We start from the raw sequence: 111067 nt of genomic DNA on the forward strand, positions 1-111067 counted from the left end.
CTCGATCACCGCCATTTTCTTTTCGACTTCCGCTTCCGCGCGGGCGTCGATCTTGATCGTGTGCTTCGCCATCCGCTTTTCCATATCGGCGGCGCGCGCTTCGATGGCAGCAGCTTTTGCTTCCATGCGGGCCTCGAATTCCTGCTCCCAGGCTTCGATTTCTTCTTCCGACATGGTCTCGAAGTTGACGCGCAGGGCCTCGCTGGCGCCAAGTGCGCCAAGCTCTGCGCCCATCAGTGCGAGTTCGGTCGATATCCGGGTGATCTCGGCGTAGTCCTCACCTTCGGCAAAGCTCATGAACACGCCCATCATCTCCGGGCCGGTGAGTTCGGCAACGTCTGCATCGATCTGGCGCTGCAGCTCCTCCACTTCCAACGGCATCGGCGGGTGCGGGATAACCTTTGCCATCGGATCGGACAGCATCACGATCTGGCGGTCAGAGGCTTCACCGTCGATCCAGAGCGTGTTGCTCTCGATACGGATTTCTTTCTTGTCCTTATCTTTCGGTTCGGCCGCAGCGGCGACCGAGGCGGTGACCGCGAGGGTCGAGACGCCGAACAGCAAGGCTGCACCAAAGCCGATCATGCGGCGCTGGGACGAGGGGGCGGGGTAGGTCATGCGGGTCAGTCTTTCCTTGAGGGCATGGGTCAGGGGCAGACGGCCGGCGGCATAGGCCGGTTCCGGCAGGTGCAGTTTCGCTGCCTTGACCAGGGTGGACCCGTAAGCATGCGGACTGGTCTGGCAGCGGGCGAGCACATCGGCGTCGCACGCGGCTTCCTGGTCAGTCCGGAAAGCATTGCGGGCAATATAGGCCAGAGGATTGAACCACATCGCCGCCACGAAGAGTTCAGATGCCTGCAAGGCCCAGAGGTCGCCGCGGCGCACATGCATGAATTCATGCGCAAGTGCGGCGCGGGCTTCAGCCGGCGTGTAGTCATCCTCGAACCAGGCAGGCATGACGATCACGGGGCGGAACAGTCCGGTCACAAAGGGACCGCGGGAGATAAGGCTCGCGACAATGCGCGGCGTGCGCTTCAGGCCGGCTTCGGCCGCGATACGCACGGCGAGGTCCTGCATGCGGGCAGAGATCGGCATAGCTTCGCGGTCGACGAGGTGCATGAAGCTGACATGCGCCAGGATGCTGCGCGCGGCGAAGAACAGCGCACCGGCCGCCCAGGCGGCGATGAATGCGATCAGGCCGATGGCGAGGAGGTCATCCGTCAGGGAGGCTGCTGTGCTCAGAAGACCCGGCTCGCTTGCGGCGGCGGGGGAAGCCCACTCCCCGCCATGCGCAGGCACATCGAGGGCGGCTGTGTGCGGCGCGGCTGCGGTATCGACAGCGCCCGTCACCACAGGCTCGGCAGCAGGACCCAGCGCGCCGAGTTCGAGATTGAGGATAGAGACCGGCGAGGGCAGCGGGGGAAGGAAGAAGCGCGCCACCGGGATCGCCCAGAGCAGGTAGACGACACCGGCGCCGAACTGGCGGGAGACCGCGCGGCGCAGCATCAGGACAACGAGGATCAGGATCGAGACGGCGAACAGCGTTTCCAGCGCGTGGCCAAGGTCGCCGTTGAGAATGGCGTGGATCATTTCTTGAGTTCCCCCAGGAGCTTCTCGAGTTCGGCGATGTCTTCCTTTGTCAGCCCGCGCGAGTCGGCGAGGTGGGCGACGAGCGGCGCAGCGCGGCCAGAGAAGACGCGGTCAATGAACTGGGTGGCGGCTTCCGCCTTGTACTCGGCTTCGTCGAGCACGGGGAAATAGAGATAGCGCCGGCCGTCCTCGACGGTTTTCAGCGCGCCCTTCTCCACGAGGCGGGAGAGGAAGGTCTTGACCGTGCGGATGTTCCAGTCGCGCTCGTCGCCGAGCGTTTCGTGCACATCACTGGCAGCGAGGCCGGGCTTTGCCCAGAGCACCTCCATCACTTCCAGTTCGGATGCGGAAATCTGCGTCACACGCCACCTCCTCTAATGACTACAGACGTCGTCTATATGTGACTACGCATGTGGTCAATAGGCCGATCATGAATTCGGCGTAAGCCGCAGCTTCCGCAGCGCGAGGGGCGAATGCGCCCTTCAAATCCAGGAATCCGTCCTGTAGTGTCCGGCGCGTGTATAGTTAAAGCCGGTATCGCCGGTGAGGGGAATTGCGAATGAAACCCGGCCTGCTTGCTGCGTTGTTCCTGGCTCTGGTGCCGGCAGGGTGCGAGACGGCGGGGCCATATGGCGGGGTTCTGGGCGGGATCGTCCTGCCGCAATCTTCCGGCCCGCTCACGGCCGCGGAAATCGATGCCGGCCTGCGCGAGGCGCTGACCCTTGGCACCGCCAATGTGGCCGGGCAGCTCGGACGCCCCAATGGCTATTTCGGCGATCCGAAGATCCGCATTCCGCTGCCGAAGACCTACCGGGACGTTCAGAAGAACCTCGCCCTGATCGGCGCCTCCGGTCCGCTGGATGATATCGAGCTGCGCATCAACCGCGCCGCGGAAGCCTCGGTGCCGGAAGCGCGCACGCTGATCGTCGGCGCGGTCCGCTCGATGACGATCGAGGATGCGCTCGGCATCCTCCGGGGCGGAAACACGGCGGCGACCGATTTTCTCCGTGCCCGGACGGAATCGCAGCTGACATCGGCGTTCACCCCGCATGTGCGCAGCGCGCTGGCAAGTTCGGGGGCGTTCACGGCGCTCGAATCCTATGCGAGCAGCGCGGGCCTCGGCGGGGCAACGTCCAGCTTGCAGGCGGACTTGACGTCGCATGCGGTAAAGCTCGGGCTTGACGGCATCTTCTTCTATGTGGCCGAAGAGGAGCGCAAGATCCGGGAGAATCCATTGGCACGCACGACTGACCTGCTCCGTAAAGTTTTCGGGGCTTCTGTCTGATGCGGCGTTTCCGGGAACATCTGAAGACGGGCGGTGAGATTGCCGGCATCGAGTTCGGCGATCCGATCAAGCCCTATGCGGCGGTGTGGCTCCATGCGACCGGTTTCAACGCGATGACCTATCAGTCGATGCTGGCGCCGCTCGGGCTTCGGGCGCGGGTGGCGGCGCTGGATATGCGCGGGCATGGCCGCACAACGCTGCCGGCAAAGGGGCTGTCCTCCTGGAACAAGTACCGCGATGACGTGATCGCCTTCCTCGAGGAAGAAGCGCCGCAGGGCGTGGTGCTCGGCGGGCATTCGATGGGCGGCTGCGTGGCGCTGCTGGTAGCGGGCAAGCGGCCTGACCTTGTGAAGGGGCTGGTACTGGCCGACCCCGTGATCCTGTCACGCGCAACCTATTTCTGGAACCATGTCTTCCCGCCAGTGAACTGGTTGCTGCGGCGCAACAGCATGGCGGCGCGGGCGCGCAAGCGGCGGGCGGAGTTTTCTTCCTTCCGTGAAGCGCTCGACACCTATACCGGGCGTGCAGCCTTCAAATCCTGGCGCGAGCCTTTCCTCGCGGATTACCTGCTCGACGGGCTCGACCGTGCAGATCCGGGGCGCTCGGATGAAGCGAACCAGAAGTGGAAACTGACCTGCACACCGAAATGGGAAGCGAAAACCTTCTCCGCGCAGCGCCATGCACCGTGGAAGGCGCTGGCGAAAGTGCGGAAAAAGAAGATTCCGATTGTCGTGCTGCGCCCGAACCGGGATTCGGTGATTTCGGATAAGGTCCGTGCCCAGATCATCCAGCAGAACCCGTCGCTGATGATGCGCGGGATCCGCGGCACCTCGCATTTCCTGCCGATGGAGGCGCCCTATGAAGTGCGCGACCAGCTGTCGGCATTCATTGCGCGGCTGGTGGAACGCTTCACGCTGGAAGAAGACGGGCCGGTGTCGCGCAACCTGCGTCAGCGCCGGCGGCGAGTGGGGTAGGCCCTACCACAACTCACGTCCGGGTGACGCCACCCGCGCGAGCTTCTCCATCAGCCGTGCGAGTTCCGCCTGTTCTTTCGCGGTGAGCGTCGTGACCAGCCTTTCCTCTTCGGACAAGGCGAGCGGCACGATCAGTTCGTACACGTCGCGACCGGCCCCGGTCAGGAACAGCAGCGAGCGGCGGGCGTCTTCTGCCGAAGGGCGGCGCTCCAGGTAGCCCATCTCGATGAGGCCGGCGACGGCGCGGCTGACGGCGACCTTGTCCATCTGGGTGCGCTGGCCGATTTCGGTGGCGCTGATGCCGGGCGTGTCGGCGGTGACCGCCATCACGCGCCATTGCCAGACGGAGAGGCCGAACTCGCGGTCATAGAGCTCTGCAATCCGCTGCGACACGGCGTTCGACAGAACCGACAGCCGGAATGGCAGGAAGGTGGCGAGGCGCAGGGCGGCGGGCCGGGGGGTGTCAGGCATGGGGCATCCTTCAGACTCGCTTGCAGGGCGAGACAAATTTAGTTACATATGAAACTATCTTTTCCGACCTTGCAAGATGGGAGCCTTGATCATGGCCGACCTTTTCGACAACCCCGCCGGGCTCGATGGCTTCGAGTTTATCGAGTTCTCTGCCCCGGAGAAGGGCGTTCTGGAGCCTGTGTTCGAGGCGATGGGCTTCTCGAAGATTGCCCGCCACCGGTCCAAGGATGTCGAGCTGTGGCGGCAGGGCGGCATCAACCTGATCACCAATTACGAACCGAAATCGGCCGCCTGGTATTTCGCGCGCGAGCATGGCCCTTCGGCCTGCGGCATGGGCTTCCGCGTCCGCGATGCGCGCAAGGCCTATGCGCACCTGCTGGAACAGGGCGCCGAGCCCGTGCAGGTCGAGACCGGCCCGATGGAACTGCACATTCCCGGCATCCGCGGCATCGGCAATTCGATCATCTATCTCGTCGACCGGTATGACACCGGCGCAGGCGAGCTGACCATCTATGACATCGACTTCGACTATCTTCCGGGTGCGGACAAGCATCCGGTGGGTGCGGGCTTCAAACTGATCGACCACCTGACGCACAACGTCTATGGCGGGCGCATGAAGTACTGGGCGGACTTCTATCAGAAGCTCTTCAACTTCCAGGAAATCCGGTATTTTGACATCAAGGGCGAATATACCGGCCTGACCTCCAAGGCGCTGACGGCGCCGGACGGGAAGATCCGCATACCGCTGAACGAGGAAGGCAAGAGCGGCGGAGGCCAGATCGAGGAATTCCTGCGCGAGTTCAATGGCGAGGGCATCCAACATATCGCGCTGATCTGCGACGACCTTTATGCCTGCTGGGACAGGCTGAAGAAGCTCGGCGTGCCGTTCATGACGGCGCCGCCGGCCACCTATTACGAGATGCTCGATGGGCGACTGCCGGGGCATGGCGAGGATGTCGCCGGCCTGCAGTCGCGCGGCCTGCTGCTCGACGGCACCACCGAAGGCGGCCAGCCCCGCCTCTTGCTGCAGATTTTCGCACAGCCGAAGATCGGCCCGGTCTTCTTCGAATTCATCCAGCGCAAGGGCGACTATCGCGAAGGCTTCGGCGAAGGCAACTTCAAGGCCCTTTTCGAAAGCATGGAACGCGACCAGATTCAGCGCGGTGTCTTGAACGTTGAGGAGAAAGTGTAATGGCTGCGCCCAAACTTCGCGGCGTCCACCATGTCGCCTATCGCTGCAAGGATGCGAAGGAGACGGTGGAGTTTTACCAGAAGACGCTCGGCATGGAGTTCCAGCTGGCGATTGCCGAGGACCATGTGCCCTCGACCGGCGCCTATGATCCCTACATGCACATCTTCCTCGATGCCGGGAACGGCAACGTGCTCGCCTTCTTTGAGTTGCCCGAGCAGCCCGAAATGGGCCGCGACCCGAACACGCCGCAATGGGTGCAGCATATCGCCTTCCGCATCGGCTCGCTGGACGAACTGATGGCGACGAAAGCGCATCTGGAGTCGCTGGGTATCGATGTGCTCGGGCCCACCCATCACGGCATCTTCAAGTCGATCTATTTCTTTGATCCCAACGGGCATCGCCTCGAACTCGCCGCCGATATCGGCACGCCGGAGCAGATGGCGCAGCTGAAGTCTGTTGCCGAACCGATGATCGAAGAATGGAGCGCAACGAAGAAGGCGCCGAGGCATGCGGCCTGGCTGCATGAGAAGATCAGGGAAGAGACGAAGTAATCTTCAAACACAGAGATTGCGTCATCCCGGAAATCGCGTAGCGATTGTCCGGGACCCAGACAGGTACATCCAACTCAAAACTGGGTCCCGGGCATTTGCTGCGCAAATCCCGGGATGACGAACACATAGGGAAACGTCTGATGAAACTCGCCACCCTGAAGAACGGCACCCGCGATGGCCGGCTCGTAGTTGTCTCGAAAGACCTCACCCGCGCCACCGATGCGGCGCGCATTGCGCCGACGCTGCAGGCGGCGCTCGACAAGTGGGAGATTTATGGCCGCGAGCTGGCGATGCTGGCGGAGCAGGTGGAACTCGGCTCGGTGCCGACCTTCCGCTTCCACGAGCATGACGCGATGAGCCCCTTGCCGCGCGCTTATCAGTGGGCGGATGGTTCGGCCTATATCAATCATGTTGAGCTCGTCCGCGCCGCGCGCGGCGACAAGGTGCCGGAGAGCTTCTATTCCGATCCGCTGATGTATCAGGGTGGCAGCGATGGCTTCCTTGGTCCGCGCGACGCGATCCCGCTTAAAGATGTCGCCTGGGGCTGCGACATGGAAGGTGAAATCGCGGTGATTACCGATGACGTGCCGATGGGCGCGAGCGAAGCGGAAGCTGCTGCCGCAATCCGCCTTGTGATGCTGTGCAATGACGTGTCGCTGCGCGGGCTGATTCCCGGCGAACTCGCCAAGGGTTTCGGCTTCTTCCAGTCCAAACCCGCCAGCGCCTTCTCCCCGGTCGCGGTGACACCGGATGAGCTGGGCCCCGCCTGGAAGGATGGCCTCGTCCACCTGCCGCTGCGCGTGGACCTCAATGGCCAGCCCTTCGGCCGGGCGAATGCGGGCGTGGATGCGACCTTCTCGCTGCCGCGCCTTGTTGCCCATGCCGCGAAGACGCGGGCGCTGTGTGCGGGATCGATCATCGGCTCGGGCACAGTGTCGAACAAAGGCGCCGATGGCGGCGCGGGCAAGCCGGTCAGCGAAGGAGGGCTTGGCTATTCCTGCATCGCCGAAATCCGCATGATCGAGACGATCACGGGCGGCGCGGCGAAGACGCCCTTCATGAAGCCCGGCGACACGGTGCGCATCGAGATGCAGGATGTGGGCGGCCATTCCATCTTCGGGGCGATCGAACAGACGGTCGAGGCAGTCTGAACTTATTCAACAGATGTTGAAATCTGCATTGCGTTAGGGCATGCAGGCGCCGCAGATTGTGCTAATCACGAGATGACGGCGCGCAGGACAAGGGAGCTCATGCCGGATGGCAAGCAAGGTCTATAAATCGGCAAAGGAGGCTCTCGAGGGCCTCACCTTTGATGGCATGACGGTGATGGCGGGCGGCTTCGGCCTCTGCGGCATTCCGGAAAACCTGATCCTGGCGCTGCGCGATTCGGGCGCGAAGGATCTGACCGTGATTTCCAACAATGCGGGCGTCGATGATTTCGGCCTCGGCATCCTCCTGCGCACGCGCCAGATCAAGAAGATGATCTCGTCCTATGTCGGCGAGAACAAGGAATTCGAGCGCCAGTATCTCTCCGGCGAGCTGGAGCTGGAGTTCAACCCGCAGGGCACGCTGGCCGAGCGCTGCCGGGCAGGCGGGGCAGGCATTCCCGGTTTCTACACCAAGACCGGCGTCGGCACGATTGTCGCCGAAGGGAAGGAACACCGCGAGTTCAATGGCGAGACGTACATCCTCGAAACCGGCCTCGTCGCTGACCTCTCCATCGTGAAGGCAGAGAAGGCGGATACGCAGGGCAACCTCGTCTTCAACAAGACCGCGCGCAACTTCAATCCGCCCATGGCGATGGCGGGCAAGATCACCGTGGCGGAAGTCGAGGAGATCGTGCCCACGGGCGATATCGATCCCGACCATATCCACCTGCCAGGCATCTTCGTGCAGCGGATCGTGAAGGGCACATTCGAGAAACGCATCGAGCAACGCACCACGCGCAAGCGGGGAAGCTTCTGAAGCATCCGGCGCGAATCTGACGAGGAGGGGTCATGGACAGTTTCGAGAGTTTGAATGCCGTGCTGGCAACGCTGCAGGCGACCGTCAGTTCTGTGAACCTCTTCCTGACCGGTGGCCTTGCCTCGATCATCGTTGGTTTTGTTGCCTCGGCCATCGGCGCGCAGCTTCAGATGCGCCAGACGACACGGCGCGAGGGCAACCTGCGCTTCCACCAGTTCATGACCGAGTATGAGCAATACTGTTTCAGCGCGCCGACGGCGATTTCACAAGATCTGAACGCGATGGTCGAAGGCTGGGACAACCTGTTTTACAATGCCGCGAAACAGCCGTTCAACAGCGTGCTCTACCTCGCGCAGATGATCGACCGGTTTGATGCCGAGTACCTGAAATATATCAGCAAGGACAAGACCGGCTTCCTCGCACTCTTGCGCACACGGCAGGATGCGTCGATCGAAGCGCTGATCGATCTGGCAGATCATGCTCACGATCCGTATGGTCCGGAGTTCCAGGCTAAGGCCGCAAACCTTGTCGACAAGGTGATGGGAACCATCGCGCTGACGGAAACCGAAATGCCGGCGGGGCATACCGTGTTCAACGAGCACGCCGTCGCCCGTATCCGAGCCCGGCTTGAAAACTGCGTGGCCACGTTCGTGGCGGCGCATCCGCCTCCACTCCCTTCCGCGCAGCCACCTGCTCCGCCCAGCAACACCACTCCATAGGATCAGCCCATGCCCTGGACACGCGACGACATGGCGGCCCGCGCCGCGAAGGAACTGCACGACGGTTACTATGTGAACCTCGGCATCGGCATTCCGACGATGGTGGCCAACCACATCCCCGAAGGCATGGACGTGACGCTACAGTCCGAGAACGGAATGCTCGGCATGGGTCCGTTCCCGTATGAGGGAGAGGAAGACCCGGATCTGATCAATGCCGGCAAGCAGACGATCACTACGCTGCCGCGCACCAGTTTCTTCGACAGCGCCACCAGCTTCGCCATGATCCGCGGCGGCCATATCAACATCGCCATCCTCGGCGCGATGGAAGTGGCGGAGAATGGCGACCTCGCCAACTGGATGATCCCCGGCAAGCTGGTCAAAGGCATGGGCGGCGCGATGGACCTTGTTGCGGGCGTGAAGCGGATCGTTGTCGTGATGGACCATGCCAACAAAGCGGGCGAGTCCAAGGTGCTGAAGAAGTGCACCCTGCCGCTGACCGGCAAGGGCGTCGTCAACCGCATCATCACCGATCTCTGCGTGCTGGATGTCGTGCCCGGCGGGCTGAAACTCGTCGAACTCGCCCCCGGTGTGACGCTGGACGAAGTGAAGGCGAAGACGGAAGCGACGCTGGTTTAGGTCTGCCGTTTCTAGACTTTGCAGCTATCTCACCGTGTCATCCCGGCGAAAGCCGGGATCCAGTCAGCCGGGAGCGCAATCTGTCAGTCTGGGTCCCGGCTTTCGCCGGGATGACATGCAAGTTTGGCGGGTGGCTGGAAACGCCTACACGCCTTCCACAAACAGCACGCGGTAGTCGGCCGCCTGGAAGCGATGCTTCTTGGCTTCGGTATAGGCCGGGCTGTCATACCAGGCTTTCGCTTCGGCCATTGTCGGGAAGCTGAGGATCACCACACCGTCTGCGTCCGCGCCTTCGGTCACTTCATGCTTGCCGTAGAAGGCGAGCGGCGTGATCTGGTGGTCACCGCGCGCGTTCTTGGCGGCTTCGGCATAGCGCGCCATGGCGTCGCCGTCGCGCAGCTTCTCGCGGATCAGGATTACGAAAGCGGCCATGTTTATCTCCCTGTGACTGGCGGCGTAAGCCTCCGCCATCTGCAGGCGCCGCGCAATTCCTGACGCTGCGTCGCAGGCGGCAAGGGTTCCGCGCGCGGCTGAAAGCGGGTAGGGGTCTGCGCAGGAAAAGGGAGCTTCCCGCATGTCGCTGTTCGATGGTCTCACCCCGCTGCCGCCTGATGCCCTGCTGGGCCTGATGGCGGCCTACCGCGCCGATCCGCGCGGCGAGAAGTTCGATCTGGGCGTCGGCGTGTACAAGGACCTTGCCGGCCTTACCCCGATTTTCAGCGCGGTGAAAAAGGCCGAGGCGAAGATGATCGCGGCGCAGGATACCAAAGTTTACGAAGGCCAGCGCGGCAACACGGATTTCTGCGGTCATGCCGAGGATTTCGTGTTCGGAAAGGGCCATCCGGCCCGCAAGGAAGGCCGCGTGATCTCGTTCACCGCGCCGGGCGGTTGCGGCGCCCTGTTCCAGGGCGTCAGCCTGATGCGCAAGACCGGCACGCGCCGCGTCTGGGTTTCGCGTCCGACCTGGCCCAACCATCCGAATGTGGTGAAGTCGCTCGGCCTTGAGGTGAAGGAATACAATTATGCCGTGAACGGAGTATTCTCGCCCACAAGCATGCTGGAAGACCTGCTTCAGGCGGAAGAGGGCGACGGTGTCATCATCCAGGGCCCCTGCCACAATCCGACGGGCATCGACTTCCCGGCCGGCTTCTGGAAACAGCTGGGCGAACTCGTGCGTGGCAAGAAGCTCGCCGCGATGATCGATGTCGCCTATCACGGCTTTGCGGATAGTCTCGATGAAGACATGAAAGGCGTGCGCGCCTTCATCGCTGCGGCCGGCGAAGCGATGATCGCCTATTCCTGCTCCAAGAATTTCGGTCTCTACCGCGAACGCACCGGCTGCTTCCTTGTCGTGGGCGAGAGCCGCGAAGGCATCGACGCCGCCTACACCCATGTCGCCGACAATGGCCGCGCCACCTGGTCAATGCCGCCTGCGCACGGCGCGGGGATCGTCGCCACCATCCTCGGCGATGCGGAGCTGCGCGCCGAATGGGAAACCGAACTCACGGCGATGCGTGAGCGGATGAAATCCCTGCGCGTATCTTTCTCGGACGCCCTTCTCGCCGCGACCGGCTCGAACGAACTCGCCCAGCTGCGCCTGCAAAACGGCATGTTCTCGCAGCTGCCTGTCTCGGCCGCACAAACAGCGGAACTGCGTGACAAGCACGGCGTCTATATGCCGACTTCCGGCCGCATCAACATCGCCGGTCTGCACCCGGATCATATCCCTAGACTGGCGGAAATTCTGGCGCCTTATCTGAAGGGATAAGCCTCAGATACTGAGTCCTCGTGGCGCAATCCGCTCCAGCTCCGCCAGCATTTCCGGCGGCGCTTCCACGGCCTTGCGCGCGTCGAGGTCGAGTGAAATGGCCACCGCTTCGCACGTTGCCCACGGCCCCCCCGTCAGCGGGTCCATGAACCAGTGCACCAGGCCGTGCGTCTTGCCCTGAACCTTGCCGAGCGAAGTATAGGCGGCAAACACATCGCCGGCCTGCGGGTGGCGATGGTAGCGGATGCGGTATTCGAGCACGGCGGCGCCCATGCGCCGTCCGCCTGCGGACTGTCCGACACGGTTTCGCCAGTCGGCCAGCAGGTTCGGCACCGAATCCGAAATGCGCCCGATCACCCAGTAGGGCTGCATCCAGCCATGCGCGCCGCAATGCTCCGGCGGGACGGCGCCCATGCCGATCAACGGCGCTCCCGTTTTCTTCACGCGCTCCAGGGTGATGTCCTGAACGGCGATGCCAGGCGCATCCGGGTCAATGGACCGCGGCATTGCCTCGCCGGGCGTTTCGCCCTTCAGCGCCTCCAGCTTCGCGCGAGGCCGGCTGCTCCACGGGAAGGGTGTGCCTTCCGCTGTGTCGACATGGATAATCCGTGTACGGAATGAAGCCGACAGGCTGCCATCCGAATGGCGCAGCTCCTGATAGATCACCGCGTCATGCGTGCCGACGTCAAGGACGCAGCCGCGCATCGACAGCGGGCGGCCTGGAAGCACTTCGCGCACGAAGCGGATATGCTGATCCACAGGAAGAATAGTGGCAGGGGAATCCGGACGGAATGCGTTCGGCATGCCCGCCGCATGGGCGAGCGCCACCAGGCCTTCCAGTTGTTTCTCGACATAGACGCGCACATTCATGTGCCCCATCTCGTCGCAATCCCATTGATTGCAGCTGCCCTGCCAGAGCGGGATCATGCCGCACAGTTCCGGCAGGTGCCGCGCACTTCGACCACCGCGCGGGTCATATGAAACCCTGCGCCGCGCGTTTCGGATTTTAGCGCATTGCTGGTGGCCACCGCGTGCAGCTCCTCCGCGGAGTGGCACTGGTCGCAGATCAGGAACACGGCCGAATGGCTGTGACTGGTATGGCCGCAGGCGACATAGGCGTTGAGGCTCTCGATCTTGTGAACGAGGCCGGCCTCCTGAAGGAAATCGAGCGCGCGGTAGATGGTCGGCGGCTTGGCCGCGCCTTCGCCGTCGAGATTGGCCAGCAGGTCATAGGCCTTCGCAGGCCCCGCACTTTCCAGCAGCAGGCGCAGCACCTTGCGGCGGATCCGCGTCATCCGCTGACCTTGCCGCGCGACAAGGGCTTCGGCTTCCGTAAGGAAAGCGTCGGTGTCCGCAGGGCTGCACGGCGTGTTCGCGTGCCCGTGCGTATTAGGGGGGTGAGCGGGGGCCATTCCCCTATTTCGGGTGTTTTGCCCGGAATGTGAAGAGGCGGGCCTGAAGGTCTGGACGCTCCGGGCAAATCACTTGAGATTCACCTAGCGCGCGATTCTGGCGTGAAGGCGGAGAAACAGGCAATGCAGTTATCGGAACGGGAAGGGCTCGAACTCTGGCGCAAGGCGGTCACCGCCTCGGTGCGCTCGGACGCGCCGGACCTGACGGCCCGCCAGCAGGCCGTGCTGATGAGCGTTGCCCTGATGCCCGGCCCCCACACGGTACGCGGCCTTGCCGAACACCTCGGCGTGGCGAAACCTGCCATTACCCGGGCACTGGATGCGCTCGAGCGCCTGGACTTCATCCGCCGCCTGCCGGACGATTCAGACCTTCGCTCGATCTTCATCGAACGCACGCCTGCGGGCATGACCTATCTGCGCGCCTTTGCCCGCCTCATTCTGGCCGCGGCTTCGGGCGAGGAGACGGGTGGCAAGTCTCCGGCCAAACGGTCCAGCGCCGCCGCCTGAGTGCGCACCCCGAGGGCCATCCCATGCCCGACCTGAACGACAAACGCCTTGCCCGCCCCGAAGGGGCGCATGTCCCGCATCAGGTCATCGTGCCGGCCGCGCCGCTGCGCGACCAGCCGCAGGAAGCCGCCCGGCTCGACACCCAGCTTCTCTGCGGCGAGGTGGCCGATGTGTTCCGTGAGGAGGGCGGCTTCGCACTCGTCCGCGCGCGGAGGGATCACTATACCGGCTGGGTGCCGGTGGCCGCGCTGTCACGCGCAGTCATGGCCCCGACGCACAAGGTCAGCGCGCTGCTCACCCTCGGCTTCCGCGCGCCCGATCTCAAATCACCGAACCCGTCGCTCCTGCCCCTCGGCGCCTTGCTGACGGCGACCGGCCAGCGCGAAGGTGCGTGGATCGATTGCGGGCGCAGCGGCTGGGTGCATGAGCGCCATCTCGCCGGGCTGGATGTGTTCAGCGCAGACCCGGCAGGCATCGCCGAGCGTTTCCTCGAAGCGCCCTATCTCTGGGGCGGGCGCGGCGAGCCGGGGCTGGATTGTTCCGGCCTCACCCAGCAGGCCTTTGAAGCGTGCGGCGTGCTGTTGCCGCGCGATTCCGATATGCAGGCCGCCTGGGCCGGAGACGAAGTGGAGCGCTGGCAGGCGCCCGGCGCGCTGAAGCGCGGTGACCTCATCTTCTGGGAAGGCCATGTCGGCATCATCACGCGTCCGGACGAACTGCTGCATGCCAATGCCTGGCACATGGCGGTGGCCCGCGAGCCGCTGAGCGCGGCAATCTCCCGGATCCGCAAGATCGCGGGCGAGGTGACCTGCGTGCGACGCGTGAACATCGCCAGGTCGCGCGGGGTGATGCCGGAGTGGATGACCGCTGACTAACGTGGCAACATGCGCGCCATGACCTCCATCCGCGTTCTCCCGCTCACCAGTTCCCGCACCCGCGCCTTCCGCGAGGCTTACGCAATCTACGAAACCGCCATCCCGCGCGGAGAGCAGAAAACCCGCGCCCAGATCGTCGCGGGCCTGAAACATCCGGGATTCCGATATTGGGCATTCGAGTATGAGGGCGAGATCGCGGGCATCGCCATCCTCTATACCTCAGAGGCAGAGCAGGTGCTGCTGCTGGAATATCTCGCGATCTCGCCCGGGCTGCAGGGCAAGGGCCTCGGCTCGCAGCTTTTCCGCGCCGCCTTCGAGGCGAGCCGCACCGATCCGCGTATGCTCCTGCTGATCGAAGTCGATTCCGAGAATGACAGGATCAGCGAAAAGGAAAAGCGCATACGGCTCAGCCGCAAGCAGTTCTATCGCCGCCTCGGCTGCCTGGAGGCGGAGGGGTTCAACTATATCCTTCCGCTCGAGAATTATGGCCCGCCGCCGCGCATGAGCCTGCTGGTGCTCGGCGCGCGCGGCAACACCGTCGACACGTCGCGCCTGCGCCGCGCGCTGCAGGACATCTACGTCAACGTCTACAAATGCGACCCGTCCGATCCGCGCCTTGACCGGATGTTCGAAGGCCATCGCCGCAGCATTCGTCTGGTCTAGGAGACCCCATGCCCGTCATCAGTTTCAGCAATCAACTCTCGGCGGGCGACATTCTCACCGCGATCGCGTTCATCGCAACGCTCGTGGCAGGCATTGTCTCGCTTCGCCGCTTCGCGCAGACGCTGAAGAACGCGCACTATGCCGAACTCGACAAGCTCTATTTCGACATCATCAAGCTCGGCATTGACCGGCCCTGGCTGGTCGAGCCGCACAGTGCGGAGGCGCGGGGCAATCCGTCCGCCTACGGCGTATATGCCTTCCTGATGTTCAATTTCCTCGAGACCATCTATGACCGCGTGCCCGGTAACGACTATCTCTGCCGCACCTGGTATCCGATCATCCGGCATGAATATACCTTGCATGGGGACTGGCTGCGCGAGGGCACCAACAAGGGCCGGTTCAAGAAGGAGTTCATCACCTTCCTCGAAGCGGAAAAATGGAAACGCTATTGCTGACCCAAACAAAAACCCCCGGCCGGAGCCGGGGGTTTTGCGTTTTGCCGGTATGCCCGGATCAGGTCGGTTCAACTTCCTCAGCCGGGGCGACTTCGCCCTCTGCCGGAGGCAGCGCGATATCGGTGGCTTCGGTTGCGCCTTCGCCTTCTGCCGGTTCGGCAGCTGCGTCAGCCGGAACAGCTTCGCCTTCAGCAGCGGCACGCGGTTCCGGGAAGGCCAGGGCGTTCTCGGTGTTGGCGGCGAGATAGGCGATGACGTTGGCGCGGTCCTGGTCGCGCTTCACGCCGGCAAAGGACATCGAGGTGCCGCGGATATAGCTCGCCGGTGCCTTCAGCCAGGCATCGAGGTTCTCGTAGGACCACTCGCCTTCCGCGGCGTTCATCGCGGCAGAATAGTTGAAGCCCGCGATATGGGCCTTGCTGGCGCCGACCGTGTTGTGAAGGTTCGGGCCGGTGCCATTGGCGCCGCCGGGGGCGATCGTGTGGCAGGTGGCGCACTGGCCGGCGAACAGGCGCTCGCCGCGGCTCAGATCAGCGATGGCGAGGGCCGCGCCGAGGTCGAACACCTCTTCGGCAGCGTCTGCCGAGGCCGCTTCGGCGATCTCGACACAGTAATGGAACTGCGAACACATCTTTTCGCTAAGCGTCTGTTCTGCGCCGTGGTCGTCGCCGTGATGGGCGCCGGAATCGCCGAACACCAGGGCCGGCAGCTGCATCAGCGCCATCAGGCCGAGCGCCGTGGCCAGCAGGGCGCCGAAGATCTTGTTGAGACCGAGTTCTCCCATGGGGGCAATCCTTCGAATCTATCGCGTTTTTGCGTCTTGGCGGGCGCCTTTTGGCACGCTAACCGGGTGCGCACAATATAAACGGTGCCTCAGAGAGGCGCTGCCCCCCGGTGTCGCGGCGATCAGACGCATGCTCCCGGAGGTCAGCTGGCAGGGATTTCCGGAATGACGCTTAAAATAGCCTATCAGGGCGAGCCCGGCGCGAACTCGCACATTGCCTGTGGCGAGGCCTTTCCGGGCCATGAGCCGATGGCGTGCCGGACCTTCGAAGACTGTTTCTCTGCCGTGGAGCGGGGCGAGGCGGCCTTGGCCATGATCCCGGTCGAAAACACCATCGCCGGCCGGGTCGGCGACATTCATTACCTCCTGCCCACCACCCAGCTGCACATCACCGGCGAATATTACCTGCCGATCCGCTTCCAGCTGATGGCCCTGCCGGGGACGAACCTGTCCGACGTGAAGAAGGCGCGCTCCCACATCATGGGGCTCGGCCAGTGCCGCAACTTCCTGCGCAAGCATGGCATTGATCCGGTTACCGCTGCTGACACGGCCGGGGCCGCACGCGAGGTGTCGGAGCTGAAGGACAAATCCGTCGCTGCCATCGCGCCGCGCCTGGCGGCTGAAGTGTACGGTCTCGAAATTCTCGCGGAGAATATCGAGGACGCAATCCACAACACCACGCGCTTCGTCATCATGTCGCGCGAGCCGGCCGATATCGATGCGGGCGAGGGGCCGGCGAAGACAGCCTTCCTGTTCGAGGTGCGCAACATACCGGCCGCTCTCTACAAAGCGCTTGGCGGCTTTGCCACCAACGGCGTCAACATGACGAAGCTCGAGAGCTATCTCGTCGGTGGCTCGTTCGAAGCGTCGCAATTCTATGCCGAGATCGAAGGCCACCCGGACGAGCGCCCGGTGCAGCTTGCGCTGGAGGAACTCGGCTTCTTTTCGCAGTCCCTGAAAATCCTCGGCGTGTTCCCCAAGACGGTAAACGCCCGGCTTTGAATTTTTTTCGCGGCGATTGTCGAAACCGGCAGACCTCGCGGCTCATCATTGCAGGCAGGACTCCTCCTGCCGTTTTGATGGAGCCAAGAATGACCCGTTTCCTCCCGGCCCTTGCCGCTCTTGCGCTTGCGGCCCTGCCGGCCAGCGCCGAGACCTATACACTCTTTATCTATGAGACCCCGGCCGACATCGCCCTGCGCACCGATGCGGGCACGGACGGCGCGGCTTACTGGGCCGCCTATGCCGAGTTCGGCGCGCGGCTGGGCCGCGACGGCGTCGCGCGCGGCGGGGCGCCCCTGATCCCCGGCGAGACCGGCACTGGCGAACTCGTTCTCGGGGGCTATTTCCAGATCGAGACCGCTTCGCGCGCAACTGCCGAAGCCTATGCAGCGGAGGCGCCATCCTCGAAACGCGGCGGCAAGACCGTCATCCTCGAACATCTGCCGACGCCCGGCATGATGGCCCCGCAATAGTCCGCAACCCAGTTAAGGAACACGAACCATGCAATACATGCTGATCTTCACCGAACCCACAGAAGCCTTCGCCAAGCGCGAGGACCCTGCCGAGGCGCCTGCCTATTGGGGCGCGTGGACGGCCTATATGGGCGCGATTGCCCAGGCCGGCATCATGGTCAATGGCGACGGGCTGCATCCGCCGCACACCGCCACGACCGTCCGTATCCGGAACGGCAAGCGCGATGTGCAGGACGGCCCGTATGCCGACGTCAAGGAACAGCTTGGCGGCTATGTCGTGATCGAAGTCCCCAACCTCGATGCAGCGCTCGCCTGGGCCGCGAAGTCGCCGTCTGCAGAGTATGGCTCTGTGGAAGTGCGCCCCGTGCTGCCGCCGCCGGTCCGCTGAATGAGTGAGGGAGACGCCCGCCATGCTGCCGAAGCCGCGGCCCGCCGCAGCTATGGGCGTCTCCTGTCTCTCATCGCGCGCTCGACCCGCGACATCGCCGCCGCCGAAGATGCCCTTGCAGATGCGTTCGCCGAAGCGCTGCGCGTCTGGCCAGAACGCGGTGTGCCGGATCGTCCCGAGGCCTGGCTGCTGACAGCCGCGCGGCGCGCTGCCGGCCATGCCCGCCGCCACCAGGGCGTGCGCGACTCCGCCGCGCCCGCGCTTGAACAGGTTTATGAAGCCATGCAAAGCCGGACCACACCCGAGTTTCCAGACGAACGCCTGAAGCTGATGTTCGTCTGCGCGCATCCGGCCATCGACGAGACTGTCCGCACGCCGCTGATCTTGCAGACCATCCTCGGTCTCGACGCCGCGCGCATCGCCCGGGCCTTCCTCGTCGAGGCACCGGCCATGTCTCAGCGGCTCGTACGCGCCAAAGCGAAGATCCGCGATGCGGGCGTCGCCTTCGAAGTACCGGACACGTCCGCGCTGCAGGAGCGGCTCGAAGATGTGCTTGCCGCGATCTATGCCGCCTACACGCTCGGCTGGGACGATGTGCCGGGCGAGGCCGCAGCAGACGAGCGGCTGACGGAGGAAGCGATCTTTCTCGCGCGGCTGGTAGTCATGTTGCTGCCGCAGGAGCCCGAGGCGAAGGGCCTGCTCGCGCTGATGCTGGCCAGTGAAGCGCGCGCACCCGCGCGGCGCGGGCACGCCGGCGCCTATATTCCGCTCAAAGATCAGGATGTAGGTCTGTGGAACGCCGCGCTGATCGCGGAGGCAGAGGCGTGCCTGCGGTCAGCGGCCATGCTCTCGAGGCCGGGACGCTTCCAGACCGAGGCTGCCATCCAGTCCCTGCACAACCAGTCGGTCATGCAGGGCAACGTACCGGCCTCGGCTCTGCTGATGCTGTATGATGTGCTGGTGCGCCAGTCACCGGCGATCGGCGCAGCTGTCGCGCGGGCGGCGGCGTATGGCGAGCACCGGTCCGCCGAAGAAGGACTTGCGCGCCTTGGCGAGATTCCGGAAGCGCGAGTCGAGACGTACCATCCCTACTGGGCGGCGCGTTTCCATCTGCTGCAAGCTGCGGGGCGCCTGAACGAAGCGGCGCAGGCACATGCAAAGGCCATCTCCCTGACGCGCGATCCGGCGCTGATCGCGTTCCTGACATCTCGGCTGATCAAGCCGGAATAGGATCAGCCCTAGCGCCGCGCGGTTTCCAGCCGCGTCAGTCCGCACGCGGCAGTGATTGCCGGCTCGACATGATCGACAAACAGCTTCGCCTTGCCGCGCAGCTTGCCCGAACTCCACACCGCATGGATCGGCAGGCTCGGTCCCTGCCAGTCCGGCAGCACACGGACGAGACGGATTTCGCCGGTGCATTCCGAAGCGAGCCAGGCCGGCGCAAGGAACAGGCCGAGCCCGCCGGCAGCCGCTTCCAGAAGCGTTTCGCCGGAGGAGGCGCGGAAGGGGCCATCGACACGCGCTTCGAAATGCTCGTTGCCCTTGGTGAGGTCCCAAACCGTCTGGCGCGAATGACGGAAGACCACGGCATCGTGCTGGCTGAGGTCTGAGGGGTGCTTCGGTGTGCCGCGCCGGTCGAGATAGGACTGCGCCGCCCACAACACCTGCGAGGCCTCACCGACTTTCTTCGCCATCAGCCGAGAGTCGCGCAGCTCCCCGAGCCGGAAGGCGATGTCGACCCCTTCGGCGACAAGATCCGTCAGCGCATCATCCGAGATGAGATCGACACGGATGTTCGGCCAAAGCGCCAGGAAGTTCGTCACCGCCGGGGCGATCACGCGGCGCGCGAAAGAATGAGAGCAGGAAATGCGCAGCAGGCCGACCGGCGCATGCTCCAGTCCGCGCGCTTCGGCTTCGGCTTCGTCAAACTCGGCGAGGATGTCGGCGGCGCGCCGGTAGAAGCGCTCGCCGGCTTCAGTGAGGCTCAGCGCGCGCGTGGTGCGCTGGAAGAGGGTGGTGCCCAGCGCCGCCTCCAGATCCTGCACGCGGCGCGAGACAGTCGGCTGGCCAAGCTCAAGATCCGCCGCCGCGCGCGAGAAGCTGCCCGCATCCGCAACACGGATGAACAGGCGCATTGCATCAATCCGGTCCAAGACATTCCACCTCATGCGATTGCCGCATGAAACATAGGCTATGCGCTGAATTTCTGCGAGGGGGGCAACGGCCTCACGCAGCCGTGATTCCGGATCACGGGAGCGTGCTTTGAGGCAATCCGGTCAGTCATGGCATGGGCGCCTATAGCTTAGGACGCCTCCATGAACCGCCTCATCATCAAATACGCCCCTGTCGCATATGCTCTCATCGCCTCGGCTGTCTTCCTCGACAGCCTGCGATTCAAGTTCACCAACGCGCCGGAGACGCAGACCATCTTCGGCAAGCTCGATGCATGGGCGGCGAGCTTCGGCGCCGGCGGCCTGTTCGCCCAGACGGGCTTGTTCAGCCAGTATCTCATCGGCTCTGCCGAACTGGTCGCCTCCGCCCTTTTGCTCGCGAGCCTCGTGCCCGCGTTCAGCCGCCTGCGCGCCATCGGTGCCCTGATCGCCACTGCGGTCATGACGGGCGCGGTCAGCTTCCACCTGTTTACGCCGCTCGGCATCGATCCGAATGCGGATGGCGGCGGGTTGTTCGCGATGGCGGTTGTCGTCTGGCTCACATCGATCGCGATGCTGGTGGCAAACCGCAGCACGCTCTCCGAACTCGCCGCCGCCATCACCGGCGTGCTCTTTCCTCAACCCCTTTCGGGACTGCGGCCTGCCCCTGCGCAGTCCTGAACCTGGCCGCGGAGGGGCGATCTCCCCCTCATCAAACCCTCCGCGGCCACACTTTCTCTCCCTCTTCTCTCCGCACAAGGACTTGATCCATGAACATCCGATCCCTCCTGGCCGCGACAGCCTTCCTGCTTGTCCCCGCCATCGCCCTGCCGGCGCCCGCGTTGGCTGAACCGCACGTCTATACCAGCGCGTTCGACAACATCGCGGTGCAGGGCTACGACCCTGTCGCCTATTTTACAGATGGCAAACCGGTGAAAGGCGCGAAGCAATTCTCGGCCACTTACATGGGCGCCGAGTTCCGCTTCGCCAGCGCAGCAAACCGCGATGCGTTCAAGGCGGAGCCCGCAAAGTACGCGCCGCAATATGGCGGCTATTGTGCGTGGGCCGTAAGTCAGGGCTACCATGCGAAAGGCGACGCGAAGAACTGGAAGATCGTCGATGGCCGACTGTATCTCAACTACAACACTTCGATACAAAAGAAGTGGGAAGCGGACATCCCGGGCTTCATCGCGGCGGCCGATGCCCAGTGGCCGGTGATCAACAAGTAAGGGCGACCTTCACGGATTCGCAGCGCGCCGGCAGGGACACCTGCCGGCGTTTGCATGTTTGCAGCGTGCGGAGAGTCGCGGCGCAGCCTGTGGATAACTTTTCCGGAAGGCGTCTGAGAGGTATTGCCCAGCGAGGTGCGGCGGAGGGGCCCGCGAGCGGCGGAGGAAGATTGAAGCGTTCTGAGGAACGCGAGCAAATTCCTTGAAAAACAAAAAGAAACACGGGCGAACTTGCGTCCGCCCGTTCAATCTGAAGATAGTCCGTAGACTTACTTCTTCTTCTTTGCAGCCGGTTTTTTGGCGGCGGGTTTTTTCGCAGCGGCCGGCTTCTTAGCGGCAGCCGGCTTTGCAGCAGGCTTTTTCGCGGCGGGTTTTTTCGCAGCCGGTTTTTTGGCGGCGGGTTTTTTTGCAACTGCCATCTTCGATCTCCTTTGTATGGCCTGCCAATAATATCCTGATTCGTGGGAAATCAACTCCCAATTTTCATTTTTCAGGCGAAATCTTGTATTAGTCCGTACACGGTCAATCGTTCCGGAAGGCCCAGGCCTTCATGATATGGTGCGCAATCGCCTGTGCCGGCGGGCAGAACAGCTCGGCATGGGTGCCGTTGAGAATGTCCCGCATCTCGCTGCGCGGAATCCAGCGCGCGCTCTCCAGTTCCTTCGAGTCGATGCGGATCTCCTCGTTGTCGGCGGGCAGGATGAAGCCCATCATCAGCGAAGACGGGTAGGGCCAGGGCTGGCACGCAACATATTCGGCGCGCGCAGGGTCGCACAGGATGCCGGCCTCCTCGAAAATCTCGCGCGCCGCCGCCTGTTCGATCGTCTCGCCCGGTTCGCAGAAGCCCGCGAGGCACGACATGAACCCCGCCGGCCAGAATTTCTGCCGCCCGATGAGCGCCTTGTCGCCGCGAACCGCCAGCATGATCGCGACCGGATCGGTACGCGGGAAATGTTCGGCGCCGCAAAGCGCACACTGCGCCTTCCAGCCTGCATCGACGATTCCATTCCTGCCGCCACACTTCGCGCAGAAGCCGTGCGAGCCGTGCCAGAGGAAAAGACTGCGCGCAGTCGAGGCGCAATTGGCGTCCATCGCCGGCATGCGCGCGGCGGCCTGACGAAAATCCTGGAACTCGCCGATGCCTTCGATCAGCGAGCCGGCAAGATCGAAGCGCGGCGGCAGATCGACAGCAAACACGGGCGCGCCGCCCTTGTCCTCACCAAGGAACAGCCGCGGTGATCCGGGCGACACGCGCTCGATCTCCGGGCCCATCCAGACCAGCCCGCCATCGCGCGCGACCAGCGGTGCGCCATCGCGCAGTACGAGGATCAGTACGTCCTTCTGCTTGAAGGCGATATCGAGCCAGGCCTCATCCGTGCGGCGATGCGCAGCGCGGTTGATGGGCTTGGCGGCGAGAGGAATGTCGTTCGAGTTTGTCATGGCGCGGCAACTTATCCGGTTTCGCGAACAAGGGAACGGGCCTCGCAAGGTCACGCATATGCCTTTACTCCGCCCCAGTCTGGTGTGCTAACTCCGGCAAACACAGGGAGGGGAGTCCCATGAAACCGAGATTAGCTGCGAGCCTGATCGCCCTGATGACGGCGGCAACCGCCTGCACGAGCTGGCGTTCCGCGACGCCGGAAACTGAAGCCACACTTGCCCCCGCAAGCGAGACGGTGAAAGCCAACCGTTTCGCAGACGTGACGCTGGGTGAGCCCGACGAGTCGCGCCCTGCCTATGCCGACCCCGCGCTGGATGTGCTGCGCTCGACAAAACTCGCACGCTTCAACAGCGAGGCTGAGTTCCATAGCTGGCTGAAGCTCGTGCGTGACGCCTCGCAGGCGCGCGGCGGGTATTGGTGGCGCGGCAGGGCCTACGAGACCGCGATGCCGGCGCCGATTGCCGAAAGCGCCGCGCCCGGATCACCGCCGCCGCCGCCGCCGCCGCCCGGCGCAGCGGCACCTTCCGCGGATGCTGCGATGGAGTCCATCGTCGTCACGGGCTCAACAATTCCCGCAGATCCGGAAAATCCCGAGATCACCAACAACCAGAAAGCCGGGGTTGATGAAGGCGGCATCGTCAAGCAGATCGGCAACTATCTTGTCGTGCTGCAGGATGGGCGCCTGTTCGTCACCGACCTGAAGCCCGGCGGCGTCAATGGCCTGAAGCTGACTGACCGCGCCAATGTCTACCGCTCCAGCAATGAAGACACCTGGTATGACGAGATGCTCGTCGCCGGCCGCACCATCCTCGTCACCGGTTATTCCTATGCGGAGAATGCGAGCGAGTTCACGGTGCTGAACCTCTCCGACGACGGCAAGGTCACGCGTCAGGCCACCTTCTACATCTCGTCGGACGACTATTATTCCGGGAGCAATTACGCGACGCGGATGATTGACGGCAAACTCGTTATCCATACGCCGATCTTCGTGTCGGGGCGTGGCTGGTGGGATGCGTTCGATCCGCCGGAGATCCGCGAATGGCGCAAGGAAGGCGAGGAAGGCGAACGCGCGCACCTGCGCGGCCGCCCGCTTTTCCGCGCCGAGGATATCTGGATGCCGGTGCAGCGCCTGCTCGATCCGGTCATTCACACGGTCACCGTCTGCGACATCTCCGGCGCGACGGACGCGTCCGCACCGCTCTGCAACGCTACCGCCATCGTCGGTGCCGAGCAGCATACCTTCCTCGTCACCAAGGACGCCTTCTGGCTTTGGCTCGATCCGAGCTGGACAGAGCGCAGCCATGAGGCCAGCGACGAGGCGCTCGACGCCTGCGATGAACGCCTCAGCCACGCGCCGGTGCGCGAGGTCGCGCACTCCGCGCTCGTAAAGCTGCCGATCAATGGTGACACGCCCCAGGTGCTCGGCGTGCGCGGCTCGCCGCAGAACCAGTTCTCGATGGACATGGACGCCGGCACCTTCCGTGCCGTGACGGACTGGCATTCCGCCGCCTGCGATCCGGACTGGAGCGATGAAGCCACACTGACCTTCTTCGATGCGCCGCTCACCGCACTCAGCGATACGTTCCGGGATGAACCCGGCGGGCGCTATGTGCCGCTGCCGACGCCCGGCACGACCGACTATGAAGCCCGCTTCACCGAGAAGCATCTCGTCTATGGCGCGCGCGGCGGCTGGGGCACATTGGCGCCGGATGAAAGCGAAGCCCCGCGCGAGGAAGGCCGGGCGATCATCGTGCCGGTCGACAATCCCTCCTGGCCGGTCACCGTCACCGTGCCGCATGACGTGATCCGCGCCGAGCGGGCAGGGCCGTACATGGCGCTCACCGGCTACCGCGACCACAAGGGCCTCAGCGTCTCGTTGATTGACCTGCGCCTTGAGGAGCCGAAACGCGCCAGCACATTCGTGATGGAGAACCGCTACGAGAGCGAGAACCGCAGCCACGCCTTCAATTCGGCCATCGGCGCAGATGGCGCGGGCCTCATCGGCCTGCCGACCGTGTCACGCTCGGAAGAGTCGGATCGCTGGTGGTGGTGGTCGGACTCCTCCGACCTCTCCTACCTCGCCGCCGATGCGAAAGGCCAGCTGACCACCGCCGGCGAACTTATCGCCACGCGCCGCGATCCCAACACGGACATGCCCACCGGCTATGAATGCGAAGTTTCCTGCGTCGACTGGTACGGCAATGCCCGGCCGATCTTCACAGGGGGCCGCTATCTCGCGCTGATGAACTCCGAGCTCGTCGAAGGCGAACTCGTGGATGGCAGGATCAAGGAGATCCGCCGCATCGACCTGACGGCGAAGCCTGACTGATCAGGTCGTCGCGCCGCTTGCACGGGCGTTGAGATGGTCGACCAGCTCCGGCGTGATCGTGCCGGTGGCGGTCAGGCCTTCCATCGTCTGGTAATCGCGGATCGCTTCGGCGGTGCGCGGACCAACGACACCGTCCGGTGCGCCGGCATCGAAGCCCAGACGGCCGAGCGCGGTCTGCACGGCCTGCACCTGCAGCGGATTGCCGGTGTTCCAGCGCTGGGCGCCGAACTTGCCATTGGCGAGGCCATTCGGCGCTGACGCTTTCCAGCTGCGCGCGCGTTCGCTCACGTCCACCGCGTCCGACATCGGAATGCGGGCGCGCAGGTTGGTCACTTCCTGTTTCGCGCCGGCATCGCCGCCGATTGCCGCCACTTCAAACCAGAACAGCGCTTCAGCGAGATTCTTCTCCGTGCCGATCCCTTCGGCATGCACGACGCCGAGATTGTACTGCGCGTCCAGAAGGCCGTGCTCGGCTGCCTTCGCAAACCAGGCGACTGCGTCCGGCTCGGACTTCGGCCCGCCTTCGCCTTCAGCCAGGAACAGGGCATAGTCATACATCGCGCCGATATGGCCGGCTTCGGCGGCTTTCTGAATCAGGCCCCGCGCTTCGATCAGGTCGCGGTCAACGCCATTGCCGCGCTCATAGAGCTTGCCGAGATCATACTGCGCCGGGGCAATGCCCTTCTGGGCAGCGCGGCGCAGGAAGGACGTCGCGGTTTCGACATCGCCTTCCTTCATCTTCACCTGCGCATACTGGTATTGCGCGATGGCGTTGCCGGCATTGGCTTCGGCCTCGACGCTGACAATAGAAGGAATGCGCGGGAAGGTCGCATCCGCACGCGCGGCCAGCCGCACGGGCGCCTCGCGCTCCGACTGCGCCGGATTTCCCGCCTCGATGGCCGTGGCTGCGGTGACGATGGTCTGGATCGCTGCCTGTTCGGGCGTCAGTTCCGGCTTCGGCTTCGCATCCGCCTTCGGCTTGGCCAGCACCGGCTTCGGCTTGAGGCTCGGTGCTGCCTCCGGAGCGGGGACGGGAACGGGATCTATCGCGGCGCTGGTCAGCTGCGCCATCTCGACCGGGGCCTGCTGCGCGCTTGTGGCGGCGGCTTCGGCCAGTTCGAGAATGCTGGCAGGCTTAGCCTCTGCAGGCGTTGCCTCTCCGAACAGTTCCGTGGCGGCCAGTGCGGCGTCATCTTCGAACAGCACGTCTTCCGCGTCCGCTGCCGGGGTGACCTCTGCCACTTGTGTTGCGGCGGGCGTGCCCGTCTGCGGATCGACATAGGTGTCCACCGGGCCGGCGATCACCGGCTGCGGCGGCTGCTTGCCGCGCAGGTAGAGAAATCCCCCAACTCCGGCGCCGGTTGCAACCACGGCCGTAGCAGCGAGATACAGCGGCAGCTTCGACACGCCGGATTTCGGCGAGGTGGCCGGGGTCTGGGCGGCAGGCTTGGCGCGCGGGGTCTGTTCGACAGCGGCCATCGCGGCGCGGCGCGCGCGTGCGATATAGTCGCTGGTCTCCTGGTCTTCCGGAATCGTGCTCGTTTTTGCCAGCACGGCAGCGAAGTCCGGTTCTTCATCGAAGATGTCGGACTCGCGTGTCTCGGCATGGCTGTGCTCGAGGCTGTCATCCAGCATCTCGAACCCGTCGAGCTCCGAGACCGGATCAAAGCCGCGCGCATCATCCTCTTCTTCGGTAAGCGGGGCAGGTGCAGCCGCCATCGCGGCCTGCGGCGCGGGCGTTTCCTGTGCTGGCTCCTCGAAACCTGCGTAGAGGTCATCCTCGTCCACCGGCACATCGGCGACATAGGAATGCACCGGCGGCGCAGCCTGCTCGGCCTGAGCCTCAGCTTTCGCGGCCGAGATGCGGCTCGCGGCGGCGCGGATTGCGTCGAAATCTGCCTTGTACGGACTTTCCGGTTCGGCGTCCTCGATCACTTCCCAGCCCGAGAAACCTGCCTGGAATTCTTCTTCCGGCTCTGCCGCTTCCGGCGCGGAGGTGAAGATGTCCTCGACCATCGTCGGGCTGCCCGGCAGATCTGCTGGCGCCTCGTCTGCCATCACCGGCGGCGGGACGGGAACGTCCGGCGGCGTGGTGAAGGCTTCGAGGCTTTCCAGCCGTGTGGCGAGCGCGGCAATCGCGCGCTGCACCGGCGAGAGCGATTCAGAGGACTGCGCCTGCATCCGCTCAAGCCGCTCGGACACACCCGCGAGCGCGTCGGAGAGGCGCGCGTCCGAGGCCTGGCGCATCCCATCCAGATCCTGCGCAAGGGCGCTGATCGCTTCGTCCTGACGTTTCTGCAGCCGCACAGCGGCAACGGTGACCTGCTCGCCGACCTGTTCGATCGCTTCGGCGTTGCGGATTTCGCTTTCCTCGATCCGCTCCTCCACATGCGTGGCGAGCGCGTCGATGCGTTCGGCGACCGTGGCGCCAAGCTTGCCGATTTCTTCCTGCACGGCGGCGGTGACATTGCCGGGGCCCTGCGCCTCGACTTCGGCGAGGCGGGTCTTCAGTGTACCCACATCTTCCGCATAACGCGCATCCTGGGCTTCCGCTGCGCGGGCAATCTCGCTCGCCATTTCAAGGCGGGCGCTGTCGACGGCCTGGCGCACCGAGCGGGTGAGGTCTTCAAAGCGCTGCTCGAATTCCTGCTTCAGGCGTCCGGCCAGTTCCGGGTCCACGGTTGAGGCAACCGCCTCGATCCGTTCGTCGAGATGAGCGAAGGTTTGTTCAAGGCTCTTGAGTGCGGTGTCGGTGCTGGTCTCGGCGCGGTTGAGGCGCTCCTGGATGCGGACCAGCGTGCCTTCCATCGAGTCGAGCGCGCCGGAGACATCGGCTTCGACCGCCGAGAGCCGGGCTTCGGCCTGATCGGACCGGGCAAGGCGTTCCTGCACCTGCGTCTCGAGATTGCCCAGCCGGTCCGCCAGCTGGCGCGTCTGGCCTTCGGCGCGAAGCTCCGCCTGCTGAACAGCCCGCTCCACGCGCGCGGCCGCTTCCGACAGCGTGCGGTCCACGCGCGTCTCCATGCCATCGACACGTTCCTGCATGTCGGCAAAGCCGGCTTCGACGCGGCCCTTGATGGCGGCGGTTTCGTTCTGGGTCAGCTCGCCTTCATCATAGACATGGCTGGCAAGCTTGCCGAGCGCGTCTTCGAGCGCCTTCAGCGCTTCCAGGTTACGCGCGCCGCTGTCGTCCTGCTCCATGCGGCGGACCTTGGATTGCAGCGCCTCATGCGTGACGCGCATCTCCTCGATCAGGCCTTCGACATGGCCGGCGACCGCAGCGGTCGTCTGCTCGGCATTCTGCAGGCGGGCGACGAGGCCGAGCACGGTATGGTCGATGCCATTGATGGCGAGGGTCGAGCGCGCCTCGGTCGCCTCGATGCGGCGGGTGAGGCGGTCCAGCGCCGTCGCCGGATCATAGGCCGGCGCATGATGTTGCGGCTGGGGCTGCGGCGGGGGCGCGGTGCGCCGCGTATAGGAGTAAGGAGTTTCCATGGGCTGCGGTTGCGGCTGGCGCGGCAGCGGTTCTTCCTCAGACATCAGAAGGCGGTTCAGGTATTCGCCCAGGGTGATTCCTTCGGCCATCGCGGCTTCCCGCGCGGCTTCCCGGGCCCGCTGGTCGAATGCCCGCCCGCTCCAAGGTCCACCCTGACTCATGTGATCGTCCTCACGCCCGGGCCGTCCTGCCTCTTGGTTAAGGAGAACGGCGGATTTGTTTACACCCTGCCAGAAATGGCCCGGTGTCTGTTAAGGGCGGGTTAAAGGTAAGATTCCTGGCAGTTTTCTCTTCCGCGGAGTCAGGCAGTGTAACCTTCCCTTAGCGTAAGCGGAAATTTACGTTGACGTTCAGGGAAGGTCGCGCTTACATGGCGCATATAAGAAAACACGCCATCCAAGGGAGATACACGTCATGCAACATCATCACCGTACCGCTACCTCCATTTCGGCCGCCGATTCGCGCACCTACACGATCTCGGAACTGGCCCGTGAATTCGGCGTCACCCCCCGCGCCCTGCGCTTCTATGAAGACAAGGACATGCTGCACCCCGCCCGGGACGGCATGATGCGCCTCTACTCCAACCGCGACCGCGCCCGGCTGACCATCATCGTCCGCCTGAAACGCCTCGGCCTGCCGCTGGCCGATATTCGCGAAATCCTGGACCTCTATGCCCTCAACGACGGCAAGCGCGCCCAGACCCGGATGATGCTGGAAAAGTTCCGCAAACAGGCCCGCGAGCTGGAAGTCCAGCGCCAGGACATCGAAACGGCGCTGACCGAACTCTATAAAGGCATCGAATGGCTGGAAGACCTCGTCTCCAACAACGGCGCCTCGGAAGAGACCAAACGCCAAGCCGCCGCCTATGAACAGGTCGCCCGCAAGCAGCTCGACGAAGTCTGAGTCGCCCTTACCGATAAAATTGTAGATTACCGGAGCGTGTTGGAATGACTTTTCCAACACGCTTTGCCATTCAAGGCCGCAAACTTCCTGTTTGAGAGGAGCCTATCCCGATGCCGCGCTATGACGCCCCCGTTCGTGACATGCAGTTCGTCCTGCACGAGCTCTTGCAACTCCAGAATTATTCGAACCTGCCGGGCTTTGCCGAGGCGACCCCCGAGACGATCGACCAGATCCTCGAAGAGGGCGCCAAGTTCGCCAAGAACGTGCTCTACCCGCTGAACGCCGTCGGCGACCGGCAGGGCTGCAAGCGCAACCCCGATGCCAGCGTCAAGACGCCGGACGGCTTCCCGGAGGCCTACAGGCAGCTGGTCGAGAATGGCTGGCCGCTGCTGGCCGCCCACCCGGAAATGGGCGGGCAGGGCCTGCCGCATGTTGTCAACATCGCCTGGACCGAGATGGTCTCGGCCTCCAACATGGCCTTCGGCATGTATCCCGGCCTGACGCACGGCGCCTATCAGGCGCTGATGGCGGGCGGCTCGGAGGAGCAGAAGCAGAAATACGGGCCAAAGATGGCCTCGGCCGAATGGGCCGGCACGATGAACCTGACCGAGCCGCATTGCGGCACAGATCTCGGCCTGATCAAAACCAAAGCCGTTCCGCAGGCCGATGGCAGCTACAAGATCACCGGCCAGAAGATCTGGATCTCCGGCGGTGAGCAGGACCTCACCGAAAACATCATCCACCTCGTCCTCGCCCGCATCGAAGGCGGCCCGGAAGGCATCAAGGGCATCTCGCTGTTTGTCGTGCCGAAATACATCGTCAACGATGATGGCAGCCTCGGCGCGCGCAACAGCTGCTCCTGCGGCGGCCTCGAGGAGAAGATGGGCATCCACGGCAACGCCACCTGCGTGATGAACTATGACGGCGCCACCGGCTGGCTCGTCGGCGAAGCGCACAAGGGCATGCGCACCATGTTCGTGATGATGAACGAGGCCCGCCTCGGCGTCGGCCTGCAGGGCTTGTCGCAGGCGGAAGCGGCCTACCAGAACGCGCTCGACTTCGCGAAGGACCGCGTGCAGGGCCGCTCGCTGACCGGCGTGCAAGCCCCGGACAAACCGGCCGACCCGATCATCGTGCACCCGGACGTGCGCCGCATGCTGCTGGAACAGAAAGCCTTCATCGAGGGCGGCCGCGCCTTTGCCTACTGGATGGCCTTCCAGGGCGACCTGCAGCACAAGTCGCCGGACGAGAAAGTGCGCGAGAAGGCAGGCGACTACATGGCCCTTCTGACGCCTGTCGTGAAAGCCTACCTCACCCACAAGGGCTATGAGTGCGCCAATACCGGCCTGCTGCTGCATGGCGGCTCCGGCTTTACCCGCGAATGGGGCATCGAGCAGACGGTGCGCGATTGCCGCATTACCACCATCTATGAAGGCACCAACGGCGTGCAGGCGCTCGACCTTGTCGGCCGCAAGCTCGGCGCAAACGGTGGCCGCGCGGTGTTCTCCTTCTTCGGCGAGATCGACGAGTTCGTCTCGGCAAGCGAAGGCGTTGCCGGCCTCGAGCCCTATCTCGAAGGCCTGAAGACCGCCCGCGCCCAACTGCAGGACTGCACGATGTGGCTGATGCAGAACGGCATGAGCGACTTCAACAATGCCGGCGCCTCCAGCCATGACTACCTGCACCTGATGGGCCTCACCGCGCTCGCCTATATGTGGGCGCGCATGGCGAAGATCGCGCTGGAGAAGAAAGCCTCGGGCGATCCCTTCTATGCCGCCAAGCTCGCCACGGGCCGTTACTTCGTCGAGCGCATGCTGCCGGACACCGCCGCCCACCTCGCCAAGGTGAAGACGGGTGCGGCCGCAATGATGGCTCTCAGCGAGGCGCAGTTCTGATACATTGCTGACGCTGCGGCACGGATGGCGCATTCGTGCCGCGGCGCCTACATGCTGACGTGAACGTAAGCGGCAACCCGCGTGCCGCGAGGTACCCGGAGATAACTGATGCGTGAGAGCCCCCTGAATGTTCCGAAAGCTGCCTGGCGGCAGGATGAGGAACTCGACATTTTCGCCGATGCCGTCGGCAGCTTCTTCGAAAAGGAATGCGCGCCGCATGTCGCCGCCTGGCGCAAGGCGGGCATCGTGCCGCGCGAGATCTGGACGAAGGCCGGCGAGATGGGCCTGCTGGGTGCCTCGGTGCCGGAAGAATATGGCGGGGCAGGCGGCGACTTCCGCCATGAGGCGATCATCATCGAGCAGCAGCAGTGGAAGGGCATCGACGGCTTCGGCATCACGCTGCACAACGCCATCATCGCGCCCTACATCACCGCCTACGGCACAGAAGAACAGAAGCGCCGCTGGCTGCCGAAGATCTGCTCGGGCGAACTCGTCACCGCTATCGCGATGACCGAGCCGGGCGCCGGCTCCGACCTTCAGGGCATGAAGACGACCGCGAAGCTGGATGGCGATCACTACGTCATCAACGGCTCGAAGACCTTTATCTCAAACGGCCAGACCGCTGACCTGATCCTGCTTTGCGTGAAGACGGACCCCACCAAAGGCGCCAAGGGCATCTCGATCATCTGTGTCGAGACCGAAGCGGTGGAAGGCAAGGGCGGCTTCCGCCGTGGCCGTAACCTCGACAAGGTTGGCCAGCATGCGGCCGACACATCGGAACTCTTCTTCGATGATGTCCGCGTTCCGGCCGCTCACCTGCTCGGCGGGGAAGCCGGGAAGGGGTTCATCCAGCTCATGCAGAAACTCCCGCAGGAGCGTCATATCATCGGTCTCCAAGGCGTCGGCATGATCGAGCGCGCGATCCATGAGACGGTGAACTATGTCAAAGGCCGCAAGGCATTTGGCCAGACGATCTTCGATTTCCAGAATACCCAGTTCAAGCTAGCCGAATGCAAGACCGAGGCGACTGTCGCAAAAGTGTTCGCTGATCACTGCACGGAGCTTCTCCTGAAGGAGGAGCTGGATGCGTCGACGGCCTCGATGTCGAAATACTGGATCTCTGATCTCCAGTGCAAGATCATCGATGAATGCCTGCAACTGCATGGCGGCTTCGGCTATATGGATGAATATCCCATTGCCCAGATGTATGCCGACGCCCGCGTTCAGCGCATCTATGGCGGCGCCAACGAAGTGATGAAAATGCTGATCGCGAGGACGCTGTAGAGACATATGCCTGACCGGCACCTCCTCCGCGAAACCTTCCCAAGCCCCGCGCGCAGCTCGGTCTCGCTCGGCTTTGAGCTCCTTGAGCTCGACGCGAAAGCGATGACCACGCACGTGCGTTTCAATGGCAGCCCGGACTTCACCAATCCCGCCGGCTATATCCAGGGCGGCTATCTCGTCGCGATGATGGACGATGCCATCGGCATGCTGACGACCGTGAAAGCGGGTATATCAAAATATCCATCCACGGTGGACCTGCACACGCATTTCCTCCGCCCCGTCCGCGTTGGCCCCATCGAGGTTGCCGCGCGCCTTCGCAATGTCGGCCGGGCGATGGTCTTCGCCGAGGCTGACCTTTTCGACTCGCGCGGCAAGGAAGCCGCGCGGGCCACTGCATCCCTGACACTGAACCCGGTGAAAGCACCGGCGACCCCATCCTGATCCCCTGAAAGGAGCTCCCCAAATGCCCGAAGCCTATATCTACGATGCTGTGCGCACGCCGCGCGGGAAAGGCAAATCCTCCGGTGCGCTGCACGAGATCACGGCGCTGAGCCTTGGCACGCAGGTGCTGCAGGCCATCCGTGACCGGAACAATCTCGACACGTCGAAAGTTGACGATGTCGTATTCGGCTGCGTCTCGCCCGTCGGCGAGCAGGGCGGCGACATTGCCCGCATTGCGGTGCTGAATGCCGACTACGCCGAAACAACCGCCGGTGTGCAGGTCGACCGGTTCTGCGCCTCGGGCCTCGAGGCCTGCAACATGGCCGCCTCGAAAGTCATCACCGGCGAGGCCGACATGGCCATCGGCGGCGGTGTCGAATCGATGAGCCGCGTGCCGATGGGCGCAGCCGGCGGCGCCTGGTCGACCGATCCGCAGATCGCGCTCAAATCCTACTTCACGCCGCAAGGCATCGGCGCCGACACGATCGCCACGAAGTACGGCTTCAGCCGCGATGACGTGGACGCTTTCGCCGTCGAAAGCCAGCGCCGTGCGGCGCAGGCATGGAAGGAAGGCCGCTTCAAGAATTCCATCGTGCCGGTGCGCGATCAGATGGGCGGCGTACGTCTCGCTCATGACGAATTCATGCGCCCCGACACAACGATGCAGAGCCTCGCCGCGCTCGACCCGTCCTTTGCCGGCATGGGCGCGATGGGTTTCGACGAGGTGATCAAGCAGCGCTATCCGGAGCTTGAGAAAATCAATCACGTTCACCATGCCGGCAACTCGTCGGGCATCGTGGACGGTGCTTCGGCGGTGCTGTTCGGCTCCAAGGAAATGGGCGAGGCGATGGGCCTGAAGCCGCGCGCCCGCGTGCGCGCGATGGCTTCCATCGGCTCGGAGCCCGGCATCATGCTCACGGGGCCGACCTATGTGACGCAGAAAGTGCTGAAGAAGGCCGGGATGGATGTGAAGGACATCGACATCTACGAGCTGAATGAAGCCTTCGCTTCGGTTGTCATGCTGATGATGAAGCTCCTGAACATTCCGCACGAGAAGATGAACGTGAACGGCGGCGCCATCGCCATGGGCCACCCGCTGGGTGCCACCGGCGGCATGATCCTCGGCACGGTGCTCGATGAGCTCGAGCGGTCCGACAAGGAAACCGGCCTCATCACCCTCTGCGTCGGCGCCGGCATGGGCACGGCCACGATCATCGAGCGCGTTTGATCCCCACACTGATTGATTGGAACTGATACAATGAAACTCGAAACTTTTAGTTGGGAAGTCGACGGCGATGGCATCGCGCATGCCGTCTTCGATGTGCCGGGCCGCAGCATGAACACGCTGACGGGCAAGGCCGTGGCCGACATCATCGCGATCACCAAGGAAGTTGCCACGAATGAGGCCATCAAGGGCCTTGTGCTCTCGTCCGGCAAGGCCAGCGGCTTCTGCGCCGGGGCAGACCTCGGCGAGATGGGCGACCGCGCAGGCAGCGGCGGAGATGCGAAGAAGAAATCCGTCGACGAACTGAAAAAGGAACAGTTCGAGGCGGGCTTCTCGCTGAACGGCACGCTGCGCAAGCTGGAGACCTGCGGCAAGCCGGTGGCCGTCGCGCTGAACGGCCTCGCTCTTGGTGGCGGCCTCGAAGTGGCGCTCGCCTGCCATTACCGCGTCGCGGCGAATGACAATCCGAAGATCCAGTTCGGCCTGCCAGAAGCCAAGATCGGCCTCCTGCCGGGCGCCGGCGGCACACAGCGCCTGCCGCGCCTGATCGGCATTCAGGCCGCGCTCCCGCTGATCCTGCAGGGCGAACCCTTCGATGCCCAGAAGGCGCATGCGATGGGCGTGGTGCAGGAACTTGCTCCGGGTACGGAGACGGTTGCCCGCGCCAAGGCCTGGGTGAAAGCGAATCCCAAAGCGAAGGCGCCGTGGGACGAGAAAGGCTTCAAGGTGCCGGGCGGCGTGCCGCACAAATCGCCGGGCGTTGGCCAGGTTGCCACCATGTCGAACATGATGCTGGCGGCGAAGACCTATGGCAATTATCCGGCGCAGAAGAACATCCTCTCCTGCATCTATGAAGGCATTCAGGTGCCGATAGATGCCGGCCTGCGCATCGAGACGCGCTATTTCATCAACACCCAGCAGCGCCCGGAAGCGAAAGCGATGATCCGCTCGCTGTTCCTCTCCACGCAGGCCCTGTCGAAAGGCGCGAACCGCCCGGCAGGCTATCCGAAGACGGAGTTCAAAAAGATCGCCGTCATCGGGGCCGGCCTGATGGGCGCAGGTATTGCCTATGTGCAGGCGAAAGCCGGCATCCCGACCGTACTCGTCGATGTGACGATGGAAGCCGCCGAGAAGGGCAAGCAATACTCCGTGCGCCTTGTCGAGAAGGATATCTCGCGCGGCAAGCTGACGAAGGAGAAGGGCGACGCCCTGCTCGCCCTGATCACGCCGACGACTTCGTATGACGATGTCAAAGGCGCCGATCTCGTGATCGAGGCGGTGTTCGAGGATGAGGCCCTGAAGGCGAAGATCACCCAGGCGGCTGAAGCCGTGATGGGCGAAGATGCCGTGTACGGAACAAACACCTCGACCCTGCCGATCACCGGCCTTGCGAAGGCTTCGAAACGCCCGGCAAACTTCATCGGCATCCACTTCTTCTCGCCGGTCGAGCGGATGGGGCTTGTCGAGATCATCAACGGCAAGGAGACGAGCGAAGCGACGCTGGCCAAGGCGGTCGACTATGTGCTCGCCATCCGCAAGACGCCGATCGTCGTCAATGACAGCCGCGGCTTCTACACCTCGCGCTGCTTCGGCACCTACACGCAGGAAGGTCTCGAGATGCTGTCGGAAGGCATCAAGCCAGCGATCATCGAGAATGTCGGCCGTCAGGCCGGCATGCCTATGGGTGCGCTGGAAGTGTCGGATTCCGTCGGTCTCGACACCGCTCTGAAAGTCGGCCGCGCCACGGCGAAAGCCACGGGCTTCGATTATAACGAAGCGCCGCTCGGCAAGCTGATGGCCTGGGTCGTGGAAGACAAGGGCCGCGTGGGCCGCAAGGCTGGCAAGGGCTTCTACGACTATAACGAACAGGGCAAGCCGGACCGGCTCTGGCCGGGTCTCAATGACCAGATCGAAGTGAAGATCGACGAGTGTCCGCCGGCGCTGAAGAAGGAACTCACCAACCGTCTCCTGTTCCGTCAGGCGATCGAGGTGAGCCGCTGCTTCGAGGAAGGCGTGATCACCGATGCGCGCGACGGCGATATCGGCTCCATCCTCGCCTGGGGCTTTGCGCCGTATACGGGCGGATGCGTCAGCTATATGGACCTGATCTGGGGCATCCCCGCCTTCGTCGCCGAGGCCGACCGCCTCGCCGACAAGTATGGCGAGCGCTTCCGCCCCGGCAAGTTGCTCCGCGACATGGCCGCCAAGGGCGAGACCTTCTACGAACGCTTCCCGCCCGCCGGCGAGAAGGCGAAGGTGAAGGAACCAGCATAATCCGGAGACGGATGGAATGAAGAAGGCCGGAGGGAAACCTCCGGCTTTTTCTATTCAGCTGTGCACTCGGATCTGCTTCGTTCTGAGGACCTCTTTGATGCATCTGGATCGCTCAATGCAAATTCGAGCATCAGCGCATCGATCTTGTCTTCCGGGTTCTGATCAATTTTGCCAAGCAAGACGGAAATCTTCTCGGAACCAAACTCCTCACCAGCGATCCGCATCTTGCAAATGCACTCAGTAGGACTGGAGGCACCAAACAAGTTTAACAGGCAGATTTCAGCGCTGTCTGAATTGAGCGTGTCCCTGCTGGAATCCGCGCACGATGGACCCAGAAACCCCAGCAGGCAAAGCGCGATGATAGTTCTGGGCAAATCAATCTCCTGTGGGAAACGCTTCCGGTCTAAAAATGTATGGTTGACGACTCAGACGGACGCAAGCAGTGGTGGCGTAGAACGGAACTCTAAATTGGGGGAATTTATGAAACTTGCTATTGTTCTTTGTGTCGCCGCAGGCGCTAGCCTCATAACCGGCTGCGCAACGAAGCGTTATCCGATCGCAACAGAACTTTCCGCAGTTGAGCAGAGGGCGCTTACTTGCAGAGAACTCGCGATTGAGCTTGCTAAAGCTGATGAAATTGAAGCGAAAATCACCGATACTGCTACGACAGACTGGCGTTCGGTTGCTGGATTTTTGGGTGACTATGGAATTGGCAACGCAATGGCGAAGTCGGAAGCTGCTAAGGCTCTCTCAGAGCGCCGGATGAGCATTAAAGCAGCGCAGGTGTCCCGTGGCTGTTCGGACGCCGCACTCCCCGCCGATGAACTAACTTCGACATCTTCTGAGGCGAGAGCCGCAGAGATCGTAAGGCAAGCCAATCAATAAATCCGTTTAATTTCGGATCAGCGAATTTTCTTGCAGCGCGAGCATCACTCCGGCATCGCCTTCGCCAGCAGCTCCCAGCTCTTCTGCAGAAACTCCGTATCCGGAGGGCTCGCGCCGGTGCGGACGATGACGAGGCCTTTTGAGGGCACGATGAAAACCTGGCGGCCGAGAAAGCCGAGGCCGGTGATCGTGTCTGCAGGTGCGGCGGGAATGAAGGCGCCCTCGCGGCGCACACCGCCAGCGGCGAGGCTCCAGTCGCCGGAGTTCAGCCACCAGAGGCGACCGTAGGCGGGATTTGTTTCCGTCGGTGCAAACAAGGCGGCAAGCGCTTCGGCGGAGATGACGCGGGTGCCATCCGGCGCGCGGCCATTGTCCAGCACCATCTGGCCAAAGCGGGAAAGCTCGCGCGGGGTGGAGACGAGCGCCATCGGGTTTCCGACATTGCCGAACGCAGCCGGGCGCGGGCGCCAGCCCGTCTCCGCAAGGCCAAGCGGGCGGGTGAGCCAGGCTTCGGTGATCGCGGCGAGCGGCGCGCCGCTGGCGGCTTCCAGCACGCTCTGCAGCTTGGCGTAGGCGGGTGTGTTGTAGAAGAATTTCTCGCCGGGTGCAGCTTCGGACGTAAGGTCTTCCTTCAGGCCCGAATTCATTTCCATCAGATGACGGACGGTAATCGCCGCCTCCTGTTCCGGCGCTGCCTTTGACCAGCCGGCCCCGAGATAATGCGAGGCGGGATAGTCCGCATTCAACAGGCCCTTGTCCTCCGCGATGCCGGCGAGCAGGGCGATGATGCTTTTCTGCAGCGAGGCGACATCCTCGACCAGCGCGCCATCGGCGGCGCGGCCGTGCACGAACAGGGCGAACATCGCATCGCCTACGGGAGCGGGCCAGACGCGCTCGGCAATGATCCGTTCACGGTCGATAATGACAATGCCCGTGGAGTTCTGCGCTTCTACATAGGCGAAATAGTCCTCCAGCGCAGCAGTATTCCAGCCGGCGATTTCCGGCAGGACGTAGAAGCCCTCGGCGGGCAGGGTGTTGGTGGCAGTGGCCGGCGCAGCAGGCTGGCTCATGCGCGGCGCGCTCACCGGCGCGGAGCAGGCGGCGAGCAGCAAGGCGCTGAGGATCAGGCGGAGGTGAGGCAAGGGCGGCTCCCGGTTTTGCGGGAAGCTAGCAGGGCAAGCTTGCACGGGCGAGCCCCCTCCGTCTCGCGCCTTTGGCGCGATCCACCTCCCCCGCGTTGCGGGGGAGGATGGTGTTTCGATTTGCCGGGAGGGCTACTTCTTCGCGCGGTTCCACCAGCCGGTGCGTTTCGGGCCTTCGGGCTGGGGTTCGGGCGCCGGTGCAGGTGCCGGGGCAGGTGCTGCCAACGGTGCCGGGGCTTCGGCCATTGCGGTCACGGGCTCAGGCTCGGGCACAGGTTCGGATTCCGGAGCCGGGGTTTCGATCACCGGTTCCGGTTGCGGCTCGGGCTGAGGCTCCGGCGCGGCTTCGGCCACCGGTTCGGCGGCCTCGGCTTTCGGGGCACGGCGGCGGCGAGGCTTGCGGGCCTCTTCCTCCGCAGGCGGAGCATCGGGCTCCATGGCTTCTGCGGCTTCGGCCGGTGCATCCGCCACGGCGTCAGCGTCCGGTTCGTCGCCCAGCATCGCTTCGGCGCTGGAGGACAGGCCGTCGAGATAGGCCCCGCCATCGGCGATGGCCGCGATCGTGGCGTCGCCCTCGCGGGCCTCGCCAGTGCGGCGCCGGCGGCGGCCACCCCGGCGTCCGCGGCGGCGGCGTTTCTTCGGCTGGCCATCGGCGTCGAGCTGCGGCGCGGCGCCATCTTCTGCGCCTTCCTCGTCATCATCCTCATCGCCGTCCTCGCCTTCGGCGTCGGCCTCGGCAACCGGGGCAGGCGAGGCCTCGCCATCAACGACTTCGAGGCCGGTCTCGCGGCCTTCGCGGCCCTTGCCCCCTCTGCGGCGGCGGCGGCGCTTGCGGCGCCCGCCCCCTTCTCCGGCAGCGGCGGGCGCGGGCGCATCGCCTTCATCCTCATCAGAGGCCTCATCATCCGTATCCGGAATGATGTCCTCGTCACCGTCCTCGTCATCCTCATCGCGCACCGATTGCGGCGTCGGCTTCATCAGCGAGCGCGGGGTCGGGCGTTTCTTCGGCTTCGCGCCGGGGTCGCGTTCGGCGTCGAGCGTGAAGTCGCCCGGCAGCATGTCTTCGGAGGAGTGGATCGACACGGCAAAGCCGGCGACCCGCTCGATCTCGATCAGGGCTTCGCGCTTGTTGTTGAGGATGTAGAGTGCCACATCGGTCGGCGCTTTCACCGAGATCGATTTCAGGCCGCCCATCGCGGCGCGGGCCTCGATGGCGCGGATCAGCTGCAGCGCGGCGGAGGGAATCGAGCGGCGCCGGCCGGTGCCGTTACAGGCCGAGCACGGGTCGGAGGTTGCCTGGAGCACGCCCTGACGGCGGCGCTGGCGGGAGATTTCCATCAGGCCGAACTGAGAGATGCGGCCATGCTGCACGCGCGCGCGGTCGACCTTCAGGCACTCCTTCAGGCGTTTCTCGACGGCGCGGTTGTTCTTGTTCTCCTCCATGTCGATGAAGTCGATAACGATCAGGCCGGCGAGATCGCGCAGGCGCATCTGGCGGCAGGCCTCCTCGGCCGCTTCCAGGTTGGTGCGCACGGCGGTCTGCTCGATATTGCGCTCGCGTGTTGCCTTGCCGGAGTTCACGTCGATGGCGACGAGGGCTTCGGTCTGGTTGATCACGAGATAGCCGCCGGATTTCAGCTGAACGACCGGCGAGTAGATCGAATCGAGCTGGTTCTCGACCGCTTCGGCGACGAAGAGCGGGTCTTCCTCGCGCCATTGCTGAACCTTTTTCGACTGGCTCGGCATGATGATCTTGGCGAGGTCTTTCGCCTCGCGGTAGGCCTCGTCGCCCTGCACCCAGACTTCCTCGATCTCCTTGTCGAACATGTCGCGCATGGCGCGGTGGACAAGGCCGCCCTCGGCATTGATCAGGGCCGGGGCTTCGGAATTCATGGTCTTCTCGACAATCTGTTCCCAGAGTTTCGAGAGATAGTCATAGTCGCGCTTGATCTCGGCCTTGGTGCGTTTGGCGCCGGCCGTGCGCACGATCAGGCCCTGGCCTTCCGGCACGTCCAGTTCCGAGACGATGGACTTGAGGCGCTTGCGGTCGGCCGAGTTGACGATCTTGCGGGAGATGCCGCCGCCGCGGGGCGTGTTGGGCATCAGCACCGAATAACGCCCGGCGAGGGAGAGGTAAGTGGTGAGGGCGGCGCCCTTGTTGCCGCGCTCTTCCTTGACGACCTGGACCAGCATGACCTGCCGGCGGCGGATCACTTCCTGGATCTTGTAGCGCTTGGAAATCGGGGTGCGCTGGGTCTTCTTCGGGCCACCATTCCGGCGGGCCGGCCTGGCCGAGCGGCGAGGGGCGGCTTCGTCGTCATTCTCGGCTTCCGCATCGCCTTCGCCGTCGTCGGCGGAGGCTTCGAACTCCTCGTCCTCGCCGTCTTCATCATCGCCGGCATGATCGTGGTCATGGTCATGGCTGTGGCCGCTCCCGCCATGGTCCATCTCGGCGCTCATGCCGTGGGGGACGTAGAGGCCGTCCTCATCATCCTCGATCGCCGCAGCAGCCTCGGCGGCGGCTTCGCGCAGGAGGGCTTCGCGGTCTTCGGCGGGCAGCTGGTAATAGTCCGGGTGGATCTCGCTGAAGGCGAGGAAGCCATGCCGGTTACCGCCATACTCGACGAAGGCGGCCTGGAGCGAGGGCTCCACCCGGGTCACTTTGGCGAGATAGATGTTTCCGCGGAGTTGTTCGCTGCCGGTTGTCTCGAAGTCGAAATCGTCAACCTGGCCATTGTTTACGATGGCAACCCGGGTCTCTTCGCCGTGGGCCGCATCGATCAGCATCAGTCTGCTCATGTAACAGAACCTTTCGGTCCGGCGCGGCGGGCCAGGGCGCAAGGCGCCTCAGATGGCCCGGATGGCCGGAGATAATTTGTTGTGAGGGATGTGCCGGCACGCGCGGAACCGCCGATCGCGAAGGCGACCCGGCGAATCCTGCAGTGTGTAAGGCACAAGTGCGCATTAATCCTTGCTTTCCGGAGCGCGCTGTCCGCTTGCCTTTCAGGGGAAGCCGGACCTGGGGCGCGCTGTTGGGAAACCTATGGGCCAGCCCCTTCGGACGGCCACGGACGCAATGTGCCCAATTTCGCCCCCAAATGAAAGAGCCAAATTCCGAACCGCTGAGCTGCAGGCATTCAGGCGCGGTCAAGCGGGGGTTAATCTTCCTGCGGCTATGACCGGCTGAGACGAATCGCCCTGAAGCCCGCTGGACCCGCCCCTGCCGCCGATGCTGAACGCCCTGCGCATCCTGATCCTACTACTCGGATTCAGCGGCCTTTTTCAGGCCTCCGCCGATGTGACGCAGGTGCGAATCGTAGGCGACGGGGCGCCCACCCGGATCACCATCTGGACCGACCGGCCCGAGACGGCCGATGCGCTGCTGATGGAACAGGGCGGGGAACGCAAGGTTGTGCTCCTGCTCACGCAGAACGGGTATTCGGCCGCCGGGGAAGGCACGGGCGGGGTGGAGGCATGGGCGCTCGCCCCCGACCGGCTGGAATTCTGGCTGGACCGGCCGCTGGCGGTGACCCGGATGCTGCGCCTGCCGCCGACCGGCAAGGAGCAGGCCTGGCGGGTGATCCTGGACCTCGACACGATCTCGGCGGCCCGCTTCACGACCAGTGCCCGCCGGGACACCAAGCGGCTGGCGAAGCTGGAAACCGAGATGGCGACGCAGCGGGCCGAAATCCGCCGGGAGTTGGCCGGAGCGGCGACCCAGCCGGCGCGCCGGTCCGGCAAGGGGCGCAAGCATGTGGTCGTCATCGATGCCGGCCATGGCGGGCGCGATCCCGGCGCCCTTGCCCTGTCGGGCGGGCGCGAGAAGGACATCACCCTGAAGGCGGCGCTCGACCTGCGCGACCTGCTGGAGAAATCCGGCCGCTATGACGTGCGCCTGACCCGGGAGACCGACATCTATGTCGAGCATGAGGACCGGGTGACCAAGGCCCGCAACTGGGGGGCGGAGCTGTTCATCTCCCTCCATGCCGATGCGGCGGCGGCGAGCAGCGTTTCCGGGGCCTCCGTCTACACGATCTCGGCCCGGGGCGAGACGCGGATCGACCGCGAGGCCAGCCGGAATGACTGGAAGATCGACATCGAGGATGGCACGCCGGAGCGCCTGAGCGGCCTTTTGGAAGATCTCGTGAAGCGCGAGACCAAGACCCGCTCGGCGGAGTTTGCCGAGATGCTGCTGCCGGAACTGGCCAAGGCCGGGCCAGTGCTGCGCAACACCCACCGCAATGCCGGCTTCTATGTGCTGCTCGCCCCGGACGTGCCGGCTGTTCTGCTGGAGCTCGGCTTCCTGACCAATGCGGACGATGCCAAGCGGCTGCAGTCCGACAAGGGCAGGGCGGCGGCGGTGAAGGCCGTGGCGGCGGCCATCGACACCTATTTCGACCAGCAGGACCTGCGCCTCGCCTCGAACTGACCGGCCCTGACCGTTCCGGGCCTCTTGCCGGGCCTGCCGGATGCTGCAAACTGCCGGGCATGACATTCCACCGATTGTTCGGGGCGCTGGCGCCCCTCCTGCTTGCCGCAGCCTGCGCGAGCACATCCTATCCCGGCAGCACGGGAACCCCGGCCGAGGCGCGCGCCTATGGCGACTTCATGATCGCGCGCTTTGCGGCGATGACGAATGACCCGGCCGCGGCCTCGCGCCATTACGCCTCCGCCCTGTCGACCGCGCCGGAGGGCGCCTCGGTGGCGGAGCGGGCGGTGTTTTCGGCGCTGCTGGCCAATGACTATGCCCTCGCCGCCGGCATGGCGCGACGGGCGAGCGATACAGGCAATGAGTCCGGCCTCGTGCGGCTGACACTGGCCATCGACACGCTGGGGCGCGGGCGCCACCGGCAGGCGATCGACCTGATCGAGGCGAGCGACTTCCGCGCCTTCAACCGCATGATGGGCCGCAACCTGTCCGCCTGGGCGTTGTTCGGCGAGAAGGATGTGGCGGGCGCCGAGGCGGTGCTGATGAGCAACCTGACCGGCGAGCCGCGCCTCGACAGCGCCACGCTGCACATGCTGGGCTTCATGCAGGCCTCGGCCGGCGAGGATGCCAAGGCTGCCGAAACCTTCGCGGCGCTTTGGGAGACCGGCGCGCGCCTTGCCGTGGGCGCGGAGGCCTATGCGCGGCTGCTGGCCACGCGGGGCGACAGCGAGGCGGCCATCAATGTGCTCGACGCGTTCCGCAGGGATGTGGGCCAGAACGCCGCGTTGGAAGCTCTGAAGGCGGACATTCTGGCCGGCAAGGCGACGCCGCCAAGGCGGCTGACAGCGCGCGAGGGCGCGGCGCTGGCGGTGTACCTGCCGGCCTCGGCGCTGATGTTCCAGTCGAGCGATGATGTCTCGGCGGTCTATTTCGTGCTGGCGCTGGCGCTGGACCCGGAGATGCAGGCGGCGCGGGCCCTGCTGGGGCAGGCGCTGATCCAGTCCGGCCGGGAGGGAGAGGCAATCCGTGTACTGAGGGCCGTGCCGGAAAACTCGCCCTATTATGCGACCGCGCGCGGGCAGCTGGCGCGGGCGCTGATGCTGACCGGCCAGCCGGAAGAGGCGCTGAAAGTGGCGGGCGAGGCGCTGGCGGCTAAGCCGGAGCGGGCGCTGCAATTGCAGCTGGCGAACCTTTATTCCTCGCAGGACCAGTATGCCGAGGCCGAGGCCGTGCTGGACGATATTCTGTCGGCGGACGCCGCTGCAGGCCGCGAGGACTGGCAGGCGGTGTTCATGCGCGGCGCGGCGCGCGAGCGGCTGAACAAGTGGGAGGACGCCGAAGCCGACCTGTCGAGAGCGCTCGAGCTGAGCCCCGACAATGCGACCGTGCTGAACTATCTCGGCTATTCCTGGATCGACCGCGGCATACGGCTGGAGGAAGGCTTTGACCTGATCCGCCGGGCCGTGGAGCTGGAGCCTCGCTCCGGCCATATCATCGACAGCCTCGGCTGGGCGCACTACAAGCTCGGCCAGTATGAAGAGGCGGTGGACTATCTCGAACGCGCCGTTGAGCTGCTGCCTGGTGATCCTGTGCTGAACGATCATCTTGGCGATGCCTACTGGCAGGTGGGGCGCAGGAAAGAGGCAGGCTTCCAGTGGCGGCGTGCACTGAAACTTGATCCGTCTGCGGAGGAGCGCGCGAAGATCGAGGAGAAGCTGATGGGAGGCATTCCGCTGGAGCCGCCCGCGCGTGGCAATTCGGCGGCGCCGTGACGGACGGCTGCAGATGACAACGCTTGCCACACCGGCACCGGCCAAGGTGAACCTGTTCCTGCATGTCGGGCCGGTGAAACCGAACGGGCGGCATGATCTTGACTCGCTGGTGGCCTTTGGCGGCATTGGCGCGTCAGACTATGTGAAGGCGGAGCTTGCGGACGAGATCAGCCTGACGGTGAACGGCCCGTTTGGCGCCGATGCGGGGTCAGTGGAGGACAATCTCGTGCTGCGCGCGGCAAAGGCCTTGCAGCAGGCCTCCGGTGTGCGCGCGGGCGCGCGGATCGAGCTGCAGAAATGGCTGCCTGTGGCGGCGGGGATCGGCGGGGGATCGTCCGATGCGGCGGCGGTGCTCCGCAGGCTGACGGAGCTCTGGGGCGTGGACCGGGCACATGCTCGGGCTATTTCGCCGGGCCTTGGCGGCGATGTGCTGGTTGCGCTGGAGGGCGCGCCGGCACGGATGCAGGGGGAGGGTGAGCGGGTGACGCCTGCGGCGCTGCCCTGGATTTCGGCGCTGCTGGTCAATCCGCGTGTGGTCTGCCCGACCGGGCCAGTGTTCCGCGCGTTTGATGGGGATGGCGGCGGGGCGGATTTCTCCGAGATTGATCCGTGGCCGGAGTTTTCTTCGGCGAAGGCGCTGGGCACATGGCTGGCGCGCCAGCGCAATGACCTTGAAGCGCCGGCGATCCGGCTTGTGCCGCAGATCGGCGAGGTGCTGGACCTACTGGCGCAGCAGCGCGGGGCCCTGCTGGCGCGGATGAGCGGATCGGGCGCGACCTGCTTTGCGCTGTTTGCGGAACTTGCCGAGGCCGAGCGTGCCTCGATCATCCTCAAACAGGAGCGCCCGGACTGGTGGGCCGTTCCGACGCGACTCGGAGGCGAGCGGTGGACATAATTGCGGCGGTGCTGACGCCCTTCGTGGTGAGCCTGCTCGTCTGTGGGCTGATGGTCCGGTTCGGGCCGAAGGATGCGCCGGATGGCGGACGCAAGACGCAGGCCGCACCTGTGCCGAGCTCCGGCGGGGTCGGCATCCTGGCGGGCGTCGCGGCATCGATGGCGGCGCTGGAGGCGTTGGGCGCGCATGTTGCCGGCCTGATGTTTGCCCCGCCCTTGGCGGGGGTGGCGGGCTTCTGCGTCGTGGCGGCGCTGCTCGGCTGGCTGGACGATGCGAAGGGTCTGCCGGCTTCGGCGAAACTGCTGGCGCTGGTGGGGGCTGCGCTCGGCGCTGTGCTGCTCGGGACGGCGCCGGCGGGACTGTTCGTGGGCGGAGCGGCGATTGCGCTGCCTGCGATCCTGGGCGGGCTTCTGGCGGCCGCGGTGGTCTTTGTGATGGCGAATGCCGTGAACTTCATGGACGGGGCGAACGGCATCGCCATGGGCACGGCGCTAATCATCCTCGCTTCGCTTGTCCTGTTGCTGGCGCCGTCGGCGGCGCTGATGCCGGAGCGGCAGGATCTGGCCTTGCTGACCGGCCTGTTGCTGGCGGCGGCGGCAGCGACCGGCGGTTTCTTGTTCTGGAACCTGCGCGGCAAACTGTTTGCCGGGGATGCGGGGGCTTTGTCCGTAGGCGGACTGATCGGCGGGGCGTCTGTCATCTATGCGGGCGTCGGGCCGGTGCTGGTGCCGCTGACGTTGTGCCTGCCGATCCTGATCGATGTGTTCATGACCCTCGCCTGGCGGGCGCGGCGCGGGGCGCCGCTGATGCAGGCGCACCGGGATCATGCCTATCAGATCCTGCTGCGCGCGGGCTGGCCGCATGTGCAGGTGGCGCGGGTCTGGTGGGGCATGACGGCGGTGTGCGCCGGCGCGGTGGTGGCCGGGCCGTTCGCGGCGCAGGCCGGGGCATATGATGCGGGCGGGCTGCCGGTGGATGTGATAGTGTTTGTGGGGCTCGCGGCGGCGGGCGTGTGGCTGTGGCTGAAGCAGCGGCGCGAGCTGGGCGCGAAGCTGGCGGCGGAGGGGAAGTAAGGGGCTCTTTTTATTCTTGCTCGGTGCTCTTCGCGGGCTGAAGCCCGCGGCGTTCGCGGGTAAATCGCAGTGCGATTTCTGGTCCCGCTCACCGCCTGCGCTTTGCTCGTGAGAGCATCAGGCCGCGAAGGTGTGGATCGCATCACTTTATGTCTTCCGCCCAGCACCTTTGCCCGGAGAGGCCTGGGCCTTCCGGGTGCGGATGAATGGGTTTTGAGGAAAGCTCAGCTTGAGTTGTGATAGGCCGTGCGCGTGTGGGCGACGGCGGTGTTGAGCCTGTCGAGGAGGGCGCGGCCCTGGTCGGTGATCGGGCGCGCGGCGTAGCCGGGGATGCGCCAGAGCGAGAGGACCGGGCGTTCGGGGGCGACGCGCGCCTCAAGGCGTTTGAGGCGCCGGGCGGCGGCGGCCGGGTCGGCGAAGGCGGCCTGAAGCGCGGCGAGGCGGCGCAGCAGGCGGTCGCGGTAGGCATCGAAGCTGGGCGCAGGGCGCGGCGGCGGCGGGCGCGGAATAGGGTCGTCGAAATTGCGGATGCGGGGGCCGGTGTGCGGCGTGGGTTTTGCGCGGCGGGGGTCGGGGCTGCGCGGGAGCGGTTCGGTGAGGCGGAAGAGGGGCGTGCGGGTTTTTTGGTCCGTATACGGAGCAGGATTTCCGGCTGCGCGGAGATTCACTGGGAACGGTTTCGGGGCGCGTGCGGGTTCAAGTGTGGCGGCGATGAGGTGGATGAGGCGGCGCAGGGCGGTTTCGGCGGGGACGAGGAAATGCTTGCAGACCTTGATGAGCTGCGGCCGCGCGCCGAGATAGCCCGGCGCGAGTAGCTCCGTGAGCTGACCAATCAGCTAGCCGATGAGGCTGTTGGCCTCACGGACGAGTTCTGGTTCAGGGGGCGGGCTCGGGTGCATGAGAGAAGTATCTCATGGCCCGGGAGGTGTAGCGTAACTTCCTGTGGAATTCTTTTAACGCGCTGATTGGGTTGGGGATTTTTTCGGGAAGTGTTGCGTAAGGGGGGGCTGGGCGCCTGCCGTGGATACCTGCGGAGGCAGGTATCCAGCGTACTCAAAGGCTGGACCCCTGCCTGCGCAGGGGTCTGCGGAGTTTGTGCGTGGGGCGGCCCCCTCCGTCTCGCGCTTTCAGCGCAATCCACCTCCCCCGCTTCGCAGGGGAGGAGGGGCGTTGTGCCTGGGGTTGGGATCAGTACGCCCGGCTGACGCAGAAGTCGGCGAGGTCTTCGAGGGCGTCGCGGTAGCGGGAGGCGGGCAGGGTGCGCAGGGCGCCCTTGGCGAGGGCGGCGTAGGCTTCGGCTTCCTGCACGGTGGCCTCGGCGGCGCCGGTGGCGCGGATCAGGTGAACGGCGTGAGCGAGATCTGAATCTTCCTGCGTCTCGGGATTCAGCGCGCGGTCCCAGAAGGCGCGGTCTTCGTCCGAGCCGCGGCGGCGCGCGATGATGACCGGCAGGGTGATCTTGCCTTCCCGGAAATCGTCGCCGACGGATTTGCCGATAACGGAGGTGGTGCCGCCATAGTCGAGCGCGTCATCGATGATCTGGAAGGCGAGGCCGAGATTCTTGCCATAGGTGGCGAGCGCGCCGGCATGGGTTTCGCTGCCCACGGAGAGGGCGCCGGTTTCGGCGGCGGCTTCGAACAGGGCGCCGGTCTTGGCTTCGACGATGGCGAGATATTCCTCGGTCGGCAGGTCGCGCGACTGCATGGCGGCGAGCTGGCGCACTTCGCCTTCGGCGATCACCGTGGAGGCGGTGGCGAGGCGGTTGAGGATGGTCAGACTGTTGGTTTCGACCAGCAGGTTGAAGGCGCGGGCGAAAAGGAAGTCGCCGACCAGGATGGAGGCCTTGTTGCCCCAGATCGTCTTGGCGGCGGGCTTGCCGCGGCGCAGGGCGCTCTCGTCGACGACATCATCGTGCAGGAGCGTGGCGGTGTGGATGAACTCGACCGCGGCGGCGAGGGCGTGGGTGGCGGGGTTTGCCTCGCCCACCGCATTTGCGGCGATCAGGGTGATCAGCGGGCGCAAACGCTTGCCGCCGGCCGAGACGATGTAGCCGGAAAGGTCCGGGATGATGGAGACGGGGCTGGCGGCGCGGGTGGCAAGGAGGTGTTCGACCGCGGCAATGTCCGCCGCGACCAGATCCTGCATCCGGTCGACCAGCGAGGACAGCTGCGCCTTGCTTTTCGGTTTCGGGGCAAGGGTCAAAGGACGGGCTCCGTTCAGGGTCTGCCTGAGGTTTAAGTAATTCTACGAGGCTCCATGTCCAAGGCGACGTGGCACCGGGCCGCATGTATTCAGCCGATGACGGGTTTGTCATCAACCCCGGAAAGGCTGGACTGCTGACAAGCAGGGCGGATTCGCGGTAGATGTGGCCCATGAAACACGCGATCCTCATCCCCGCCCTCGCCCTTGTGGCCGCCTGTGCCACATCCACCGCCTATGCGCCCGCCAAAAAGGAGGGCGCGGTAGGCTACATGTCACAGCAGCTGGAGACGGGCCGCCACCGGATTTCCTACACGGATACGGACCCCCTGCGGGCGCGCAACATGGCGCTGCTGCGGGCCAGCGAGATCACGCTGATGGAGGGCAAGGACTGGTTCGAGATCACCCATGAGGGGATGGAGACCGAACAAAAGCGCGGCGGCGGCACGTCGATCAGTGTGGGCGGCGGCACGGGGTCCTATGGGCGTTCGTCGAGCGTCGGCGTAGGGGTCGGCTTCGGCATTCCGCTGGGCGGGGGCAGTTCCGGCAGGTCGACCCAGATCCTCGAGATCGTGACCGGCGCCGGGCCGAAACCGGACAAGGCGGAAGCGTATGACGCGCGCTCGGTGGAGATGAACCTGCGGGTGGCATCCTACTGATGGAGGAGGCCTTCCGGACGAATGATCCGGTGAAGCTCTCCTATGCCGAACACCTGCTGAGCGAGGCGGGCGTCGAATATTTCGTGGCCGACCGGCACATCTCTGCCGTCGAGGGAAATATCGGCGTGTTCCCGCGGCGCATTCTTGTGCCGGCAGAGCAGATAGCGCGGGCAAGGCTGGCCCTGGCGGGTGTGGAGCCGGGATGAGCGCGGTGACCGAAGACACGGTGTATCAGGGCCGGGTGAAACTTGTTCAGCCTGCGGAGGGTTTCCGCGCGGGCTTTGACTCGCTGCTGCTGGCCGCGGCTTTGCCGGAGATGGCGGGCGGCGAGGCGCTGGAGCTCGGATGCGGGTGCGGCGGGGCGCTGCTGCCGGCGGCGTTCCGGTTGCCGGGGGTGAGCTTTACCGGCGTGGAGCAGGACGGCGCGGTGGCCGAGATGGCGCGCGCGGGTGCGGACGAGAACAGGTTTGGCGCGCGGGTGCGCATCGAGACGGCGGAGGCGGGCGATTGGGTGAAGGCCCATGAGAACCGGTTTGATCTTGTCTTTGCCAATCCGCCTTACTTCGAGCCGGGCAAGATTTCGGAGCCGGGCGCGGGCAAGGCGGGGGCGTATCTGGAGAGCCTGAGCCTCGAGGACTGGGTGAAGGCGATGCTGTTTGCGGCGAAGCCGAGGGCGCCGGTGGTGATGGTGCACCGGGCGGCGGAGCTGGCGCGGGTGCTGGCGCAGTTTGACCGGCAGGCAGGCGAGATCACCGTGCTGCCGGTGGCGTCGAAGGCGGGCGAGGCGGCGCGGCGCGTGCTGGTGCGCGGGCGCAAGGGGCTGAAGCGCGGGCCGCTGACGCTGCTGGCCCCGCTGGTGACGCATGACGCCGATGGCAGCGCGCGCACCGAGGCGGCGCAGGCGGTGGTGGAGGGAAGGGCCGTTTCCTGGTGAGGCGGGGCCGATTTTGCTTGCAATCCGGGCGGGGGTCCCCAATTCAGAGTTGAGGGGGGCACGGAGGACGCGACCATGTTCACATTCCTTTTCGTAGCGAGCCTGATCCTCGGCGTGGTGATCGCATGGGTTGGCCTGTTCGGGAACCGGGACTATGACGATCCGGCCAAGCGCAAGCGCAAGTGAGGCCGTTGCGCGCCGGGCGCTGAGGCGCTAGGTCCGGCGGGATTATTTGTACGGACGATGCCCATGCCCGCCCCGAAGGCCCACGCCAAACCGAAATCGTTTCAGGACCTGATCCTGACGCTGCAAAACTATTGGAGCGCGCAGGGCTGCGCGATCCTGCAGCCGTATGACATGGAAGTGGGCGCGGGCACGCTGCACCCGGCCACCGTGCTGCGCGCGCTGGGGCCGAAACCGTGGCGGGCGGCCTATGTGCAGCCCTCGCGCCGGCCGAAAGATGGCCGCTATGGCGAGAACCCGAACCGGCTGGGGCATTATTATCAGTATCAGGTGATCCTGAAGCCGAACCCGCCGAACCTGCAGGACCTCTATCTGGAGAGCCTCTACCGGATCGGGATTGATCCGTCCGTACACGACATACGTTTCGTGGAGGACGACTGGGAGAACCCGACCGTGGGCGCCTGGGGGCTCGGATGGGAAGTGTGGTGTGACGGGATGGAAGTGTCGCAATACACCTATTTCCAGCAGGTGGGCGGGCTGGACGTGGCGCCGGTTTCGGGCGAACTGACTTACGGGCTCGAGCGTCTCGCAATGTATGTGTTTGGCGTCGACAATGTGTATGACCTGCCGTTCAATGATCCGGACTCGGATGTTCCGCTGACCTATGGCGATGTGTTCCTGGAGAATGAGCGCCAGCAGAGCGCGTTCAATTTCGAGCATTCGGATGTCGAGATGCTGAAGCGCTGGTTTGCCGATTGCGAGGCGCAGTCTGTGGCGCTGCGGGAAGCGGGCAAGCCGCTGGTGGCGTATGATTATGCGCTGAAGGCCAGCCACACCTTCAACCTGATCGATGCACGCGGCGCGATCTCGCCGACCGAGCGGCAGGCGTATATTGCGCGCGTGCGCGACCTGGCGCGCGGCGCGGCGGCGCAGTGGGCGGAGCAGGAAGCGGCGCGGGGCTGAAGTCGCTGAACCGGCCTGTGAACCCCTCGCCCCCAAGGAGGCAAGGGCGCTTGAGAGGGAACAATCTGAATCTCTCGTTCGACTTGACGTGTGACGTCATGCGTCATATATCTCCTCACGAATGATCCAGAGTTTCGGGGACCGTGCGACTGAATCTTTCGCAAATGGCGAAGATGTGCGGGCGTTCCGGGGATTTCGGGAGCAGGCCCGGAGGCGGTTGCAGGTGCTGAATGCGGCGCAGTCGTTACAGGACCTTGGCGCATTGCGTAGCAACCGGCTGGAAGCGTTGCGCGGGAATTATGCCGGGCACTTCAGTATCCGGATCAACGACCAGTGGCGGATCGTGTTCCGGTGGGCGCGCGGGGCGCCTGGGCCGGAAGACGTGACGATCGTGGACTATCATTGAAGGCGGTGAAAGCGATGAAGAACTTTGCCATCCATCCGGGAACGGTGCTTGCGGAGGAACTTGCCGAACTGGGCATGACGCTGACGGCGGCGGCCAAGGCGCTCGGCGTGCCGGCGAACCGGGTTTCGCAGATCGTCAACGGGCATCGCGCGATCACGGCGGATACGGCGCTCCGGCTCGCGCATTGGCTCGGCACGACGCCGCAATTCTGGATGAACCTGCAGGCGGCCTATGATCTGGCAGTTGCCGAAGCGGAAGTGGGCGCAGCGATCCGCAAACTGCCGCGGCGGGAAACTGCATGAGCTCTGCTGCCGAAACCCGTATGGCGCGGGCCCTTGCTGCCATCCGCATGGGCGTGGCGCTGCTAATCTTTATTCATGGCGCGGCGCGGGTGGCGGCGGGCGGCGTAGCGCCGTTTGGCGCGTGGCTGGAGACGCAGGGCTTTCCGGTGGGGATTGCGTGGGCGTGGGGCGTGACGGGATATGAGCTTGTCGCGCCGGCGCTGATCATTCTCAGGCGGTTTGTGAGCGTGCTCTGCCTCGGGCATGTGGGCATTCTGGCGCTGGGGATGGTGATGGTGCACCTGCCGAATGGCTGGTTTGTTGTCGGGCTCGGACGCAACGGGGTGGAGTATAGCGTGCTGCTGATCCTCTGCCTTGCGGCGGTGGCGTGGGCAGAGTGGCCCGGGCGGAAAAAGTCAGATGCCGCTCATGGCGCGGGATAGGGGAAGCCACCACCGGCGTGATAGATGGCCGAGACGGCGAGGTGGGCGGCGAGTGTCAGCGGCAGCGCGATGACGAAGACGCGGTGAACCTGCCGGCGGGTGTGCCAGTCGTAGAGCACGGCGAGCGCCGCGAACAGCCAGAAGGGCGTGAACGTGTTGATGATCATGCCGAAGAAACCGTCGCCGAAAGCATCCATCAGCGCTTCGCCCCACCAACGGGTGTAGGCAGCGCCGACGATGGTGATCGTGGCGAGGAAGATCAATCGTTTGTGGGCGGACGGATCGGCGCGCAGAATAAGCGCGGCGCCGGCGAGCATCACGAAGGCGGCGGTGTAGAAGAGCGGGATGATGAAGAAGGCCTGCGCGAGGTGATCCTCCGGACCGCGGAAGCGCTGGGCGAGGATTTCGGACCAGACGCCGCTGACCGCCATGACCGGGATGAGCGCCAGCGCGCTGAGGCCGAGGAGATGATGGAGCGGCGCGCGCTTCACGCGGATGAGCAGGACCTGCAGGGTGAGCAGCACCAGCCAGCCGGGATAGACGAAGGCGTGGACCTGCAGGATGAGCGAGGCCTTGTAGGGGGCCTGTCCGGTGAAACGGTCGGTGACGGCCGGGGCGAAGCCCATGACGGTGCCGAGCCAGCAGGCGAGGACGAAGGCGAGGTAGAAGGTGCGGTCCCACGGATGGTAAGGCGCGAAGCGCGCCGGTGGCTGTGCCGGTACGGATGCCGTCATACCGCGTCCTCCCCAGGATTGGGCGGAGTTTGTGTCCGCAGGCGGGCGGCGTCAACCTTGCAACCCCGGCGTGCGGCGCGCAGTATTGGCTGCCTGTAGGGAGGATGACGCCATGAGCGAGCCTGAAATTGCCGGCCGGGAGCCGTTGCCGGTCGAGGTGGAGCAGGGGAAGATGTACTGGTGGTGCGCGTGCGGACGGTCGAAGACACAGCCGTTCTGCGATGGCAGCCACAAGGGCACGGAGTTCACCCCGGTCGGCTGGGAATGCCAGAAGACCGGCCGGGCGTTCTTCTGTGCCTGCAAGCGCACAGGCAAGCAGCCGCTGTGCGACGGGAGCCATAACGGGCTTTGAGGGCGAGGTAGGCCCCCTCCCTCAGTCCGCTGCGCGGACTGCCACCTCCCCCGCTTCGCAGGGGAGGATGAAGAGGAGCGCACCTTGACCCCGGCGCGGGCGGCTGTAAGCCGGGGCGTTCTCTTTTCCGGTGATTGACAGGCCCATGGCTGAACTTCTGCTCGAACTTTTTTCCGAGGAAATTCCCGCGCGCATGCAGGCGAAGGCGGAGGCGGACCTCCTGGCCGCCGTGACGGGCAAGCTGAAGGAGGCGGGGCTCTCCTGGAAGGCGGCGTTTGGCGTTTCCGGGCCGCGGCGGCTGACGGTCGTAGTCGAGGGGCTGGACGCGCGCTCGGCAGATGTGCGCGAGGAGAAGAAGGGGCCGAAGGTCGGCGCGCCGGAGCAGGCGATTGCGGGTTTCCTGCGCGGGGCGGGGCTGAAGGATATTTCCGAGGCGAGCATCGTTTCCGACGCGAAGAAGGGCGACTTCTATGTGGCCTATACGACTGTGCCGGGGCGCGACGCGAAAGACGTGATCGCCGAGGCTGTGCCGGAGATCGTGAAGACATTCCACTGGACGAAATCGATGCGGACGGCGGACGGCGACCTGCGCTGGGTGCGTCCGCTGCAGCGGATCGTGTGCCTTCTCGATGGCGCGGTGGTGCCGTTTGAAGTGGGCGGCCTGGCGAGCGGGAATGTGACCGAGGGGCACCGCGTCCACGGGCGTGGTCCGTACACGGTCAAATCCTGGGCGGATTACAAGCAGCAGCTGGAAGGCAAGGGCCATGTCGTGCTGTCGCGCGATGACCGGCGCGCGGTGATCCTGAAGGGGATCGAGGCGGCGTGTTCGGGCGCGGGGCTGCAGTGGATTGAAGACAAGGGCCTGCTGGAAGAAGTGGTGGGCCTGGCGGAATGGGCGGTGGTCGTCCTTGGGCGGATGGACCCTGATTTCCTCGACCTGCCGCCGGAAGTGATCACGCTGTCGATGCGCACGCACCAGAAGTATTTCGCGGCAACGGATGCGAAGACGGGCAAGCTGGCGCCTGTGTTCATCGTGGTGGCGAACATTGCGGCGAGCGATGGCGGCGCGAAGATTGCCGAGGGCAATGCGCGCGTGCTGTCGGCGCGGCTGTCGGATGCACGCTTCTTCTGGGAGAAGGACAAGGCGACGCCGCTGGAAGTGATGGGCGAGAAGCTGAAGACCATCGCGTTCAAGGAGGAGCTGGGCTCGCTCGGCGACAAGGTGGAGCGGGTGGCGGCGCTGGCGCGGGAGCTTGCACCGAAGGTTGGGGCGGAACCTGACCTCGCAGAGCGCGCGGCGCGGCTGGCGAAGGCGGACCTTGTGTCCGAGATGGTCGGCGAGTTTCCGGAATTGCAGGGCGTGATGGGGCGGTATTATGCGCTGGCCGCCGGCGAGGATGCGCGCGTCGCCGATGCGATCCGCGATCATTACAAGCCGCAGGGGCCGGGCGATTCCGTGCCTTCGGAGCCGGTTTCGGTGGCGGTCGCGCTGGCGGACAAGCTCGACACGCTGGTGGGCTTCTGGGCGATCGATGAGAAGCCGACGGGATCGAAGGACCCGTTCGCGCTGCGGCGCGCGGCGCTGGGTGTGGTGAGGATTGTATTGGAGAATAAGCTCAAGGTTGGATTGTCCTACTCGATGATCCAACCCGATCACAGAGCCAAACAAGCGATTGTTCGTGCAAGTTTGACTCGTCTCGACACTGAAAAGTTGGATGAGGCTGAACGCGCCTCAAAGGCCAAGGCTATCAAAGAGCAATTCGCTCGGTATGACGAAGATGCGAAAGGATTCATCGCCCGCGTGGCGAGCCTGAAAACAGAGGCAGAGCTTTTAGCTAGTTTCCTCGATCAGCTTCCTCCGACAATTTTGAATCTGCGCGAGTTTTTCTCCGACCGCCTCAAGCAAGTCCTCCGCGATCAGGGCAAGCGGCATGACCTGATCGATGCGGTGTTTGCTCTGGGTGAGGATGATCTGGTGCTTATCGTGAAGCGGGTGGAAGCGCTCGGCGCGTTCCTTGCGACGGAGGATGGGGCGAACCTGCTGGCGGGGTATCGGCGGGCGGCGAATATCCTGAAGGCGGAAGAGAAGAAGGGCGCGCTGCCGGGCGCGGACAAGGTGGATGCGAAGCTGGTGGCCAAAGGGCCGGAGGCAGAGCAGGCGCTGGCGAAGGCGCTGGGCGATGTGAAGGCGACGCTCGCCGGGCCGCTGGAGACGGAAGACTTTGCCGGGGCGATGACGGTGCTGGCGGGCCTGCGCGCGCCGGTCGATGCCTTCTTCGAGGCGGTGATGGTGAACGATCCCGATGCGGCGGTGCGGACGAACCGGCTGGCGCTGCTGGCAGGCGTGCGCGACGCGATCCATCAGGTGGCGGATTTCTCGCGGATTGAGGGCTGAGGCAACCTGTTCCGCATCGGAACGGGCAGGGCGCGGCGGCGGGGCAACACTTTGCGCGGCGCGCGAATTAACAACGTTGTCACTCGCGCCGGAGACGAAACGCGCACTTCTCTTTGGGTGTGCGATGCAGCATAGGACTTGCACAAAATGGCGGCTGGGCGAGTCCCGGCTGCAGGTAGAGACAGGAGCGACAGATGGGTGAAGCGGCACGCAAGGAGAAGGCCGGGAGCTGGGTCTACGCGTTTGGCGGCGGCACGGCGGATGGCGACGCTTCGATGAAGAACCTGCTGGGCGGCAAGGGCGCCAACCTCGCCGAAATGGCGAAGCTGGGCCTGCCGGTGCCCCCGGGATTCACAATCTCTACCGCCGTGTGCGTCGCCTATTACCAGACCGGCCGGGCCTGGCCGTCGGGGCTGGAGGCGGAAGTCGCAGGGGCGCTGGCGGAGCTGGAGAAGAAGACCGGCAAGGGGTTCGGCGATCCGGCAAACCCGCTGCTCGTTTCCGTGCGCTCGGGCGCGCGCGCCTCGATGCCGGGGATGATGGACACGGTGCTGAACCTTGGCCTGAACGAAGAAGTGGCGGCGGGGCTGGCGAAGCTCGCGGGCGACCGGTTTGCCTATGACAGCTATCGCCGGTTCATCCATATGTATTCCAATGTCGTGCTCGGCATGGGGCATGACGAGTTCGAGCACATCCTCGACGATTACAAAGAGCGTGAGGGCCTCGACCTCGACACCGACCTGACGGCAGAGAACTGGAAAGAGGTGATCGTACGCTACAAGAAGGCGGTGCTCGATGAGCTGGACCGTCCGTTCCCGGATGATCCGCGCGAGCAGCTGTGGGGCGCGATTTCGGCGGTGTTCAACAGCTGGATGAGCGACCGGGCGATCATCTACCGCAAGCTGAACGATATTCCGGAAGACTGGGGCACGGCGGTGAACGTGCAGGCGATGGTGTTCGGAAACCTCGGGGAGACTTCGGCGACCGGCGTGGCGTTCACGCGCGACCCGTCCAACGGCTCGCCGATCTTCTACGGCGAATACCTGATCAATGCGCAGGGCGAAGATGTGGTGGCGGGCATCCGCACGCCGGCGCCGATCTCGCGCGAGCGCGCCGCGACGCTGGGCTCGGGCGACAAGCCGCTCGAAGATGCGATGCCGGAAGTTTACAAGCAGCTGCGCGATGTCGCCGCGAAGCTGGAACATCACTACAAGGACATGCAGGATATCGAGTTCACGGTGGAAGCCGGGCGGCTCTACATGCTGCAGACGCGCAACGGCAAGCGCACGGCGGCAGCGGCGGTGAAGATCGCGGTGGACCTCGTGAAAGAGGGGCTGATCTCGGAGAAGGATGCGCTTCTGCGCCTTGACCCGTCGCAGCTCGACCAGCTGCTGCATCCGCGCATTCCGAGCGATGACGAGAACAAGAAAGCTGGCGGCAAGCCTTACGATGTGATCGTGAAGGGCCTTCCCGCCAGCCCCGGCGCGGCGGTCGGCAAGGTCGTGTTCGATTCCGAGGAGGCCTTCAACATGGCCGCCAAGGGCGAAGACGTGATCCTGGTGCGCGTCGAGACGAGCCCGGACGATATCAAGGGCATGCATGCGGCGCGCGCGATCGTGACGGCGCGCGGGGGGATGACCAGCCATGCGGCCGTGGTGGCGCGCGGCATGGGCCGGCCCTGCGTGTGCGGGGCGAGCGACCTGAAGGTGGACGGCGTCAAGGGCGAGTTCACGGTGCGCGGGCGCACATTCCGCAAGGGCGATGTGGTGACCATCGATGGCGGCACAGGCCGCGTGATGGCGGGCGCGATCAGCCTGATCAAGCCGGACCTGTCGGGCGATTTCGGGCTGGTGATGGGCTGGGCCGACAAGGTGCGCCGCCTGAAGGTGCGCGCCAATGCCGAGACGCCGCTGGACACGCGCACGGCGGTCGAGTTCGGCGCCGAAGGCGTCGGCCTCTGCCGGACGGAGCACATGTTCTTCGAGGAAGAGCGTATCCCGGCAGTGCGCACGATGATCCTGGCGAATGACGAGACCGGCCGCCGCGAGGCGCTGGCGAAGCTCTTGCCGATGCAGCGTTCCGACTTCGAGGAAATCTTCCGCATCCTGGAAAACCGCCCGGCGACCATCCGCCTGCTGGACCCGCCACTGCACGAATTCCTGCCGCATACGGATGAGGACATCGCGGGCGTGGCGAAGGCTTCTGGCCTGAGCGCGGACGAGCTGCGCCGGCGCGCGCATGACCTGCACGAGAGCAATCCGATGCTGGGCCATCGCGGCTGCCGGCTCGGCATCACGTATCCCGAGATCTACGAGATGCAGGCGCGCGCCATCTTCGAGGCTGCGGTGAATGTCGCCAAGGAAGGCAAGCTGAAGCCGGTGCCTGAAGTGATGATCCCGCTGGTGGCGACACAGCGCGAGCTGGCGATCCTGAAGGCGCTCGTCGATGAGACGGCGCAGAAGGTGTTTGCGGAGACGGGCGTGACGGTCGACTATACCGTCGGCACGATGATCGAGCTGCCGCGTGCGGCGCTGCAGGCGGGTGAGATTGCGCAGTCGGCAGCCTTCTTCTCCTTTGGCACCAATGACCTGACGCAGACGACGCTGGGCATCAGCCGCGATGATGCGGGCAAGTTCCTGCAGGCCTATTCGGAGAAGGGCATCTACGAGAAAGACCCTTTCGTGACGCTCGACCAGGACGGTGTGGGTGAACTGGTGAAGATTGCTGCGGAGCGCGGCAAACGCACCCGGCCGGGTATCAAACTGGGAATCTGCGGAGAGCATGGCGGCGACCCGGCCTCGGTGGAATTCTGCCACCGGACGGGCCTCGATTACGTCTCCTGCTCGCCTTACCGGGTGCCGATTGCCCGTCTCGCGGCGGCACAGGCGGCGCTCAAAGAGGCCGCAAACTAGCCAGAAGCTGCCCGTTCAGGCGGCGCTTGAGTGTTGTTTTTCAGCCACAGGGGCCTCGGCAGGGAATCGCTGAGGTTGCGCCCTGTTAGCCATTAAAACCGTTCAAATTCAGTGAGATGTGCGCAATTTCCGTGAAATTGCATGAACCCGCAACTTCTACGCGAGCGGGCGCCTCTCAGAAATGTCACTCTCCGGACTGGCTGAATTATTGCTAGATAGTTTCGGGTGGGCCAAGTCGCCTTGTCCTGCATCTGCGGGACGGGACGCGTACGGTCCTCATGAAGTGCGTTGAACCCCAATTAACCCGGGGAATAAGGCGGGACGACAACCGCCGGCCGGGAAAAGAGGAACGGTGATGTTAAGGTTTCTTCAACCAAGCCGGGCGAGTCTCGGCCCCCTGAATGGGCTGCGTGAAAAGCTCAAACGGTGGTGGCTCGGTATGACTGACCAGGAACAGCGGGAAGTATTCATCCGTGGCGGGATGATCGCCGTGTGTGCGGTGACGGCTTCCGTGACACTGCCGATGATCTCCGGTCAGCAGGCTACCCTGCGCGCTGATGCCGAATACCGGGCCGAAGCCGAACGGTTTGCCGCCTTCCAGGATGCCGGCCTTGCGGCGCGCGCCGATGCGATGACGCCGGCGCTGCTCGATACGCCCTGGCTGCGCACCGTCGAATACACCCTCAAGCGCGACCCCGATTCCTCGATGAGCCGGTATGCGATGCGCGACCGCGACGGCGCGGCGCTGCAGACGCTCGCGTCCTTCTCCGCCGAGCAGGTGCGCCGGGCCGAGACCATCGATTCCGAACTGATGTGCATGGCGCAGGCCGTGTATTACGAATCCGCGCGCGAGCCGCTGGAAGGCCAGCTGGCCGTGGCGGAAGTGATCGCCAACCGCATGCGCGACCACCGTTATCCGGATACCGCGTGCGGCGTGGTGTTCCAGGGCGCGACCCGCACGACGGGCTGCCAGTTTACCTTCACCTGCGACGGCGCGATGCAGAAGAAGCCCGTGGGCGAGAACTGGGACCGCGCCAAGCGCATTGCCGCGCATGTGCTGATGGGCCTCAACGAGGAACGCACCGGCGGGGCGACGCACTACCACGCGACCTATGTCGACCCGATCTGGAATTCGGGCCTCGTTCAGACCGACAAGATCGGCCTGCACATCTTCTACCGGTTCCCGCGCGGCAGCGAATGGGCGAGCGTGAACCGCAACTTCGAGGCCCGCAAGGAATCGGCGCGCATGCAGCTCGCCGCGCTCGATGCCAACGCCGCGCCCGGCGATGTGATTGATGAAGGCCTGCTGTTTGCCGACAAGAGCTCGGCGGCGGATGACGGCTATTACACGATCTCGCCAACTGCGGCTCCCGCGGGCGTGTCGACCTCCACGCGCACGGTCTCGTCCGCTGCGCCGCGCATCATGAGCGTGCAGACGGTGCCTGCGGCCGAGGCCGAGGCAAAGAAGGACACGGCGAAGCTGAGCGCGGTGGAAGAATACATGGCGCGCCAGACCGGCACGTCCGCTGCGGTTGACGGCGCGTTCTGAGCGAGCCTGACCTGAACATCAAAGGCCGCCGGTGGATATCCCCGGCGGCCTTTTGATTTTGGGGCGAGCGGATCAGCCGCGCGGCGGCACGCGGGTTTTGACCTGCTTGCGGACGAGGCCGGGCAGCCAGCGAGTCATGAAGCGGGCGCGTTCGGCTTCGCCGCCGACCATGTAGTGGATGTCGGCGCCGTGAGCGGCGTCCCAGACGCGTTCGGCGGCCATCGAGACGGGGTAGATGGTGGCGCCATTGGCTTTCATCTGGTCCGACATCTTCTCGTTCGCGCCTTGTGTTTTGCCCATGTCGAGGATGGGCGTATCGACGAACCAGGGCATCAGGCTGACGACACGGATGCCGAGATCGCGGAACTCGGCGTCGAGCGCTTCCGTCAGTCCACGGACGGCCCATTTGGAAGCGGAATAGACCGCGAGCTGCGGTGCGCCGACGATTCCGGCAGTGGAGGCGGTGTTGATTACGCGCGCGTCTTTCGTGGCCTTCAGCAGCGGCAGGGCGGCATAGACGCCGTTGATCACGCCCTTTACGTTTATATCGACGATGAGATCTGCGTCTTCCGGCGGCACTTCTTCGAACCAGCCATACCGGCCGATGCCGGCATTGTTGAAGAGGATGTCCATCTTCCCGCCGGTGGCGGCGGCAAAGCCTGCCATGGCGGCGGCCCAGTCGGCGCGCTTTGTAACGTCCAGGCGGGCGGTGTGGCAGTTCGCGGCGCCGATTTCGGCGGCGACGGATTTCAGGCCCATCTCGTTGATGTCATAGAGGCCGCAGAACCAGCCCTTCTTCGCGAAGTGGCGTGCGGTTTCCGCGCCAATGCCGGAGGCGGCGCCGGTTATAAAGATGCTCTTGCGTCCGTTGGCGCCCGACATGGATGTCTCCTGAAGCCCGTGCTGATTTTGCACGTCCACTGTCAGATCACATCGAGGCCGAGGTCAAGGTTCGGTGCGGAATGGGTGAGGGCGCCAACGGAAATATAGTCGACGCCGGTTTCGGCGATTGCCACTACGGTATCCAGATTGACGCCGCCGGAGGCTTCGAGCGTGACGCGGCCTGTGGTGAGGGCGACGGCGGCGCGCAAGGTCTCGAGGTCCATATTGTCGAGAAGGATAGCGTGGGGCGCGTGCTTCAGCGCCTCTTCAAGCTGGGCGAGCGTGTCGACTTCGACCTCAATCATGCGCAGGTGGCCGGCATAGGCCTTGGCGCGGGCGATGGCGGTGCCGATATCGCCGCCGCAGGCCGCGATATGATTGTCCTTGATCAGGATGGCGTCGTCGAGACCGTAGCGGTGGGACGTGCCGCCGCCGCAGCGCACGGCACGTTTTTCCAGCGCGCGGTGGCCGGGCGTTGTTTTCCGTGTGCAGACGATCTTTGCCTTGGTGTGCTTCACCGTCTCGACATAGCGGCGCGTCAGCGTGGCGACGCCGGAGAGGCGGCCCATGAAGTTCAGCATGGTGCGCTCAGCGGTGAGGATGGCGCCTGCGGCACCGGAAAGCTCGGCGATCACCGCGCCGGGTGTGAGCGCGGACCCATCCGCGAGGTGCACTTTAAGGGCGACGGTCTCATCCACGAGTTTCAGCGCATGGGCAGCGGCGTCAAGGCCTGCGACAACGCCCGGCTTGCGGGCGGCAATGACGGCGCGCATTTCCGTAGACGGAGGAATGGTGGCGTCCGTTGTAAGGTCACCTGCGCGGCCAAGGTCTTCGGCGAGGGCAAGGCGGACGATGGGGTCGAGGATGACCGGCGGAAGCGGCGGGATGAGCGGTGTCATGCGGAAACCTTGGCGCGGGGCGGATGGGCGATGAACTGGCGCTGCGGCCGGGCGGTTTCGGGATAGTCGCTGCGGAAATGGCCGCCGCGGCTTTCGCGGCGCGCGAGGGCGCCCTCGGCAATCAGGCGGGCAGCGGTGAGGGCGCGCGCACCGGGCGCTTCAACTTCAAGGGCTTCGCAGAGATCCAGCAGGCGTTCGAGGCCGGCGCGCTGGCGGATGACGCCGCATTCTTTCGACATGGCATCGCGCAGGCGCAGCAGGGCGAGTTCGCTCAGGCGGCCGGGCAGGCGCGCTTCGCTGGCGGCGGGGGCGTCGAGCGCGGCGCTAGTGAGGCGGCGGGCGATGCGTTCGGCAAACACGACCGCTTCAAGCAGCGAGTTCGAGGCGAGGCGGTTGGCGCCGTGTGCGCCGGTGGAGGAACATTCTCCGCACACGGAGAGACCGGCCAGCGTCGAGCGGCCCCAGAAGTCGGAGACGATGCCGCCCATGTGATAGTGGGCAGCAGGCGCGACAGGGATCATCTGCGTGCGCGGGTCGATATTCGCGCTCATGCAGGCGCCGAAGACGGTGGGGAAATGATCCGGGAAATGATCACCGACCGCCTTGCGGCAGTCGAGGAAGGCGCCGCGCCCGGCGGCTCGCTCTGCATGGATGGCGCGGGCGACCTCGTCGCGCGGGGCAAGCTCCGCCAGCGGATGATAGTCCGCCATGAAGGCGCGGCCATCGGCGTTGTGCAGAGTGGCGCCCTCGCCGCGCAGTGCCTCGGTGGCAAGCGGGGCGGGGTCGCGGCCGATATCGATGCCGGTCGGATGGAACTGGACGAACTCAAGATCGGCAAGCAGGGCGCCCGCCTCATAGGCCATCGCAATCGACTCGCCGAGCGCTTCGCGCGGATTGGTGGTGACGCGGAAGAGGCCGCCGGACCCGCCGGTACACAGCGCAGTGGCGCGGGCTGTGCGTGTGCTGATTGATCCGTCTGCGGATTGCAGCACGACACCGGCGATGCGGCCATTGCCATCCTGCAGGAGCGAGACGGCGCGGGCATTCTCGATCAGCTCGACACTCGGCGCGGCCTGCACGGCGGTCACGAGCGCGTCCATGATCGCCTTGCCGGCAAGGTCGCCGGAGACGCGCGCGACCCGCGGGTGCGAATGAGCGGCTTCCAGAGACAGGGCGAGGGCGCCGTCCGGCGTGCGGTCGAACGGAACGCCGAGCGTGATCAGATCGCGCACGCGGGCGGGGCCGTCCTCGGCGATCAGGCGGGCGATGACGGGATCGACGAGGCCCGCACCGGCGGCAACCGTGTCGGCGGCATGCTGGGCGGGCGAGTCGAGCGGATGCAGCGCTGCGGCGAGGCCGCCCTGCGCCCAGGCGGAGGACGAGGCCTGTCCGATCGGCGACGGCGAAACAACGAGGCAATGGCGCGGCGCAAGTTTCAGCGCCAGGAACAGGCCCGCAAGCCCTGCACCGATGATCAGCACATCGGCACTGGCGCCGGCTTCGGCGCGCACGCGGCTGGACGGGGGTTCATACATGGCGCGGGTCAGGAAATTCCGTCAGCCGCGCGCCGGAATTCGACCGGCGCCGTGACGGCAGAGACGAGGGCGCCGAACATGCGCTCGTGCGACTGCACGGTGAGGCTGAAATTGTCAGGCACATAGATCAGGCCTTCGGCCTTGCTCTCCAGCATTTCCTCGATGGTGGAGCGGATCGAGACCTGATCGCCGGAGCGGCGCGCCTCGCACGACTGGCGCACGACGGAGCGGCCCCACATGGAGCACATTTCCACGGCGGTGAGCTCGCAATTGTAGAGGCCGGCTTCCGGGTGCGGCGTCAGGCTCATGGTGCCGGTCATCACGCATTGGCCCTGGCGGTAGGGCTTGGTCTGGAAACTCCAGTTGCCGAGCACGTCGGACTTGTCCGCGCCGGTCTTGCCCTTGTTGGCCGAGGCCGGAAGGCCAGCGGCCAGAGCGACAACAAGCGCGGCGATGGCCGCGCGCCGGATCATCTTCATGGACGCCTCCTCGACAAGGGTCACAGTATTTAACTTCACTGCTTCGCGGCGGCCTTGGCAAGCCACGCCAAGCACTAAACCACCATTTCGATCTCAAGCGGCTTCTGGCCGGTGCGGAAGGAGAGCGGCTTCGCCATCTTCGGCAGGGCCAGCATGGCATCAAGCGCGGCCTTCGCGCGGACGCGCACATCCTCCGGGATCGTCACTTCATGCACGCCGGTTTTCAGGCAGTCATAGATGTTTTCCAGCGTAATGCGCTTCATGTGCGGGCAGAGATTGCACGGGCGGATGAAGTTCACGGCCGGGTTTTCGGCAGCCACGTTGTCGCTCATCGAGCATTCGGTGAGCAGCACGACCTTGTTCGGGCTGTTCTCGGACACATAGGCGGCGAGCGCGGAGGTGGAGCCGGCAAAGTCGGCCTCTTCCAGCACGTCCGGCGGGCATTCCGGGTGGGCGAGGATGATGACGCCGGGGTGGGCTTCGCGCAGCTGTTTCACATCCTCGGCGGAGAATTGTTCGTGCACCTCGCAGGCGCCCGGCCAGGTGAGGATGCGGATGCCGGTCTGGGCGGCCACGTTCTTGGCAAGATACTGGTCCGGCACGAGGATGACCGTGTCGGAATTCCATTCCTTCGCGATGGCTTCCACGACCTGCGCAGCGTTGGAGCTGGTGCAGGTGATGTGGCACTCGGCTTTCACTTCGGCCGTGCAGTTCACATAGGTGACGATGGGATAGTCCGGGAACTTCGCCTTGATCAGGCGCACATCGGCGCCGGTGATCGAGGCAGCGAGCGAGCAGCCGGCCTCGAGCGAGGGGATCAGCACGGTTTTTTCCGGCGCGAGGATCTTGGAGGTCTCGGCCATGAAGTGCACGCCGGCCTGGACGATGACCTTCTGCGAGACCTGCGAGGCTTCGCGGGCGAGCTGCAGCGAGTCGCCGCGAAAGTCGCCGATCAGGCGGAAGATGTCCGGCGTCATGTAATTGTGCGCAAGGATGACGGCATCCTTCTCGCGCTTCAGCCGGTTGATGCCGGCGACGAGCGGCGCGATGGCCGGCCATTCCATCGGGGTGATGAAATCCGCAACGAGGGGATAGAGCGCGTCGGTCTCCGCGCGGACGGCGTCGTCATAGAAAAGGCCGCGCGCTTCGGCGGCCGAGGGGCCGCGCAGCGGGGTGGGGGTCGGGCATCCGGGACCGGAATCGATCAGGCGGGCCATGGTATCCTCCTCGTCTCAAGGGATCGAGCAGTTTTGCTCGATTTGAGTATAAGCTAGGCCTGACAGCTCGCGTTTCAAGATATGTCTCTGAAAAAGACGGGGAGGCAGGGCTCTTCGTGACCGCTCTGTTACTTTTGCGCACTCTGAGCAAAACTATATTTAGCGCAGACACCCCCGTGAGGCAAGGCTGCGCCACGATTCTGCCTTTATTGGGAGCGGGAAGGCTTGATCAGCCCGGAATGTTGCGGGCGATGATGCTGCGCAGGATCGCGTCGCGCTGCTTTGCAGGCAGGGTGCCGAGCCGGTAGAGGCGCTGGTTGGAGGACAGGTCCGCCAGCCCATGCACGATGGCCCAGGTGGCTTCGACATCGGTGCTGTCAGCCTCCCGGCCCTTCGCTGCGGCCACTGCCGCATTGGCGGCTTCGATCTGCTGGTAGGCAGCATAAGCCGCCTTATCCAGTTCCGGCGTCGTGTAATCGGGCCGGTCTGAGCCGAACATCAGGCGGAAAAGGGCCGGATGGCGCTGGGCGAAATCGATATAGCCGAGGCCGCTTTCGATCAGCCTTGCGGCGGGGTCCGTCCCGCCGCGGTCTTCCCAGGCTGCCTGGTGGGCGACGAACCGGCGGTAGCCTTCAGCGGCGAGGGCTGTGAGCAGGCCGTTGGTGTCGCCGAAATGGTGGGCCGGGGCGGCGTGGCTGACATTCGCACGCTTGGCCACGCTGCGCAGCGAGAAGGCTTCGATGCCGCGTTCGACCAGTTCCGCCTCGGCGGCGGCGAGGAGCGCAGCCCGAAGGTCTCCGTGATGATAGGGCCGGGGTTCGGCGGCGGGTTTCTTGCGTGTCATGGCGGGATTTTAGCCTTCGATCTTTCCGATGTCAAAATTCTATCTTGACAATGTCAAGCCTCGTGGCATTTCTATCTTGTCGATGTAAAGATGGAGTTAGCGATGCCCCCTGAAACCCTCTTCCAGTTCGCCAATCCGCTCGCCATGACGGGGTGGCTTGCGCTGGCGCTCAGCCCGCTCGCGCCGCGTCTCACCAATCTCTACGCGGGTTTTGTCGTGCCGATCATCCTGTCGGTCGGGTATGCCGCGCTGATCCTCGCTTTCTGGGCGTCGGCAGAAGGCGGCTATGACAGCCTGCCGAATGTCATGCGCCTGTTCGACTCGCCGCATGCCGCCCTTGCCGGGTGGGTGCACTTCCTCGCCTTCGACCTGTTTGTCGGCGCCTGGGCAGCCCGCACCGCACGGGCCGAAGGGATGCCGCATATCCTGATGCTGCCCTGCCTCGGGCTGATCTTCTGGTTCGGCCCGATCGGTTTCCTTCTCTTCCTTGCCCTGCGTGCCGGCCTGTCGCTGCGCACGCCCAAACCCGTGGAGGCCTGACATGACTGCGACCCTAGCAACTTTTCCAAAATCCGGCGCCTCGCAGTTTCCGAATCGTCTGATGACGGACGAACCGCGCTTCACGCTGCTTGCAGTTGTTCTGGCCTTCGCGCTGATCCCGGTCTTTGCCGCGATGGCAGTCGAGACGCGCCTGTATCAGGATGTGAATGTCTGGGTGAAGCCGGCGAAGTTCATGATTTCGCTGTCGATCTACCTGCTGAACCTCGCGCTGTTTGCGCGCTTCCTGCCGACGGGCATGATGGCGCGGCGTAGCTACCGCGCATATTCCACCTTCATCGTTCTCTGCATTCTCATCGAGATGATCTGGATCGGGGGCGCGGCGGCGATGGGCGTGGGCTCACACTTCAATCGCTCCACACCGGAGCTGGCCTTGATCTACACATTGATGGGCGTCGTCGCGATCTCGCTGACGAGTGTGAGCCTCGTTTACGGCATTGCGATCCTGCGCAACCGGGCGAGCACGCTGGCGGCTGGCCTGCGGCTCTCGATCGGTCTCGGGCTGGTGCTCACCTTTGTGCTCACTGTGCCGGTGGCGATGACCATGGCGATGGGCACAGGGCATCTGGTCGGCACGGCGCAGACCGGCGCCATGCTGCCCGTGATGGGCTGGAGCCGCGAAGTGGGGGACCTGCGCATCCCGCACTTCTTCGCGACCCATGCCATGCAGGCGATGCCGGTGTTCGGCCTTCTGACGCTGGCTCTGCCTCGCCAGTTCGCGGTGACGTCCGTGTGGGTCGCCGCGGCCGGATATGTGGCGCTTGTGATCGCGACCTTCTTGCAGGCTCTCGCCGGTCAGCCCTTCCTGCCAAGGATAGGCTGACCGCCTGCTAAAGGCGCCATGTCTGGATGTTGCACAGGCGGCGCGTTGCGCTTAGCCTGTGCACTCTTCAGAGGAAGTCGCATGCACTCTGTCCGGAAACGCTGAAACCCGAAACCCTGTGTTTCGCGCCCTGCCATTGGCGGGGCGATCTTTCATGCTTTCAGGACTGACCAATGAAAACCATCACGACTTTTGACCGCCCGGCGGGCTGGGCTTCTCTTTCGCATGCCTTCCAGGATGACTTTGCCGCGGGCGACCGCGTGCAGCAGACGCCCTGGGGCGGGCTCGCCATTCTCGGCCATGCGGAACTCCTGGCGCTGGCGCGAGATCCGTATGCGGATGGCATGGCGCCTTCCGTCGAGGCGATGGCGGAGACGCCGCAGATTTATGACCTGCTGGTGCGCTCCGTGTTCACGAAATCCGGCACCTCGCATCGGACAGACCGGGCCGCGCTGATAGCGGCGATGAACGCCGTGGATATTCCGGCGCTGGTGCGCCGGGTGGTGGCGCAGACGGTGCCGGCGCGGGCGGAGGGGCTTGCCCTGAAGTCCGGGTTTGCGGCGCCGGTAGCGCGCAATGTGTGGGCTGAGATCATCGGCTATGATGCGGACGCCGCGCTCCGGCTGGAGCAGGCGGTTCACGATATGGGCCATGTGCTCTCCCAGGCGCCGGACCTGTCGAAGGCAGATGTGGCGGAGGCGGCGGCCGCCGAGACGCGGGCGCTGTCGCGGGCCGCGCTGGCGCAGGGCGCGCCGTTTTCAGCCGCGCTGGTTGAGGGTGTTGGCGATGCGGCGGCGGCAGACCTGATTGCCGGGATGGCGTTTGATGCCATCGAGGCTTCCACCATCGGGCTCACCGCGAGCCTGCGTCTTGCCGCACAGAACCGCAGCCTGATCGCTGCCACCCCTCAGTGTGCGAACGAATGCCTGCGGATGGCGAGCCCGGCACCGATGACGATGCGGCTGACGACCGGACCGATCCGGCTGGGCGGGATCGACATCGAGCCTGGCACGACGCTGTTCATGCTGTGGGCGGCAGGCAATCATGATCCGCTCGCCTTTTCGGAGCCGGGCGTGTTCAATCCGGGCAGGGCAGGCGCGCGCCCGCTGATGTTCGGGATGGGTCAGCATGCCTGCCTCGGCCACGCCATCGTGCGCGCGGTGCTGCAGGAATTGCTGGCCGTGTTCCTCGCCTGCGAGGCGCGGATAGAGGGCGATACCGGCGGATGGAATATCCTTTTACCCGCCGACATGCCGGCGATGACGATTTCGTATTGACGCCCTCTTTCAGCTCTTGCCGAGCAGGTCCTTCGCCGCCGCCGTCATCGCGTCCACGCCGGTCGCGATGGTGGGGTCGGCGTCGGGGGCGAAGAGGGGGGAGTGGAGCGAGGGCAGCGGCATGCCGTCGATCTGCGCGGCGGCATACTTGTCCGGGTTCACGGCGCCGAGCCAGAAGATGACGCCGGGAATTTTCTCGTCCGTGCGCGCGAACTGGCCGAAATCCTCGCCGCCCATCACGGGCGGAACGGGGCGCACATTCGCGGCGCCAAGTTCGGCGGAGATGGCGGCCATGGCGCGCTCCGTCAGGGCGGGGTCGTTATAGGTGGCAAGGGTCACGTCGCTCTCGATGACGATCTCGGGCGCGGGGGCGCCGAAGGCGGCGGCCTGGCCTTCGGCGATGCGCCTGATACCGCCGAGCAGCATGTCGCGCGTGGAATCCTCATACGAACGCACGGTGATTTTCAGCTCGGCTTCGTCCGGGATGATATTGTGCTTGGCGCCGGCCTTGATCGAGCCGACGGTCACCACGGCGGAATCGAGCGGGTTGGTGTTGCGCGAGACGAGGCTCTGCAGCGCGACGACGATATGGCTGGCCACCAGAATGGGATCGACCGTGGTGTGCGGATAGGCGCCGTGACCGCCGACACCTTTCACCGTGACATCGACAGAATCCACGGTCGCCAGCGCGAAGCCGGAGGAATAGGCGACCGTGCCTGCCGGCGCGCCAGCCGAGACATGCAGGGCAAGGTTATAGTCAGGCACCGGGAAGCGGCTGTAGAGCCCGTCGGCCAACATGGCGCGTGCGCCAAGGCCGATTTCCTCCGCAGGCTGAGCAATCATGATGAGCGTGCCTTTCCACGACTCCTTCTCCGCGATCAGGCGGCGGGCCGTACCAACCCAGACCGTCATGTGAATATCGTGGGCGCAGGCATGCATCACCTGGCTATCCTCGCCCGTCCATGTGGTGGAGCGCACCTTGGAGGCGAAGGGAAGGCCGGTGTTTTCCGGCACGGGCAGCGCGTCCATGTCGGCGCGGATCAGCAGGGTCGGGCCCTCGCCATTCTCGAACACGCCGACCACGCCATAGCCACCGACGCCGGGGCGCACCACGCCATGATCGCGCATCGACTTTTCCTTCACCCAGGCATCGCCGAGGCCTTCGGTGACGGTGAAGCCGAGTGATTTCAGCTCGTTCGCGAGCAGGGCGGCGGTCTGCGCTTCCTTGAAGGACAGCTCCGGCGTCTCGTGCAGGGTGCGGTAAAGCGAGACGAGGCTTTCATCCGCCACCCGCAGCGGGCCCTGCGGCATGCCCTCAACCAAGGCGATGGCGGCCGCCGAAGCGCCGGCAGAGCCGCCGCCACCCGTCGCGCCGGGCGCACCCGTCTCGCTGCCACAGGCGGCAATCAGCACCAGCGCGCTCGCCGCGATCATCAGTTTCTTCATGGCCTGTACCCCGTGTGAAATCGCAGCCAGACATGTGGGCGCGTTGCGGCCAGCGTAGCGGGATGAGGAGTAGGGGGGAAGGGCGGATTTGGGGGAGGGTGGCGCGAGGGTGGGTAGAGGCTCTACCTCCGCCCGCGCTTCAGATCCTCGCTCAGCCGGATATCCTCCGGCTGGCCGCTGAGGCGGTGGCGGTAGACCTGGATGTTTTCCATCACGCGCTGGATGTAATTGCGCGTTTCGGAGAAGGGCACGAACTCGACCCAGTCGATGGGGTCGATCTGGCCGAGGCGGGGGTCGCCGTAATCGCGCACCCACTGGCTGGGGCGCGACGGGCCGGCATTGTAGGCCGCAGCCGTCATGATGTAGCTGCCACCGAACTGGGCGAGCAGCGTGTCGAGGTGCAGGCCGCCGAGCGTCATGTTGTAGGCGGGGTCGCTGGTCAGCCAGGATTGCTCATACGGCATGCCGCGCAGGCGCGCTTCGTTCTTGGCGGTGGCGGGCATGAACTGCATCAGGCCGCGCGCGCCGACCCGGCTGACGGCGTTCGGGTTGAACTCGCTCTCCTGGCGCGTGATGGCGTAGACGAAGGCGCGCTCGACCTGGTGCGGCCGCGTCGGTTTGTGATCCGGCACGGGCCAGGATGCGCCGGTGGCGACCACGCCGCGCTGCAGGCCGGCCTTGGCGGTGCGCACGCCGACCTCCGGCGTGACGAAACTGTTGGTCATCTGCGCGAGCAGTTCGTACTCGGCGGCGGTGTTGAGGTTGTCATCGAGGAAATAGGCAAAGTCGATGAAGCTCGACCGTTCGCCGACTTCGCCGAGCAGGCGCATCGCCTGCACGACGGGCTTTGCCTCGAAGGTGGCAATTTCTTCCGCCGTCGGATTAACCGGCGCGCCGAGGGCGAGGGTTTTCTGGTTCACACGTTCGGCGGCGAGCTGGCCGTAATAGGTGAAGGGGTGCGAGGCGGCGACACCGTAAGCGGTTTCGGCCTGTTCGCCCTGGCCGAGGGCGTCGCGGGCGCGGCCGGTCCAGTAATAGCCGCGCGCAACGCTGACCGGGCTGGAGACGCCAGCGGACATGGTTTCGAAATGGCCGAGGCCGCGGGTCGCATCACCATTGAGGCGCAGCGCAATCCAGCCGGAGAGCCATTCGGCTTCGGCAAAGTCTGCGCCGGCGCTCATGCCATGTGTGGAGGAAAGCTGGTAGGCGCGCTTGTAATTGCGCAGCTTCAGTTCCTCGCGTGTGGCGATGGCGCGTTCATCCCAGAGGCGGCCGCGCCCGGCACTGGGCACATCCTTGCCATCGATCTTGACCAGCACATCGGTCACGCCGTCGACCTTCTTCGAGCGGCGCCACTTGCCGCGCTCGTAGAGAAGGCCGGGATGATCCTGCAGGTTTGCAGGCACGGCCTTGATCAGTGCGTCGACATTCTTGGCGCGCGCGGCAAGGCCGATGCGGGCATCGGTGAGGGCGCGGTAGTCTGCCGTCAGCTGCGGGCGCAAGGCCTGCGCATCGGAGCGCTGGCCGGTCCAGAGCAGGAAATCGACGCGGGCGCGGTGATCATCCTGGCTGAGCGACTGTCCGTATCGGGCAAGCACGAGCCGCTGCACATCGGAGGGCAGCGTGTGGTTGCGCCACGCATCCTTGATCACTTCATCGGCGCGGGTGCGCTGACCCGTTTCGCGCAGGGCATTGGCGAGGGCGACCTTGCCCTGTCCGGTGACCGGGCCTGAGGCTTCCAGCCATGCGATGCGCGCACGGGCATCCAGCGAAGACAGCTCGATGATCTCCTCGGCGCGGGTGCGCATGCGGGCGGTCTTCGGCCAGTCCGGCAGCATGGTGAGTGCGGTGTTGAGTTCGTCGAAGGTCATGCCGGGCACGCCGTCGCTTGCACGCTTCCACATGATCAGGTTCTTCACCACCGGATCGGAGGTTTCATACTGCATCGACGCGAGGCCGTTCCAGTCGCCGCGTTCGGCAGCGGCAAGGGCGCGCGAGAGGGCGAAGGTCGAGGCAGACGGGGCAGGGCTTGCCGGGCGCAGCGTCAGGGCCGGCGCCGGTGCGGACGGGACGGCGGTCACAGAGTTAACGCTGAGCTCCGGCGCGGCGGCCTCCGGCAGCAGGTTCTTACCGGGCTTCAGGCTGGGCGTCTCCGGATCGCTGCCGGCCACAAGGACGGGGACCAGGGCGGCCAGTGACAAAAAAACTGCGATTTTCCGGGTATGTGTCATGGTGGCCTATGTTTATTTCTGTCCCAAAGCGTGACAATCCAAGCATCGCAGCCTAGCACGCAATTCCCACAAAACCCTGAAACGAATCTCCTGAATAACAGGTAACAATCTCATGTTCTCCGGTTCCATTCCCGCCCTTGTGACCCCGTTTCTGAATGGCGGGGTGGACAGGAAGGCCTTCGCAGCGCTGGTGGAACGCCAGATTGCAGGCGGCTCCCGGGCGCTCGTGCCGGTGGGGACGACGGGTGAAACCTCCACCCTCTCCACCGAGGAACATAAAGATGTTGTAACCCTGTGCGTCGAGGTCGCCGCCGGCCGGGTGCCGGTGATCGCCGGGGCGGGGTCTAACTCCACCGAGGAGGCCATCGACCTGGTCGCGCACGCAAAGACCGCCGGGGCGGATGCCGCCCTCGTCGTCTGCCCGTATTACAACAAGCCGAATCAGGAAGGGCTCTACGCCCACTTCAAGGCGATCAACGATGCCGTCGCCCTGCCGGTTTTCCTCTACAACGTGCCGGGGCGCACGATTGTCGACCTGATGCCGCAGACCGTTGCGGCGCTTGCCAGCCTGCCGAACGTCATCGGCATCAAGGATGCGAGCGACGAGATGGAGCGCGTGGTGCTGCACAACCAGCTGATCAAGCCGGGCACGCAGTTCATCCAGCTTTCGGGCGAAGACTCCAGCGCGCTGGCGCACCGCGCGATGGGCGGGGCGGGCTGCATTTCCGTCACCGCGAACGTCATGCCGGAAGCCTGCGCGGCGATGCATGCCGCCTTCGACAAGGGCGACCTTGAAGGCGCGCGCGCGATCAACCAGAAACTCGTGCTGCTGCACCGCGCGATGTTTGCTTCGCCCTCGCCGGGGCCGGCGAAATATGCGCTCTCGCGCCTCGGCCTCTGCCGCGAAGATGTCCGCCTGCCGATCACCCCGCCGGACAAGGCCGCGCGGGCGCAGATTGATGAAGCGCTGGCGCTGGCCGGGGCGAGTGCCTAGATAGGCGCGATGGCAAAGGCAAAGAACGCACAGATCAAGGGCCGCACGGACGGCCTCATCGCCGAGAACCGCAAGTCCCGGCGTGAGTATTCCGTGGAGGATACGCTTGAGGCCGGCGTGATGCTGGTCGGCTCGGAAGTGAAATCGCTGCGCGAAGGCAAGGCGAACATTGCCGAGGCCTATGCCTCGGTCGAGCAGGGCGAGCTCTGGCTGATCAATTCCGAGATCCAGACCTATGCCGGCGCCAACCGCTTCAACCACGAGCCGCGCCGCAGACGGAAACTGCTCGTCTCCAAGCGCGAACTGGCAAAGCTGTCGCAGGAAGTCGAACGCGCCGGGCGCACCATCGTGCCGCTGAAGCTCTACTTCAACGACAAGGGCCGCGCCAAACTCCTCATCGGCGTCGCCACCGGTCGCAAGGCGCACGACAAGCGCGAGAATGAAGCGAAACGCGACTGGGCGCGCGACAAGGCGCGGATCATGAAGGGGCGCTGAGGCGCCTCAGCTGATCCACCTGTTCGCCCGTTGCAGCAAGCCGATGGTGCTGGCGTGCAGCTGGTCGCCGGTGGCTTTCGGGGCCTTGCCGGCGAAGGCGCGGGCATAGGTGCCTTCCAGGATGATGCCAAGCTTGTAGCAGGCGAGCACGCCGTACCAGTGGATGTGCGACAGGTCGCGCGTCGTCTGCGTCGCATAGTGCGCGACGAGTTCGTCCGCAGACGGAAAACCTTCCCAAGGCGTGACGGATACCGTGCCCGAGCCTTCCTCCGGCCAGGTGGCAAGCAGCCAGCCGAGATCGAGCAGCGGGTCGCCGATGGTCGTCAGTTCCCAGTCGACAATCGCAGCAAGCCGCGGCGCATCGAACCGGTACATGACATTGGCGAGGTGATAGTCGCCGTGAATGATGCCGGGCTGGAAGCTGCGTGGCCGGTGCTCTTCCAGCCAGCGGCCAACCCCGTCCACATCCGGCAGGTCCTTTAGTCCGTCCCATTCCGGTAACTCGGCATAGGAATCGAGCTGCGCCTTCCAGCGGCTCACCTGACGCTCAAGGTAATTGTCCGGCTTGCCAAGACCGGTTAGCCCGAGCGCAACATAATCCTGCGCGCCGAGCGCGGCGATCCCATCGACGAGGGAGAGGCCCATCTGATGGCGCAGCTTCGGCGAGGAAGCGAAGGGTTCGGGCAGGCCGGTGGTGGCGTTATAGCCGTCGATGGGCTCCATCAGGTAGAAGGCCGCGCCGAGTACGCTCTCGTCTTCACAGGCGGCAATCAGGCCAGGATGCGGCACCGGCGTGCCTTTCAGCGCCGCAAGCACGCGCGCTTCGCGCCGCATCGTCTCGTTGGAGTTCGCGCGCAGCACCGGCGGCGGGCGGCGCAGGACATAGAAACGCCCCGCGCGCGAGAATTTCAGGAGGATGTTCTGCGTGCCGCCCGCAAGGCGCTGCACGTCTTTCAGCGGCCCGGCGCCGAGGCCGCGCGCATCCATCCAGCTGGCAAGAACGGCAAGATCAACGGGGGTTTCCATGCCGCCAGAGTGACCAATGCCGGAGCTTTAGCCAAGGGCTTCCTTCGCGGCAGCAAACACATCCTCGAACATCGCGGCAGTCAGCCGCCCGGTATTCGTGTTGTAGCGAGAGCAGTGATAGGAGGAGAGCAGGGTCACAGGCCGTCCGTCTACGGATAGTTCGTGGCGCGTGCCGTGACCGAACGGGTGCGGCCCCAGCTTCACGCCGAGCGCGCGCAGGGTGGAATCATGGCTGATCTTGCCGAGGCAGAGGATCACCTTCAGTTTCGGCAGCGCCGCGATGCGCGCTTTCAGGAAAGGCCGGCAGGTGTTGATCTCTTCGCCCACCGGCTTGTTCTCCGGCGGCACGCAGCGCACCGCATTGGTGATCATCGCGCCGGAAAGTTTCAGCCCGTCGCCGGGGTTCGCCGCATATGTGCCTTTCGAAAAGCCGAACTTGGCGAGCGTCGCATAGAGCAGGTCGCCCGCCCAATCGCCCGTGAACGGCCGCCCCGTCCGGTTCGCCCCGGTCACGCCGGGCGCGAGGCCGACGATCAGCAGCTGCGCCTGCTCTGTGCCAAAACTCGGCACGGCGCCGTTGAACCATGCCGGCTCCTTCGCCCGTACTGCTTCGCGATAGGCCACGAGGCGCGGGCAGAGGGCGCAGTCGCGGGGGGCTTCTGCGGGCGCTGCCGCAATCTTAGTACCCATCCGCGCTGCCATCCTTGCGCATTTCGGTCGCTGCATGCCATGCGCCCGAAGCAAAGTCGCGCATGATGGCCTGGTAGCCGCCATAATTGGCTTCGCAGCAGGCGACCGTGTAGCCGCGCGCTTCAAGCTCGGCGGCGGCGCCCGCGAGGCCGCGTTCCAGCATCACCTTGCCGGCGCCGGCATTACAGTCCGCGTCCAGAGCATCCGTCGGCTCGCAGCCGCCATCATGTTCCCAGCGCGCTGCGTCGCCCGCTTCCTGCAGGCCCATGCCGAAGTCGATAAGATTGGTGATGATCTGGACATGGCCCTGCGGCTGCATCGCGCCGCCCATGAGGCCGAAGCTGAGCCAGGGCTCATACGGGCAGGCCATCTCGATCGCGGTGGCGCGCACCTGGCAACCGGGCATGTCCTTCCTGAAGGCAAAGGCCGGGATGATCGTGTGGAAGGGACGCTTGCCGCCTTCGAAAGCATTCGGGTGGGCGGGGTCGAGGCTGAACAGCTCGCCCCGGTCCTGGAACATGAAGCCGAGACGGTCCGGCACGAGGCCGGAGCCCATGCCGCGATAGTTCGACTGGATCAGCGAGACCATCATGCCGTCCTTGTCGGCCACCGTGAGATAGGTCGTGTCGCCGTCGCGCAAAGCCGCATCGGTAATCTCCGTGCCGGGAGCAACGGATGGTGCTGCCCGCGTTACGTCGATCAGCGCGCTGCGCTTGGCATTATACCCCGGCGCAACGAAAAGAGAGGGGTCGATGCCGGAATAGGCCGGGTCAGCATAGCCAAGCGCCCGGTCCGCGAAGGCGAGGCGCTTGGCCTCCACCATCGCCGTCAGCGCATCCGGCGAGCCGAATCCCATCGCCTTCAGGTCAAACCGCTCCAGCATTTCAAGCATCTGCAGCGCCGCCACGCCTTGCGTGTTCGGGCCCAGCTCACACACCTTCACTTCGCCGCGATATTCGACACAGATCGGCTCCACCCAGTCGCCTGTATGCGTGGTGAAATCCTCATACTTCATCTTGCTGCCATGCCGGCGCAGGTAGGCCACCATCGTGCGCGCCATCGCGCCGTTATAGAATTCGCTTCGCCCATGTTTGCCGATCCGCTCCAGCGTGTTGGCAAGGTCCGGATTGCGGAACAGGCTGCCTTCCACCGGGGCCGGATCAAAATAGGTATTCCGCGCGTTCTCGTATTCCTCCAGCTCGCCGCGCTCATGCGCCGGCTCGAAGCGCAGCGGTCCGCGCGACCAGTACCAGGCAATCATCTCCGGGATCGGTGCGCCCTCACGGGCATATTTCACCGCAGGTGCCAGATTGTCCGCCATCGGACGTTTTCCGAATCTCCCATGCAGCGCAAACCAGCCATCGACCGTGCCGGGCACCGTGACCGTGATCGTGCCGAACGAGGGCAGAGATTTGCCATCCTTGAACTGGTCCGCCTTCGCCTGCGCATCGGCCAGCGTTGCGTCCATCGGGCTGCGGCCGGAGCCATTGTAGCCGTAGAGCTTCTGCGTCGCAGGGTCCCACACGATGGCATAGAGGTCGCCGCCAATGCCATTGCCCGTCGGCTCCACAAGGCCGAGCATCGCGTTGGCGGCAATCGCCGCATCGACTGCCGAACCGCCGGCCTTCAGCACATCCAACGCCGTCTGCGTCGCCAGCGGGTGCGCCGTCGCTGCGGCGCCATTGGGCGCAATCACGGCGGAGCGCGTGGCGATAGGGTTGCCGCTTTCCGGGCGCTGGCCGGTCATCGGGAAGGCGGCGTTCTTCAGCTCCGTCGCCGGCGCTTCGGCAACCGGCGCAGGCGAGGCGACTTCCGGTTCTGCCGCCTGAGACACACACGCGGCCACCAGCAGCGCCGCCGCGCCGGTAAGGATCAGGGCAAGTTTCATGGCGGGTCTCCGGGCTAGCGCTCGCGTTTCGGGAAATAGTGGGCGGCAAGGCGCGTGGAGATCGCCTGCCCGTCTTCGGCATAGCGCGACTCGGCGGCCACCGCTGAGGCATCGCAAACCGGATAGGTGTCGCTCACGCGCTTGTAGGAATCGTTGAACTCCCGCACCAGCGAGCGGCGCAGGTCGCCCTGTTCGGGCGCCTCATAGGCCAGCATGTCGGACATGTAGCGCCGCCAGTACTGGTCGCCATTGCCGTTGCAGCGCACCCGGATCGCATGGGCCGAGCCGAGCACGCGGGCGAGGTCTGCCGCGTCGCGGAAATAGTCGGGCCCACGCGAGGGAATGCCCTGCGCTGCGCTTGTGCCGCCCATGATTGCGAGGCTAATCAGGAGGGCATGAAAACCTGTCTTCTTCATGCGCGGACTTTCGCGCGCCTTCGCCCGCGGCTCAAGGGGCTCAGCGCCGCTGTCCGCATCGTCACCATCGATGACGCCGGCAAGGCGCATGATGCCGAAACCAGCACCCAGCTGGCCGAACTGCCGCCGATTGACGTGGCTTTCGGCAATGCGGACGGGTTTTACTCCCCCGCCGTGCGCGAATTCATGACCGCGATCCTGAAAAGCCCGGACCTCGACTGGTTCCAGTCTGCCGCTGCCGGCATAGAGAATCCGGCCCTCGTGATGATCGGGAAGAAGGCGAAACGCTACACCACGAATCACACCCAGGCCGAGGCGATGGCCGAATGGGCGCTCTGGCAGGCGCTGGATTTCGTGCGCGAAGGCCCGGCGCACCGCGCCCAGCAGGCAGAGGGCACATGGAAACGTGTGGGCGCGCGGGAAATCCGGGGCTCGCGCTGGCTGGTCGTCGGTTATGGCTCGATCGGGCAGGCCGTCGGCCGCCGGGTCAGCGCGCTCGGCGGTGAGGTGACGGGCCTTCGCCGCTCGCCGGGGCCGGCCGAAGGCGCCGCGCGCATCGTGGCGCCGGATGCGCTGATGGCGGAGTTGCCCCGCGCCGATATCGTCCTCCTCTGCCCGCCGCATACGCCCGAGACCGAAGGCATGGGCAATGCCGCCTTCTTCGCCGCGATGGCGCCGCACGCCCTGTTCCTGAATCTCGGGCGCGGCGCGCTGGTGGATGAGGCCGCGCTGATGGCGGCGCTGGACGCCGGCCGGCCTGCCTTCGCAGCACTGGACGTGACGCGCACCGAGCCGCTGCCGGCTGACAATCCGCTCTGGCGCCACCCCAGAATCGTGATCACCCCGCATGACAGCGCCGACACGCCCGGAACCATCGCAGGTGCAGATGACACTTTTCTGGCCAATCTTGAGCGCTATCTGAAGGGAGAGCCCTTGAAACACCTGGTCGACGCTTCTGCCTTTGCGGGGGGCTGACCCGATAAAACCATCCGGATACGGAGAATTGACATGGTGAAACAGATCCTGCTGGCAACCACTGGCGCCCTCGCCCTTGCTGCCTGCGTCAGCGAAGCGGCCCCCGGCATTTCCGCAGAGCCGGGTGAGCGGCCCGGTTTCAGTGTCACCGGCACGGACGGCGCGGTGGTGCGTGCAGAAATCCTCGAGAAGTTCAACAGCCCCTGGGCGATGACCTTCCTGCCGGATGGCCGCGCGCTGGTGACGGAAAAAGGCGGCACGATCTGGCTGCTGAACACTTATGGCAGCAAGGCCGGCGAGATCAGCGGCGGGCCAACTGTCGAGGCGCGCGGTCAGGGCGGGCTGGGCGATATCATCCTGCACCCGGACCATTCCGAGACCGGCGAGATTTATCTCTCCTATGTCGAGCGCGATGCGGCGGACGACACGCTGTCCGGCGCGGTTGTGGAGATTGCCGTCCTGAGCCTGACGGAGGCGGGCGGATCGCTCAGTGATCGGAGCATCATCTGGCGCCAGTCACCGAAAGTCACCGGCAATGGCCATTACGGCCACCGCATGGCCATCTCGCCCGGCCGCCACCTGTTCATCACCTCCGGCGAGCGCCAGAAGTTTGATCCGGCGCAGGACATGACCGGCAATCTCGGCAAGATTGTGCGGCTGAACCTCGATGGCAGCGTCCCTGCGGACAATCCGTTTGCTAATCAGGGCGGCATCGCCGCCGAAGTCTGGACCCTTGGCCACCGCAATCCACTCGGCATCGATTTCGGCTCCGATGGCCGCCTCTGGGCGCAGGAGATGGGCCCCGCGCATGGCGACGAGCTCAACCTGATCGTCCGTGGGCAGAATTATGGCTATCCCGAAGTCTCCAACGGCGACCATTATGACGGCCGCCCGATCCCTGACCATGACACGCGGCCCGAATTCGCCGCGCCCGCTGTCTACTGGGTGCCGGCTATCAGCCCCGGCGGCCTCGAAATCTACGAAGGCACCCTGTTCGCCGGCTGGACCGGCAATGCCTTCATCGGCGGGCTCTCCTCCGAGGCGCTGATCCGGGTGGCGCTGAACAATGATGGCACCGGCGCCGAAGCCGGCCGCTATGCCTGGGGCAAGCGGGTGCGCGAGGTCGAGGAAGGCCCGGACGGCGCCCTCTACGTGCTGGAGGACCGCGACGGCGGCCGCCTCCTGCGCCTGACGCCGGGCGGATAGCGGGAGGGCGTTGCACCGCGCGCCGACTTGCGCCACGGATGGCGCCATCCGCACCGGAAGCACAGAGGCCGCCGATGATCCGAACCTATGCCAACCGCGACGGGCGTTTCCTGCTGGCGGGCGAAGACCTCGCCGCGCTCGACACGGCCGTCTGGGTCGACCTGCTGCGCCCCACGAAAGACGAGGAAACCGCGCTCGAACGCGCCTTCTCCATCGATGTGCCGACGCTGGAGGAAATGAGCGAGATCGAGCTGTCCAGCCGGCTCTACTTCGAAGACGATGCGCATGTGATGACGGCGCAGATGCTGTCGCACACTGACGGCGACAATGTGCTGCTCTCCCCGGTCAGTTTCGTGCTCGTCGGTGAGCGCCTGGTCACCGTCCGCTATGAAGAGCCACGCGCCATCGACGCCTTCATCGCGCGCTGCCAGAAAGGCGGTCCGATGCCGGCTGACAGCCTGATGGCCGGCCTGCTGGAAGGGTTGATCGAACGTGCGGGCGATGTGCTTGAGCGCACGGGACACGAGCTCGATGCGATCTCGGCGGAAATCTTCGCCATTCCTCCGCCGAAAACGAAGTCTACCTCGCCGCTCGCGCTGCCGCAGCCGAAAGCCAAGCCGCGCGATTTTCGCTCCGTGCTCGAACAGATCGGCCGCAAGGGCGATCTCCTGTCGAAAGTACGCGAGAGCCTGATTTCCATCCAGCGCCTCGTCACCTATGCCATCGCCGCCTCGCAGGCGCGCAAGATCGACAAGGACGCGCCCGGACGCCTCAAATCCATCGGCCGCGACGTGCAATCCCTGTCAGACCACACGGTCTTCCTCACACAGAAGATCAACTTCCTGCTGGATGCCACGCTCGGCATGATCAACATCGAGCAGACCGGCATCATCAAGATCTTCTCGGTCGCCGCCGTCGTCTTCCTGCCGCCGACCCTGATCGCGTCGATCTATGGCATGAATTTCGAATTCATGCCGGAACTTGCCTGGCCCTATGGCTATCCCTTCGCGCTCGGCCTGATGGTCCTGTCGGCGGTGGTGCCCTACCAATTCTTCAAATGGCGCGGCTGGCTCTGAGGGACTGAACCTAAATCTCTGTAATGTTTGAGGTTCAGGCGCACCTTGTCGCCTTGCCGCCCCATTCTCGTGAGAGCTTTGGATACGCGCAGCATCAGCGCTGCGCTGTTCCGTCCGATGCCGCGCCCCGCGCGGTGCGACAACTGCCGGTTTGCGCTTTCACGAGCCTGCTGCCGGCCTGAAACGCAAGACAAGGAGAACCAGCATGAAGACCATCCTTATCCCCGCCATCGCGGCAACCGCGCTGATGATCGGCGCCTGCGAGTCGAATGGCCAGTATCGCGGCACGGCGCGTGATGCGGCCATCGGCGGCGCTGTCGGTGCAGCCGGGGGTGCAGTCATCGCCGGCGACGGCAACCGCACGCAGGGCGCTGTCATCGGTGGTGCCCTCGGTGCAGCCGCCGGCGCGCTCTATGGCTGTCACCGCGACCGCGTCTGCCCGTGGGACAATCGCAATCCGAACCACTCGCAGCTTTACACCGACAGCCGCACCGGACAGCGCTACTTCATCGATACGACGACTGGCGACACCTATTGGGAAGACGGCCGCTTCCGCTCGCCGGGCTGATCACCGGGGCTGCGGCGGCCTGACCCGGCCCCGGATCAGGCCGTCGCCTTCACCCGCAGCGCCGCTGTGCGGGCAATCGCCGCCTCCGCATCGCGCATGATGTCGGCGACGATTTCCGCCACGGGCTTCACTTCGCGCACGCCTCCGGCCGACTGGCCCATGGCGAAGCAGGACTTGTCCATCGACAGTTTCGACTCGTCCGTGATGCCGCCGATGCCGCCGATCACGCCGGTCCGGGTCGAGTGGATCGCCTGGAAAGGGAAAGGCTGGATGTCCTGCGGCCGGCTTTCCCAGTCATTGATGTAATCGTTGGTGCGGCAGCGCATCGGCTTGCCCGAATAGCAGCGCGTGCGCGTGGTATCGGTATCCCCCGCCTCGACCACCGCCTGCTTGTACATGTTTGCGGCATGGGCCTCTGCTGAGGCGATGAAGCGGGTGCCCATCCACACGCCCTCGGCGCCAAGCGCAAGCGAGGCAGCCAGGCCGCGCCCGTCATAGATGCCGCCCGCTGCGATCACCGGGATCTTCACCGCCTCGACCGCCTGCGCCACCAGCGGCAGCGTCCCGACGAGGCCGGTATGCCCGCCGCCTTCGCCGCCCTGGAGAATGACGGCGTCGCAGCCCGCTTCCTCGGCCTTGATGGCATGCTTCACCGCGCCGCCGACCACCATCACTTTCACGCCCGCCTTCTTCAGCCGGTCCATGATCGGCAGCGGCACGCCGAGGCCCGCGACAAATGAATCTGCACCGCCCTTGATGATTACGTCGACCGAGGCCTCAAGGCTCTCCGGGCTCGCCGCCAGCAGGTCGACACCGAAGGGCTTGCCGGGTGCCAGCTCCTTCACCCGTTTCATCTGGCCGGCAATGAAATCCGGCACCGTGCCGGCCATGCCGAGCACACCATAGCCGCCCGCATTGCACATCGCGGCACAGACTTCCGCATAGGAAACCCCGCCCATGCCGGCGAGCATGATCGGGTGCTGAACCTTGAGAAGGTCGGTCAGGCGAGTCTTGAGGGCCATTTTCGTCTCCTGGAGAATGTCTGCTCAAGCCTTAGGCAAACGCCGCTAGGTCAACGCAAGAGTCTTCATCGCAGCGCGCGTTCAACCACATTTGGAGCAGTTTCGTCCTCGCTTTGCCGCAATCTTGCCCCGATCCCTGTGCAATAGCGGCAGGTCCGCGGAATTGTCCGCCGGGCAGGGTGTCAAAAAGAGGGAAAACTCCTATGACGAAACTGTTTGCTGGCGCTGCTGCCGCTTTCGTTTTTGCTGGTGTCGCTTTCGCAGGCGAGCCGGCTGTCGAAGCTGAAGTTGTCGAAGCTGAAGTGGCTGCTGAAGCCGTTGAAGCCGAAGGCGATGGTGAAGCCGAAGTCGTCGAAGTTGAAGCAGCCGCTGAAGAAGCCGCTGACGCAGCTGAAGACGACGTTACCGAAGAAGCCGCTCCGGAGTAATCCGGTCCGGCTGAAAAGCTGCCCTGGCCCATAGGCGGGCCAGGGTTTTCTGCAACCGAACCGCGACGTCCCAACTCGCCTGAAAAATTAACTTCCGGCAATGTTGAAGAAGTGCTACAGCACCGGCCGTTCGCAAGAACACTCAACAGGGGTACTACCAATATGAAAAAGCTCGTCCTTGCCGCTGCTGCTGCCTCGGCCCTCGTTCTCGCTGCTTGCGGCGCGACCGAAGAAGCTGCTCCGGCTGCTGAAGAAACCACCGTCGAAGAAGTGGCTGTTGAAGCTGCTGAAGCGACCGAAGAAGCAGTCGTTGAAGCTGCTGAAGCCACCGAAGAAGCTGTTGCTGAAGCTGCTGCTGCGACCGAAGAAGCTGTCACGGAAGCTACCGAAGAAGTCACTCCGGAATAATCTCCGCGTCAGTCTTCGGACTGGAAGAATTGAGGCCGCCTCCTTCGGGAAGCGGCCTTTTTCTTTGCCCGGCGATCAGAACTTGGCGTAGCCGCCGTCGATGACCAGCGTGTCGCCCGAATGGTATTTCGAGGCGTCGGAAGCGAGATAAACCGCGATACCGCCGAAATCTTCCGGCTCGCCCCAGCGGCGGATCGGAACTCGCGTGATCACCTTGGTGGCAAACACGTCATTGCCCTGGGCGCCTTCGGTCATGTCGGTGGCGATCCAGCCCGGCAGCACGGAGTTCGCCCGGATACCATACCGGCCATACTCCACGGCGCAGGCATTCATCATCGCGATCAGGCCGCCCTTGGTATGGGCATAGGCCTGGTTGCGGCCGGCGCCTTCGATGCCGGCCAGCGAGGCCGTGCCGACGAGGCTGCCGCCCGGATCACCCGCCTTCGCCCGCGCCACCATCGACTTCGCAGCCTCGCGCAGCGTGAAGAACGCGCCTTCGGAATTGATGCGCTGGTTATACCGCCAGGTGTCCAGCGTCATCGTCTCGAAACCGGCCGACCCGCGCCCGACACCGGCATTGGCAATGCAGCAATCGATTCGCTTGAATTCCTCCTCGGCCTCCTTCATCGCCTTCACAACCTGGTCTTCTTCGCCGACATCCACGGTCCAGGCTTTCACCTTCCCGTTGCCAAGCTTCGAGGCCTTCTGCACCGCCGCATCATTGTCCGCCGTCTTGCGGCCCCAGATCACGACATCCGCATTCGACGCCGCCAGCGCCTCCACCATGCCGAGCCCGATGCCCTTGTTGCCGCCAGTCACGACGACAACCTTTCCGCTGAGGTCGAAGGGTTTGTAGGTCATGGCTGTGTTCTCCCTGGAATGTTCTGGTTTCAAAGTCCGTCTACACAAAGCTTCCCTCGCGGAGGGTCAAGGGCCTAACCTCGCGCCATCCTCCGCGCCGCCTCGATCACCCGCCGCGTCTCGTCCCACAGCGCCATCTCCGCCAGCCGCGCGGGCGATATCCACTCCGCATGGTCTGCATCATCGCCCGCCACCGGCTCGCCGCTGACCCACACGGCGGCATAATCGAACAGCACATAATGGCGCGTCACGTCCCCGCTGGTCCGCGACCGGAAGATCGCATCGACCACATCGACCAGCCCCACCAGACGCGCCGTCACGCCCGTCTCCTCCGCCAGCTCGCGCAGCGCCGCCGCTTCCGCCCGCTCGCCAAACTCGATCCGCCCGCCCGGCAGCGACCAGTCGCCCGCCAGCGGCTTCGTGCCCCGGCGGATCATCAGCACATCCTCGCCCTTGAAGCAGACCGTGCCCACGGCCGGTTGCGGCCTGTCCTTCACAACCGCTTCTCCAACAGCGCCACCGCCTCAACATGCGCCGACCAGAGGAACTGGTCGACAGGATGTATACGGATGATCCTGTATCCGCCGTCCACCAGCGTGCGCAGGTCCCGCGCCAGCGTCGCCGGATCGCACGAGACATAGGCCACGCGCCGGACGCCGGACTTTGCAATCTCCCTCGCCTGCGCCTCGGCGCCCGCGCGCGGCGGGTCTAGCACCAGGCCGTCAAACTTCGCCAGCTCCGCCGCGCTCACCGGATTGCGGAACAGGTCGCGCACCCGCGCCTCCACCGGCTTCAACCCCGGCGCGCCGCGAACGGAATCCTTCAGCGCCTCAATCGCCGCCGCATTCCCTTCCACCGCCAGCACGCTGGATTCCGCCGCGAGGCGCAGCGCGAATGTTCCGCACCCGGAGAACAGGTCGGCGATGCGCGACGAAAACTTGAGATGCTCGCGCACGATCCGCTCCATCTCCGCTTCGGCCTCGGCGCTCGCCTGCAGAAATCCACCGGGAGGAGGCAACAGGTTCGCCGCGCCGGCGGGCAGGCTCGGGCGCCGGTCGGTCAGCACGTCGCCGCCTTCGATCGACATGCGCGCAAAACCGGCACGCAGCGCAGCGTTCGCTGCTTCCGCCCGCGCCAGCGCCTTCGTCTCCTTGGCGAGACCACTTGCGTGCAGGTCGAGCCCAGAGGCCGTCTCGGTGACCAGAAGGCCAATCTCTTCCTTGCCGGAAATCAGGTATCCCGCGATCTCCCTCAGCTTCGGCAAGGCCGCGACAATCGCCGGGCGCAGCACCTTGCATTCGGAAATCGCCACCAGCTCATGACTCTTGCGCACATGAAAGCCGAGGCGCATCTCCTTGCCCACGCGCCGCGCCGCCAACGCCGCCCGCCGCCGCGATCCGGCGGGCGTCACCCAGGTCTCCGCCACCTCCGCGTCCAGTCCGCGCGCCTTCAGTGTACGGATAATAAGCTCTCGCTTGAACGCCGCATACGGCACCGGCGCCCAGTGCTGCAGCGTGCATCCGCCGCAGGTTCCGAAATGCCGGCACACCGGCGCGATACGCTCCGGCGAGGGCGTCTCGATGCTGACAAGCTCCAGCCGCTCGCCGTTGCCCGTCACGCGCACGCGTTCGCCGGGCAGGGTGAAGGGCACGGACACGCGCCGCCCATCGTCCACCGCGCGCCCGTCGCCCTGCGCCCCGACCGAGTCGAGGGTTAACGTGCGCGTCTCGCTTGCATCCGGGTTTTGCGGGTCAGGCATGCAGTGTCCGGGGCTGGTGGTTCGAAGCGTCCTCCGATAGCAGGGGCAGGTCCGGCAAGGAAGGAGCCTCCGATGGCGCGCGCAAACGGCCTGAGAAATGACCAAAAGAACGGAAAGCCCCGCCCCATCAGCCTCGCCCTGCAAGGCGGCGGCGCCCACGGCGCCTACACCTGGGGCGTGCTCGACCGTCTCAGCGAAGAGGCAAGCCTCAGCATTGCCGCCATCTCTGCCACTTCCGCCGGCGCCATCAATGCCGTCGCCTTCGCCTCGGGCTTCGCCAAGGCTGGCCCTGAAGGTGCGCGTGCCGAGCTGGAAATCCTGTGGCGCAAGGTGTCGGAGGCTAGCTCTGCAATGGGTTTATTCGGCGCCGCCGGCCTGGCAATGGCCAGCGCCCTGCAGGCCCTCGCCAGCCCCTATGATCTCAACCCGTTCAACTTCAATCCGCTGCGCCGCATCGTCGAAGACACGGTCGACTTCGCCGCCGTCCACGCCGCGCCGCTGCAGCTCTTCCTCTCCGCCACGAATGTCGAAACCGGCAAGGTGCGCGTGTTCGGCAAGCCGGAGATCAACGCCGACAGCGTGCTCGCCTCGGCCTGCCTGCCGCAAGCCTTCCAGGCGGTGGAGATCAACGGAACGCCCTATTGGGACGGCGGCTTCATGGGCAATCCCAGCCTCTTCCCGCTGATCTATTCCGGCGCGCCGGAAGACGTGCTGCTCGTCATCCTCAATCCGCTCCATCGGCAGGGCACACCCAAACGCGCCGGCGAGATCCAGGAACGCCTCAACGAGATCAGCTTCAACGCCTCCCTGATCGGCGAACTGCGCGCCATCGCCTTCGTCCAGCGCCTGATCGACGAGGGCATGCTGAAAGAACCGGTGCTGAAAAAATACCGGCGCCTCAACATCCACGCCATCCGCGGCGGCCAGGACCTCATACATCTCGGCCTCGCCACCAAATACGACACCCGCTGGCGTTTCCTCACGGACCTGCGCGACATGGGCCGCGAAGCCGCAGATTGCTGGCTCGGCGCGTGCGCAAAGGATGTCGGTACAAAGAAGTCGAGCTTCGACATCCGCAAGGAATTCCTCGAAGGCTGAGGCGTCCGGCAACCTGCAAAAAGCTGGACTCGCCTGTAACGGCTGGCGATCCGAACAGACAAGAACGCGAGGGAACCAAAACGCTCTCGCTCAGTTTCGTGTCATCCCGGCGAAAGCCGGGACCCAGCGCCCAGAACGCTGCCGCCGCAGAGCTCGTCCTGAGCGACGTCGAAGGATGCGCATGTGCCGCAGCGCTAGCGAGCCCGCTCTATCCTTCGACTTCGCTCAGGATGAGCTCCGGGAAATCAGAGAGAAAAACCGGGCACCCCCGCGTCCGGCCGCCCGCGCTGCGCACACCCGCAGCTCAGACCACTTCCGCCACTTCCCCGGCCAGCCAGGCATCGAAGTCGGTGAGGGCGCGCACGGCCTGGGCCATTTTCTTGGCCTTGCCCTTGTCCTTGCCGCGCAGACGTTTGCCGGTTTCATCCGTCTTCGGATAATCGGCGATATCCGGGAACAGGCCGAAATTCACGTTCATCGGCTGGAAAGTCTGGCCGTCAGCCAGATGCCCGCCGGTAATATGGTTGACCAGCGCGCCCATCGCCGTCGTTGCCGGCGGCGGCTCGAGTTTCCGGCCGAGCCGCTCCGCCGCCGCAAGCCGCCCCGCGAGCAATCCCATAGCCGCGCTTTCGACATAGCCTTCCACGCCGGTCACCTGCCCGGCAAAGCGCAAGCGCGGCATCGTCTTCATACGGAGCTGTCTGTCGAGCAGTTTCGGCGAGTTCAGGAACGTGTTGCGGTGAATGCCGCCGAGGCGCGCAAACTCCGCCTTCTCAAGGCCGGGGATCATCCGGAAGATGTCCGTCTGCGCCGCATATTTCAGCTTCGTCTGGAAGCCGACCATGTTCCACAGGGTGCCCAGCGTATTGTCCTGCCGCAGCTGAACAATCGCATGCGCTTTCACGGCGGGATTATGCGGATTGGTCAGGCCCACCGGCTTCATTGGCCCGAAGCGCAAGGTCTCGCGCCCGCGCTCGGCCATCACTTCAATCGGCAGGCAGCCTTCAAAATAGGGCGTATTCTTCTCCCACTCACGGAACTCGGTCTTCGGCGCGGCAAGCAGCGCGTCGAGGAAGCGGTTATACTCTTCCTCCGTCATCGGACAATTGATGTACGCTGCGGTGTCACCCGCAGGCCCGGCCTTGTCATACCGGCTCTGGCGCCAGGCCTTGGACATGTCGATTGAGTCGAAATAGACAATCGGCGCGATGGCATCGAAGAAGGCAAGATCGGTTTCGCCGGTATGCGCGCGCACGGCTTCCGCCAGCGAAATCGAAGTCAGCGGTCCGGTCGCAACAATCACCGAGTCCCAGTCTTGCGGCGGAAGGCCGGCGATCTCTTCGCGCACGATGGTCACGTTCGGATGCGCTTCCAGCTTCGCCGTCACCGCTTCGGCAAAGCCTTCCCGGTCGACTGCCAGCGCGCTGCCGGCCGGCACCTGATGCACTTTCGCGGTGGAAATGATCAGCCCGTTCGCGCGGCGCATTTCTTCATGCAGCACGCCGACGGCATTCGTGCGGTGGTCATCCGAGCGGAAGGAATTGGAGCAGACAAGCTCGGCCAGCTTGTCGGTCTGGTGGGCGTCGGTGCCGCGCACGCCGCGCATTTCGTGCAGGATCACGGGTACGCCGGCCTGCGCGATCTGCCAGCTGGCTTCAGAGCCGGCCATTCCACCGCCGATGACATGGATGGGTTTCAGGGTCATGGGCCGCAAATGCCGTCTCCGGTCCGGGCGCGTCAAGATGGCGTTTGCCCTTGGTGGGCGCCGGGACTATCTGGCGGGCGTCATGACCGTGCGAATTTCCGCCCTCAACCTTGCCAAAGAAGGCTGGCGCCAAGGCCTTGGCGCGCTCGGGCCGAACCTGCGCTGGCTGGGCCTGTTCGCGGTCACGGGCGGATTTTACAGTGCGGCGCTGCATCTGAACGGCAACCTTGCCGCGCCGCTGGCGATGGTGATCGCCACCTTCCTCGCCGGTGTGCAATTCTCGCGCGGTGTCTATCGCAGCCTGATCGGCCCGCGCCCGGGCGGCTTCCTGCAGCTCGCTCATGCCAATCTTGCCGTGTATCTCGCCTTCGTCTTCATCGGGTTCTTCATCGGGTTTTTCCTGCTGATCCTGCCGGGCATCCTGATCGAGGCGCAGGGCACTTACGAACTCGGCAAGGACGCCGCCCCGGAACTGGTGCAGAAGGCCTTCCTCGAGATGCTGCCAACCCCGTTCGGGGTCTTCTACATGGTTGTAGCGCTCGCCGGGGCCGGTGTGATTTCCTGGTTCGCCCTGCGCCTGACCCTGATGGGCATCGCCACGATCGACCGGGGCAGCGCGCATGTTTTCCGCACCTTTGCCTGGACGCGCGGCCATGCGCTGAAACTCGGCGCCGCTGCGCTCGCGACCCATGCCGCGCCCTTTGCCGCTGCGGTCGCGGCCAACATGGTCCTGCGCGCCGCCGTTCCGGACACGGCCATCGGCCATGTCATCGAAGGCGCGGCGGGCATTCTCCTGTTCGCGCCATTCCTGTTGGCCGGGCATGGCATGGCCGTTGCGGCCTATCGGCGGCTGAGGCCCGAGGCGGCTGCGCCGCAATAGTCCGCGATTGATTGCGAAGGCCGAACACGGTTAGGCTCGCCGTCATATTCCGTGGAGGGACAATGCGATGATCCGGGGTTTCACCTTCGAGCGGGCCCTCAGCTGGACCTTCTCCGCGCCGCACGCCGCGACTTTTCCCTTCATCTACGGCCTCGCCTATGCGCTCGCCTTCATGGGTGTATTCGCGCTCATCGGCGCGTTGGGGTTCAACGACTTCAAGGCTTGGTTCACGCTAGTGCAGGGCATGGAGAACGAAACTGACCAGGCGGTGATCGCCGGAGCGATGTGGGACGGTGTTTCACGCCTTCTGCCCTGGACCGTGATCACGATCCTCCTGTCCTGGGCCCTCTGGGCGATGTTCGAGACCGCCTCGCAGCGCCGCTATATCTGGGGCGAAGGCTTCTCGCTGCGCTTCGGCGCGGATGAGCTGCGCATGATGGCAGTGGGCCTGCTCTGGTGGCTGCTCGCCATCGCGCTGATTTTCCTGCCCATGCTGCTAATCTTCGGCGCCACGTTCTGGACGATGTTCTCCAACCTCGACAATCCGGAAGTGTCCGAGAACGATGCGTTTGCAACGCAAGTCGGCATGCAGGTGTTCGGCACCTTTGCCCTGATGCTGGTCATCCTGCCGCTTTACATTTTCCTCGCCACGCGGCTGGCGCCTTGTTTCGGACTGACGGTGATGTCGCGGCGGATCCGGTTCCTCGATGCCTGGTCCGTTTCTCGCGGCCGGTTCTGGCCGATCTTCGGCGCCTATGCGATCCTTGCGATTGGCGGCAGCATCGTCGGTCAGGTCGTCACTGGCATTGCTCAGGGACTGATGATGCCGGTCTTCATCCGCATCGCGAACATGGCCGAAACAGGCGGCGACCCTGTCGCCCTCCTGATGTCTGCGGAACTCCTTGTGCCCATGGGCATCTTCTACTTCCTCGTCCTCTTCGTGCAGGGTGTACTGCAACATATCGTCGGCGGCCCCGCAGCCTTCGCGGCGCGGCATGATCCGGCGGGCGGGGTCGAGGACGCGGCGCGGGTCGACGCCTTCGTCTGAGGCGGCGCGCGCCGGGGCTTACTTTGCCCCGGCACCGGCCTTTGATTTCTTCGCGGGCTTCTTCGGTTTTTCTTCCGCAGGCGGAGCAGCCTTTGCCGCCGCTTTCTCGCGCCTGTTGCGGGCGGCGCGGCGTTCGTCCTGGCGGCGGAAGGTTTCGGCGAGGAAGCGGCCGGTATGGCTCGCGGTGTTCGCGGCAAGGTCTTCCGGGGTGCCCGCCGCAACCAGCTTACCGCCGCCATCGCCGCCCTCGGGGCCGAGGTCGAGCACCCAGTCGGCGGTTTTAACGACATCGAGGTTATGTTCGATCACCAGCACCGTATTGCCGCCATCGACCAGTTCGTGCAGCACTTCCAGCAGCTTCTTCACATCCTCGAAATGCAGGCCGGTCGTCGGTTCGTCGAGAATATACAGTGTACGGCCTGTGGCGCGTTTCGACAGTTCCTTCGCCAGCTTCACGCGCTGCGCTTCGCCGCCCGAAAGGGTCGTCGCCTGCTGGCCAACTTTGATATAGCCGAGGCCGACCTGATTTAGCGTGTCGAGCTTGGAGGCAATCGCGGGCACAGCGGAGAAGAACTTCGCGCCGTCTTCCACGGTCATGTCGAGCACATCGGCAATCGACTTGCCCTTGAACAGCACTTCCAGCGTTTCGCGATTGTAGCGCTTGCCCTTGCACGTTTCGCAGGTGACATAGACATCCGGCAGGAAGTGCATCTCGATCTTGATGACGCCGTCGCCCTGGCACGCCTCGCAGCGCCCGCCCTTGACGTTGAAGCTGAACCGGCCCGGCTGATAGCCTCGTGCCTTGGATTCCGGCAGGCCGGCATACCAGTCGCGGATCGGCCCGAAGGCGCCGGTATAGGTGGCGGGGTTGGAACGCGGCGTGCGCCCGATCGGCGACTGGTCGATGTCGATCACCTTGTCGAGATGTTCGAGCCCTTCGAGGCTTTCATATGGCGCCGGGGAATCCGACGAGCCGTTGAGCTTGCGCGCCAGCGCCTTGTAGAGCGTCTCGATGATCAGCGTCGACTTGCCGCCGCCGGAGACGCCGGTAACGCAGGTGAACGTGCCGAGCGGGATCGAGGCAGTGACATTCTTGAGATTGTTGCCGGTTGCGCCTTTCACCGTCAGCGCGCGCGAGCCCTTCGTCACCGGGCGGCGCTTCGGAATGGCGATCTCGCGCGCACCGGAGAGATAGTCCGCCGTCAGACTTTTCTTCGATTTCAGGATTTCCTCAGGCGTGCCCTCGGCGATGATCTCGCCGCCATGCACGCCTGCAGCGGGCCCCATGTCGATGACATGGTCCGCCGTCAGGATCGCGTCCTCGTCATGCTCGACCACGATCACCGAATTGCCGAGATCGCGAAGGCGTTTCAGCGTTTCCAGAAGGCGTTCATTGTCGCGCTGGTGAAGGCCGATGGAGGGCTCGTCGAGAACATAGAGCACGCCCGTGAGACCGGAACCGATCTGCGAGGCGAGCCGGATGCGCTGGCTTTCGCCGCCCGACAAGGTGCCCGAGGCGCGCCCGAGCGAGAGATAATCGAGGCCGACATCATTGAGGAAGATCAGCCGGTCGTTGATCTCCTTCAGGATGCGGATGGCGATTTCCTTCTGCTGTTTCGTCAGCGTCTTGTGCACGCCGCCGAACCAGTCGCCCGCCTTGCGGATGGAGAACTCGCCGGCCTCGGAAATATCGAGCCCGGCAATCTTCACCGCAAGCGCCTGCGGCTTCAGGCGCTTGCCATGACATTCCGGACACGGAGCAGCCGACTGGAAGCGCGCGATCTCCTCGCGCACCCAGGCGCTGTCGGTTTCGCGATAACGCCGGTCGAGATTCGGGATCACGCCCTCGAAGGTCTTCTTCGTCTTGTAGGTGCGCATGCCGTCATCATAGAGGAACTGCACTTCCTCATCGCCGGTGCCGTAGAGGATGATGTCCTGGATCTTTTCCGGCAGCTTGTTCCACGGCTTGGTCAGGTCGAAGCGGTAATGCGCGGCGAGCGCCTGCAGCGTCTGGGTCTGGTAGGGCGAGGTGGACTTTGCCCAGGGCGCAATCGCGCCGTCGAGCAGGCCGAGATCCTTGTCCGGCACGACCAGCGCGGGGTCGATCTTCAGCTGCTCGCCCAGCCCGTCACAGGCCGGGCAGGCGCCGAACGGGTTGTTGAACGAGAACAGGCGCGGCTCGATCTCGGGAATCGAGAAGCCGGAAACCGGGCAGGCGAAATTGGCGCTGAACGTGATCCGCTTCGGCTCCGTCTCGCCCGGCGCGATCTCGGCATATTCAGCCACGGCGATGCCCTGCGCGAGGCCGAGCGCGGTCTCGAAACTTTCGGCGAGGCGCTGCTCCATGCCGGCGCGCACGACGATGCGGTCAACGACCACGTCGATGTCATGCTTGAACTTCTTGTCGAGCTTCGGCGGGTCTTCCAGCTCGTGGAATTCGCCGTTCACCTTGACGCGCTGGAAGCCGTTTTTCAGCAGTTCCGCAAACTCCTTTCGGAACTCGCCCTTGCGGCCGCGCACCATCGGCGCGAGCAGGTAGAGGCGCGTGCCCTCTTCCAGCGCCATCGTGCGGTCAACCATCTGGCTGACGGTCTGGCTCTCGATCGGCAGGCCGGTGGCGGGCGAATAGGGCACGCCGACCCGCGCCCAGAGGAGGCGCATATAGTCATAGATTTCGGTGACGGTGCCGACAGTGGAGCGCGGATTGCGGCTCGTCGTCTTCTGCTCGATGGAGATCGCGGGCGACAGGCCCTCGATGCTTTCCACATCCGGCTTCTGCATCAGCTCCAGGAACTGGCGCGCATAGGCCGACAACGACTCGACATAGCGGCGCTGGCCCTCGGCATAGATCGTGTCGAAGGCGAGCGAGGATTTGCCCGAGCCCGACAGGCCGGTCATCACCACGAGCTGGCCGCGCGGGATGTCGACATCGATGTTCTTGAGATTGTGTTCCTTGGCACCGCGCACGCGGATGTAGGGGGACTCGGCCATGACGGGTTCAGTTTCTCTGGGAGGGCTTCCTGCGGGGCGGCGGCGGTGTTTTGCGAATATGTGTGGCGCGAGTCCGGATTGACATCAAGAACAAAGTGTGAACATCTGGAACGGCTGTATTTTGCAGCAGCTCCGGTGGAATTCTTCGCCCGTCAGGCGACAGGCAGGCCGGCTCAGAGTAAACAGTTCGAATCGAAAGCGAAACAGTCAGATCAGAACGGAGAAGTCCTCATGGCGGGCTCAGTCAACAAGGTCATCCTCATCGGCAATCTCGGGGCGGATCCCGAAGTGCGCCAGTTCCAGAATGGCGGGCAGGTCTGCAACCTGCGCATCGCCACCTCGGAAACCTGGCGCGACAAGGCGACCGGTGAGCGCAAGGAAAAAACCGAGTGGCACGCCGTGGCGATCTTTTCCGAAGGGCTGATCAAGGTGGCGCAGAGCTACCTGAAGAAGGGCTCGAAGGTCTATCTCGAAGGCAAGCTGCAGACCCGCAAATGGCAGGACAAGGATGGCAATGACCGCTACACGACCGAGGTTGTGCTGCAGGGCTATGATGCCAGCCTCGTGATGCTGGACGGGCGCGGTGAAGGCGCCGGCGCAGGCGGCGGTGGCCGGGACCGCGACATGGGCTATGCTGGCGGCGGCGGCAGCCGTCAGATGAGCGGCCCGAAGGAAAGCTTCAGCCAGGACCTCGACGACGAGATCCCGTTCTGAGGCAGATGCCATGCGCGCGCTGAAGGCCCTCGCCGCGCTCTGGTTCAGCCTCGCGCTGGCGGGGTGCGCGGGCTTCGTCTGCTGCGCGCCTGTGCCGGTGAAAGACCCGCTGGAACAGGCGCTGCTGGCCGAAGGTGTCGATCCCGGTGTTGCGTCGCTGGTCATCTACCGGCTCGAGGACGAGAAAACCTGGACGCATGGCGGCGCGCGGATCGACGCGCGTTTCTCGCCGGCCTCGACCTCGAAAATCCCCCACACGCTGCTGGCGCTGGAGACCGGCGCCGTCAGCGGTATGGACGAGGCCTTCGCATGGGACGGCGAGGTGCGGTTCGTCGACAGCTGGAACCAGGACCAGACGTTCGCGCAGGCTTTCCAGCGTTCGGCCGTCTGGGTTTACCAGATCGTCGTGCCGCGCATCGGGCCGGACCGGCTGACGGAAGGCTTCGCCGCGTTCGGCTATGGCAATGGCGAGATTGGCGGGCCGGACAAGATCACGAATTACTGGCTCTCCGCCCCGCTCGCGATCTCGGCGGCCGAGCAGGTCGCCTTCCTGTCCCGCCTTGCCCGGCGCACGCTGCCGCTATCCCAGCGCACCTATGATCTCGCCGTGCCGGCGATGGAGCTGGCGCGCGGCGAGGGCTGGGTGATGTATGGCAAGACCGGCTGGAAAGGCGCGGTGGAGGGCGATGGCAGCGATATCGGCTGGTTCGTCGGCTGGCTCGAACAGTCCGGCGGTGAGGCGCCCGGCACCTATGCCTTTGCCTTCAACATGGACATGCCCGGCGGCATGGAAGAAGCCCCGAAACGCCGCGCCGCCACGGAACGCGCCCTGCGCACTATCGGCGCGCTGCCGCCCGGTTAGGGCCGGTAAATCTCCACCAGCGCGCTGGTCTCGACGCCGCTGGCCTTGAGTGCGCCGCCGATGACATGGACCGCGCCGTCCAAGGTGACGGCCCCAAGCCCATGGCGGGGGTGCGGCATCGGGTCGATGGGACCCCATTCATCCGTCTGCGGATCATACACCCAGGCTTCCGGATAGACGCCGCCGCCATTGTCGAAATACTCGCCGCCAAAGGCGAAGAGCTTGCCGCCGGCCTCCGCCGCCGCGAGCCCGCCTTGCGCCTGCGGCATCGGTGCAGCAGTGCGCCAGCGGTCCTCGGCAGGGTCATAGACTTCATGCGCCGCCGTGTTGCCGCCCGTCACGCTGCGCCCGCCGACAATGTGCAGGCGGCCATCAATCACAGCCCCGGCGGCGCTGTTGCGCGCGCTGAGGCAGGGCGCCGCCTCGCGCCAGCTGCCAGCGGGGTCGTCGAGCACGAAATGATGCGTCTGGTCGGCCTGATCCTGCCAGACCGCATTCGCCGCGCCGACCGGCGACCGCCCGCCTGCGAGATGCAGCAAGCCTGTGCCGCCCACCAGCAACACGGCTTCGCCGCAAGGCACAGGCAGGGTCGGCGCGGGCGCCCAGCCTCCTTTGTTGCCTTCGTCCAGCACCCATCCGCCTGCCTGCATCGTCCAGATCGCCTCGGCAGAGGGCGATTCGAAGCCGCCATAGGTCCAGAGCTGGCCACGCCAGCTGATCAGGTGCGGATGGTGGCGCGCGGTTGGCAGGGGCGGCGCGGCCCGCCAGCCAAGCCCGTCAGGGCGCCAGAGGTGGTGCTGCTCAGTCGGCCCGGTGATGCGCCCGTCCGTCGCCACGAATCCGCCCGCGAGGTGGATCGCGCCGTCATGCAGGCACGGATAGATTTCCTGCACCGGGAAAGGCAGCGAATCGCCCGCTGACCAGCCCCGCGCAATTCCCGTTTCAGGCGACAAGCCATCCGCCGGACTTGCCCTGCAGGTGGCGGCCAGAAGGCCCGCGCCAAGGCCTGAAATGGCAGCGCGGCGGGTCATTCCTGCAGGGCGGGTAAAGGGGCGGGTCTGCGGCATGGGGAAGTCCTCCGGATGGGGCTGTGGAAAACTCGGGAAAAGCCCCGTCTTTACTGCATTTTCCGGCCTCCGGACCGTAGCCCCGGACGGGCCCGGCTGCTAGGGTAAAACCAGCGAAAAACGGCGATTCGAAAGCCCGGTTCACGGGGCCCGCCGAAGACATGCAGAAGGCCTTTCCATGAGCGACCCCACGACCCCTCCGGACGAGCCGGAAACCCCCGAGAATGGCGCAGGCGGACCCGGTCATGTGGACGGCATCGAGCCGGTCTCGATCGAGACGGAGCTGAAATCCTCCTATCTCGATTATGCCATGAGCGTGATCGTCAGCCGCGCGCTGCCGGATGTGCGCGACGGTCTGAAGCCGGTGCACCGGCGCATCCTTTATGCGATGAATGAAGGCGGCAACACGCCGGACAAGCCCTACAAGAAATCCGCGAACATCGTCGGCTCGGTGATGGGTAACTACCACCCGCACGGCGACAGCGCGATCTATGACGCCCTCGTGCGCATGGCGCAGCCTTTCTCCATGGGCGTGATGCTGGTCGATGGCCAGGGCAACTTCGGCTCCATCGACAACGATCCGCCGGCGGCGATGCGTTACACCGAAAGCCGGATGACCAAGGAGGCAACCTACCTCCTCGCCGACATCGACAAGGACACGGTCAATTTCCAGCCGAACTATGACGGTTCGCAGAAAGAGCCGGTGGTGCTGCCTGCGCAGTTCCCGAACCTGCTGGTCAATGGCGGCGGCGGCATCGCGGTCGGCATGGCCACGAACATTCCGCCGCACAATCTCGGCGAGATCATCGATGCGACGCTCGCTCTGATCGACAATCCGGCGATCAGTGAAGAGGCGCTCTGCGATATTGTTCCGGGGCCGGACTTTCCGACAGGCGGCCTGATCATGGGCCTCTCCGGCAGCCGCAAGGCGCTGCTGACCGGGCGTGGCAGCGTGATCATCCGTGCCAAGACGGATATCGAACGCGCCAAGAATGGCCGCGAAGCCATCATCGTCACCGAAATTCCCTACCAGGTGAACAAGGCGGCGATGATCACCAAGATCGCCGAGCTGGTGCGCGAGAAGAAGATCGAGGGCATCTCGGACCTGCGCGACGAGTCCGATCGCAACGGCATCCGCGTCGTCGTCGAGCTGAAGAAGGATGTCAGCGCCGATGTCGTGCTGAACCAGCTTTATCGCTACAGCCAGATGCAAAGCTCGTTCGGCGTCAACATGCTGGCGCTGAATGGCGGCCGGCCGGAGCTGATGAACCTGCGCAAGGTGCTCGAATGCTTCGTCGCCTTCCGCGAGGAAGTGGTTGTCCGCCGCACCAAGTTCGATCTCGGCAAGGCGCGTGACCGTGCGCATGTGTTGGTCGGTCTCGCACTGGCGGTTGCCAACATTGACGAGATCATCCGCATCATCCGCAATTCGCCCGATCCGGGCACGGCGCGCGAGCGCCTGCTGGAAAAGGCCTGGCCGCAGCAGGACATGGGCCCGCTGATCGACCTGATCGCCGACCGGCGCACGCGCCGCGGTCCGGAAGATGGCACCATCTATCTCTCGGACGAGCAGGCCCGCGCCATCCTGAACCTGCCGCTGCACCGCCTCACCGGCCTCGGCCGCGACGAGATCGGCAATGAGGCGAAGGGCCTTGCCGAGAAGATTGCGGACTATCTGGATATCCTCCGTTCTCGGACGAGAATCCTCGGTATCATCAAGGGTGAGCTGACCGAGGTGAAAACCAAATTCGCCATACCGCGCCGCTCGGCTTTCACCGAAGGCGGCGTCGATATGGACGACGAAGACCTCATCGAGGTCGAGGACATGGTCGTCACCGTCACGCATGGCGGCTATGTGAAACGCACGCCGCTCGCCGCCTATCGCACGCAGAACCGCGGCGGCAAAGGCCGCTCCGGCATGGCGATGAAGGACGAGGATTTCGTCGTGCGCGTGTTCACCGCCACGACGCATACGGAGATCCTGTTCTTCTCCTCCGCCGGCATCGTCTACAAGGAGAAGGTGTGGCGCCTGCCGGTCGGCGGGCCGACCTCGCGCGGCAAGGCGCTGGTCAATATCTTCCCGCTCGCCGCCGATGAACGCATCGAGAGCGTGCTGCCGCTGCCTGACAGCGAGGAGGCAACCGAACATCTCGATGTCATGTTCGCCACGCGCTCCGGCAATGTCCGCCGCAACAAGCTCGCCGATTTCATCCGCGTGAACCGCGCCGGCAAGATCGCGATGAAGCTGGACGAGGGCGACGGCATCGTCTCGGTGCAGGTCTGCTCCGAGAAGGATGACGTGATGCTGACCACCGCGCTCGGCCAGTGCATCCGCTTTGACGTGACCGAAGTGCGCGTCTTTGCGGGTCGCGATTCGACCGGTGTTCGCGGTATCAGGCTCGCTGATGGGGACGAGGTCATCTCGATGGCCATCCTGCGCCACATGGACGTGACCTCCGAAGAGGCGCGCGCCTATCTCAAACACGCAGCGGCAATGCGCCGCGCCGCCACGGGTGAAGAGGAAGAAATCTCCGACGACGATGATGAAGCCGTTGGCGAAGCCGCTCTCTCGGCCGAACGCATCGCGGAACTGGGCGCGGCAGAGGAGTTCATCTTCACCGTCGCCGATGACGGTATGGGCAAACGCTCCTCCGCCTACGACTACCGCGTCACCGGACGCGGCGGAAAGGGCCTCGTCGCGCAGAATATCTGGGGCCGCGACAAGAAAGGCGGGCCGGTCAAGAAGGTCGCCCAGTCCTTCCCGGTCGGCGAAGGCGACGAGGTCATGCTGGTGACAGACGGTGGCCAGCTGATCCGCACGCCGGTGGACCAGATCCGCATCGCCGGGCGCTCCACGGGCGGCGTCTGGGTCCTGCGCACCAGTGATGGTGAACGGGTCGTTTCCGTCGCGCGGCTTGTGGAAGACGGCGAAGCCGGTATGGATAGGCCTGAAGGCGGGCCGGGCTGAAGGGACACCTGACTGCCGCTGCAACAGGGAGGCTTCAGGTGCGCCGTATCGGACTTTACCCGGGAACTTTCGATCCGCCGACGATCGGGCATATCGACATCTTCGGCCGGGCGATGAAGCTGGTCGATGAGCTGGTGATCGGTGTGGCCGTGAATGAGGCAAAGAAGCCCCTGTTCACGCTGGACGAGCGGGTCGCAATGGTGAAATCCGAATGCGCCAAGCTGAACGGGCCCGGCCTGGCCGAAATCCGCGTGCTGCCGATGCATGGCCTCTTGATGAAGTTCGCCGAGGCCTGCGGCGCCCAGATCATCGTGCGCGGCCTTCGGGCGGTGCAGGATTTCGAATACGAGTTCCAGATGACGGCGATGAACGAGCAACTGAATCCGGACATTGAAACTGTCTTCCTGATGGCGGATGTTCGCCATCAGGCGGTTGCCTCCCGGCTCGTGAAGGAAATCGCGAGCCTTGGTGGAGACATCACGCCGTTTGTCACGCCCGCCGTGAAAACGGCGCTGATGGAGAAGTACCGGAAATGAAACGTGTAGCGTTGGGAATTGCAGCCGGCCTGATCGGGCTGGCAATGCCGGCTTGTGGCGATACGGCGGACAAAGGCTGGGCGCTGGGCGCCGGCGCCGAAACGCCGGACGAGGCCAACTGGCGCCAGGTCGATCCGGAAAACCTCATCGTATTCGAGACGACCAAGGGCCGTATCGTCATTGAGGCATTTCCTGAGGTCGCGCCCAAGCACTATGCCCAGTTCCGCAAACTGATCGCCTCCGGCGACCTTGACGGCACCACCTTCCACCGTGTGATCGACGATTTCATGGCACAGGGCGGCGATGTCTGGGCCAAGAAGGGCGCTGATCCCGGCTGGCCGGGCATTCCGGGCGAGTTCACCCTGCGCCGCGATGTGAACGCCTTGCCGCTGGAAGCCACTATCGGCCCGGAGGATACGGCGAAGAATGGGTATATCAAGGGTTTCCCGATCCTGACGCAGCCTTCTTTCTTTGCAGACATGTCCGTGGACGGACTGGTGACAAGCTCCATCCCGCACTGCCGCGGCGTGCTGTCGACCGCGCGGACGGACGATCCGAATTCCGGCGATACGCAATTCTTCCTGATGCGCGAGCACTCGCCTCATCTTGACCGTCAGTACACGTCCTGGGGCCGTGTGATTGACGGCCAGAAGGTCGTGAAAGCTCTGAAGCAAGGTGCGCCGGGCTCGGGCGCGGTCACGGATCCGGACATCCTGACATCGGCGAAGTTTGCCGCCGACATGCCGGCAGCGACCCGCCCGAGAGCCTGGGTGCTGCGCACGGATACGGACGCCTTCCGGGCCGAGCTAGAAACGAAGGGCGAGGTGGACGTCTGCACGCTGCCGCCCGTGCCGGCGCTTGTGAAGTAAGCACCGCCTTGAAGCAGGAACATGAGGGCGGTGCTTGACGCCGCCCTTTCGCCCGCGCCATGAGCGGGGATGGACCTTTCCGCCTTCCAGTTTGACCTGCCTGAAGACCTGATCGCGCTGCGGCCGGCTGAGCCGAAGGATTCCGCGCGCCTGCTGGTCGTGCACGGTGACGGGCGGTTTGAAGATCGCAGCGTGCGCGACCTGTCCGCGCTGCTCGCGCCCGGTGACTGTCTCGTGTTCAACGATACGCGCGTCCTGCCTGCCGCGCTGAAAGGCATTCGCCCAGCGCGTGACGGGGTCAGCCGCGATGTCGAAGTGGACGCAAACCTTGTGGAGCGGATCGACGCGCGCCGCTGGCTGGCGCTCGCGCGGCCCGGTCGGCGGCTGAAGGAAGGCGACCATCTCGTGTTTGCAGACGGCTTCGGCGCCATCATCGCGGGCCGGCGCGAAGGCGGCGAGGTGGAGTTGGAGTTCGACCGCGAAGGCGCAGCGCTCGACGCTGCATTGGACGCACACGGAGCCATGCCGCTGCCGCCCTATATCGCGCGCCGACGCGCCGCCGATGCACAGGACCGGGAAAGCTACCAGACCTGTTTCGCAGGCGAAGAGGCGGCGAGCGTCGCTGCGCCGACAGCCGGCCTGCACTTCACGCCGCGCCTCCTCGAAGAAGTCGCTCAGGCCGGGATCCTCTGCGAAAACGTGCGCCTGCATGTCGGCCTCGGCACGTTCAAGCCGCTGGAGGAAAAGCACCTTGCGGAGAACCGGCTACACGAAGAATGGCGCCGCGTGACACCGGAGACGGCGGAGAAGCTGAATGCCGTGCGCGCGCGCGGCCACCGGATCGTGCCGGTGGGCACCACGGCGATGCGCACGCTCGAAAGCTGCGCCGACGAGGCCGGACATATCCACCCCGCCACCGGCCCAACGGACATTTTCCTCAAGCCTGGAGACCGCCTTCGGGCGACCGATGCGCTGATGACCAACTTTCACCTGCCAGGCTCAAGCCTGTTCATGCTCGTCTGTGCACTGATGGGCACCGACTTGATGCAGGCGGCCTATGCCTACGCCATCCGCAACAAGTATCGCTTCTATTCCTATGGCGATGCGTGCCTGTTGCTTCCTTAGCTCACCCCGCCCGGCCGCAGCTCCGCCATGGAGCGGATCGCTTTCGCCGCCGTCACGCGCACCAGATGGCGCCGCTTGTCGTCAAACCAGTCGGCTTCGACAAGGCCGGTCGTCTTGCCGCGCGAGACGAGGCGGCCTTCGATGGTGATCAGGCCGTTGGGCACGGGACGCAGGATGCGCGTCTGCAGTTCCATCGTGGTGAACCATTCGCCTTCCTCCAGCGCGCTCGCCATCGTCATCGAAACGATGTGATCGGAGAGGCCCGCGACCCATCCACCGAACACGCGGTCCGGCTGAATGTCGCGGCTGCCATCGTTCGGCCACTCATACCGCGTGCGGCCATAGGAAACGTCCTTCAGCCATTCATGCGGCTTGATGCCGAGATTGCGGATGCCATTCGGCAGCTCCCATTTTCCCGAGCGCAGCCGATCGAAGAAGGCCTGCTGCTGGGCGGAGAGTTCAGTGCGCGTTGTCATGGTGGTTGTACGGACGATCAGGTTACCGTCGCCCCGCCATCGACCACCAGCATCTGCCCGGTCATGTAGGCGCCCGCCTTTGAAGCGAGGTACACCGCTGCGCCGGCGATTTCTTCCGGGTCGCCGATCCGCTTCAGCGGCGTGCCTGTGAGGGCGCGTTTCAGCGTTTCCGGATTGTCCCAGAGCGCCTTGGCGAAGTCGGTCTTGATCAGGCCGGGCGCGATGCAGTTGACGCGGATATTGTCGGCACCGAACTCGGCAGCGAGGTTGCGGGCGAGCTGGAAGTCCGCCGCTTTCGAGATGTTGTAGGCGCCGATCACCGGCGAGGCGCGCAGGCCGCCGATGGAGGAGACGATGATGATCGCGCCGTCTTTGCGTTCCTTCATCTGGGGGGCGACCATCTGGATCAGCCAGTGGTTCGAGATGATGTTGTTCTGCAGGATCTTGGTGAAGGCATCATCCGAGATGCCGGCCATCGGGCCGTAATAGGGGTTCGAGGCGGCGTTGCAGACGACGATGTCGATCTTGCCGAAACTCTTGTTGGTCTCGTCCACCATCGCCTGAAGGTCTTCCTTCGAGGAGATGTTGGCGGGGATGGCGATGGCGGTGCCGTCGCCGTGCTTCTTGTTGATTTCGGCGGCGACTTCCTCGCACGGGCCCGGCTTGCGCGAGGAGATCACCACGCGGGCGCCCTGGTCGGCCATTGCCTCGGCAATCGCCCGGCCGATGCCGCGGGACGAACCGGTGATGATGGCGGTTTTTCCGGTCAGGTCGAACAGGCTCATGGGGTCCTCCTTAGGTTTCTGTCTGTCGCGCGTGACCCTAGGGGAGGCCGAATGGGGCGGCTAGGGGTGCCGTCAGGTGAATTCGCCGCGCCGGGGCGGGGCAGGCAGGAGAATTTTTCGCCTGCGGCAAGGTCGCCTCTTCGATCCGGCTCAGAACCGGACTATCGTGCCAAGCATGTGGGGAACTCCTGCCATCTTCCTCGGTCGCCTGCTTGTCCTGCTGGCGCTGATGACCCAGGCCTTAATGCCTGGGGCGATGGCGGCTGCGTCCTCACGTCCGGGCGATTTGCCTGCCGTGCTCTGCGCCATGCCGGATGGCATGGGCGGCGCTGCCACCGGCACCGGCTCTGAACTCGCCCGCCTCATCGCTGAAAAATCGAAATCCGGCCAGACCGGCGAGACGCATGACTGCCCGGCCTGCACGCTGTCCCAAACCGCTGCACTGCCTCAGCCTGTCGTCCTGACAGAGCCTCTCTCGACCGCTGCCGCCCAAACGGCACCGCTCTACGAGGTTCGCTTCGCGCAAGTCCCGCGCGGGCCTCCGGTCGGTTCGCGCGCACCGCCCCCTTCTACGGCTCTCTGACAGAGCGGCTGTCCGGCGACGGACGGCCAGACCCCGGCTCAGCCCGGACCCAATGCCGTATGAAGACCCAAGCTTATGAAACCCTCTCTCCTCACGGGCTCCGCGTTGAGCCTTTCCGCCCTCAGCCTGTCGCTGGGGCTCGCCCTGCCTGCCACCGCACAGGAAGATGCCGGCGAAGATAAAGTCCGCATCGAAGAAACCATCATTGTCACTTCCACCGCGCTGCGCAGCGAAGCCGAGCAGCAAGTGGCCAAGACTGCCGGCGGCGCCGATGTGGTCAATCACGAAGAGTATGCCGACCGTTTCCTCGTCTCGATGCGCGACACGCTCGCCTTCTCGCCGGGCGTCTACACCCAGCCGCGCTATGGCCAGGAAGTGCGCATCTCCATCCGCGGCTCCGGCATCAGCCGGGGCTTCCACATGCGCGGCCTGATGCTGTTGCAGGACGGCGCGCCGATCAACCTCGCCGATGACAATGGCGACTTCCAGGAACTCGAACCGATCTTCTTCGATCACCTCGAAGTCTATCGCGGCGCCAACGCCCTGCGTTTCGGCTCGGGCACGCTCGGCGGCGCGATCAATGGCGTCACGCCCACAGGCGAAACCGCGCCGGGCATCTATGTGCGCGGCGATGCCGGCAGCTTCAATACATATCGCGGCCTCGTCTCGGCCGGCATCAATGGCGGACGCTGGGATGCATGGGGCGCAGTCAGCGCCGACGCGTCAGATGGAGACCGCGACCATACAAGCCGCGATTCCTATCGTTTCCATGGCAATCTTGGCTATGATCTCACCGACACGATCTCGACGCGCTTCTATCTCAGCCTCAACAACATCAACCAGGAACTGCCGGGCGCGCTGAACATCAACGATGTTCTGAACAATCCCAAGAAAGGCAACTTTATTGGCGATCAGGCACGCGACATCAACTCCATCCGTGTACAGAACCAGACGCGGTTCCAGCTCGGAGAAGGCAATTTTGTGCTTGGTGCGTGGGTGAATTCCAAGGAACTCTATCACCCGATCTTCCAGGTTATCGACAACCAGTCGCTCGATCGCGGCATCTGGGGCCGCTATAACTGGGAGAGTGAAAAGACCGAGTTCACGTTCGGCTTCGATGCCCGCGAGGGCGAGACGGATGCGCACCGATATGTCAACATCAACGGCGCTCGCGGCGCGCAGACTGTTGCGGCCGATCAGAAAGCCTCAACGGCAAATATCTACGCCGAAGGCCGCTACAATGTGACCGACCAGCTGACGCTGATCGCCGGCATCATCGCCGCGCAGGGCGAACGCGAGCAGACGCAGACGCTTCCGGTCGCCGCTTACGGCAAGGCAGACTTTGACGAGATCTCGCCGAAATTCGGCGCGCTCCTTCAGGCAACGCCGGATATCCAGCTCTATGCGAACTACAGCCGCGCGGCGGAGTTCCCGGGCTTCAGTGAAGTGGCGCAGGTCGCGTCTTTCGTGCCTGTAGATGCGCAGACGGCCTGGACGTTCGAAGTGGGCTCGCGCGGCCGCAATGGACGCATTTCGTGGGATGTGTCGCTCTACTCGGCCGACATTGATGGCGAGATGCTGCAATTCACGGTCGGCCCGGATATTCCGGCGACAACCTTCAACGCCGATAAAACCACGCACAAGGGCATCGAAGCCGGTCTCGCCATCGACTTCACCGAAAACCTCACCTGGAACCAGGTCTACCAGTATTCGGACTTCAGCTTTGACGGCGACGCTCAGTATGGCGACAACACGCTACCAGTCATTCCGGAACATGTTTACCGCACCGAACTGCGCTATTCGAAAGGCCGCCTGACACTCGCGCCGAACCTCGAATGGGTCGTCGATGGACCGTGGGCGGACTATAACAACACCACGCGTTCGGATGGCTACGCTCTCCTCGGCATCAATGGCAGCTGGAAGGCCACCGGCAATATCGACTTGTTCTTCGATGCCCGCAATCTCGGCGGCACGAAAGCTGCAGGCGATGTCGGCGCCGTGATCACAGCGAACCCGGCCTCTGTCATTTACTATCCGGTGGAACGCCGCGCCTTCTTCGGCGGCATCCGCGCGAGGTTCTGATCCATGGCCAGCGCCGCACGTTCAACACTTCAACACCGCGTCTGGCGCTGGCATTTCTTTGCCGGGCTGATGGTGATCCCCTTCGCCATCATCCTGGCCATCACGGGTGCGATCTATCTCTTCAAGCCGCAATTAGATGCGGCCATCGAAGCGCGGATCAACGCCAACGCGGCGCCGCTGGCCGGGGAAACCCTGCCGGCGGACGCACTACTCGCCTCAGCGCAGGCGGCCTATCCCGGCAGCTCCCTTGCCAAGATCGTCGTGCAATCCTCGCCGGATGATCCGACCCTCGAGATCGACCTGCGCGGCGCTGATGGACTGCGCACTTATTGGGTCGACCGTACCACTGGCGATGTGCTCCATTCCGTTGCCACGCCCGCCCGTTTCATGAACTTCGTCAAGCGCATCCACGGCACGTTGCTTGCCGGTGACCGCGGCTCGCTCGTCGTCGAAATCATGGCGAGCTGGTTCATCATTCTCATCATCACCGGTATTTATCTCTGGTGGCCGCGCGGCGCTGCATGGTGGCGTGTCTTCGTGCCGGACTTTGCGGCGAATGGCGGCAAGCGCGAAACCTGGCGCAAGGTGCACGGCATGGGCGGCGCCTGGATCGGCGGGCTCATCCTCGCCATTCTCCTGTCCGGCCTTCCCTGGACGCAGGTCTGGGGCGACGGTTTCACCAAGGCGAAATCGCTCGCTGGCCTGAAGGCGCCGGGGCAGGAATGGTTCGTCACGCTCCAGTCCACCGCTCCGCATACGGATCATTCCGATCACGACCATTCCATGCACACCGGCGCAGAACTCTGGGATCAGGGGAAGGGCGCTGCAGAGGTGTCCGTCAAGTCGGCAACTGCCGCCGGCGGTGATCTCCGCCCGCTTACATTGGATGAAGTGTTCCGCGCCGCCCGGCCGGAACAGTATGCGCCCCCGGTGGAAGTGCAGCCGCCGCGCGGCGCAAACGGCGTCTGGACAGTCCGCTCGATGGCTGCCTCACGTCCCGGCCGCGTCACAGTTCATTATGATCGCTGGACCGGCGAAGAAATCTTGCGCATTGCCTTCACCGATCACAATCCGGTGGACCGGTTCGTGGCGCAGGCGGTTGCCTTCCATGAGGGCGCGCTGTTCGGCTGGCTGAACCAGCTGACCGGCGTTGTCGCCGCGCTCGGCGTCATCCTGCTCAGCCTCACCGGCGCAATCATGTGGTGGCGCCGCCGCCCGAAGGGGCGCATCGCCGTGCCGCCGATGCCTGCGGACAAGCGGCTAGCCGCGGGCGTTGTTGTGTTGATCCTCGTGCTCGGCCTGTTCCTGCCGATGGCGGGCCTCACGCTGCTGATCGCGCTGGCTGTCGATACGCTGATCGGTCTTGGCGGACGCCTGCGGAGAAAACCGGCCTAGAGTCCCCACACATCGGCGAGGATGTTTGCCAGCATTTCCGTCCGGCGGCGGACGATTTCCGGCGTCCAGGCATCCTGTTCTTTCAGGTCGCGGGTGAGGGCAAACTCCTCCCCGCCGCCGCCATTGAAGTAGATGTCCTTCTTGGCCCGGTAGTCGAGCCGGTCGGCCTTCTGGTTCACTTTGGTGGTCAGTAGTACGAAATTGCCGATCGTGTCGCACTGCTCGCGACGGCGCGCCGCGTCCGGCCAGGTGTACAGCCAGTGGCTATCCTCCGGAATGGTGCGTGGCAGCACATGCTCCACCGTCGCATCGGACTCGGGCGGAATGGTACGCCCGCCCGCAAGTGCTGCGTTGAGCCGCAACGCAATCGCGCGGCGCTGGCCGAAGGTCGCGAACCTGCCGATCAGCCGCTCGCGCACTTTCTTGGCCTCGTCGCGGGAGATAGCAAACGGGCCATTCTTGGCCATCAGCACACGGTCATTCTTCACCGCTTCGGTGACGCGCGCGAAGCGCCGGCCGCGCTGGTCGCGGTCATGGATCAGCAGCTGGATCACATAGGACAGGCGCTCGAGATTCCTGAAAAACTCTGGCGCGGAAGGGTCTTCAGCGCCGCGTTCGGCCAGGAAATGCAGGGCAGGGGCGCGCCAGTTCTGCTGTTCCAGCGCCCGCATCTGGTGCAGTGAATTGGCAATCGCTTCCGAACTCGGCCCTTCTTCCAGCTGCGCCGTCTCGATCTGGCGATAGGCGCGCACATAGGTCGGCAGGATCTCGTCGAGAAACTTGCGCGCATCTATCTTTGCCAGCGCGCCCTTCTGGAAGGCGGCAACGATATCTCCCTTGGTGGTGCGGTCGAATATGGTGCGGATCTGGCGCAGCAGGTCGTCAAACGCATTGCCGCCCAGCGTTGCTTCATGCTCGGCCCAGCGCTCGGCATATCTGGCTGCTTCGGAAGTCGAGAACTTCGCGCGCTGGAACAGCTCGGTCTTTATGATGTCGTGCGCGCCCGGCTCTTTCCCGCGGGTATTCAGCACAAGGAACACCTTGAAGCCCTGATCCTTGTTGTCCACGACGACACGCACCAGCGCGCAACCCCGCATGGTGATTTCGGCCAGCGCGCGGCGCTGCTCCAGCGTCATGTCCTTCAGTTCGCGGTGGAAGGCGGCGGCATTGGCGCGCATCCGCGCCTGGCTCTCGCTCTCGCCGGGGTCGGCATCGAGATCGAGCGTTGCGCCCGGCTGCTGTATTGTGTCGCGGAAGAAGGCGCCGTCCTGATAATTGAGCGAGATGCGCCAGTTCGCGCCCTCGCCGAGAATCGGCCGCGGCTCGTCCGCAACCAGGGCATGCAGGGCTGCGGCGAGCTCCTTGTCTGTCTCGAGGTCGCGCAGCACGCAGAGCAGGATGGTGAGGGTCGTCAGGCGCTGCTGGCCATCGACAATCTCCAGCACGCCCTGTTCTTCGCCATTCACGAAAACCAGCGCGCCGATGAAGTGGGGAAGCTGCGTCTCCGTGGCCTCACGCAGGTCGCCGAGCAGTTCGAGCGCTTCGGTTTCGCCCCAGGAATAGCTGCGCTGGTAGGGAGGCATCCGCAGCCGTTCGCCCGGCGCAAACACATCTTTCAAGGCGCTTTCTTGCGCCCGTACGCCGAGATGCATGACTATACCCCTTATACAGGCCCTCTCCCTAGCCCTTGCCAAACACGTTCACAACGAGACATGAACGGCTGGCAAGGTAATTCGCGGTTGAGTGTGACGGGAGAGTAACGCAATGCGGCTGGTGCGGTTCACATACTCAGGGGTCGCCGGTTATGGCCGGCTGGAGGGCGACGAGGTCGTGCCTCTCGAAGCCGCGGGGTTGGCGCAGGCTTTCACGGCCAAGCCATCGGCGCCGCCGCTGCGGCTGAAGGATGTGAAACTGGTCGCGCCCGTCGCCCGGCCGGGCAAGATCCTCGGCATCGGCGTCAACTACGCCGAACACGCCGCCGAAAGCGTCAGCTTCGTCAATACCGCGAAGCCGGAGGTACAGAAGTGGTTCAACAAGCAGGCAACCGCAACCAATGGGCCGTATGACCCGGTACACCTTCCGAAAGTCTCACCCCAGCTCGACTATGAAGGCGAACTCGTCGTCGTCATCGGCAAGCACGGCCGGCATGTGCCGCGCGCGCGGGCGATGGAGATTGTCGCGGGCTTCTGCGTGGGCGGGGATTATTCCGTGCGCGACTGGCAGCGGGCCAGCCAGACCATGATCATGGGCAAGGGGTTCGACACCCATGCCGTCTTCGGCCCTGCCATCGTCACGCCTGATGAGGCAGGCGATATCGCCAGTCTCGAGATACGCACCTTCGTCAATGGCGAGCGCCGGCAGACCGGCAGGCCGTCTCAGATGATCCACGATATTCCCGCCCAGATTGAGCACCTGACCGCCGCTTTCACGCTGGAGCCGGGGGATGTGATCTTCACAGGTACGCCCGCGGGTGTCGGGGCCGGGTTCGATCCGCCGAGATGGCTGAAAGCGGGCGACACAGTGCGTGTCGAGATCGACGGCCTTGGCCATATCGAGAATAAAATTGTGGATGAACCGGAGACGATGCGCATCGGCTAGGTGCCTGGCCAGAGGAACGACGGGGCCCATCGCCTTTCGGCGCGGGCCCCCGTCTCCCCCGAGATCGCCCCCGCTCCGGCCAAACTGGCCGCGGACCGGGGGCCACCGATAGGGCTTAAGGGTTTCTTAAGCCTTGGAGCCGGGCGGGGTCCATGCCGGAAGCATTGCGTAGACTGAAGAATTGACCCGCTGTGTCCTTCCGGCAACGGTTCGCGGGCGGGTTGCCTGAGGGGGCAAATCGCGTCACTTCCCAGCAATTCGTTAACCAATTCCGCCTTAATTTTAAGATTGTTGGGAATTTTCCGGGTGCTGGTCTGATGACGTTCTTTTTGTTCCTCCTTTATCTCGCTGCCGGGGCAGGGGTGGGTTATGGCGTCCTGACCTATACCGAGGCCGGACTGCCGGTCGCGGCCGGTGCCGGCGCGATGACCGCTGCATTTCTCGGCATCTTCCACATCGTGTCCGCTGCGGCATCGGCCTCGCGCCGCGCGGTTGAGCGCCTTGAATCCGTTGAGAAAACGGTCACCGATGTCAGCCGCACCGTAAAAGTGCTCGAAGCCCGCACAGACGTTGTCGAGCAGACGGTGAAGCAGGAGCTGACCGAACGCCGCGATGCACTGGTGTCGGAGATGAAGCAGCTTGAAGACACGATCGAAAAGCTGGCTCAGGTCATGACCAAGCGCATTGCCGAAACCAGCG

106 protein-coding genes (1 of these 106 cut by a window edge) are annotated in these 111067 nt (G+C 64.8%); 67 read left to right on the plus strand and 39 right to left on the minus strand.

What is annotated here, in order from left to right:
* Both ACK4TE_RS00885 and ACK4TE_RS00890 read right to left on the minus strand, forming a co-directional pair.
* The coding region (locus ACK4TE_RS00885) for a M56 family metallopeptidase (RefSeq protein WP_409909576.1) at window positions 1-1590 on the minus strand (1590 nt) is incomplete at its 3' end.
* Window positions 1587-1952: a BlaI/MecI/CopY family transcriptional regulator gene (locus tag ACK4TE_RS00890; protein WP_409909577.1), complete on the minus strand. Its 366-nt coding sequence runs from the start codon at window positions 1950-1952 to the stop codon at window positions 1587-1589. The genes ACK4TE_RS00885 and ACK4TE_RS00890, both read right to left, overlap by 4 nt.
* A gap of 197 nt (window positions 1953-2149) precedes the next feature.
* On the opposite strand from ACK4TE_RS00890, the gene ACK4TE_RS00895 reads away from it, so the two are divergent.
* Together ACK4TE_RS00895 and ACK4TE_RS00900 are read left to right on the plus strand one after the other, a co-directional pair.
* On the plus strand, window positions 2150-2875 hold the full coding sequence (locus tag ACK4TE_RS00895; RefSeq protein ID WP_409909578.1) for a DUF4197 domain-containing protein: 726 nt from the start codon (window positions 2150-2152) through the stop codon (window positions 2873-2875).
* Window positions 2875-3849, plus strand: a complete 975-nt coding sequence (locus tag ACK4TE_RS00900) for an alpha/beta fold hydrolase (protein WP_409909579.1) — start codon at window positions 2875-2877, stop codon at window positions 3847-3849. The genes ACK4TE_RS00895 and ACK4TE_RS00900 overlap by 1 nt, the downstream gene beginning before the upstream one ends.
* 3 nt (window positions 3850-3852) lie before the next feature.
* On the opposite strand, the gene ACK4TE_RS00905 is transcribed toward ACK4TE_RS00900, so the two are convergent.
* Window positions 3853-4320, minus strand: coding sequence for a MarR family winged helix-turn-helix transcriptional regulator (locus ACK4TE_RS00905; RefSeq protein ID WP_409909580.1), 468 nt, complete (start codon window positions 4318-4320; stop codon window positions 3853-3855).
* A 91-nt stretch (window positions 4321-4411) separates the two neighbouring features.
* On the opposite strand from ACK4TE_RS00905, the gene hppD reads away from it, so the two are divergent.
* The 6 genes from hppD to ACK4TE_RS00935 all read left to right on the plus strand — a co-directional run bounded on the left by hppD (window position 4412) and on the right by ACK4TE_RS00935 (window position 9383).
* Window positions 4412-5512: a 4-hydroxyphenylpyruvate dioxygenase gene (gene hppD / locus ACK4TE_RS00910; RefSeq protein WP_409909581.1), complete on the plus strand. Its 1101-nt coding sequence runs from the start codon at window positions 4412-4414 to the stop codon at window positions 5510-5512.
* The gene (locus tag ACK4TE_RS00915) at window positions 5512-6063 is read left to right on the plus strand and encodes a VOC family protein (RefSeq protein ID WP_409909582.1); all 552 of its coding nucleotides are present in this window, start codon (window positions 5512-5514) and stop codon (window positions 6061-6063) included. The genes hppD and ACK4TE_RS00915 overlap by 1 nt, the downstream gene beginning before the upstream one ends.
* A 140-nt stretch (window positions 6064-6203) precedes the next feature.
* Window positions 6204-7214, plus strand: a complete 1011-nt coding sequence (locus ACK4TE_RS00920; protein ID WP_409909583.1) for a fumarylacetoacetate hydrolase family protein — start codon at window positions 6204-6206, stop codon at window positions 7212-7214.
* 106 nt (window positions 7215-7320) lie between these two features.
* Entirely contained in the window at window positions 7321-8028 is a 708-nt protein-coding gene (locus tag ACK4TE_RS00925) for a CoA transferase subunit A (RefSeq protein WP_409909584.1), read from the plus strand.
* 32 nt (window positions 8029-8060) lie between these two features.
* Entirely contained in the window at window positions 8061-8747 is a 687-nt protein-coding gene (locus ACK4TE_RS00930) for a hypothetical protein (RefSeq protein WP_409909585.1), read from the plus strand.
* 9 nt (window positions 8748-8756) lie between these two features.
* Window positions 8757-9383 carry a CoA transferase subunit B gene (locus ACK4TE_RS00935; protein ID WP_409909586.1) on the plus strand — a complete coding sequence of 209 codons (627 nt, stop codon included), beginning with the start codon at window positions 8757-8759 and terminating at the stop codon, window positions 9381-9383.
* 144 nt (window positions 9384-9527) lie between these two features.
* Here the strand turns inward: ACK4TE_RS00935 and ACK4TE_RS00940 are convergent, their stop codons facing one another.
* The gene (locus tag ACK4TE_RS00940) at window positions 9528-9815 is read right to left on the minus strand and encodes a DUF1330 domain-containing protein (RefSeq protein ID WP_409909587.1); all 288 of its coding nucleotides are present in this window, start codon (window positions 9813-9815) and stop codon (window positions 9528-9530) included.
* A 142-nt stretch (window positions 9816-9957) separates the two neighbouring features.
* Here ACK4TE_RS00940 and ACK4TE_RS00945 point away from each other — a divergent pair, with 142 nt between their 5' ends.
* Window positions 9958-11151: an amino acid aminotransferase gene (locus tag ACK4TE_RS00945; RefSeq protein ID WP_409909588.1), complete on the plus strand. Its 1194-nt coding sequence runs from the start codon at window positions 9958-9960 to the stop codon at window positions 11149-11151.
* Window positions 11152-11154: 3 nt separating this feature from the next.
* On the opposite strand, the gene ACK4TE_RS00950 is transcribed toward ACK4TE_RS00945, so the two are convergent.
* Together ACK4TE_RS00950 and ACK4TE_RS00955 are read right to left on the minus strand one after the other, a co-directional pair.
* Window positions 11155-12078 (minus strand): thioesterase family protein, encoded by a 924-nt coding sequence (locus ACK4TE_RS00950; RefSeq protein ID WP_409909589.1) that lies wholly within the window; start codon window positions 12076-12078, stop codon window positions 11155-11157.
* Complete coding sequence (locus tag ACK4TE_RS00955; protein ID WP_409909590.1) at window positions 12075-12446, minus strand: transcriptional repressor; 372 nt, start codon at window positions 12444-12446, stop codon at window positions 12075-12077. Before ACK4TE_RS00955 ends, ACK4TE_RS00950 begins: the two co-directional genes overlap by 4 nt.
* A 240-nt stretch (window positions 12447-12686) precedes the next feature.
* Here ACK4TE_RS00955 and ACK4TE_RS00960 point away from each other — a divergent pair, with 240 nt between their 5' ends.
* Genes ACK4TE_RS00960 through ACK4TE_RS00975 form a run of 4 tightly spaced genes read left to right on the plus strand, consistent with a single transcriptional unit; the run spans window position 12687 to window position 15063 of the window.
* Entirely contained in the window at window positions 12687-13070 is a 384-nt protein-coding gene (locus ACK4TE_RS00960; protein ID WP_409909591.1) for a MarR family transcriptional regulator, read from the plus strand.
* Between the two features lie 23 nt (window positions 13071-13093).
* Complete coding sequence (locus ACK4TE_RS00965) at window positions 13094-13945, plus strand: C40 family peptidase (protein ID WP_409909592.1); 852 nt, start codon at window positions 13094-13096, stop codon at window positions 13943-13945.
* A gap of 18 nt (window positions 13946-13963) precedes the next feature.
* Window positions 13964-14608 (plus strand): GNAT family N-acetyltransferase, encoded by a 645-nt coding sequence (locus tag ACK4TE_RS00970; protein ID WP_409909593.1) that lies wholly within the window; start codon window positions 13964-13966, stop codon window positions 14606-14608.
* Window positions 14609-14616: 8 nt separating this feature from the next.
* On the plus strand, window positions 14617-15063 hold the full coding sequence (locus ACK4TE_RS00975; RefSeq protein WP_409909594.1) for a hypothetical protein: 447 nt from the start codon (window positions 14617-14619) through the stop codon (window positions 15061-15063).
* Between the two features lie 58 nt (window positions 15064-15121).
* On the opposite strand, the gene ACK4TE_RS00980 is transcribed toward ACK4TE_RS00975, so the two are convergent.
* On the minus strand, window positions 15122-15847 hold the full coding sequence (locus ACK4TE_RS00980) for a c-type cytochrome (RefSeq protein ID WP_409909595.1): 726 nt from the start codon (window positions 15845-15847) through the stop codon (window positions 15122-15124).
* A 165-nt stretch (window positions 15848-16012) separates the two neighbouring features.
* Between ACK4TE_RS00980 and ACK4TE_RS00985 the strand changes: the two genes are divergently transcribed.
* From ACK4TE_RS00985 to ACK4TE_RS01000, 4 genes are all read left to right on the plus strand, one after another.
* Complete coding sequence (locus ACK4TE_RS00985) at window positions 16013-16849, plus strand: prephenate dehydratase (protein WP_409909596.1); 837 nt, start codon at window positions 16013-16015, stop codon at window positions 16847-16849.
* 89 nt (window positions 16850-16938) lie between these two features.
* A complete protein-coding gene (locus ACK4TE_RS00990) occupies window positions 16939-17322 on the plus strand; it encodes a hypothetical protein (RefSeq protein WP_409909597.1) in 384 nt (127 codons plus the stop codon).
* Window positions 17323-17350: 28 nt separating this feature from the next.
* A complete protein-coding gene (locus ACK4TE_RS00995; RefSeq protein WP_409909598.1) occupies window positions 17351-17710 on the plus strand; it encodes a YciI family protein in 360 nt (119 codons plus the stop codon).
* Window positions 17711-18940 carry an RNA polymerase sigma factor gene (locus tag ACK4TE_RS01000; RefSeq protein ID WP_409909599.1) on the plus strand — a complete coding sequence of 410 codons (1230 nt, stop codon included), beginning with the start codon at window positions 17711-17713 and terminating at the stop codon, window positions 18938-18940. It begins immediately after the preceding gene.
* A gap of 8 nt (window positions 18941-18948) precedes the next feature.
* Here the strand turns inward: ACK4TE_RS01000 and ACK4TE_RS01005 are convergent, their stop codons facing one another.
* Window positions 18949-19863: a LysR substrate-binding domain-containing protein gene (locus ACK4TE_RS01005; protein WP_409909600.1), complete on the minus strand. Its 915-nt coding sequence runs from the start codon at window positions 19861-19863 to the stop codon at window positions 18949-18951.
* A gap of 162 nt (window positions 19864-20025) precedes the next feature.
* On the opposite strand from ACK4TE_RS01005, the gene ACK4TE_RS01010 reads away from it, so the two are divergent.
* Both ACK4TE_RS01010 and ACK4TE_RS01015 read left to right on the plus strand, forming a co-directional pair.
* Window positions 20026-20541, plus strand: a complete 516-nt coding sequence (locus ACK4TE_RS01010; RefSeq protein WP_409909601.1) for a hypothetical protein — start codon at window positions 20026-20028, stop codon at window positions 20539-20541.
* 89 nt (window positions 20542-20630) lie between these two features.
* The gene (locus tag ACK4TE_RS01015; RefSeq protein WP_409909602.1) at window positions 20631-21089 is read left to right on the plus strand and encodes a YHS domain-containing (seleno)protein; all 459 of its coding nucleotides are present in this window, start codon (window positions 20631-20633) and stop codon (window positions 21087-21089) included.
* 269 nt (window positions 21090-21358) lie between these two features.
* On the opposite strand, the gene ACK4TE_RS01020 is transcribed toward ACK4TE_RS01015, so the two are convergent.
* The gene (locus ACK4TE_RS01020) at window positions 21359-21562 is read right to left on the minus strand and encodes a hypothetical protein (protein ID WP_409909603.1); all 204 of its coding nucleotides are present in this window, start codon (window positions 21560-21562) and stop codon (window positions 21359-21361) included.
* A gap of 49 nt (window positions 21563-21611) precedes the next feature.
* A complete protein-coding gene (nudC, locus tag ACK4TE_RS01025) occupies window positions 21612-22529 on the minus strand; it encodes an NAD(+) diphosphatase (protein ID WP_409909604.1) in 918 nt (305 codons plus the stop codon).
* Between the two features lie 119 nt (window positions 22530-22648).
* On the opposite strand from nudC, the gene ACK4TE_RS01030 reads away from it, so the two are divergent.
* Window positions 22649-24859 (plus strand): beta-propeller domain-containing protein, encoded by a 2211-nt coding sequence (locus tag ACK4TE_RS01030; RefSeq protein WP_409909605.1) that lies wholly within the window; start codon window positions 22649-22651, stop codon window positions 24857-24859.
* On the opposite strand, the gene ACK4TE_RS01035 is transcribed toward ACK4TE_RS01030, so the two are convergent.
* Entirely contained in the window at window positions 24860-28516 is a 3657-nt protein-coding gene (locus tag ACK4TE_RS01035) for a peptidoglycan-binding protein (protein ID WP_409909606.1), read from the minus strand.
* 253 nt (window positions 28517-28769) lie between these two features.
* Here ACK4TE_RS01035 and ACK4TE_RS01040 point away from each other — a divergent pair, with 253 nt between their 5' ends.
* The 6 genes from ACK4TE_RS01040 (at window position 28770) to ACK4TE_RS01065 (ending at window position 36377) form a co-directional block, all read left to right on the plus strand.
* Window positions 28770-29258, plus strand: coding sequence for a MerR family transcriptional regulator (locus tag ACK4TE_RS01040; RefSeq protein WP_409909607.1), 489 nt, complete (start codon window positions 28770-28772; stop codon window positions 29256-29258).
* Between the two features lie 110 nt (window positions 29259-29368).
* A complete protein-coding gene (locus tag ACK4TE_RS01045) occupies window positions 29369-31153 on the plus strand; it encodes an acyl-CoA dehydrogenase C-terminal domain-containing protein (protein ID WP_409909608.1) in 1785 nt (594 codons plus the stop codon).
* A gap of 108 nt (window positions 31154-31261) precedes the next feature.
* On the plus strand, window positions 31262-32437 hold the full coding sequence (locus ACK4TE_RS01050; RefSeq protein WP_409909609.1) for an acyl-CoA dehydrogenase family protein: 1176 nt from the start codon (window positions 31262-31264) through the stop codon (window positions 32435-32437).
* Window positions 32438-32443: 6 nt separating this feature from the next.
* Window positions 32444-32878: a PaaI family thioesterase gene (locus tag ACK4TE_RS01055; protein ID WP_409909610.1), complete on the plus strand. Its 435-nt coding sequence runs from the start codon at window positions 32444-32446 to the stop codon at window positions 32876-32878.
* A gap of 22 nt (window positions 32879-32900) precedes the next feature.
* Window positions 32901-34106: an acetyl-CoA C-acetyltransferase gene (locus tag ACK4TE_RS01060; RefSeq protein ID WP_409909611.1), complete on the plus strand. Its 1206-nt coding sequence runs from the start codon at window positions 32901-32903 to the stop codon at window positions 34104-34106.
* Between the two features lie 30 nt (window positions 34107-34136).
* On the plus strand, window positions 34137-36377 hold the full coding sequence (locus ACK4TE_RS01065) for a 3-hydroxyacyl-CoA dehydrogenase NAD-binding domain-containing protein (protein WP_409909612.1): 2241 nt from the start codon (window positions 34137-34139) through the stop codon (window positions 36375-36377).
* 50 nt (window positions 36378-36427) lie between these two features.
* On the opposite strand, the gene ACK4TE_RS01070 is transcribed toward ACK4TE_RS01065, so the two are convergent.
* Window positions 36428-36751 (minus strand): hypothetical protein, encoded by a 324-nt coding sequence (locus ACK4TE_RS01070; RefSeq protein ID WP_409909613.1) that lies wholly within the window; start codon window positions 36749-36751, stop codon window positions 36428-36430.
* Between the two features lie 106 nt (window positions 36752-36857).
* On the opposite strand from ACK4TE_RS01070, the gene ACK4TE_RS01075 reads away from it, so the two are divergent.
* Complete coding sequence (locus ACK4TE_RS01075) at window positions 36858-37262, plus strand: hypothetical protein (protein ID WP_409909614.1); 405 nt, start codon at window positions 36858-36860, stop codon at window positions 37260-37262.
* A 44-nt stretch (window positions 37263-37306) separates the two neighbouring features.
* On the opposite strand, the gene ACK4TE_RS01080 is transcribed toward ACK4TE_RS01075, so the two are convergent.
* On the minus strand, window positions 37307-38404 hold the full coding sequence (locus tag ACK4TE_RS01080) for a serine hydrolase domain-containing protein (RefSeq protein WP_409909615.1): 1098 nt from the start codon (window positions 38402-38404) through the stop codon (window positions 37307-37309).
* 132 nt (window positions 38405-38536) lie between these two features.
* On the minus strand, window positions 38537-41203 hold the full coding sequence (locus ACK4TE_RS01085; RefSeq protein ID WP_409909616.1) for a ribonuclease E/G: 2667 nt from the start codon (window positions 41201-41203) through the stop codon (window positions 38537-38539).
* Between the two features lie 430 nt (window positions 41204-41633).
* Between ACK4TE_RS01085 and ACK4TE_RS01090 the strand changes: the two genes are divergently transcribed.
* The 4 genes from ACK4TE_RS01090 to ACK4TE_RS01105 are packed head-to-tail and all read left to right on the plus strand — an operon-like array spanning window position 41634 to window position 46573.
* Window positions 41634-42833, plus strand: a complete 1200-nt coding sequence (locus ACK4TE_RS01090; RefSeq protein ID WP_409909617.1) for an N-acetylmuramoyl-L-alanine amidase — start codon at window positions 41634-41636, stop codon at window positions 42831-42833.
* Between the two features lie 59 nt (window positions 42834-42892).
* On the plus strand, window positions 42893-44605 hold the full coding sequence (locus ACK4TE_RS01095) for a tetratricopeptide repeat protein (RefSeq protein ID WP_409909618.1): 1713 nt from the start codon (window positions 42893-42895) through the stop codon (window positions 44603-44605).
* A 13-nt stretch (window positions 44606-44618) separates the two neighbouring features.
* Entirely contained in the window at window positions 44619-45500 is an 882-nt protein-coding gene (locus ACK4TE_RS01100; RefSeq protein WP_409909619.1) for a 4-(cytidine 5'-diphospho)-2-C-methyl-D-erythritol kinase, read from the plus strand.
* Window positions 45491-46573: a glycosyltransferase family 4 protein gene (locus ACK4TE_RS01105; protein ID WP_409909620.1), complete on the plus strand. Its 1083-nt coding sequence runs from the start codon at window positions 45491-45493 to the stop codon at window positions 46571-46573. The genes ACK4TE_RS01100 and ACK4TE_RS01105 overlap by 10 nt, the downstream gene beginning before the upstream one ends.
* A gap of 224 nt (window positions 46574-46797) precedes the next feature.
* Here the strand turns inward: ACK4TE_RS01105 and ACK4TE_RS01110 are convergent, their stop codons facing one another.
* Together ACK4TE_RS01110 and ACK4TE_RS01115 are read right to left on the minus strand one after the other, a co-directional pair.
* Complete coding sequence (locus ACK4TE_RS01110) at window positions 46798-47241, minus strand: hypothetical protein (protein ID WP_409909621.1); 444 nt, start codon at window positions 47239-47241, stop codon at window positions 46798-46800.
* A gap of 520 nt (window positions 47242-47761) precedes the next feature.
* Complete coding sequence (locus ACK4TE_RS01115; protein ID WP_409909727.1) at window positions 47762-48718, minus strand: polyprenyl synthetase family protein; 957 nt, start codon at window positions 48716-48718, stop codon at window positions 47762-47764.
* A gap of 227 nt (window positions 48719-48945) precedes the next feature.
* Here ACK4TE_RS01115 and ACK4TE_RS01120 point away from each other — a divergent pair, with 227 nt between their 5' ends.
* The 7 genes from ACK4TE_RS01120 to ACK4TE_RS01150 all read left to right on the plus strand — a co-directional run bounded on the left by ACK4TE_RS01120 (window position 48946) and on the right by ACK4TE_RS01150 (window position 52641).
* The gene (locus ACK4TE_RS01120) at window positions 48946-49431 is read left to right on the plus strand and encodes a CC0125/CC1285 family lipoprotein (RefSeq protein WP_409909622.1); all 486 of its coding nucleotides are present in this window, start codon (window positions 48946-48948) and stop codon (window positions 49429-49431) included.
* Window positions 49431-49637: a DUF2007 domain-containing protein gene (locus ACK4TE_RS01125; protein WP_409909623.1), complete on the plus strand. Its 207-nt coding sequence runs from the start codon at window positions 49431-49433 to the stop codon at window positions 49635-49637. Before ACK4TE_RS01120 ends, ACK4TE_RS01125 begins: the two co-directional genes overlap by 1 nt.
* Window positions 49634-50365 (plus strand): tRNA1(Val) (adenine(37)-N6)-methyltransferase, encoded by a 732-nt coding sequence (locus tag ACK4TE_RS01130; RefSeq protein WP_409909624.1) that lies wholly within the window; start codon window positions 49634-49636, stop codon window positions 50363-50365. The genes ACK4TE_RS01125 and ACK4TE_RS01130 overlap by 4 nt, the downstream gene beginning before the upstream one ends.
* A gap of 249 nt (window positions 50366-50614) precedes the next feature.
* The gene (locus tag ACK4TE_RS01135) at window positions 50615-51511 is read left to right on the plus strand and encodes a glycine--tRNA ligase subunit alpha (protein WP_409909625.1); all 897 of its coding nucleotides are present in this window, start codon (window positions 50615-50617) and stop codon (window positions 51509-51511) included.
* 121 nt (window positions 51512-51632) lie between these two features.
* Entirely contained in the window at window positions 51633-51917 is a 285-nt protein-coding gene (locus ACK4TE_RS01140) for a type II toxin-antitoxin system RelE/ParE family toxin (RefSeq protein WP_409909626.1), read from the plus strand.
* A gap of 14 nt (window positions 51918-51931) precedes the next feature.
* On the plus strand, window positions 51932-52219 hold the full coding sequence (locus ACK4TE_RS01145; protein WP_409909627.1) for a HigA family addiction module antitoxin: 288 nt from the start codon (window positions 51932-51934) through the stop codon (window positions 52217-52219).
* Window positions 52216-52641 carry a DoxX family protein gene (locus ACK4TE_RS01150; protein ID WP_409909628.1) on the plus strand — a complete coding sequence of 142 codons (426 nt, stop codon included), beginning with the start codon at window positions 52216-52218 and terminating at the stop codon, window positions 52639-52641. The genes ACK4TE_RS01145 and ACK4TE_RS01150 overlap by 4 nt, the downstream gene beginning before the upstream one ends.
* Here ACK4TE_RS01150 and ACK4TE_RS01155 read toward each other — a convergent pair.
* The gene (locus ACK4TE_RS01155; protein ID WP_409909629.1) at window positions 52626-53375 is read right to left on the minus strand and encodes a hypothetical protein; all 750 of its coding nucleotides are present in this window, start codon (window positions 53373-53375) and stop codon (window positions 52626-52628) included. The two genes, ACK4TE_RS01150 and ACK4TE_RS01155, sit on opposite strands and share 16 nt — an antisense overlap.
* A 112-nt stretch (window positions 53376-53487) precedes the next feature.
* On the opposite strand from ACK4TE_RS01155, the gene ACK4TE_RS01160 reads away from it, so the two are divergent.
* The 4 genes from ACK4TE_RS01160 to ACK4TE_RS01175 all read left to right on the plus strand — a co-directional run bounded on the left by ACK4TE_RS01160 (window position 53488) and on the right by ACK4TE_RS01175 (window position 60583).
* The gene (locus ACK4TE_RS01160; RefSeq protein WP_409909630.1) at window positions 53488-53727 is read left to right on the plus strand and encodes a CDGSH iron-sulfur domain-containing protein; all 240 of its coding nucleotides are present in this window, start codon (window positions 53488-53490) and stop codon (window positions 53725-53727) included.
* A gap of 145 nt (window positions 53728-53872) precedes the next feature.
* On the plus strand, window positions 53873-56122 hold the full coding sequence (gene glyS, locus ACK4TE_RS01165) for a glycine--tRNA ligase subunit beta (RefSeq protein ID WP_409909631.1): 2250 nt from the start codon (window positions 53873-53875) through the stop codon (window positions 56120-56122).
* Window positions 56123-56316: 194 nt separating this feature from the next.
* Window positions 56317-59034 (plus strand): pyruvate, phosphate dikinase, encoded by a 2718-nt coding sequence (gene ppdK, locus ACK4TE_RS01170; protein WP_409909632.1) that lies wholly within the window; start codon window positions 56317-56319, stop codon window positions 59032-59034.
* Between the two features lie 439 nt (window positions 59035-59473).
* Entirely contained in the window at window positions 59474-60583 is a 1110-nt protein-coding gene (locus ACK4TE_RS01175) for a cell wall hydrolase (protein ID WP_409909633.1), read from the plus strand.
* A gap of 72 nt (window positions 60584-60655) precedes the next feature.
* Here ACK4TE_RS01175 and ACK4TE_RS01180 read toward each other — a convergent pair whose 3' ends face one another.
* From ACK4TE_RS01180 to ACK4TE_RS01205, 6 genes are all read right to left on the minus strand, one after another.
* Complete coding sequence (locus ACK4TE_RS01180) at window positions 60656-61465, minus strand: SDR family oxidoreductase (protein WP_409909634.1); 810 nt, start codon at window positions 61463-61465, stop codon at window positions 60656-60658.
* Window positions 61466-61506: 41 nt separating this feature from the next.
* A complete protein-coding gene (gene nadC / locus ACK4TE_RS01185; protein WP_409909635.1) occupies window positions 61507-62364 on the minus strand; it encodes a carboxylating nicotinate-nucleotide diphosphorylase in 858 nt (285 codons plus the stop codon).
* The gene (locus tag ACK4TE_RS01190) at window positions 62361-63899 is read right to left on the minus strand and encodes an L-aspartate oxidase (RefSeq protein WP_409909636.1); all 1539 of its coding nucleotides are present in this window, start codon (window positions 63897-63899) and stop codon (window positions 62361-62363) included. Before ACK4TE_RS01190 ends, nadC begins: the two co-directional genes overlap by 4 nt.
* Before the next feature lie 8 nt (window positions 63900-63907).
* The gene (locus ACK4TE_RS01195; RefSeq protein WP_409909637.1) at window positions 63908-64378 is read right to left on the minus strand and encodes a hypothetical protein; all 471 of its coding nucleotides are present in this window, start codon (window positions 64376-64378) and stop codon (window positions 63908-63910) included.
* A gap of 74 nt (window positions 64379-64452) precedes the next feature.
* Window positions 64453-65595: a quinolinate synthase NadA gene (gene nadA, locus ACK4TE_RS01200; protein ID WP_409909638.1), complete on the minus strand. Its 1143-nt coding sequence runs from the start codon at window positions 65593-65595 to the stop codon at window positions 64453-64455.
* A 229-nt stretch (window positions 65596-65824) separates the two neighbouring features.
* The gene (locus tag ACK4TE_RS01205; RefSeq protein WP_409909639.1) at window positions 65825-66439 is read right to left on the minus strand and encodes a TetR/AcrR family transcriptional regulator; all 615 of its coding nucleotides are present in this window, start codon (window positions 66437-66439) and stop codon (window positions 65825-65827) included.
* 102 nt (window positions 66440-66541) lie between these two features.
* On the opposite strand from ACK4TE_RS01205, the gene ACK4TE_RS01210 reads away from it, so the two are divergent.
* From ACK4TE_RS01210 to ACK4TE_RS01220, 3 genes are all read left to right on the plus strand, one after another.
* On the plus strand, window positions 66542-66979 hold the full coding sequence (locus tag ACK4TE_RS01210; protein WP_409909640.1) for an ABA4-like family protein: 438 nt from the start codon (window positions 66542-66544) through the stop codon (window positions 66977-66979).
* Window position 66980: 1 nt separating this feature from the next.
* Window positions 66981-67820: a hypothetical protein gene (locus ACK4TE_RS01215; protein WP_409909641.1), complete on the plus strand. Its 840-nt coding sequence runs from the start codon at window positions 66981-66983 to the stop codon at window positions 67818-67820.
* A gap of 173 nt (window positions 67821-67993) precedes the next feature.
* Window positions 67994-69097, plus strand: coding sequence for a cytochrome P450 (locus tag ACK4TE_RS01220; protein ID WP_409909642.1), 1104 nt, complete (start codon window positions 67994-67996; stop codon window positions 69095-69097).
* 9 nt (window positions 69098-69106) lie between these two features.
* Here ACK4TE_RS01220 and ACK4TE_RS01225 read toward each other — a convergent pair whose 3' ends face one another.
* Entirely contained in the window at window positions 69107-70543 is a 1437-nt protein-coding gene (locus ACK4TE_RS01225; protein WP_409909643.1) for a M20 family metallopeptidase, read from the minus strand.
* A 122-nt stretch (window positions 70544-70665) separates the two neighbouring features.
* A complete protein-coding gene (locus ACK4TE_RS01230; RefSeq protein ID WP_409909644.1) occupies window positions 70666-72744 on the minus strand; it encodes a lytic transglycosylase domain-containing protein in 2079 nt (692 codons plus the stop codon).
* Between the two features lie 142 nt (window positions 72745-72886).
* Between ACK4TE_RS01230 and dapA the strand changes: the two genes are divergently transcribed.
* Complete coding sequence (gene dapA / locus ACK4TE_RS01235; RefSeq protein ID WP_409909645.1) at window positions 72887-73768, plus strand: 4-hydroxy-tetrahydrodipicolinate synthase; 882 nt, start codon at window positions 72887-72889, stop codon at window positions 73766-73768.
* 9 nt (window positions 73769-73777) lie between these two features.
* Window positions 73778-74263, plus strand: a complete 486-nt coding sequence (smpB, locus tag ACK4TE_RS01240; protein WP_409909646.1) for an SsrA-binding protein SmpB — start codon at window positions 73778-73780, stop codon at window positions 74261-74263.
* A 6-nt stretch (window positions 74264-74269) separates the two neighbouring features.
* Here the strand turns inward: smpB and ACK4TE_RS01245 are convergent, their stop codons facing one another.
* From ACK4TE_RS01245 to ACK4TE_RS01260, 4 genes are read right to left on the minus strand one after another with little or no spacing between them, the layout of a single operon-like run.
* Window positions 74270-75289 (minus strand): phosphotransferase family protein, encoded by a 1020-nt coding sequence (locus tag ACK4TE_RS01245; RefSeq protein WP_409909647.1) that lies wholly within the window; start codon window positions 75287-75289, stop codon window positions 74270-74272.
* A 27-nt stretch (window positions 75290-75316) separates the two neighbouring features.
* The gene (locus ACK4TE_RS01250) at window positions 75317-75979 is read right to left on the minus strand and encodes a uracil-DNA glycosylase (protein WP_409909648.1); all 663 of its coding nucleotides are present in this window, start codon (window positions 75977-75979) and stop codon (window positions 75317-75319) included.
* On the minus strand, window positions 75969-77867 hold the full coding sequence (locus tag ACK4TE_RS01255) for a gamma-glutamyltransferase family protein (protein ID WP_409909649.1): 1899 nt from the start codon (window positions 77865-77867) through the stop codon (window positions 75969-75971). Before ACK4TE_RS01255 ends, ACK4TE_RS01250 begins: the two co-directional genes overlap by 11 nt.
* Before the next feature lie 14 nt (window positions 77868-77881).
* A complete protein-coding gene (locus tag ACK4TE_RS01260) occupies window positions 77882-78283 on the minus strand; it encodes a TIGR02301 family protein (RefSeq protein WP_409909650.1) in 402 nt (133 codons plus the stop codon).
* On the opposite strand from ACK4TE_RS01260, the gene ACK4TE_RS01265 reads away from it, so the two are divergent.
* The 4 genes from ACK4TE_RS01265 to ACK4TE_RS01280 all read left to right on the plus strand — a co-directional run bounded on the left by ACK4TE_RS01265 (window position 78263) and on the right by ACK4TE_RS01280 (window position 82108).
* Window positions 78263-79258, plus strand: coding sequence for a D-2-hydroxyacid dehydrogenase (locus tag ACK4TE_RS01265; protein ID WP_409909651.1), 996 nt, complete (start codon window positions 78263-78265; stop codon window positions 79256-79258). The two genes, ACK4TE_RS01260 and ACK4TE_RS01265, sit on opposite strands and share 21 nt — an antisense overlap.
* A gap of 33 nt (window positions 79259-79291) precedes the next feature.
* Window positions 79292-80464: a PQQ-dependent sugar dehydrogenase gene (locus tag ACK4TE_RS01270; protein WP_409909652.1), complete on the plus strand. Its 1173-nt coding sequence runs from the start codon at window positions 79292-79294 to the stop codon at window positions 80462-80464.
* Between the two features lie 74 nt (window positions 80465-80538).
* A complete protein-coding gene (locus ACK4TE_RS01275; RefSeq protein WP_409909653.1) occupies window positions 80539-81540 on the plus strand; it encodes a magnesium transporter CorA family protein in 1002 nt (333 codons plus the stop codon).
* Between the two features lie 205 nt (window positions 81541-81745).
* Complete coding sequence (locus tag ACK4TE_RS01280; protein WP_409909654.1) at window positions 81746-82108, plus strand: YMGG-like glycine zipper-containing protein; 363 nt, start codon at window positions 81746-81748, stop codon at window positions 82106-82108.
* Between the two features lie 35 nt (window positions 82109-82143).
* On the opposite strand, the gene ACK4TE_RS01285 is transcribed toward ACK4TE_RS01280, so the two are convergent.
* Window positions 82144-83130, minus strand: a complete 987-nt coding sequence (locus ACK4TE_RS01285) for an NAD(P)H-dependent flavin oxidoreductase (protein ID WP_409909655.1) — start codon at window positions 83128-83130, stop codon at window positions 82144-82146.
* Between the two features lie 203 nt (window positions 83131-83333).
* On the opposite strand from ACK4TE_RS01285, the gene ACK4TE_RS01290 reads away from it, so the two are divergent.
* Both ACK4TE_RS01290 and ACK4TE_RS01295 read left to right on the plus strand, forming a co-directional pair.
* Window positions 83334-83558: a hypothetical protein gene (locus ACK4TE_RS01290; protein ID WP_409909656.1), complete on the plus strand. Its 225-nt coding sequence runs from the start codon at window positions 83334-83336 to the stop codon at window positions 83556-83558.
* A gap of 162 nt (window positions 83559-83720) precedes the next feature.
* Window positions 83721-83966 carry a hypothetical protein gene (locus ACK4TE_RS01295; RefSeq protein WP_409909657.1) on the plus strand — a complete coding sequence of 82 codons (246 nt, stop codon included), beginning with the start codon at window positions 83721-83723 and terminating at the stop codon, window positions 83964-83966.
* Window positions 83967-84041: 75 nt separating this feature from the next.
* Here the strand turns inward: ACK4TE_RS01295 and ACK4TE_RS01300 are convergent, their stop codons facing one another.
* The 3 genes from ACK4TE_RS01300 to ACK4TE_RS01310 all read right to left on the minus strand — a co-directional run bounded on the left by ACK4TE_RS01300 (window position 84042) and on the right by ACK4TE_RS01310 (window position 86586).
* Window positions 84042-84827 (minus strand): SDR family NAD(P)-dependent oxidoreductase, encoded by a 786-nt coding sequence (locus ACK4TE_RS01300; RefSeq protein ID WP_409909658.1) that lies wholly within the window; start codon window positions 84825-84827, stop codon window positions 84042-84044.
* A 74-nt stretch (window positions 84828-84901) separates the two neighbouring features.
* Window positions 84902-85324 carry an NUDIX hydrolase gene (locus tag ACK4TE_RS01305; RefSeq protein WP_409909659.1) on the minus strand — a complete coding sequence of 141 codons (423 nt, stop codon included), beginning with the start codon at window positions 85322-85324 and terminating at the stop codon, window positions 84902-84904.
* Window positions 85321-86586: a class I SAM-dependent RNA methyltransferase gene (locus tag ACK4TE_RS01310; RefSeq protein WP_409909660.1), complete on the minus strand. Its 1266-nt coding sequence runs from the start codon at window positions 86584-86586 to the stop codon at window positions 85321-85323. Before ACK4TE_RS01310 ends, ACK4TE_RS01305 begins: the two co-directional genes overlap by 4 nt.
* Window positions 86587-86658: 72 nt before the next feature.
* Here ACK4TE_RS01310 and ACK4TE_RS01315 point away from each other — a divergent pair, with 72 nt between their 5' ends.
* The gene (locus ACK4TE_RS01315) at window positions 86659-87684 is read left to right on the plus strand and encodes a patatin-like phospholipase family protein (RefSeq protein WP_409909661.1); all 1026 of its coding nucleotides are present in this window, start codon (window positions 86659-86661) and stop codon (window positions 87682-87684) included.
* A 304-nt stretch (window positions 87685-87988) separates the two neighbouring features.
* On the opposite strand, the gene trmFO is transcribed toward ACK4TE_RS01315, so the two are convergent.
* Window positions 87989-89389, minus strand: a complete 1401-nt coding sequence (gene trmFO, locus ACK4TE_RS01320; RefSeq protein ID WP_409909662.1) for a methylenetetrahydrofolate--tRNA-(uracil(54)-C(5))-methyltransferase (FADH(2)-oxidizing) TrmFO — start codon at window positions 89387-89389, stop codon at window positions 87989-87991.
* Window positions 89390-89426: 37 nt separating this feature from the next.
* Between trmFO and ACK4TE_RS01325 the strand changes: the two genes are divergently transcribed.
* Together ACK4TE_RS01325 and ACK4TE_RS01330 are read left to right on the plus strand one after the other, a co-directional pair.
* Window positions 89427-90269: a hypothetical protein gene (locus ACK4TE_RS01325; protein WP_409909663.1), complete on the plus strand. Its 843-nt coding sequence runs from the start codon at window positions 89427-89429 to the stop codon at window positions 90267-90269.
* A 67-nt stretch (window positions 90270-90336) separates the two neighbouring features.
* Window positions 90337-91317, plus strand: a complete 981-nt coding sequence (locus tag ACK4TE_RS01330; RefSeq protein WP_409909664.1) for a hypothetical protein — start codon at window positions 90337-90339, stop codon at window positions 91315-91317.
* An 18-nt stretch (window positions 91318-91335) separates the two neighbouring features.
* On the opposite strand, the gene uvrA is transcribed toward ACK4TE_RS01330, so the two are convergent.
* The gene (gene uvrA, locus ACK4TE_RS01335; protein WP_409909665.1) at window positions 91336-94308 is read right to left on the minus strand and encodes an excinuclease ABC subunit UvrA; all 2973 of its coding nucleotides are present in this window, start codon (window positions 94306-94308) and stop codon (window positions 91336-91338) included.
* 231 nt (window positions 94309-94539) lie between these two features.
* On the opposite strand from uvrA, the gene ssb reads away from it, so the two are divergent.
* Together ssb and blaOXA are read left to right on the plus strand one after the other, a co-directional pair.
* On the plus strand, window positions 94540-95022 hold the full coding sequence (ssb, locus tag ACK4TE_RS01340; RefSeq protein ID WP_409909666.1) for a single-stranded DNA-binding protein: 483 nt from the start codon (window positions 94540-94542) through the stop codon (window positions 95020-95022).
* Window positions 95023-95032: 10 nt separating this feature from the next.
* Window positions 95033-95884, plus strand: coding sequence for an OXA-1090 family carbapenem-hydrolyzing class D beta-lactamase (gene blaOXA, locus ACK4TE_RS01345; protein ID WP_409909667.1), 852 nt, complete (start codon window positions 95033-95035; stop codon window positions 95882-95884).
* Here blaOXA and ACK4TE_RS01350 read toward each other — a convergent pair.
* Window positions 95881-96951, minus strand: a complete 1071-nt coding sequence (locus ACK4TE_RS01350) for a Kelch repeat-containing protein (RefSeq protein WP_409909668.1) — start codon at window positions 96949-96951, stop codon at window positions 95881-95883. The two genes, blaOXA and ACK4TE_RS01350, sit on opposite strands and share 4 nt — an antisense overlap.
* Window positions 96952-97129: 178 nt before the next feature.
* Between ACK4TE_RS01350 and gyrA the strand changes: the two genes are divergently transcribed.
* The 4 genes from gyrA (at window position 97130) to queA (ending at window position 102449) form a co-directional block, all read left to right on the plus strand.
* Window positions 97130-99919, plus strand: a complete 2790-nt coding sequence (gene gyrA / locus ACK4TE_RS01355; protein ID WP_409909669.1) for a DNA gyrase subunit A — start codon at window positions 97130-97132, stop codon at window positions 99917-99919.
* Window positions 99920-99957: 38 nt separating this feature from the next.
* The gene (gene coaD, locus ACK4TE_RS01360; RefSeq protein WP_409909670.1) at window positions 99958-100455 is read left to right on the plus strand and encodes a pantetheine-phosphate adenylyltransferase; all 498 of its coding nucleotides are present in this window, start codon (window positions 99958-99960) and stop codon (window positions 100453-100455) included.
* Window positions 100452-101324, plus strand: a complete 873-nt coding sequence (locus tag ACK4TE_RS01365) for a peptidylprolyl isomerase (protein ID WP_409909671.1) — start codon at window positions 100452-100454, stop codon at window positions 101322-101324. Before coaD ends, ACK4TE_RS01365 begins: the two co-directional genes overlap by 4 nt.
* Window positions 101325-101393: 69 nt before the next feature.
* Window positions 101394-102449 carry a tRNA preQ1(34) S-adenosylmethionine ribosyltransferase-isomerase QueA gene (queA, locus tag ACK4TE_RS01370; RefSeq protein WP_409909672.1) on the plus strand — a complete coding sequence of 352 codons (1056 nt, stop codon included), beginning with the start codon at window positions 101394-101396 and terminating at the stop codon, window positions 102447-102449.
* Here the strand turns inward: queA and ACK4TE_RS01375 are convergent.
* Together ACK4TE_RS01375 and ACK4TE_RS01380 are read right to left on the minus strand one after the other, a co-directional pair.
* Window positions 102446-102925, minus strand: a complete 480-nt coding sequence (locus ACK4TE_RS01375; protein ID WP_409909673.1) for a PaaI family thioesterase — start codon at window positions 102923-102925, stop codon at window positions 102446-102448. The genes queA and ACK4TE_RS01375 overlap by 4 nt on opposite strands.
* A gap of 17 nt (window positions 102926-102942) precedes the next feature.
* A complete protein-coding gene (locus ACK4TE_RS01380; protein WP_409909674.1) occupies window positions 102943-103710 on the minus strand; it encodes an SDR family oxidoreductase in 768 nt (255 codons plus the stop codon).
* Window positions 103711-103885: 175 nt separating this feature from the next.
* Here ACK4TE_RS01380 and ACK4TE_RS01385 point away from each other — a divergent pair, with 175 nt between their 5' ends.
* From ACK4TE_RS01385 to ACK4TE_RS01395, 3 genes are all read left to right on the plus strand, one after another.
* Complete coding sequence (locus tag ACK4TE_RS01385; RefSeq protein ID WP_409909675.1) at window positions 103886-104293, plus strand: DUF2946 family protein; 408 nt, start codon at window positions 103886-103888, stop codon at window positions 104291-104293.
* 75 nt (window positions 104294-104368) lie between these two features.
* Entirely contained in the window at window positions 104369-106375 is a 2007-nt protein-coding gene (locus ACK4TE_RS01390) for a TonB-dependent receptor family protein (protein ID WP_409909676.1), read from the plus strand.
* 3 nt (window positions 106376-106378) lie between these two features.
* Window positions 106379-107770 carry a PepSY-associated TM helix domain-containing protein gene (locus tag ACK4TE_RS01395; protein ID WP_409909677.1) on the plus strand — a complete coding sequence of 464 codons (1392 nt, stop codon included), beginning with the start codon at window positions 106379-106381 and terminating at the stop codon, window positions 107768-107770.
* On the opposite strand, the gene ACK4TE_RS01400 is transcribed toward ACK4TE_RS01395, so the two are convergent.
* Window positions 107767-109380 (minus strand): DUF262 domain-containing protein, encoded by a 1614-nt coding sequence (locus ACK4TE_RS01400; protein WP_409909728.1) that lies wholly within the window; start codon window positions 109378-109380, stop codon window positions 107767-107769. The two genes, ACK4TE_RS01395 and ACK4TE_RS01400, sit on opposite strands and share 4 nt — an antisense overlap.
* Window positions 109381-109534: 154 nt before the next feature.
* On the opposite strand from ACK4TE_RS01400, the gene ACK4TE_RS01405 reads away from it, so the two are divergent.
* Together ACK4TE_RS01405 and ACK4TE_RS01410 are read left to right on the plus strand one after the other, a co-directional pair.
* On the plus strand, window positions 109535-110368 hold the full coding sequence (locus tag ACK4TE_RS01405; protein WP_409909678.1) for a fumarylacetoacetate hydrolase family protein: 834 nt from the start codon (window positions 109535-109537) through the stop codon (window positions 110366-110368).
* Between the two features lie 317 nt (window positions 110369-110685).
* Window positions 110686-111067: the beginning of an EAL domain-containing protein gene (locus ACK4TE_RS01410; protein WP_409909679.1), read on the plus strand. Its footprint extends 848 nt past the window's final position; only the first 382 of its 1230 coding nucleotides appear in the window; its start codon is at window positions 110686-110688; the stop codon falls past the right edge of the window.

It is taken from the genome of Hyphomonas sp., from assembly GCF_046313975.1.
In the GTDB taxonomy this organism is placed as follows: domain Bacteria; phylum Pseudomonadota; class Alphaproteobacteria; order Caulobacterales; family Hyphomonadaceae; genus Hyphomonas.

Excerpts from the sequence above, each read along its gene's own strand:
- ACK4TE_RS01325 (WP_409909663.1), top strand. The coding sequence starts at position 89,427 with ATGGCGTTTGCCCTTGGTGGGCGCCGGGACTATCTGGCGGGCGTCATG.
- dapA (WP_409909645.1), top strand. The coding sequence starts at position 72,887 with ATGTTCTCCGGTTCCATTCCCGCCCTTGTGACCCCGTTTCTGAATGGC.
- hppD (WP_409909581.1), top strand. The coding sequence starts at position 4,412 with ATGGCCGACCTTTTCGACAACCCCGCCGGGCTCGATGGCTTCGAGTTT.
- glyS (WP_409909631.1), top strand. The coding sequence starts at position 53,873 with ATGGCTGAACTTCTGCTCGAACTTTTTTCCGAGGAAATTCCCGCGCGC.
- nadC (WP_409909635.1), bottom strand. The coding sequence starts at position 62,364 with ATGACACCGCTCATCCCGCCGCTTCCGCCGGTCATCCTCGACCCCATC.
- ACK4TE_RS01060 (WP_409909611.1), top strand. The coding sequence starts at position 32,901 with ATGCCCGAAGCCTATATCTACGATGCTGTGCGCACGCCGCGCGGGAAA.
- ACK4TE_RS01075 (WP_409909614.1), top strand. The coding sequence starts at position 36,858 with ATGAAACTTGCTATTGTTCTTTGTGTCGCCGCAGGCGCTAGCCTCATA.
- nudC (WP_409909604.1), bottom strand. The coding sequence starts at position 22,529 with ATGACAAACTCGAACGACATTCCTCTCGCCGCCAAGCCCATCAACCGC.
- ACK4TE_RS01285 (WP_409909655.1), bottom strand. The coding sequence starts at position 83,130 with ATGGCCCTCAAGACTCGCCTGACCGACCTTCTCAAGGTTCAGCACCCG.
- ACK4TE_RS01210 (WP_409909640.1), top strand. The coding sequence starts at position 66,542 with ATGCCCCCTGAAACCCTCTTCCAGTTCGCCAATCCGCTCGCCATGACG.
- ACK4TE_RS00920 (WP_409909583.1), top strand. The coding sequence starts at position 6,204 with ATGAAACTCGCCACCCTGAAGAACGGCACCCGCGATGGCCGGCTCGTA.
- ACK4TE_RS01035 (WP_409909606.1), bottom strand. The coding sequence starts at position 28,516 with ATGAGTCAGGGTGGACCTTGGAGCGGGCGGGCATTCGACCAGCGGGCC.
- ACK4TE_RS01290 (WP_409909656.1), top strand. The coding sequence starts at position 83,334 with ATGACGAAACTGTTTGCTGGCGCTGCTGCCGCTTTCGTTTTTGCTGGT.
- ACK4TE_RS01280 (WP_409909654.1), top strand. The coding sequence starts at position 81,746 with ATGAAGACCATCCTTATCCCCGCCATCGCGGCAACCGCGCTGATGATC.
- ACK4TE_RS01150 (WP_409909628.1), top strand. The coding sequence starts at position 52,216 with ATGAGCTCTGCTGCCGAAACCCGTATGGCGCGGGCCCTTGCTGCCATC.
- ACK4TE_RS00950 (WP_409909589.1), bottom strand. The coding sequence starts at position 12,078 with ATGATCCCGCTCTGGCAGGGCAGCTGCAATCAATGGGATTGCGACGAG.
- ACK4TE_RS01375 (WP_409909673.1), bottom strand. The coding sequence starts at position 102,925 with ATGACAACGCGCACTGAACTCTCCGCCCAGCAGCAGGCCTTCTTCGAT.
- ACK4TE_RS01045 (WP_409909608.1), top strand. The coding sequence starts at position 29,369 with ATGCCGCGCTATGACGCCCCCGTTCGTGACATGCAGTTCGTCCTGCAC.
- ACK4TE_RS01270 (WP_409909652.1), top strand. The coding sequence starts at position 79,292 with ATGGTGAAACAGATCCTGCTGGCAACCACTGGCGCCCTCGCCCTTGCT.
- ACK4TE_RS01190 (WP_409909636.1), bottom strand. The coding sequence starts at position 63,899 with ATGTATGAACCCCCGTCCAGCCGCGTGCGCGCCGAAGCCGGCGCCAGT.
- ACK4TE_RS01090 (WP_409909617.1), top strand. The coding sequence starts at position 41,634 with ATGCTGAACGCCCTGCGCATCCTGATCCTACTACTCGGATTCAGCGGC.
- ACK4TE_RS01275 (WP_409909653.1), top strand. The coding sequence starts at position 80,539 with ATGATCCGAACCTATGCCAACCGCGACGGGCGTTTCCTGCTGGCGGGC.
- ACK4TE_RS00960 (WP_409909591.1), top strand. The coding sequence starts at position 12,687 with ATGCAGTTATCGGAACGGGAAGGGCTCGAACTCTGGCGCAAGGCGGTC.
- ppdK (WP_409909632.1), top strand. The coding sequence starts at position 56,317 with ATGGGTGAAGCGGCACGCAAGGAGAAGGCCGGGAGCTGGGTCTACGCG.
- ACK4TE_RS01115 (WP_409909727.1), bottom strand. The coding sequence starts at position 48,718 with ATGCAGGATCTGGTCGCGGCGGACATTGCCGCGGTCGAACACCTCCTT.
- ACK4TE_RS01300 (WP_409909658.1), bottom strand. The coding sequence starts at position 84,827 with ATGACCTACAAACCCTTCGACCTCAGCGGAAAGGTTGTCGTCGTGACT.
- ACK4TE_RS00895 (WP_409909578.1), top strand. The coding sequence starts at position 2,150 with ATGAAACCCGGCCTGCTTGCTGCGTTGTTCCTGGCTCTGGTGCCGGCA.
- ACK4TE_RS01260 (WP_409909650.1), bottom strand. The coding sequence starts at position 78,283 with ATGAAGAAGACAGGTTTTCATGCCCTCCTGATTAGCCTCGCAATCATG.
- ACK4TE_RS01120 (WP_409909622.1), top strand. The coding sequence starts at position 48,946 with ATGAAACACGCGATCCTCATCCCCGCCCTCGCCCTTGTGGCCGCCTGT.
- ACK4TE_RS01155 (WP_409909629.1), bottom strand. The coding sequence starts at position 53,375 with ATGACGGCATCCGTACCGGCACAGCCACCGGCGCGCTTCGCGCCTTAC.
- ACK4TE_RS00970 (WP_409909593.1), top strand. The coding sequence starts at position 13,964 with ATGACCTCCATCCGCGTTCTCCCGCTCACCAGTTCCCGCACCCGCGCC.
- ACK4TE_RS00915 (WP_409909582.1), top strand. The coding sequence starts at position 5,512 with ATGGCTGCGCCCAAACTTCGCGGCGTCCACCATGTCGCCTATCGCTGC.
- ACK4TE_RS00965 (WP_409909592.1), top strand. The coding sequence starts at position 13,094 with ATGCCCGACCTGAACGACAAACGCCTTGCCCGCCCCGAAGGGGCGCAT.
- ACK4TE_RS01265 (WP_409909651.1), top strand. The coding sequence starts at position 78,263 with ATGAAAACCTGTCTTCTTCATGCGCGGACTTTCGCGCGCCTTCGCCCG.
- ACK4TE_RS00905 (WP_409909580.1), bottom strand. The coding sequence starts at position 4,320 with ATGCCTGACACCCCCCGGCCCGCCGCCCTGCGCCTCGCCACCTTCCTG.
- ACK4TE_RS01385 (WP_409909675.1), top strand. The coding sequence starts at position 103,886 with ATGTGGGGAACTCCTGCCATCTTCCTCGGTCGCCTGCTTGTCCTGCTG.
- ACK4TE_RS01350 (WP_409909668.1), bottom strand. The coding sequence starts at position 96,951 with ATGCCGCAGACCCGCCCCTTTACCCGCCCTGCAGGAATGACCCGCCGC.
- ACK4TE_RS00995 (WP_409909598.1), top strand. The coding sequence starts at position 17,351 with ATGCAATACATGCTGATCTTCACCGAACCCACAGAAGCCTTCGCCAAG.
- ACK4TE_RS01215 (WP_409909641.1), top strand. The coding sequence starts at position 66,981 with ATGACTGCGACCCTAGCAACTTTTCCAAAATCCGGCGCCTCGCAGTTT.
- ACK4TE_RS01405 (WP_409909678.1), top strand. The coding sequence starts at position 109,535 with ATGCGGCTGGTGCGGTTCACATACTCAGGGGTCGCCGGTTATGGCCGG.
- ACK4TE_RS01395 (WP_409909677.1), top strand. The coding sequence starts at position 106,379 with ATGGCCAGCGCCGCACGTTCAACACTTCAACACCGCGTCTGGCGCTGG.
- gyrA (WP_409909669.1), top strand. The coding sequence starts at position 97,130 with ATGAGCGACCCCACGACCCCTCCGGACGAGCCGGAAACCCCCGAGAAT.
- ACK4TE_RS00975 (WP_409909594.1), top strand. The coding sequence starts at position 14,617 with ATGCCCGTCATCAGTTTCAGCAATCAACTCTCGGCGGGCGACATTCTC.
- ACK4TE_RS00935 (WP_409909586.1), top strand. The coding sequence starts at position 8,757 with ATGCCCTGGACACGCGACGACATGGCGGCCCGCGCCGCGAAGGAACTG.
- ACK4TE_RS00985 (WP_409909596.1), top strand. The coding sequence starts at position 16,013 with ATGACGCTTAAAATAGCCTATCAGGGCGAGCCCGGCGCGAACTCGCAC.
- ACK4TE_RS01030 (WP_409909605.1), top strand. The coding sequence starts at position 22,649 with ATGAAACCGAGATTAGCTGCGAGCCTGATCGCCCTGATGACGGCGGCA.
- ACK4TE_RS01250 (WP_409909648.1), bottom strand. The coding sequence starts at position 75,979 with ATGGGTACTAAGATTGCGGCAGCGCCCGCAGAAGCCCCCCGCGACTGC.
- ACK4TE_RS01055 (WP_409909610.1), top strand. The coding sequence starts at position 32,444 with ATGCCTGACCGGCACCTCCTCCGCGAAACCTTCCCAAGCCCCGCGCGC.
- ACK4TE_RS01175 (WP_409909633.1), top strand. The coding sequence starts at position 59,474 with ATGACTGACCAGGAACAGCGGGAAGTATTCATCCGTGGCGGGATGATC.
- ACK4TE_RS01160 (WP_409909630.1), top strand. The coding sequence starts at position 53,488 with ATGAGCGAGCCTGAAATTGCCGGCCGGGAGCCGTTGCCGGTCGAGGTG.
- ACK4TE_RS01050 (WP_409909609.1), top strand. The coding sequence starts at position 31,262 with ATGCGTGAGAGCCCCCTGAATGTTCCGAAAGCTGCCTGGCGGCAGGAT.
- ACK4TE_RS01225 (WP_409909643.1), bottom strand. The coding sequence starts at position 70,543 with ATGAAGAAACTGATGATCGCGGCGAGCGCGCTGGTGCTGATTGCCGCC.
- ACK4TE_RS01145 (WP_409909627.1), top strand. The coding sequence starts at position 51,932 with ATGAAGAACTTTGCCATCCATCCGGGAACGGTGCTTGCGGAGGAACTT.
- ACK4TE_RS01295 (WP_409909657.1), top strand. The coding sequence starts at position 83,721 with ATGAAAAAGCTCGTCCTTGCCGCTGCTGCTGCCTCGGCCCTCGTTCTC.
- ACK4TE_RS00980 (WP_409909595.1), bottom strand. The coding sequence starts at position 15,847 with ATGGGAGAACTCGGTCTCAACAAGATCTTCGGCGCCCTGCTGGCCACG.
- nadA (WP_409909638.1), bottom strand. The coding sequence starts at position 65,595 with ATGGCCCGCCTGATCGATTCCGGTCCCGGATGCCCGACCCCCACCCCG.
- ACK4TE_RS01380 (WP_409909674.1), bottom strand. The coding sequence starts at position 103,710 with ATGAGCCTGTTCGACCTGACCGGAAAAACCGCCATCATCACCGGTTCG.
- ACK4TE_RS01195 (WP_409909637.1), bottom strand. The coding sequence starts at position 64,378 with ATGAAGATGATCCGGCGCGCGGCCATCGCCGCGCTTGTTGTCGCTCTG.
- ACK4TE_RS01010 (WP_409909601.1), top strand. The coding sequence starts at position 20,026 with ATGAACCGCCTCATCATCAAATACGCCCCTGTCGCATATGCTCTCATC.
- ACK4TE_RS01315 (WP_409909661.1), top strand. The coding sequence starts at position 86,659 with ATGGCGCGCGCAAACGGCCTGAGAAATGACCAAAAGAACGGAAAGCCC.
- ACK4TE_RS01245 (WP_409909647.1), bottom strand. The coding sequence starts at position 75,289 with ATGGAAACCCCCGTTGATCTTGCCGTTCTTGCCAGCTGGATGGATGCG.
- ACK4TE_RS00930 (WP_409909585.1), top strand. The coding sequence starts at position 8,061 with ATGGACAGTTTCGAGAGTTTGAATGCCGTGCTGGCAACGCTGCAGGCG.
- ACK4TE_RS01180 (WP_409909634.1), bottom strand. The coding sequence starts at position 61,465 with ATGTCGGGCGCCAACGGACGCAAGAGCATCTTTATAACCGGCGCCGCC.
- ACK4TE_RS01220 (WP_409909642.1), top strand. The coding sequence starts at position 67,994 with ATGAAAACCATCACGACTTTTGACCGCCCGGCGGGCTGGGCTTCTCTT.
- ACK4TE_RS01000 (WP_409909599.1), top strand. The coding sequence starts at position 17,711 with ATGAGTGAGGGAGACGCCCGCCATGCTGCCGAAGCCGCGGCCCGCCGC.
- ACK4TE_RS01255 (WP_409909649.1), bottom strand. The coding sequence starts at position 77,867 with ATGAAACTTGCCCTGATCCTTACCGGCGCGGCGGCGCTGCTGGTGGCC.
- ACK4TE_RS01040 (WP_409909607.1), top strand. The coding sequence starts at position 28,770 with ATGCAACATCATCACCGTACCGCTACCTCCATTTCGGCCGCCGATTCG.
- ACK4TE_RS01365 (WP_409909671.1), top strand. The coding sequence starts at position 100,452 with ATGAAACGTGTAGCGTTGGGAATTGCAGCCGGCCTGATCGGGCTGGCA.
- ACK4TE_RS00940 (WP_409909587.1), bottom strand. The coding sequence starts at position 9,815 with ATGGCCGCTTTCGTAATCCTGATCCGCGAGAAGCTGCGCGACGGCGAC.
- uvrA (WP_409909665.1), bottom strand. The coding sequence starts at position 94,308 with ATGGCCGAGTCCCCCTACATCCGCGTGCGCGGTGCCAAGGAACACAAT.
- smpB (WP_409909646.1), top strand. The coding sequence starts at position 73,778 with ATGGCAAAGGCAAAGAACGCACAGATCAAGGGCCGCACGGACGGCCTC.
- ACK4TE_RS01205 (WP_409909639.1), bottom strand. The coding sequence starts at position 66,439 with ATGACACGCAAGAAACCCGCCGCCGAACCCCGGCCCTATCATCACGGA.
- ACK4TE_RS01390 (WP_409909676.1), top strand. The coding sequence starts at position 104,369 with ATGAAACCCTCTCTCCTCACGGGCTCCGCGTTGAGCCTTTCCGCCCTC.
- blaOXA (WP_409909667.1), top strand. The coding sequence starts at position 95,033 with ATGCGCGCGCTGAAGGCCCTCGCCGCGCTCTGGTTCAGCCTCGCGCTG.
- ACK4TE_RS00900 (WP_409909579.1), top strand. The coding sequence starts at position 2,875 with ATGCGGCGTTTCCGGGAACATCTGAAGACGGGCGGTGAGATTGCCGGC.
- ACK4TE_RS01125 (WP_409909623.1), top strand. The coding sequence starts at position 49,431 with ATGGAGGAGGCCTTCCGGACGAATGATCCGGTGAAGCTCTCCTATGCC.
- ACK4TE_RS01065 (WP_409909612.1), top strand. The coding sequence starts at position 34,137 with ATGAAACTCGAAACTTTTAGTTGGGAAGTCGACGGCGATGGCATCGCG.
- ACK4TE_RS01130 (WP_409909624.1), top strand. The coding sequence starts at position 49,634 with ATGAGCGCGGTGACCGAAGACACGGTGTATCAGGGCCGGGTGAAACTT.
- ACK4TE_RS01085 (WP_409909616.1), bottom strand. The coding sequence starts at position 41,203 with ATGAGCAGACTGATGCTGATCGATGCGGCCCACGGCGAAGAGACCCGG.
- ACK4TE_RS01015 (WP_409909602.1), top strand. The coding sequence starts at position 20,631 with ATGAACATCCGATCCCTCCTGGCCGCGACAGCCTTCCTGCTTGTCCCC.
- ACK4TE_RS01100 (WP_409909619.1), top strand. The coding sequence starts at position 44,619 with ATGACAACGCTTGCCACACCGGCACCGGCCAAGGTGAACCTGTTCCTG.
- ssb (WP_409909666.1), top strand. The coding sequence starts at position 94,540 with ATGGCGGGCTCAGTCAACAAGGTCATCCTCATCGGCAATCTCGGGGCG.
- ACK4TE_RS01140 (WP_409909626.1), top strand. The coding sequence starts at position 51,633 with ATGATCCAGAGTTTCGGGGACCGTGCGACTGAATCTTTCGCAAATGGC.
- ACK4TE_RS01095 (WP_409909618.1), top strand. The coding sequence starts at position 42,893 with ATGACATTCCACCGATTGTTCGGGGCGCTGGCGCCCCTCCTGCTTGCC.
- ACK4TE_RS00945 (WP_409909588.1), top strand. The coding sequence starts at position 9,958 with ATGTCGCTGTTCGATGGTCTCACCCCGCTGCCGCCTGATGCCCTGCTG.
- ACK4TE_RS00925 (WP_409909584.1), top strand. The coding sequence starts at position 7,321 with ATGGCAAGCAAGGTCTATAAATCGGCAAAGGAGGCTCTCGAGGGCCTC.
- ACK4TE_RS01310 (WP_409909660.1), bottom strand. The coding sequence starts at position 86,586 with ATGCCTGACCCGCAAAACCCGGATGCAAGCGAGACGCGCACGTTAACC.
- ACK4TE_RS01330 (WP_409909664.1), top strand. The coding sequence starts at position 90,337 with ATGATCCGGGGTTTCACCTTCGAGCGGGCCCTCAGCTGGACCTTCTCC.
- trmFO (WP_409909662.1), bottom strand. The coding sequence starts at position 89,389 with ATGACCCTGAAACCCATCCATGTCATCGGCGGTGGAATGGCCGGCTCT.
- ACK4TE_RS00955 (WP_409909590.1), bottom strand. The coding sequence starts at position 12,446 with ATGACGCGGATCCGCCGCAAGGTGCTGCGCCTGCTGCTGGAAAGTGCG.
- ACK4TE_RS01135 (WP_409909625.1), top strand. The coding sequence starts at position 50,615 with ATGCCCGCCCCGAAGGCCCACGCCAAACCGAAATCGTTTCAGGACCTG.
- queA (WP_409909672.1), top strand. The coding sequence starts at position 101,394 with ATGGACCTTTCCGCCTTCCAGTTTGACCTGCCTGAAGACCTGATCGCG.
- ACK4TE_RS00990 (WP_409909597.1), top strand. The coding sequence starts at position 16,939 with ATGACCCGTTTCCTCCCGGCCCTTGCCGCTCTTGCGCTTGCGGCCCTG.